108 protein-coding genes and 2 tRNA genes (2 of these 110 only partly in view) are annotated in these 113,203 nt (G+C 65.3%); 53 read left to right on the forward strand and 57 right to left on the reverse strand.

Features of this window, described 5'->3' with window-relative positions:
* From RAD15_RS10525 to rsmI, 6 genes are all read right to left on the reverse strand, one after another.
* Positions 1-113: the 5' end (the start) of a CpaD family pilus assembly protein gene (locus RAD15_RS10525; protein ID WP_458176996.1), read on the reverse strand. It extends 622 nt beyond the left edge of the window; the window shows 113 of its 735 coding nt (coding positions 1-113); its start codon is at positions 111-113; its stop codon lies beyond the left edge, outside the window.
* 78 nt (positions 114-191) lie between these two features.
* Complete coding sequence (locus RAD15_RS10530) at positions 192-1,709, reverse strand: type II and III secretion system protein family protein (protein ID WP_458176998.1); 1,518 nt, start codon at positions 1,707-1,709, stop codon at positions 192-194.
* Between the two features lie 10 nt (positions 1,710-1,719).
* Entirely contained in the window at positions 1,720-2,535 is an 816-nt protein-coding gene (gene cpaB, locus RAD15_RS10535; protein WP_458177000.1) for a Flp pilus assembly protein CpaB, read from the reverse strand.
* A gap of 451 nt (positions 2,536-2,986) precedes the next feature.
* Positions 2,987-3,931, reverse strand: a complete 945-nt coding sequence (gene gshB / locus RAD15_RS10540; protein WP_458177002.1) for a glutathione synthase — start codon at positions 3,929-3,931, stop codon at positions 2,987-2,989.
* A gap of 10 nt (positions 3,932-3,941) precedes the next feature.
* Entirely contained in the window at positions 3,942-4,343 is a 402-nt protein-coding gene (locus RAD15_RS10545) for a YraN family protein (RefSeq protein WP_458177004.1), read from the reverse strand.
* The gene (gene rsmI, locus RAD15_RS10550) at positions 4,330-5,280 is read right to left on the reverse strand and encodes a 16S rRNA (cytidine(1402)-2'-O)-methyltransferase (protein WP_458177006.1); all 951 of its coding nucleotides are present in this window, start codon (positions 5,278-5,280) and stop codon (positions 4,330-4,332) included. Before rsmI ends, RAD15_RS10545 begins: the two co-directional genes overlap by 14 nt.
* A 353-nt stretch (positions 5,281-5,633) precedes the next feature.
* Here rsmI and RAD15_RS10555 point away from each other — a divergent pair, with 353 nt between their 5' ends.
* Positions 5,634-6,866 (forward strand): penicillin-binding protein activator, encoded by a 1,233-nt coding sequence (locus RAD15_RS10555; RefSeq protein WP_458177008.1) that lies wholly within the window; start codon positions 5,634-5,636, stop codon positions 6,864-6,866.
* Positions 6,867-6,975: 109 nt separating this feature from the next.
* Here the strand turns inward: RAD15_RS10555 and hemW are convergent, their stop codons facing one another.
* From hemW to rph, 3 genes are read right to left on the reverse strand one after another with little or no spacing between them, the layout of a single operon-like run.
* Positions 6,976-8,130, reverse strand: coding sequence for a radical SAM family heme chaperone HemW (hemW, locus tag RAD15_RS10560; RefSeq protein ID WP_458177010.1), 1,155 nt, complete (start codon positions 8,128-8,130; stop codon positions 6,976-6,978).
* Positions 8,117-8,752, reverse strand: a complete 636-nt coding sequence (gene rdgB / locus RAD15_RS10565) for an RdgB/HAM1 family non-canonical purine NTP pyrophosphatase (RefSeq protein ID WP_458177012.1) — start codon at positions 8,750-8,752, stop codon at positions 8,117-8,119. The genes hemW and rdgB overlap by 14 nt, the downstream gene beginning before the upstream one ends.
* Positions 8,753-8,762: 10 nt before the next feature.
* Positions 8,763-9,476: a ribonuclease PH gene (gene rph, locus RAD15_RS10570; RefSeq protein ID WP_458177014.1), complete on the reverse strand. Its 714-nt coding sequence runs from the start codon at positions 9,474-9,476 to the stop codon at positions 8,763-8,765.
* Between the two features lie 167 nt (positions 9,477-9,643).
* Here rph and hrcA point away from each other — a divergent pair, with 167 nt between their 5' ends.
* Together hrcA and grpE are read left to right on the forward strand one after the other, a co-directional pair.
* The gene (gene hrcA / locus RAD15_RS10575) at positions 9,644-10,732 is read left to right on the forward strand and encodes a heat-inducible transcriptional repressor HrcA (protein WP_458177016.1); all 1,089 of its coding nucleotides are present in this window, start codon (positions 9,644-9,646) and stop codon (positions 10,730-10,732) included.
* A 96-nt stretch (positions 10,733-10,828) separates the two neighbouring features.
* On the forward strand, positions 10,829-11,443 hold the full coding sequence (grpE, locus tag RAD15_RS10580) for a nucleotide exchange factor GrpE (protein WP_458177018.1): 615 nt from the start codon (positions 10,829-10,831) through the stop codon (positions 11,441-11,443).
* A gap of 8 nt (positions 11,444-11,451) precedes the next feature.
* On the opposite strand, the gene pncA is transcribed toward grpE, so the two are convergent.
* Positions 11,452-12,174, reverse strand: a complete 723-nt coding sequence (gene pncA, locus RAD15_RS10585; protein ID WP_458177019.1) for a bifunctional nicotinamidase/pyrazinamidase — start codon at positions 12,172-12,174, stop codon at positions 11,452-11,454.
* A gap of 257 nt (positions 12,175-12,431) precedes the next feature.
* The gene (locus RAD15_RS10590) at positions 12,432-13,373 is read right to left on the reverse strand and encodes a hypothetical protein (protein WP_458177020.1); all 942 of its coding nucleotides are present in this window, start codon (positions 13,371-13,373) and stop codon (positions 12,432-12,434) included.
* Positions 13,374-13,768: 395 nt separating this feature from the next.
* Here RAD15_RS10590 and dnaK point away from each other — a divergent pair, with 395 nt between their 5' ends.
* The 8 genes from dnaK (at position 13,769) to RAD15_RS10630 (ending at position 21,212) form a co-directional block, all read left to right on the forward strand.
* Positions 13,769-15,670 carry a molecular chaperone DnaK gene (gene dnaK / locus RAD15_RS10595; RefSeq protein ID WP_458177022.1) on the forward strand — a complete coding sequence of 634 codons (1,902 nt, stop codon included), beginning with the start codon at positions 13,769-13,771 and terminating at the stop codon, positions 15,668-15,670.
* A gap of 260 nt (positions 15,671-15,930) precedes the next feature.
* Positions 15,931-17,058 carry a molecular chaperone DnaJ gene (gene dnaJ, locus RAD15_RS10600; protein WP_458177024.1) on the forward strand — a complete coding sequence of 376 codons (1,128 nt, stop codon included), beginning with the start codon at positions 15,931-15,933 and terminating at the stop codon, positions 17,056-17,058.
* Between the two features lie 88 nt (positions 17,059-17,146).
* Positions 17,147-17,746, forward strand: coding sequence for a class I SAM-dependent methyltransferase (locus RAD15_RS10605; RefSeq protein ID WP_027561640.1), 600 nt, complete (start codon positions 17,147-17,149; stop codon positions 17,744-17,746).
* Positions 17,747-17,803: 57 nt separating this feature from the next.
* A complete protein-coding gene (locus RAD15_RS10610; RefSeq protein WP_458177026.1) occupies positions 17,804-18,382 on the forward strand; it encodes an NADPH-dependent FMN reductase in 579 nt (192 codons plus the stop codon).
* A 6-nt stretch (positions 18,383-18,388) separates the two neighbouring features.
* Positions 18,389-19,099: an orotidine-5'-phosphate decarboxylase gene (gene pyrF / locus RAD15_RS10615; protein WP_458177028.1), complete on the forward strand. Its 711-nt coding sequence runs from the start codon at positions 18,389-18,391 to the stop codon at positions 19,097-19,099.
* Between the two features lie 23 nt (positions 19,100-19,122).
* Positions 19,123-19,437, forward strand: coding sequence for a DUF1330 domain-containing protein (locus tag RAD15_RS10620; RefSeq protein ID WP_458177030.1), 315 nt, complete (start codon positions 19,123-19,125; stop codon positions 19,435-19,437).
* A 255-nt stretch (positions 19,438-19,692) separates the two neighbouring features.
* On the forward strand, positions 19,693-20,508 hold the full coding sequence (gene dapB / locus RAD15_RS10625; protein WP_458177032.1) for a 4-hydroxy-tetrahydrodipicolinate reductase: 816 nt from the start codon (positions 19,693-19,695) through the stop codon (positions 20,506-20,508).
* An 80-nt stretch (positions 20,509-20,588) separates the two neighbouring features.
* Positions 20,589-21,212, forward strand: coding sequence for a 2,3-bisphosphoglycerate-dependent phosphoglycerate mutase (locus RAD15_RS10630; RefSeq protein ID WP_458177034.1), 624 nt, complete (start codon positions 20,589-20,591; stop codon positions 21,210-21,212).
* Positions 21,213-21,402: 190 nt separating this feature from the next.
* Here RAD15_RS10630 and RAD15_RS10635 read toward each other — a convergent pair whose 3' ends face one another.
* On the reverse strand, positions 21,403-22,299 hold the full coding sequence (locus tag RAD15_RS10635; RefSeq protein WP_458177036.1) for a methylated-DNA--[protein]-cysteine S-methyltransferase: 897 nt from the start codon (positions 22,297-22,299) through the stop codon (positions 21,403-21,405).
* Between the two features lie 54 nt (positions 22,300-22,353).
* On the reverse strand, positions 22,354-22,872 hold the full coding sequence (locus tag RAD15_RS10640) for a DUF2244 domain-containing protein (protein ID WP_458177038.1): 519 nt from the start codon (positions 22,870-22,872) through the stop codon (positions 22,354-22,356).
* A 22-nt stretch (positions 22,873-22,894) separates the two neighbouring features.
* On the opposite strand from RAD15_RS10640, the gene nth reads away from it, so the two are divergent.
* Genes nth through RAD15_RS10655 form a run of 3 tightly spaced genes read left to right on the forward strand, consistent with a single transcriptional unit; the run spans position 22,895 to position 26,445 of the window.
* Positions 22,895-23,647, forward strand: coding sequence for an endonuclease III (nth, locus tag RAD15_RS10645; protein ID WP_458177041.1), 753 nt, complete (start codon positions 22,895-22,897; stop codon positions 23,645-23,647).
* 49 nt (positions 23,648-23,696) lie between these two features.
* On the forward strand, positions 23,697-24,833 hold the full coding sequence (locus RAD15_RS10650; RefSeq protein ID WP_458177043.1) for an HlyD family secretion protein: 1,137 nt from the start codon (positions 23,697-23,699) through the stop codon (positions 24,831-24,833).
* A complete protein-coding gene (locus RAD15_RS10655) occupies positions 24,820-26,445 on the forward strand; it encodes an MFS transporter (RefSeq protein ID WP_458177045.1) in 1,626 nt (541 codons plus the stop codon). The genes RAD15_RS10650 and RAD15_RS10655 overlap by 14 nt, the downstream gene beginning before the upstream one ends.
* A 3-nt stretch (positions 26,446-26,448) precedes the next feature.
* On the opposite strand, the gene RAD15_RS10660 is transcribed toward RAD15_RS10655, so the two are convergent.
* Positions 26,449-27,189 (reverse strand): sulfate transporter family protein, encoded by a 741-nt coding sequence (locus tag RAD15_RS10660; RefSeq protein ID WP_458177047.1) that lies wholly within the window; start codon positions 27,187-27,189, stop codon positions 26,449-26,451.
* Positions 27,190-27,545: 356 nt separating this feature from the next.
* On the opposite strand from RAD15_RS10660, the gene RAD15_RS10665 reads away from it, so the two are divergent.
* On the forward strand, positions 27,546-29,198 hold the full coding sequence (locus RAD15_RS10665) for a S53 family peptidase (RefSeq protein WP_458177049.1): 1,653 nt from the start codon (positions 27,546-27,548) through the stop codon (positions 29,196-29,198).
* Positions 29,199-29,295: 97 nt separating this feature from the next.
* On the opposite strand, the gene nikR is transcribed toward RAD15_RS10665, so the two are convergent.
* Both nikR and RAD15_RS10675 read right to left on the reverse strand, forming a co-directional pair.
* Entirely contained in the window at positions 29,296-29,742 is a 447-nt protein-coding gene (nikR, locus tag RAD15_RS10670) for a nickel-responsive transcriptional regulator NikR (protein ID WP_458177051.1), read from the reverse strand.
* A gap of 57 nt (positions 29,743-29,799) precedes the next feature.
* A complete protein-coding gene (locus RAD15_RS10675; protein WP_458177053.1) occupies positions 29,800-32,256 on the reverse strand; it encodes a heavy metal translocating P-type ATPase in 2,457 nt (818 codons plus the stop codon).
* 63 nt (positions 32,257-32,319) lie between these two features.
* Here RAD15_RS10675 and RAD15_RS10680 point away from each other — a divergent pair, with 63 nt between their 5' ends.
* Positions 32,320-32,595: a metal-sensitive transcriptional regulator gene (locus tag RAD15_RS10680; protein ID WP_014438781.1), complete on the forward strand. Its 276-nt coding sequence runs from the start codon at positions 32,320-32,322 to the stop codon at positions 32,593-32,595.
* Between the two features lie 148 nt (positions 32,596-32,743).
* On the opposite strand, the gene RAD15_RS10685 is transcribed toward RAD15_RS10680, so the two are convergent.
* Positions 32,744-33,709: a YiiX/YebB-like N1pC/P60 family cysteine hydrolase gene (locus RAD15_RS10685; RefSeq protein ID WP_458177055.1), complete on the reverse strand. Its 966-nt coding sequence runs from the start codon at positions 33,707-33,709 to the stop codon at positions 32,744-32,746.
* Between the two features lie 192 nt (positions 33,710-33,901).
* On the opposite strand from RAD15_RS10685, the gene RAD15_RS10690 reads away from it, so the two are divergent.
* Positions 33,902-35,290, forward strand: coding sequence for a flavin monoamine oxidase family protein (locus RAD15_RS10690; RefSeq protein ID WP_458177057.1), 1,389 nt, complete (start codon positions 33,902-33,904; stop codon positions 35,288-35,290).
* A 171-nt stretch (positions 35,291-35,461) separates the two neighbouring features.
* Here the strand turns inward: RAD15_RS10690 and RAD15_RS10695 are convergent, their stop codons facing one another.
* From RAD15_RS10695 to pheS, 4 genes are all read right to left on the reverse strand, one after another.
* Entirely contained in the window at positions 35,462-36,232 is a 771-nt protein-coding gene (locus tag RAD15_RS10695; RefSeq protein WP_458177059.1) for a sulfite exporter TauE/SafE family protein, read from the reverse strand.
* Between the two features lie 53 nt (positions 36,233-36,285).
* Complete coding sequence (pheT, locus tag RAD15_RS10700) at positions 36,286-38,694, reverse strand: phenylalanine--tRNA ligase subunit beta (RefSeq protein ID WP_458177061.1); 2,409 nt, start codon at positions 38,692-38,694, stop codon at positions 36,286-36,288.
* Complete coding sequence (locus RAD15_RS10705; protein WP_458177063.1) at positions 38,691-39,161, reverse strand: endonuclease domain-containing protein; 471 nt, start codon at positions 39,159-39,161, stop codon at positions 38,691-38,693. Before RAD15_RS10705 ends, pheT begins: the two co-directional genes overlap by 4 nt.
* A 116-nt stretch (positions 39,162-39,277) precedes the next feature.
* The gene (gene pheS, locus RAD15_RS10710; protein WP_458177065.1) at positions 39,278-40,360 is read right to left on the reverse strand and encodes a phenylalanine--tRNA ligase subunit alpha; all 1,083 of its coding nucleotides are present in this window, start codon (positions 40,358-40,360) and stop codon (positions 39,278-39,280) included.
* Between the two features lie 151 nt (positions 40,361-40,511).
* On the opposite strand from pheS, the gene RAD15_RS10715 reads away from it, so the two are divergent.
* The gene (locus RAD15_RS10715) at positions 40,512-40,934 is read left to right on the forward strand and encodes a hypothetical protein (protein WP_458177067.1); all 423 of its coding nucleotides are present in this window, start codon (positions 40,512-40,514) and stop codon (positions 40,932-40,934) included.
* A 37-nt stretch (positions 40,935-40,971) separates the two neighbouring features.
* Here the strand turns inward: RAD15_RS10715 and rplT are convergent, their stop codons facing one another.
* Positions 40,972-41,331 carry a 50S ribosomal protein L20 gene (gene rplT, locus RAD15_RS10720; RefSeq protein ID WP_027561620.1) on the reverse strand — a complete coding sequence of 120 codons (360 nt, stop codon included), beginning with the start codon at positions 41,329-41,331 and terminating at the stop codon, positions 40,972-40,974.
* Positions 41,332-41,411: 80 nt separating this feature from the next.
* Positions 41,412-41,612 carry a 50S ribosomal protein L35 gene (rpmI, locus tag RAD15_RS10725; protein ID WP_008539890.1) on the reverse strand — a complete coding sequence of 67 codons (201 nt, stop codon included), beginning with the start codon at positions 41,610-41,612 and terminating at the stop codon, positions 41,412-41,414.
* A gap of 271 nt (positions 41,613-41,883) precedes the next feature.
* On the opposite strand from rpmI, the gene RAD15_RS10730 reads away from it, so the two are divergent.
* Positions 41,884-42,288, forward strand: a complete 405-nt coding sequence (locus tag RAD15_RS10730) for a hypothetical protein (RefSeq protein WP_458177069.1) — start codon at positions 41,884-41,886, stop codon at positions 42,286-42,288.
* 64 nt (positions 42,289-42,352) lie between these two features.
* Here RAD15_RS10730 and infC read toward each other — a convergent pair whose 3' ends face one another.
* The gene (gene infC, locus RAD15_RS10735) at positions 42,353-42,892 is read right to left on the reverse strand and encodes a translation initiation factor IF-3 (protein WP_091962567.1); all 540 of its coding nucleotides are present in this window, start codon (positions 42,890-42,892) and stop codon (positions 42,353-42,355) included.
* 247 nt (positions 42,893-43,139) lie between these two features.
* On the opposite strand from infC, the gene RAD15_RS10740 reads away from it, so the two are divergent.
* Together RAD15_RS10740 and RAD15_RS10745 are read left to right on the forward strand one after the other, a co-directional pair.
* Positions 43,140-43,928 (forward strand): alpha/beta hydrolase, encoded by a 789-nt coding sequence (locus tag RAD15_RS10740; RefSeq protein ID WP_458177071.1) that lies wholly within the window; start codon positions 43,140-43,142, stop codon positions 43,926-43,928.
* Positions 43,929-44,142: 214 nt separating this feature from the next.
* Positions 44,143-44,610 carry a nuclear transport factor 2 family protein gene (locus tag RAD15_RS10745; protein ID WP_458177073.1) on the forward strand — a complete coding sequence of 156 codons (468 nt, stop codon included), beginning with the start codon at positions 44,143-44,145 and terminating at the stop codon, positions 44,608-44,610.
* 94 nt (positions 44,611-44,704) lie between these two features.
* Here the strand turns inward: RAD15_RS10745 and RAD15_RS10750 are convergent, their stop codons facing one another.
* The 3 genes from RAD15_RS10750 to RAD15_RS10760 form a co-directional block, all read right to left on the reverse strand.
* Positions 44,705-45,502 (reverse strand): acyl-CoA thioesterase domain-containing protein, encoded by a 798-nt coding sequence (locus RAD15_RS10750; RefSeq protein ID WP_458177075.1) that lies wholly within the window; start codon positions 45,500-45,502, stop codon positions 44,705-44,707.
* 204 nt (positions 45,503-45,706) lie between these two features.
* A complete protein-coding gene (queG, locus tag RAD15_RS10755) occupies positions 45,707-46,888 on the reverse strand; it encodes a tRNA epoxyqueuosine(34) reductase QueG (RefSeq protein ID WP_458177077.1) in 1,182 nt (393 codons plus the stop codon).
* Positions 46,837-47,529, reverse strand: coding sequence for a glutathione S-transferase family protein (locus tag RAD15_RS10760; protein WP_458177079.1), 693 nt, complete (start codon positions 47,527-47,529; stop codon positions 46,837-46,839). The genes queG and RAD15_RS10760 overlap by 52 nt, the downstream gene beginning before the upstream one ends.
* 169 nt (positions 47,530-47,698) lie before the next feature.
* Here RAD15_RS10760 and RAD15_RS10765 point away from each other — a divergent pair, with 169 nt between their 5' ends.
* The gene (locus tag RAD15_RS10765; protein ID WP_458177081.1) at positions 47,699-48,505 is read left to right on the forward strand and encodes an undecaprenyl-diphosphate phosphatase; all 807 of its coding nucleotides are present in this window, start codon (positions 47,699-47,701) and stop codon (positions 48,503-48,505) included.
* Between the two features lie 128 nt (positions 48,506-48,633).
* Here RAD15_RS10765 and RAD15_RS10770 read toward each other — a convergent pair whose 3' ends face one another.
* Positions 48,634-49,599, reverse strand: coding sequence for a complex I NDUFA9 subunit family protein (locus tag RAD15_RS10770; protein ID WP_458177083.1), 966 nt, complete (start codon positions 49,597-49,599; stop codon positions 48,634-48,636).
* Positions 49,600-49,762: 163 nt separating this feature from the next.
* On the opposite strand from RAD15_RS10770, the gene RAD15_RS10775 reads away from it, so the two are divergent.
* Positions 49,763-49,849 (forward strand) — tRNA-Leu (locus RAD15_RS10775).
* Between the two features lie 115 nt (positions 49,850-49,964).
* On the opposite strand, the gene RAD15_RS10780 is transcribed toward RAD15_RS10775, so the two are convergent.
* Complete coding sequence (locus RAD15_RS10780; protein ID WP_458177085.1) at positions 49,965-51,236, reverse strand: MFS transporter; 1,272 nt, start codon at positions 51,234-51,236, stop codon at positions 49,965-49,967.
* Between the two features lie 271 nt (positions 51,237-51,507).
* Between RAD15_RS10780 and RAD15_RS10785 the strand changes: the two genes are divergently transcribed.
* The 8 genes from RAD15_RS10785 (at position 51,508) to RAD15_RS10820 (ending at position 59,364) form a co-directional block, all read left to right on the forward strand.
* A complete protein-coding gene (locus RAD15_RS10785) occupies positions 51,508-52,122 on the forward strand; it encodes a ribonuclease D (RefSeq protein ID WP_458177087.1) in 615 nt (204 codons plus the stop codon).
* Positions 52,123-52,313: 191 nt separating this feature from the next.
* Positions 52,314-53,045, forward strand: a complete 732-nt coding sequence (gene lptC, locus RAD15_RS10790; protein ID WP_458177089.1) for an LPS export ABC transporter periplasmic protein LptC — start codon at positions 52,314-52,316, stop codon at positions 53,043-53,045.
* A gap of 5 nt (positions 53,046-53,050) precedes the next feature.
* The gene (locus RAD15_RS10795; RefSeq protein WP_458177091.1) at positions 53,051-53,785 is read left to right on the forward strand and encodes an LptA/OstA family protein; all 735 of its coding nucleotides are present in this window, start codon (positions 53,051-53,053) and stop codon (positions 53,783-53,785) included.
* 226 nt (positions 53,786-54,011) lie between these two features.
* A complete protein-coding gene (gene lptB, locus RAD15_RS10800) occupies positions 54,012-55,022 on the forward strand; it encodes an LPS export ABC transporter ATP-binding protein (protein WP_458177093.1) in 1,011 nt (336 codons plus the stop codon).
* A gap of 91 nt (positions 55,023-55,113) precedes the next feature.
* The gene (rpoN, locus tag RAD15_RS10805; protein ID WP_458177095.1) at positions 55,114-56,736 is read left to right on the forward strand and encodes an RNA polymerase factor sigma-54; all 1,623 of its coding nucleotides are present in this window, start codon (positions 55,114-55,116) and stop codon (positions 56,734-56,736) included.
* An 83-nt stretch (positions 56,737-56,819) separates the two neighbouring features.
* Positions 56,820-57,431, forward strand: a complete 612-nt coding sequence (gene hpf, locus RAD15_RS10810) for a ribosome hibernation-promoting factor, HPF/YfiA family (RefSeq protein ID WP_458177097.1) — start codon at positions 56,820-56,822, stop codon at positions 57,429-57,431.
* A gap of 232 nt (positions 57,432-57,663) precedes the next feature.
* Positions 57,664-58,125, forward strand: a complete 462-nt coding sequence (gene ptsN / locus RAD15_RS10815) for a PTS IIA-like nitrogen regulatory protein PtsN (RefSeq protein ID WP_011083550.1) — start codon at positions 57,664-57,666, stop codon at positions 58,123-58,125.
* Positions 58,126-58,251: 126 nt separating this feature from the next.
* Positions 58,252-59,364: a tetratricopeptide repeat protein gene (locus RAD15_RS10820; protein WP_458177099.1), complete on the forward strand. Its 1,113-nt coding sequence runs from the start codon at positions 58,252-58,254 to the stop codon at positions 59,362-59,364.
* A gap of 221 nt (positions 59,365-59,585) precedes the next feature.
* Here the strand turns inward: RAD15_RS10820 and RAD15_RS10825 are convergent, their stop codons facing one another.
* The 8 genes from RAD15_RS10825 to RAD15_RS10860 all read right to left on the reverse strand — a co-directional run bounded on the left by RAD15_RS10825 (position 59,586) and on the right by RAD15_RS10860 (position 66,888).
* Complete coding sequence (locus RAD15_RS10825) at positions 59,586-59,858, reverse strand: BQ00720 family protein (RefSeq protein ID WP_007598581.1); 273 nt, start codon at positions 59,856-59,858, stop codon at positions 59,586-59,588.
* A 50-nt stretch (positions 59,859-59,908) separates the two neighbouring features.
* A complete protein-coding gene (locus tag RAD15_RS10830) occupies positions 59,909-60,334 on the reverse strand; it encodes an Hsp20 family protein (RefSeq protein WP_014438749.1) in 426 nt (141 codons plus the stop codon).
* Between the two features lie 330 nt (positions 60,335-60,664).
* Positions 60,665-61,750, reverse strand: coding sequence for a sn-glycerol-3-phosphate import ATP-binding protein UgpC (locus RAD15_RS10835; protein ID WP_458177102.1), 1,086 nt, complete (start codon positions 61,748-61,750; stop codon positions 60,665-60,667).
* 6 nt (positions 61,751-61,756) lie between these two features.
* Positions 61,757-62,605, reverse strand: a complete 849-nt coding sequence (gene ugpE / locus RAD15_RS10840) for a sn-glycerol-3-phosphate ABC transporter permease UgpE (protein ID WP_458177104.1) — start codon at positions 62,603-62,605, stop codon at positions 61,757-61,759.
* Complete coding sequence (ugpA, locus tag RAD15_RS10845) at positions 62,605-63,486, reverse strand: sn-glycerol-3-phosphate ABC transporter permease UgpA (protein WP_458177106.1); 882 nt, start codon at positions 63,484-63,486, stop codon at positions 62,605-62,607. Before ugpA ends, ugpE begins: the two co-directional genes overlap by 1 nt.
* A 49-nt stretch (positions 63,487-63,535) precedes the next feature.
* Positions 63,536-64,852, reverse strand: coding sequence for a sn-glycerol-3-phosphate ABC transporter substrate-binding protein UgpB (gene ugpB / locus RAD15_RS10850; protein WP_458177108.1), 1,317 nt, complete (start codon positions 64,850-64,852; stop codon positions 63,536-63,538).
* Positions 64,853-65,069: 217 nt separating this feature from the next.
* A complete protein-coding gene (locus tag RAD15_RS10855; protein ID WP_458177110.1) occupies positions 65,070-66,287 on the reverse strand; it encodes a CaiB/BaiF CoA transferase family protein in 1,218 nt (405 codons plus the stop codon).
* Positions 66,288-66,462: 175 nt separating this feature from the next.
* Positions 66,463-66,888, reverse strand: coding sequence for an organic hydroperoxide resistance protein (locus RAD15_RS10860; RefSeq protein ID WP_458177112.1), 426 nt, complete (start codon positions 66,886-66,888; stop codon positions 66,463-66,465).
* 155 nt (positions 66,889-67,043) lie between these two features.
* Here RAD15_RS10860 and RAD15_RS10865 point away from each other — a divergent pair, with 155 nt between their 5' ends.
* A complete protein-coding gene (locus RAD15_RS10865; RefSeq protein ID WP_458177114.1) occupies positions 67,044-67,505 on the forward strand; it encodes a MarR family winged helix-turn-helix transcriptional regulator in 462 nt (153 codons plus the stop codon).
* A gap of 62 nt (positions 67,506-67,567) precedes the next feature.
* On the opposite strand, the gene RAD15_RS10870 is transcribed toward RAD15_RS10865, so the two are convergent.
* The 3 genes from RAD15_RS10870 to RAD15_RS10880 all read right to left on the reverse strand — a co-directional run bounded on the left by RAD15_RS10870 (position 67,568) and on the right by RAD15_RS10880 (position 68,548).
* Positions 67,568-67,759 (reverse strand): GIY-YIG nuclease family protein, encoded by a 192-nt coding sequence (locus tag RAD15_RS10870; RefSeq protein WP_458177116.1) that lies wholly within the window; start codon positions 67,757-67,759, stop codon positions 67,568-67,570.
* 209 nt (positions 67,760-67,968) lie between these two features.
* Positions 67,969-68,044 (reverse strand) — tRNA-Ala (locus RAD15_RS10875).
* Positions 68,045-68,140: 96 nt separating this feature from the next.
* Entirely contained in the window at positions 68,141-68,548 is a 408-nt protein-coding gene (locus RAD15_RS10880; RefSeq protein ID WP_211411279.1) for a TIGR02300 family protein, read from the reverse strand.
* 160 nt (positions 68,549-68,708) lie between these two features.
* Between RAD15_RS10880 and aroA the strand changes: the two genes are divergently transcribed.
* The 13 genes from aroA to RAD15_RS10945 all read left to right on the forward strand — a co-directional run bounded on the left by aroA (position 68,709) and on the right by RAD15_RS10945 (position 81,479).
* Positions 68,709-70,046: a 3-phosphoshikimate 1-carboxyvinyltransferase gene (aroA, locus tag RAD15_RS10885; protein ID WP_458177118.1), complete on the forward strand. Its 1,338-nt coding sequence runs from the start codon at positions 68,709-68,711 to the stop codon at positions 70,044-70,046.
* Positions 70,043-70,681 (forward strand): (d)CMP kinase, encoded by a 639-nt coding sequence (gene cmk, locus RAD15_RS10890; protein ID WP_458177120.1) that lies wholly within the window; start codon positions 70,043-70,045, stop codon positions 70,679-70,681. Before aroA ends, cmk begins: the two co-directional genes overlap by 4 nt.
* 264 nt (positions 70,682-70,945) lie before the next feature.
* Positions 70,946-72,652: a 30S ribosomal protein S1 gene (gene rpsA / locus RAD15_RS10895; protein ID WP_458177122.1), complete on the forward strand. Its 1,707-nt coding sequence runs from the start codon at positions 70,946-70,948 to the stop codon at positions 72,650-72,652.
* Positions 72,653-73,036: 384 nt separating this feature from the next.
* On the forward strand, positions 73,037-74,017 hold the full coding sequence (gene sppA, locus RAD15_RS10900) for a signal peptide peptidase SppA (RefSeq protein ID WP_458177124.1): 981 nt from the start codon (positions 73,037-73,039) through the stop codon (positions 74,015-74,017).
* A 172-nt stretch (positions 74,018-74,189) separates the two neighbouring features.
* The gene (locus tag RAD15_RS10905; RefSeq protein ID WP_007598410.1) at positions 74,190-74,495 is read left to right on the forward strand and encodes an integration host factor subunit beta; all 306 of its coding nucleotides are present in this window, start codon (positions 74,190-74,192) and stop codon (positions 74,493-74,495) included.
* A gap of 77 nt (positions 74,496-74,572) precedes the next feature.
* On the forward strand, positions 74,573-74,965 hold the full coding sequence (locus RAD15_RS10910; RefSeq protein WP_458177126.1) for a lipopolysaccharide assembly protein LapA domain-containing protein: 393 nt from the start codon (positions 74,573-74,575) through the stop codon (positions 74,963-74,965).
* A 66-nt stretch (positions 74,966-75,031) separates the two neighbouring features.
* Positions 75,032-75,715 (forward strand): phosphoribosylanthranilate isomerase, encoded by a 684-nt coding sequence (locus RAD15_RS10915; RefSeq protein WP_458177128.1) that lies wholly within the window; start codon positions 75,032-75,034, stop codon positions 75,713-75,715.
* Positions 75,712-76,926 (forward strand): tryptophan synthase subunit beta, encoded by a 1,215-nt coding sequence (gene trpB / locus RAD15_RS10920; protein ID WP_458177130.1) that lies wholly within the window; start codon positions 75,712-75,714, stop codon positions 76,924-76,926. The genes RAD15_RS10915 and trpB overlap by 4 nt, the downstream gene beginning before the upstream one ends.
* The gene (gene trpA / locus RAD15_RS10925; RefSeq protein ID WP_458177132.1) at positions 76,923-77,759 is read left to right on the forward strand and encodes a tryptophan synthase subunit alpha; all 837 of its coding nucleotides are present in this window, start codon (positions 76,923-76,925) and stop codon (positions 77,757-77,759) included. Before trpB ends, trpA begins: the two co-directional genes overlap by 4 nt.
* Before the next feature lie 110 nt (positions 77,760-77,869).
* Positions 77,870-78,811 carry an acetyl-CoA carboxylase, carboxyltransferase subunit beta gene (accD, locus tag RAD15_RS10930; RefSeq protein WP_458177134.1) on the forward strand — a complete coding sequence of 314 codons (942 nt, stop codon included), beginning with the start codon at positions 77,870-77,872 and terminating at the stop codon, positions 78,809-78,811.
* On the forward strand, positions 78,808-80,151 hold the full coding sequence (locus RAD15_RS10935) for a bifunctional folylpolyglutamate synthase/dihydrofolate synthase (RefSeq protein WP_458177136.1): 1,344 nt from the start codon (positions 78,808-78,810) through the stop codon (positions 80,149-80,151). The genes accD and RAD15_RS10935 overlap by 4 nt, the downstream gene beginning before the upstream one ends.
* A gap of 135 nt (positions 80,152-80,286) precedes the next feature.
* The gene (locus RAD15_RS10940; protein ID WP_458177395.1) at positions 80,287-81,027 is read left to right on the forward strand and encodes a metallophosphoesterase family protein; all 741 of its coding nucleotides are present in this window, start codon (positions 80,287-80,289) and stop codon (positions 81,025-81,027) included.
* A gap of 17 nt (positions 81,028-81,044) precedes the next feature.
* Positions 81,045-81,479, forward strand: coding sequence for an SRPBCC family protein (locus RAD15_RS10945; protein ID WP_458177138.1), 435 nt, complete (start codon positions 81,045-81,047; stop codon positions 81,477-81,479).
* Positions 81,480-81,559: 80 nt separating this feature from the next.
* Here RAD15_RS10945 and trxA read toward each other — a convergent pair whose 3' ends face one another.
* The 11 genes from trxA to ubiE form a co-directional block, all read right to left on the reverse strand.
* Entirely contained in the window at positions 81,560-81,880 is a 321-nt protein-coding gene (trxA, locus tag RAD15_RS10950) for a thioredoxin (protein ID WP_092289405.1), read from the reverse strand.
* 65 nt (positions 81,881-81,945) lie between these two features.
* Positions 81,946-85,455 carry a double-strand break repair helicase AddA gene (gene addA / locus RAD15_RS10955; protein ID WP_458177140.1) on the reverse strand — a complete coding sequence of 1,170 codons (3,510 nt, stop codon included), beginning with the start codon at positions 85,453-85,455 and terminating at the stop codon, positions 81,946-81,948.
* On the reverse strand, positions 85,449-88,595 hold the full coding sequence (addB, locus tag RAD15_RS10960) for a double-strand break repair protein AddB (RefSeq protein ID WP_458177142.1): 3,147 nt from the start codon (positions 88,593-88,595) through the stop codon (positions 85,449-85,451). The genes addA and addB overlap by 7 nt, the downstream gene beginning before the upstream one ends.
* A 207-nt stretch (positions 88,596-88,802) precedes the next feature.
* Positions 88,803-89,525, reverse strand: coding sequence for a nucleotidyltransferase family protein (locus RAD15_RS10965; RefSeq protein ID WP_458177144.1), 723 nt, complete (start codon positions 89,523-89,525; stop codon positions 88,803-88,805).
* Between the two features lie 124 nt (positions 89,526-89,649).
* Positions 89,650-89,967 (reverse strand): PilZ domain-containing protein, encoded by a 318-nt coding sequence (locus RAD15_RS10970; protein WP_458177146.1) that lies wholly within the window; start codon positions 89,965-89,967, stop codon positions 89,650-89,652.
* Positions 89,968-90,054: 87 nt separating this feature from the next.
* Positions 90,055-91,635, reverse strand: coding sequence for a tRNA (adenosine(37)-N6)-threonylcarbamoyltransferase complex ATPase subunit type 1 TsaE (gene tsaE, locus RAD15_RS10975; RefSeq protein WP_458177148.1), 1,581 nt, complete (start codon positions 91,633-91,635; stop codon positions 90,055-90,057).
* Positions 91,632-94,136, reverse strand: a complete 2,505-nt coding sequence (locus RAD15_RS10980) for a PAS-domain containing protein (RefSeq protein WP_458177150.1) — start codon at positions 94,134-94,136, stop codon at positions 91,632-91,634. The genes tsaE and RAD15_RS10980 overlap by 4 nt, the downstream gene beginning before the upstream one ends.
* Positions 94,137-94,326: 190 nt before the next feature.
* Positions 94,327-94,785 carry a dUTP diphosphatase gene (gene dut / locus RAD15_RS10985; RefSeq protein ID WP_458177152.1) on the reverse strand — a complete coding sequence of 153 codons (459 nt, stop codon included), beginning with the start codon at positions 94,783-94,785 and terminating at the stop codon, positions 94,327-94,329.
* Positions 94,782-96,233, reverse strand: a complete 1,452-nt coding sequence (coaBC, locus tag RAD15_RS10990) for a bifunctional phosphopantothenoylcysteine decarboxylase/phosphopantothenate--cysteine ligase CoaBC (protein WP_458177154.1) — start codon at positions 96,231-96,233, stop codon at positions 94,782-94,784. The genes dut and coaBC overlap by 4 nt, the downstream gene beginning before the upstream one ends.
* 57 nt (positions 96,234-96,290) lie before the next feature.
* Entirely contained in the window at positions 96,291-97,865 is a 1,575-nt protein-coding gene (gene ubiB / locus RAD15_RS10995) for a 2-polyprenylphenol 6-hydroxylase (protein WP_458177156.1), read from the reverse strand.
* Positions 97,862-98,623 (reverse strand): bifunctional demethylmenaquinone methyltransferase/2-methoxy-6-polyprenyl-1,4-benzoquinol methylase UbiE, encoded by a 762-nt coding sequence (ubiE, locus tag RAD15_RS11000; protein ID WP_458177158.1) that lies wholly within the window; start codon positions 98,621-98,623, stop codon positions 97,862-97,864. The genes ubiB and ubiE overlap by 4 nt, the downstream gene beginning before the upstream one ends.
* A gap of 81 nt (positions 98,624-98,704) precedes the next feature.
* Between ubiE and mutM the strand changes: the two genes are divergently transcribed.
* Entirely contained in the window at positions 98,705-99,586 is an 882-nt protein-coding gene (mutM, locus tag RAD15_RS11005) for a bifunctional DNA-formamidopyrimidine glycosylase/DNA-(apurinic or apyrimidinic site) lyase (protein ID WP_458177160.1), read from the forward strand.
* Here the strand turns inward: mutM and RAD15_RS11010 are convergent.
* Both RAD15_RS11010 and RAD15_RS11015 read right to left on the reverse strand, forming a co-directional pair.
* Positions 99,537-100,313: a nucleotide-binding protein gene (locus RAD15_RS11010; protein ID WP_458177162.1), complete on the reverse strand. Its 777-nt coding sequence runs from the start codon at positions 100,311-100,313 to the stop codon at positions 99,537-99,539. The two genes, mutM and RAD15_RS11010, sit on opposite strands and share 50 nt — an antisense overlap.
* A gap of 306 nt (positions 100,314-100,619) precedes the next feature.
* Positions 100,620-101,981: a serine protease gene (locus tag RAD15_RS11015; RefSeq protein ID WP_458177164.1), complete on the reverse strand. Its 1,362-nt coding sequence runs from the start codon at positions 101,979-101,981 to the stop codon at positions 100,620-100,622.
* A gap of 120 nt (positions 101,982-102,101) precedes the next feature.
* On the opposite strand from RAD15_RS11015, the gene RAD15_RS11020 reads away from it, so the two are divergent.
* Entirely contained in the window at positions 102,102-102,905 is an 804-nt protein-coding gene (locus RAD15_RS11020; RefSeq protein WP_458177166.1) for a HesA/MoeB/ThiF family protein, read from the forward strand.
* A 9-nt stretch (positions 102,906-102,914) separates the two neighbouring features.
* Here the strand turns inward: RAD15_RS11020 and RAD15_RS11025 are convergent, their stop codons facing one another.
* Positions 102,915-103,934 carry an aldo/keto reductase gene (locus RAD15_RS11025; protein ID WP_458177168.1) on the reverse strand — a complete coding sequence of 340 codons (1,020 nt, stop codon included), beginning with the start codon at positions 103,932-103,934 and terminating at the stop codon, positions 102,915-102,917.
* 118 nt (positions 103,935-104,052) lie between these two features.
* Between RAD15_RS11025 and RAD15_RS11030 the strand changes: the two genes are divergently transcribed.
* Complete coding sequence (locus RAD15_RS11030) at positions 104,053-104,964, forward strand: LysR family transcriptional regulator (protein ID WP_458177170.1); 912 nt, start codon at positions 104,053-104,055, stop codon at positions 104,962-104,964.
* A 3-nt stretch (positions 104,965-104,967) separates the two neighbouring features.
* On the opposite strand, the gene RAD15_RS11035 is transcribed toward RAD15_RS11030, so the two are convergent.
* On the reverse strand, positions 104,968-105,969 hold the full coding sequence (locus tag RAD15_RS11035; RefSeq protein WP_458177172.1) for a 2-hydroxyacid dehydrogenase: 1,002 nt from the start codon (positions 105,967-105,969) through the stop codon (positions 104,968-104,970).
* 324 nt (positions 105,970-106,293) lie between these two features.
* Here RAD15_RS11035 and RAD15_RS11040 point away from each other — a divergent pair, with 324 nt between their 5' ends.
* Positions 106,294-106,824, forward strand: coding sequence for an SH3 domain-containing protein (locus RAD15_RS11040; protein WP_458177174.1), 531 nt, complete (start codon positions 106,294-106,296; stop codon positions 106,822-106,824).
* A 151-nt stretch (positions 106,825-106,975) separates the two neighbouring features.
* Here the strand turns inward: RAD15_RS11040 and irrA are convergent, their stop codons facing one another.
* The gene (gene irrA / locus RAD15_RS11045; RefSeq protein WP_014490952.1) at positions 106,976-107,467 is read right to left on the reverse strand and encodes an iron response transcriptional regulator IrrA; all 492 of its coding nucleotides are present in this window, start codon (positions 107,465-107,467) and stop codon (positions 106,976-106,978) included.
* A gap of 351 nt (positions 107,468-107,818) precedes the next feature.
* On the opposite strand from irrA, the gene fabA reads away from it, so the two are divergent.
* From fabA to RAD15_RS11065, 4 genes are all read left to right on the forward strand, one after another.
* A complete protein-coding gene (gene fabA, locus RAD15_RS11050) occupies positions 107,819-108,340 on the forward strand; it encodes a 3-hydroxyacyl-[acyl-carrier-protein] dehydratase FabA (protein WP_458177397.1) in 522 nt (173 codons plus the stop codon).
* Between the two features lie 41 nt (positions 108,341-108,381).
* Positions 108,382-109,605 carry a beta-ketoacyl-ACP synthase I gene (gene fabB / locus RAD15_RS11055; RefSeq protein WP_458177176.1) on the forward strand — a complete coding sequence of 408 codons (1,224 nt, stop codon included), beginning with the start codon at positions 108,382-108,384 and terminating at the stop codon, positions 109,603-109,605.
* Between the two features lie 155 nt (positions 109,606-109,760).
* Positions 109,761-110,558 (forward strand): enoyl-ACP reductase FabI, encoded by a 798-nt coding sequence (gene fabI, locus RAD15_RS11060; RefSeq protein ID WP_458177178.1) that lies wholly within the window; start codon positions 109,761-109,763, stop codon positions 110,556-110,558.
* Positions 110,559-110,814: 256 nt separating this feature from the next.
* Positions 110,815-112,809 carry an autotransporter outer membrane beta-barrel domain-containing protein gene (locus tag RAD15_RS11065; RefSeq protein ID WP_458177180.1) on the forward strand — a complete coding sequence of 665 codons (1,995 nt, stop codon included), beginning with the start codon at positions 110,815-110,817 and terminating at the stop codon, positions 112,807-112,809.
* A gap of 10 nt (positions 112,810-112,819) precedes the next feature.
* On the opposite strand, the gene RAD15_RS11070 is transcribed toward RAD15_RS11065, so the two are convergent.
* Positions 112,820-113,203, reverse strand: partial view of a glutathione S-transferase family protein gene (locus RAD15_RS11070; protein WP_458177182.1) — the 3' portion only. It continues 213 nt past the right edge of the window; the window shows 384 of its 597 coding nt (coding positions 214-597); its start codon lies off the right edge, out of view — the gene reads right to left on this strand; its stop codon occupies positions 112,820-112,822.

Raw genomic sequence — 113,203 nt, forward strand, 5'->3', positions numbered from 1 at the left:
GTCTGGGTGACGATCTCGCCGGTGGTGTTGCAGGCGCCGAGCATGACGGAGAGCCCCGTCAGTGCCAGCGCGACACCCAACTTGCGACGTCGATCGGCCGTGGTCTTCGTCATCGCTTCATCCCCCTCTAGCCCCGCTGCCCCGTTCCCCAAGCCTGTTCCCAAGCCAGCCCGTTCCCAAAGCCGTTCGTCTCAGTCGATGATGAAGCCGAAATCGTCGGGCGTGCCGTTGATCGGATCGACGCGGCGCGCGATGCCATAAAGGCGGTTCATGCGGCCGAGCAGCGCCGTCTGCGCGTCCGAGGCCGGCGCGAAGCCGTCGTCGGGCCGCGACAATTCCTTCTGGGCGACCGCGCGCACCACATAAGGCGTCACGATCACCATCAGCTCGGTCTCGTTGTTGACGAAGTCCTGGCTGCGGAACAGCGCGCCGATGATCGGCACCTGGTCGACGCCGGGCAGGCCGTTGATCGCCTGCTTGGTCTGCTGTTGGATCAGGCCGGCCATCGCCATCGAGCCGCCGGAGGGAATTTCCAGCGTGGTCTCGGCGCGACGGGTCTGGATCGAGGGGATGGTGATCGAGTTGCTCGCGGTCGAGGACACCGCCTGCGTCAGCGTGATCGAGTTCGTGTTCGACAGCTCCGAGACCTCGGTCATCACGCGCAGGCTAATGCGGCCCTCACTGAGCACGACCGGGGTGAAGTTCAGGGAGATGCCGAACTTCTTGTAGGTGACCTGGGTGGTACAGACGTGGGTGACCGGATCGCAGGCGTAGCCCCCGGGGATCGGGAATTCGCCCCCGGCGATGAAGGTCGCGGATTCACCCGAGATCGCCGTCAGGCTCGGCTCGGCCAGCGTACGCATCACACCGGCGCTCTCCATCGCGCGCATCGTGGCGCTGACGGTGGCGACGCCCTTGGCAAGACCGGCCACGCCGAGCCCGTTGCTGCCGACGATCGGACCGCCACTGGCCGAGAACGGATTGGAGTTGTTGAAATTCACCACCGCGGTGCCGGCGTTCAGGCTGGCGCTGAGATCGACGCCCAATTGCTTGACGATGTCGCGGCGCACTTCGCCGACGACGACCTTGAGCATGACCTGGTCGCGGCCGCGCACGACGATATTGTTGACGACCTTGTCCGAGCCGCCGACGAGTTTGGCGGCGACGTCGCCGGCCTGCTGGGCCTCGACCGGGCTCGACACCGAGCCGGTCAGCATGACGCTGTCACCGACGCCTTCGATCTGCACGCCCGGCAGCGATGAGCGCAACGCGGCACGCATGCCGTTGAGGTCGCGCTTCACCGCGATGTCGTAGGAGGCGACCTGCTGGCCGTCGGCGGTGAAGAACACGACATTGGTCTGGCCGACCTGGCCGCCGATGATGTAGGCGCGCTGGGCTGAGCGGATCACCGCGTTGGCGATCTTGGGATCGGCCACCAGCACGTCCTTGACCTCGCGCGGCAGGTCGATGACGACAGATTTGCCCACGCCAAGCGAGAGAAAACGCGTCTTCGCCGGCGCGATCGACCCGACCGACGCCACGCCGAGATCCGGCACTTGCAGCGGCGCCTGGTCGCCGACCGGCGTATCCGCGGCCCTGACCCGGTCGGGAGCCGCGAACAGCCCCAGCATCAGCATCGCCCCCGTCCAGAACGAGCACGTGCGCTTCCCCCGAATGCGCAGGCCCGTCCGATCATCCCCGTAGTTCATGCTATCCCCATCACTTCTGTGACGTCAGCTGCCGCGTCTGCACGCCGTAGCGGATCACGTTGACCCCAGCGGAACGTTTGGTTGTCTGGTCCTCGGGCGTGCCGTCGACGGCGTTGGCATCGACGATGCTCCGCAGCGCGAGCTGGAGCGTGCCGCCCTGGCGCGCGGCGGCGAGCGTTGCGACCTGGTCCGGCTTGAGCTCGAGCGTGACGGTCTTGCCGACCACGGCGTTCTGGCCGTCTTTTTCCTTCGGCGCCTGGTCGATCGCGAGCACGCGGATGTTGGTCAGGATCACCTCGGACAGGATGAGGTCATTGCCGGCGGCCTGGCCGTTGGCGCCGTCGGGATTCTTCAGGCGGCGGGTCAGGACGATGTCGACGCGGTCGTTCGGCAGGATGAAGCCGCCGGCGCCGGTCTCGGCTGAAATCTCGGTGGACACGGCGCGCATGCCTGTCGGCAGAATCGCGGCCATGAAGCCGGAGCCTTCGGCCTTGACCAGCTTCTGCTCGCGGATCGGCTCGCCCTGCATCAACGGCACGCGGGCGATCGAGCCGGCGATCTGGTTCTGCGCATCGGGTCTGCTGTCGCGGCGGATGAAGGCGCCGCTCGAGGTCGATGCCGGCCACACCTGCCATAGCAGGTCGTCGGGCCTCACGGCCTGGCCGAGCTGGATGTCGTTCTTGGCGACGAGAATTTCGACGGTCGGAAGCTTCTCGGCGACGGGCAGAGCCGGCGCGGGCTTGTTGTCGTAGCCGCTTGCCAGATACGCAGCGACGCCGCCGGCGCCCAGCGCGATGACGAGAACGACAATGCGTGCGGTATTCATACGCCTCTACTCTTACGCGGGGCACTCGAACCGCACCTGGCGGGTTCCCCGTGTCGATGAGTAGGGAGTAAAAGTATAAGGGGTGTTGCGAGGCCGGATGGGATCGCCGGCCGCGCTAGGGGTTTTCGGCAGATGGTGAACGACGCGTTATCCGGTCGGCCAGCGGCCCCGTAGATTCACGCAGTGCGCGCTCACGCGTTCGAACGATGCGCGGGGCGTCATGGTGAACGGGTGGTTAGTGGAGAGGCGCCGATGAGACGGGAGCACGCGCCACAACACCGCTGTCGTCCCGGCGAAGGCCGGGACCCATACCGCGTGATCTTTCGAGTGTAGAAGGCAGGAATACCGACGAGTTTTCGTCAAACCTTGCCCTGTGGTTATGGGTCCCGGCCTTCGCCGGGACGACGTTGGGGAGAGATCGCGGACTCCCCAACGCAATCATTGCAGACCGCTACTTCTTCCGCTTCTGCTCGATCACGTCCCACACCTTCGCCGCCACATCCGGGCCGCCGAGCCGCGCGATGGCGCGGATGCCCGTCGGCGATGTCACGTTGATCTCGGTGAGGTTGCCGTTGATGACGTCGATGCCGACGAACAACAGGCCGCGTTCGCGCAGCGCCGGGCCGACGGTGGCGCAGATCTCGCGTTCGCGCGGGGTGAGCTCGGTCTCCTGCGCGGCGCCGCCGCGCACCATGTTGGAGCGGAGATCGTCGGCGGCAGGCACGCGGTTCACCGCGCCGGCGAACTCGCCGTTGACGAGGATGATGCGCTTGTCGCCGTGCCGCACCTCGGGGATGAACTGCTGGATCACCCAGGGCTCCCTGAACGTCACCGAGAACATGTCGAACAGCGAGCCGAAATTCATGTCCTGCGGCATCACGCGGAACACCGCCGCGCCGCCATGGCCGTGCAGCGGCTTCATGACGACGGCGCCGTGCTTGTCGCGAAACGCGTTGATCTCGTCGATGTCGCGCGAGATCAGGGTCGGCGGCATCAGCTGCGGAAAGTTCATCACGAACAGCTTTTCCGGCGCGTTGCGCACCGAGGCCGGGTCGTTGACCACGAGCGTCTTCGGATGGATCCGCTCCAGAAGGTGCGTCGAGGTGATGTAGGCGAGGTCGAACGGCGGGTCCTGGCGCAGCAGCACCACGTCGAAGCCGTTGAGCGCCTCGCGCTTGGGCTCCCCGAGGGTGAAATGGTCGCCCGGCTCGTCGCGCACGGTCAGAAGCTGGACCGGCGCCACGATCTCCTCGCCGACCATCGAGAGCTTGTCGGGCGTGTAATAGGACAGGCCGTGGCCGCGCTTCTGCGCCTCCAGGAGCAGCGCGAAGGTGGAATCGCCCTTGATGTTGATGCGGGCGATCGGGTCCATCTGGACGGCGACGTTCAGTTTCATGGTCTGCCTTTCAGGTCGAGGCGTCGAATGCCGCCAACACATGGCGCGGAAGCGAGCGCGGCGCAATCAGCATGGCGTCGAATCGCAATTCGAATTCGGCATGCTCGGGATGCGCCACGAGCCAGCCTTGGGCGGCGTTGATGATGCGCTGCTGCTGGCGTGGGGTTACTGCATAGGCGGCCTCGTCGAGGCTGGCGCGGGCCTTGACCTCGACGAAGGCGATGAGGTTACGGCGGCGGGCGACGAGGTCGATCTCGCCATGCGGGGTGCGGTAGCGTTTTGCCAGGATGCGATAGCCCTTGGCCATGAGATAGGCCGCAGCGCGACTTTCGGCCGAGATACCGGTGCGGAACGCGGCGACGCGTTCGGGCGAGGCGACTTTCGGTTCCGCTTCGCCCTCAGTCTTCGCCATCGCCGCCCCGCAAATCCTTGGCGAGCTCGAGCGCGCGGGCATAGACCTCGCGGCGCGGCCGGCCCGAGAGCGCGACCGCGTGCGCCACGGCGTCCTTGACGCTGTGCGCGGCGAGCTGATCGCGCAGGAGATCGTCCAGCGCGTCCGACGTCAGCACCTCGGCGTCGGCCGCGGGCGGAGCGATCACCAGCACGAATTCGCCGCGCGTCTCCAGCGTCTCGGCATCGCGCGCCAGCTCGTGCAGCGGTGCGCGCGAAATCTCCTCGTGCAGTTTCGTCAGCTCGCGGCAGATCGCGGCCTCGCGCGTTCCCATGATCTCGGCAAGCTCGGCGAGCGTATCCTGCACGCGGTTGCCGGAGTCGAACATCACCAGCGTCGCATCGATGCGTGCGAGCTCGGTCAGGCGCGACTTTCGCGCAGCCGATTTGGCCGGCAGAAAGCCTTCGAAGAAGAAGCGGTCGGTCGGCAGCGCGGCGACCGACAGCGCCGCCAGCACCGAGGACGGGCCGGGCAGCGCGTACACCGCATGGCCGGCGGCGCAGACCTCGCGCACCAGCTTGAAGCCGGGGTCGGAGATCAGCGGCGTGCCGGCGTCCGACACCAGCGCGATCGAGCCGCCTGCCGCGAGCGCCTCCAGGATCTTTGGGCGCGCGGCTTCGGCATTGTGCTCGTGGTACTGCTTGAGCTGCGCCGTGATGGCGTAGCGCTCGGTCAGGCGCCGCGTGATCCGGGTGTCCTCGCAGGCGATGACGTCGACGCCGGCGAGCGTCTGCAGCGCCCGCAGCGTGATGTCGCCGAGATTGCCGATGGGGGTCGCGACCAGATAGAGGCCCGGCGCGGCCTTGGGGGCCGGGAGCCGATGGGCGTCGATGGAGAAACCGCGCGGGGCGGCGTCTGTGCCTTCAGGCGTATTTATCGGGGCCGGCTTTGCGCGCATAATGAATCGAACTTAGGCATGATCCCCGGGGCTGGGAACCGGTCCTCCGAAAAAGATCGTGCCGAGGCAAGAGGCAAGGTTAGGGGCGAGGAGGGACGGGAATGTGATCCACCGGGATCACATTCGAGAGGGAATGCAGCGTCAGCGCCATATTGGCGGCGGAAACACCGCCTTGATGCTCCGTCACGGACGGCGAACAGCCAGCCAGCAGTCGAGGTGCGGCCGCGTTAAGCGACTATTATCCTTTTGTTTTGGTTAACTATTTGCCGACAATATGCCTGAATCCGCGGGTTGTGTCGCGGAAATTGAGTGTTGTGACCGGCTGGCAAGGGCTGGTCAGAAGAGAAGCTGCCATGGTGGGCCCGCGTCATCCAAAATCTCCCGTTTCGGGGTCCCCATCGTCGGGAGCGACCCGACGGAGCGCGCTCGGCCTGTTGCTCGGCACGCCCTTGCTGTCGGCCTGCGCCGGCGTGCAGCAGAGTCTCAGCCAGTTCTCCAACCCGTTCTCCAGCTCCTCGCCGCCGGCGCAGCCGGCCGGTCCGCAGCAACAGGCAACGACCGCCGGCACCGGTGGGGTGAAGGTCGCCGTGATCCTGCCGCTCTCGGCGGCCGGCAATGCCGGCCTCGCCGCGCAGTCGATGCGCAATGCCGCCGAGATGGCGCTGGCCGAGTTCCAGAATCCGAACATCCAGCTCCTGATCAAGGACGACAATGGCAGCCCGCAAGGCGCGCAGGCCGGCGCGCAGCAGGCGGTCGACGAAGGCGCCGAGATCATCCTGGGACCGCTGTTCGCGCAGTCGGTGCCGGCGGTGGCGCAGGTCGCGCGCACCCGCAACATTTCCGTGATCGCGTTCTCGACCGACTCCAGCATCGCCGGCCGCGGCGTCTATCTGCTCTCCTTCCTGCCGGAGTCCGACGTCAATCGCATCGTCGAATATTCCGCCAGCATCGGAAAGCGCTCCGTCGCCGTGCTGGTGCCCGACAATGCCTATGGCAACGTCGTCGAAGCCGCGGTGAAGGCGGCGGTGCCGCGACGTGGCGGGCGCATCGTCGCGTTCGAGAAATACGGCGCCGATCGTGCGACGCCGGCCCGGACCGTGGCGCAGCAGCTCGGTAGCGCGGACGCGCTGTTCATTGCCGATGACGGCGATGCCGTCGTTTCAGTCGCAGATGCGATGACGGCCGCGGGCGCGAATTTGCGCAACATCCAGCTGCTCGGCACCGGCCTGTGGGACAATCCGCGCGTCTACGCGAACGCAAACCTGCAAGGCGGTCTCTACGCCGCGCCCGATCCGGCCGGCTTTCGCGCCTTCTCCGGCCGCTACCGCACCAAGTATGGCGCCGAGCCGATCCGCACTGCCACGCTCGCCTATGACGCGGTCGCCCTCGTCGCCGCGCTGGCGCGCACGCAAGGCACCACGCGCTTCGCGCCCGACGTGCTCACCAACCCTTCCGGATTCGCCGGCATCGACGGCCTGTTCCGCTTCCGCCCGGATGGGACGAATGAACGTGGCCTTGCGGTGATGAAGGTGACGACCGGCGGCGGCGTCGCGGTTGCGGGCTCACCGAAGAGTTTTGGGGCGTAGGCGCTGCCGTAGGGTGGGCAAAGGCGCGCTTGCGCCGTGCCCACCATCTATCCGCAAATTTCACTGAATCGGTGGGCACGCTTCGCTTTGCCCACCCTACGCGATCTCGTTACGCCGCGAGATCCGCGACCACCGCATCAAGCACCGGGAATCCGCTGCTGGTCACGCGCAGACGTCCCGTCGCATCGACCGTGATCGCGCCTTCTTCGCGCAGCAGCGCGATGCGTTTGGGGTCGAGCGGGCGGCCTGAGAGCGCCTTGTAGCGCTCGGGGTCGATGCCCTCGGCGAGGCGCAATCCCATCAGCAAAAATTCGTCGGCGCGCTCTTCGCTGTTGAGGAGATCGTCGGTGACGACGCCATGGCCGTTGGTCTCGACCCGCATCAGCCATGCCTCGGGGCGCTTCTCGGTGGCGGTGGCATGGCGCACGCCGTCGATGTCGAGGCGGCCGTGGGCACCGGGGCCGATGCCGGCATATTCCTCGCCGCGCCAGTAGACCAGATTGTGCCGGCACTCGGCGCCGCGCCGCGCGTGGTTGGAGATTTCGTAGGCGGGCAGGCCGAGCTTGTCGCAGGTTTCCTGCGTCACGTCATAGAGCGCGCGCGCGACCGCTTCGTCGGGCGTCTTTAATTTGCCGGCCTGGTGCAGGCCGAAGAACGGCGTGCCTTCCTCGATCGTCAATTGATAGAGCGACAGATGCTCGGCGGCTTCATCGATGGCCAGACGCAGTTCGTCGGCCCACATCGCCGGCGTCTGGTCGGGGCGGGCGTAGATCAGGTCGAACGAATAACGGTCGAACGAGCGGCGCGCGATCGCGACCGCATCGAGCGCCTCGCGCGCGCTGTGCAGCCGGCCCAACGCTTTCAGCGAGGCATCGTCGAGTGCCTGCACGCCGAGCGAGACGCGGTTGACGCCGGCGGCGCGATAGCCGGCAAAGCGCGTGGCCTCGACGCTGGTGGGGTTTGCTTCGAGCGTGACTTCGACGTCATCAGCGACAGTCCAGTGCTTGCCGATGGCATCGAGCACGGCGCCGACGGTTGCCGGCTGCATCAGCGAGGGCGTACCGCCGCCGAGGAAGATCGAGGTGACCTTGCGGCCGGGCGCGCGCTCGGCAGTGGTTGCGATCTCGCGGGCGAAGGCGGAGGCGAAGCGCGCCTCGTCGATCGCGGCGTGGCGGACATGGCTGTTGAAGTCGCAATAGGGGCACTTCGACAGGCAGAACGGCCAGTGCACGTAGACGCCGAAGGCTTCCTTAGCGCGGCTCAAGGCAGATCTCCGCCAGTTTCACGAAGGCGCGGGCGCGATGCGACAGGCCGAGTCCGAGCGGCGGCAGGCCATGCTTCTCGATGCTTTCCATCTCGCCGAAGGTGCGGCTGTGGCCGTCGGGCAAGAACATCGGGTCGTAGCCGAAGCCGGCGGTGCCGCGTGGCGGCCAGACCAGCGTGCCGTCGACGCGCGCCTCGACCTCTTCGAGATGATCGTCGGGCCAGGCGACGCAGAGCGCGGAGACGAAATGCGCCTTGCGCTTGCCGGGCGCGGTCGCGCCGCGCTCCTGCAACAGCCGCTCGATCTGTGCCATCGCCGCGGCGAAGTCCTTGCTCGGACCGGCCCAGCGCGCGCTGTAGATGCCGGGCGCGCCGTCGAGCGCGTCGACCACGATGCCGGAATCGTCGGCGAATGCCGGAAGCTTCGTCGCCTGCGCCGCCGCGATCGCCTTGATCGCGGCGTTGCTGCGAAAGTCGTTGCCGGTCTCTTCGGGCTCGCCCAGGCCGAGTTCGCCAGCCGAGACCACTTCGACGCCGTGAGGTGCCAAAAGCTCCTTCATCTCGGCGAGCTTGCCGGGATTGTGGGTCGCGATGACGAGCTTGTCAGTGATTCGGCGGTGCATGGCCTATTGACTACGCCACGGCCAGTTTCTGCAAGTCCACCAGACGGGCGATGCCCTTTTGCGCCAAGGCGATCAGCGCCAGGAACTCGTCTTGCGTGAACGGCTCGCGTTCCGCGGTGCCCTGCACCTCGATGATGCGGCCATCGCCGGTCATGACGAAATTGGCGTCGGTCTGGGCTTCCGAATCCTCGGCATAGTCGAGATCCAGCACCGGCTTGCCCTGATAGATGCCGCAGGAGATCGCGGCGACGTTGTCGCGCATGACGTTGGCCTTGATCATGTTGCGCGCCTTCATCCAGTTGATGCAATCGGCGAGCGCGACCCAGGCGCCGGTGATCGAGGCCGTGCGCGTGCCGCCGTCGGCCTGGAGCACGTCGCAATCGACCGTGATCTGGCGCTCACCGAGCGCTTCGAGATCGACGATGGTGCGAAGCGAGCGGCCGATCAGGCGCTGGATCTCGACGGTGCGGCCGCTCTGCTTGCCGGCGGAGGCCTCGCGGCGGGTGCGTTCCGAGGTCGCGCGCGGCAGCATGCCGTATTCGGCGGTGACCCAGCCGCGGCCCTGGCCCTTCAGCCACGGCGGCAGGCGGTCTTCCAGCGTGGCGGTGACCAGCACATGGGTGTCGCCGAATTTCACGAGGCAGGAGCCTTCCGCATATTTGACCACGCCGCGCTCCAGCGTCACGGGGCGCAATTCGTCGGGCGCACGGCGGCTTGGCCGCATGGGAAATCCTCCAAAACTCTCGGAAAAGGGCTATTCGCGGTGCTTGTAGGTGGGGTGAGGGTAGGCGGCAAGGTTTTTTCACCCCTGATTTCGGGCCCGCGAACGCCACGCTTGTCAGAACCCTCCGGGATGGACAAATTATGAGCATCTGAGAGGAGTTACCGTCTGTGGCCCATCACGATCCGATCCATCTGATCGCGCCGCGCGCAGGCCTCGCCCAGCTCAACGAGCGTTCCCGCGACATATTTCGTCAAATTGTCGAAAGCTATCTCGCGACCGGTGAGCCCGTGGGCTCGCGCAATATCTCGCGGCTGATCGCCATGCCGCTGTCGCCGGCCTCGGTCCGCAACGTCATGGCTGATCTGGAACAGCTCGGGCTGATCTATGCCCCGCACACCTCCGCCGGCCGGCTGCCGACGGAACTCGGCCTGCGCTTCTTCGTCGATGCCCTGATGCAGGTCGGCGACCTCAACGAGGCCGAACGGCAGTCGATCCAGAGCCAGCTTACCTCCGTGGGCCAGGCGCAGTCGGTCGAGGCGGCGCTGGATCAGGCGCTGACGCGGCTTTCCGGTCTCACGCGGGCCGCCGCGGTGGTGCTGACGCCGAAATCCAATGCGCGGCTCAAGCACATCGAATTCGTCCGCCTGGAACCGGAAAAGGCGCTGGTGATCCTGGTCGGCGAGGATGGCCAGGTCGAAAACCGCGTGCTGGCGCTGCCGCTCGGGGTTCCCTCCTCGGCGCTCATCGAGGCCGGCAATTTCCTTAATGCCCGGATCCGCGGCCGGACGCTGGCCGAGGCACGGCTCGAGCTCGAAACTGCCCTTGGGGAGGCCCGCGCCGAGCTCGATCAGCTCACGCAAAAGGTGATTTCCGCCGGCATCGCCAGCTGGTCCGGGGGCGAGAACGAGGATCGCCAGCTCATCGTCCGCGGCCACGCCAATCTGCTGGAAGATTTGCATGCGCTGGAGGATCTGGAGCGCGTTCGGCTGCTGTTCGACGATCTCGAGACCAAGCGGGGCGTGATCGACCTGCTCGGCCGCGCGGAGACCGCCGAGGGCGTGCGCATCTTTATCGGTTCGGAGAACAAGCTGTTTTCCTTGTCCGGCTCCTCCACGATCATCTCGCCCTATCGGGATGCCGCCGGCCATATTGTCGGTGTTTTGGGCGTGATCGGGCCGACGCGGCTGAATTATGCCCGCGTGATCCCGACCGTGGACTACGCGGCCCGCATCGTCAGCCGCCTTTTGGGGGGCTGACCGGCGTTTCCACCGATCACGGGCGCTTGATTTTCGCACGCTTAGGCACGATATCCGGGCCAACAATCCCTGGAAACGAGTTCGAGATTAGAGCCGATGACCGATCGAGACCGGCAACCCGAAGACACGACCGCTGCGACCGGCGAGCCCGTGGTGTCAAAACCCTATATCATGCCCGACGATCCCGAGCCCGGCTCGGTCGAGCTGTTGCAGAAGGAAGCCGCCGAGGCGCGTGACCGCATGCTGCGGACGCTGGCCGAGATGGAGAACCTGCGCAAGCGCACCACCAAGGAGGTCGCCGACGCCCGCCTCTACGGCATCACCGGCTTTGCCCGCGACGTGCTCGACATCGCCGACAATCTCCAGCGCGCGCTCGACGCCGTTCCGGCCGAGGCTCGTGCCACGGCCGATCCCGGCCTGATCTCGCTGATCGAGGGCGTCGAGCTCACCGAGCGTTCGCTGCTCAACGCGCTAGAAAAGCACGGCGTGAAGAAGCTCGATCCGCAGGGCCAGAAGTTCGACCCGAACTTCCACCAGGCAATGTACGAAGTGCCTGATGCGTCGGTGCCGTCGGGCACCGTGGTGCAGATCATGCAGGCCGGCTACACCATCGGCGATCGCGTGCTGCGCCCGGCTTTGGTCGGTGTCGCCAAGGGCGGCGCGAAGGCCGCGGCCGCCGCTAACAGCAACGAGTCGAACGGCGCGGCGTAAGCCGCGCCTTACGCGCTCACCGCGATATCCGCAGACTGAATCCGCTTCACACCGGCCTTGGCCATGTCGGCCCAGGCTTTTGCCAGCGAGCCCTGCGTGTCGATGCCGCGGCAGCCGTCTTCGACCACATAGACCTCGAAGCCCGCCTTGCGCGCGTCGAGCGCGGTCCAGGCGACGCAGAAATCCGTCGCAAGGCCAGCAACGAAGACGCGCTTGATCTTGCGGCCCTTGAGATAGCCGGCAAGTCCGGTCGAGGTCTTGCCGTCGGCTTCGAGGAAGGCCGAGTAGCTGTCGACGTCCTTGTGAAAACCCTTGCGGATGATGAGCTCGGCGTGCGGGATCGCAAGATCCTTTGACAGCGAAGCGCCATCGGTGCCCTGCACGCAATGGTCGGGCCACAGCACCTGCTTGCCGTAGGGAAGATCGACGGTCTCGAACGGCTTCTTGCCGGAGTGGACTGACGCAAACGAAACGTGGCCCGGCGTGTGCCAGTCCTGCGTCATCACCACGTTCGCAAACGCCTTTGCCATCTTATTGATGACGGGCACCACCTGCTCGCCTTCCTTCACCGCGAGGCTGCCGCCCGGCAGGAAACAATTCTGCACGTCGATCACGAGCAGGACGGAAGCATCGTCGGGTTTGATCGATGCGGCCGCGAGGAGCGCCGTCGGAGCAAGGGCCACGAGCGCGGTGGTCCCAAGTGCCGCGAGGATTTGTCGTCGATCCAGCATCATTCGCCTCCCTCTAGGATGATCCAACTGGGGAAGCCTAGGTCCGTTCGTATACGAACAGAAGCCCGAAAATGCGGCCGGTATTGGTGAGGGGGTGGGCTCTATCTTTCCGTCGTCCCGGCGTAGGCCGGGACCCATAACCACAGGGATCGGTTGCAGGACGAGCTGGTAACTCCGGGCCTTTGTAAAACTATCGCTGCGGCGTATGGGTCCCGGCCTCCGCCGGGACGACGCCGAATGTGTTGGACGGCCTTCGCCTACCCCTTCGGCTGGATGCCGTCGCGCACGGCGCGGAAGCGGGTGAAGGCGGCGGGCCATTGGTCGCGCGGGGCGCTGGCGATGATGCGCAGCGAGGCGCCGCCGCTCGAGAAGCGGATCCACTGCACCACGGTCACCGCGGTCTTGTCCTTGCCACTGATGCCGTCGATCCGGGTCTCGAAGCCCTGCTGGCCGTTGATGCGGATCGGCTCGGACATGGTGACGCGCGATTCGCGCACGCCGGGGATCTGGAGCGCGGCCTCCTGGGCGAAGCGGGCGCGGTCGTCGGCGGCTTGCGGGGTGGCGCCGATCAGGCCGAGGATCATGAACGGCTTCGACTCATAGCCCGAGCTCTCGTTGCCGTCGGCCAGGATGATGCTGGAGCCCGGCGCCAGCGTGCGAATGTCCTTGAAGTCGGCGAGATCGGTGATCTTGAACGGCATCAGCGCGATCTGCTCGTCGGCCGAGACCTGCTTGCGGGTCACGGTGCTCGCAAACATCTGCCGCACCGCTTCATCGGTGTAGATCTTGGTCGCATTGTCCGGAATCTGCACCGCGACATAGCCGGAGAAGCCGGCGCCCGGCACGATCATCGAATAGCGCCGCACGGGCGTATCGCCGGCCTTGCCGCTTTCGGTGGTGAAATAGGCGAGGCCCGCGGGGGTCTCGATCTTGTCCTGCTTGACGCCATTGGTGCCGGCCGGATTGGAATTGAAGGCGCTCACGACCTCGCCATAGGCCGCCGGCGGCAGCTCGGTGATCAGCACCTTGACGGTGCCGTCCTCGCTCTCGAAGCCCGGAAAGGTCTTGGCCGTGCTCAGCCCGATCAGCGGCACCATACCGAGGCGCAGGCCAGGGGGGAAAACGGCGTCGGCAGCCAGGGCCGGAAGCGCGGAGGCAATGAGGAGGGCGAGCGCGGCGAGGGGGCGGATCAGCTTCATGGGCACTCTGATTGGTTCACATTGAGGCCGTTCGATGGTCGGCCACCGGGCCGCTTTGTCGCGCGAGGCAGCGTTGATGCGGCTGTCCGGCCGGTCCGCCTTTTAGCGGGTTTGGTCCTGCCGTAACAGGGTGGGGCGGATCACGGTGGCGGGGGGTGCTGGAGCCCGTACCTGTTAATATTTCCTCACCCGCAAGGGCGGTGCAGCCCGGATATGATCTTCCAAAACCCAATGTTTTCACGGCTGAAACTTGCGTTCGGTCCTTGCGGCCCCCTCCCCCCCTCCTATATGACCCCCAATCATCGCAATATCGCGGATGTTTGATCTTAGGGGGTTTCGGTTCGGGTGCCTTCTGGGCCCAGCCAACCTGCCGCAAAAAGAAGGATATCAGGACCATGGGAAAGGTCATTGGGATCGACCTCGGCACCACGAACTCGTGCGTCGCCGTAATGGATGGCAAGAACGCCAAAGTCATCGAGAATTCCGAAGGCATGCGCACGACGCCTTCGATCGTCGCCGTCACGGACGACGGTGAGCGCCTCGTCGGCCAGCCGGCCAAGCGTCAGGCCGTCACCAATCCCGAGCGCACCTTCTTCGCAGTGAAGCGCCTCATCGGCCGCCGCTACGACGACCCGATGGTCGAGAAGGACAAGAAGCTCGTTCCGTACAAGATCGTGAAGGCTTCCAACGGCGACGCCTGGGTCGAGGCCGACGGCCAGACCTACTCGCCCTCGCAGGTCTCGGCCTTCATCCTTCAGAAGATGAAGGAGACCGCGGAAGCCCATCTCGGCCAGAAGGTCGACCAGGCCGTCATCACCGTTCCCGCCTACTTCAACGACGCCCAGCGCCAGGCGACCAAGGACGCCGGCAAGATCGCTGGCCTTGAAGTGCTGCGCATCATCAACGAGCCGACCGCGGCTGCGCTCGCCTACGGTCTCGACAAGACCAAGACCGGCACGATCGCCGTGTACGATCTCGGCGGCGGCACGTTCGATATCTCCATTCTCGAAATCGGCGACGGCGTGTTCGAGGTGAAGTCGACCAACGGCGACACCTTCCTCGGCGGCGAAGACTTCGACATGCGCCTAGTGGGTTACCTGGCCGACGAATTCCAGAAGGAGCAGGGCATCAACCTGCGCAACGACAAGCTCGCGTTGCAGCGCCTGAAGGAAGCCGCTGAAAAGGCCAAGATCGAGCTGTCGTCGACGACGCAGACCGAGATCAACCTGCCCTTCATCACCGCGGACCAGACCGGTCCGAAGCATCTGACCATGAAGCTCACCCGCGCCAAGTTCGAGGCGCTGGTCGACGACCTCATTCAGAAGACCGTCGAGCCCTGCCGCAAGGCGCTGAAGGACGCCGGTGTCACCGCCGGTGAGATCGGCGAAGTCGTTCTGGTCGGCGGCATGTCGCGCATGCCGAAGGTCCAGGAAGTCGTCAAGCAGCTGTTCGGCAAGGAGCCGCACAAGGGCGTCAACCCGGACGAAGTCGTGGCGATCGGCGCGGCGATCCAGGCCGGCGTGCTCCAGGGCGACGTCAAGGACGTGCTGCTGCTCGACGTCACCCCGCTGTCGCTGGGCATCGAGACGCTGGGCGGCGTGTTCACCCGCATCATCGACCGCAACACCACGATCCCGACCAAGAAGAGCCAGGTGTTCTCGACCGCCGAGGACAACCAGAACGCGGTCACCATCCGCGTCTTCCAGGGCGAGCGTGAAATGGCGGCCGACAACAAGATGCTCGGCCAGTTCGACCTGATGGGCATTCCGCCGGCCCCGCGCGGCATGCCGCAGATCGAGGTGACCTTCGACATCGACGCCAACGGCATCGTCAACGTCTCGGCCAAGGACAAGGCCACCGGCAAGGAGCAGCAGATCCGCATCCAGGCCTCCGGCGGCCTGTCGGAAGCCGACATTGACAAGATGGTCAAGGACGCCGAGGCCAATGCCGAGGCGGACAAGAAGCGCCGCGAGGCCGTGACCGCCAAGAACGAGGCCGATGGCCTGGTGCATTCGACCGAGAAGGCGCTCGCCGAGCACGGTTCGAAGGTCGGCGAGACCGAGCGCCGCGCCATCGAGGACGCCGTCGGCGACCTCAAGGAAGCGCTGAAGGGCGACGACGCCGAGGCGATCAAGGCCAAGACCCAGACGCTGGCCCAGGCTTCCATGAAGCTCGGCGAGGCCATGTACAAGCAGCAGGCCGAGGCCGACGCCAAGAAGGATGCGGCCAAGGACGACGTCGTCGACGCGGAGTTCACCGAAGTCGACGACGACAAGAACAACAAGAAGTCCGCCTGAACCCCAAGAGGGTCATGATGCGGACGGCTTGGACCCCACACGCTCTACCGGCCTCCTCCTTCGCGGGGGAGGCCGCCGTGTCGGGACGGGCGGGCCAAGGCTCTTCTAAAGTCGGCCCCGTTACGATCGATCAATTCCCAGCCGTTATGCTGAACGCCGCCATGCTGCCCTCTGCCGCCAGGCGGAAGGCTGCTTATATCGTCGTGTGGCGACGTCGTTTCGCTCCGACTTGAATCGCGATTGGATAGACCGAGTCTCACATGTCCACGTCCACCAAGCGCTGCTATTACGAAACCCTCGAAGTCGAACGCACGGCCGACGAGTCCGTCCTGAAGTCGTCCTTCCGCAAGCTGGCGATGAAGTTCCACCCCGACCGCAATCCCGGGGACGACACCAGCGAAGTCAAGTTCAAGGAAATCAACGAGGCCTACGAGGTCCTGAAAGACAAGGACAAGCGCGCCGCCTATGACCGCTACGGCCACGCCGCTTTCGAGCAGGGTGGCGGCGGCGCCGGCTTCGGCGCGGGCTTCGCCTCTTCCTTCTCCGACATTTTCGAAGATTTGTTCGGCATGGCCGGACAGCGCGGCCGCGGCGGCCGCGAGCGCGGCGCCGACCTGCGCTACAACATGGAAATCACGCTCGAGGAAGCCTTCGGCGGCAAGACCGCGCAGATCGAGATCCCGGTCTCGGTCACCTGCGAGGCCTGCTCGGGCATCGGCGCCAAGGCCGGCACCAAGCCGAAGACCTGCTCGACCTGCGGCGGCGCCGGCCGCGTGCGGCAGTCGCAGGGATTCTTCACGCTGGAGCGGACCTGTCCGGGCTGCCAGGGCCGCGGCCAGATGATCGAGGATGCCTGCCCGTCCTGCTCGGGCCAGGGCCGGGTCACCCGCGAGCGCACGCTGTCGGTCAACATCCCCCCGGGCGTCGAGGACGGCACCCGGATCAGGCTCGCCGGCGAGGGCGAGGCCGGGGTCCGCGGCGGCCCGCCCGGCGACCTCTACATCTTCCTGTCGCTGGCCCAGCACCAGTTCTTCCAGCGCGACGGCGCCGATCTGCATTGCCGCGTGCCGATCTCGATGGTGACGGCCGCCCTCGGCGGCGAATTCGAAGTGCCGACCATCGAAAAGGGCAAGGCCAAGGTGAAGGTGCCGGCCGGGACGCAGTCCAACCGCCGGTTCCGCATTGCGTCAAAGGGCATGCCGGTGCTGCGCTCGCGCCAGACCGGCGACATGTACGTTCAGGTCGTGGTCGAAACCCCGCAGAATCTCACCAAGAAGCAGCAGGAATTGCTGGCCGAGTTCGAAAAGCTCTCCTCCGGCAACACCCAGCCGGAATCCGAGGGCTTCTTCGCCAAGGTCAAGGATTTCTTCGGTAATCGGGCGAATTGAGTCGGCTTGACCGTATCGCTTGCGGTCTATACCTGTTTATGACCATTTTCTGACACGCCGCGGTCCCGCGGTCCCGTCCGGTCCTGACATGCCATTGCCATCGTCCGCGCGTGCGTTGAAGAAGCCCCGTCTTGATGACGAGGTGCGCTTTCTCCGATCATGGATCGAAAAGCCCCTGCACATGGGCGCGGTCATGCCGTCCGGCAAGCTGCTGGCCCGGACCATGGCCCATTACGTCGACATCGATTCGGACGCACCTGTGGTCGAGCTCGGCCCCGGCACTGGCGCCATCACCTCGGCCCTGGTCGAGCGCGGCGTCGACCAGAAACGCCTCGTCCTCGTCGAATACAATCCCGGCTTCTGCGCCCTGCTGCGCGACCGCTATCCGCAAGCCAAGGTGGTGCAGGGCGATGCCTATCGCCTCCGCGACACGCTCTGGAACGTCCTGAGCGCGCCGGCCTCCGCGGTCGTCTCCGGCCTGCCGCTGGTCACAAAACCGATGCTGACGCGGCTGCGGCTGATCCGCGACGCCTTCACGGCGCTCGCGCCCGGGGCGCCCTTCGTGCAGTTCACCTACGCGGTGGTGCCGCCGATCCCGAAATCGCTGCCCGGCGTGTCCACAGAGGCCTCGGAACGGATCTGGATGAACCTTCCGCCGGCCCGCGTCTGGGTGTATCGCAAGGACTAATTCCGCCGGCATGCTCCTTTGCGCGGCGGGCTCGTTTCGCCGAACGCATGGAAGCGGATGTCCGCACCCAAAATCCTGGTCATTCCCGGCTCGCTGCGCACCGGTTCGCACAATGCGAAGCTGGCAGCGGTCGCCGCCCATGAATTCGCCCAGGCCGGCGTCGACATCACCCGCATCTCGCTCGCCGATTTTCCGCTGCCGATCTACGACGGCGATCTCCAGGCCAAATCCGGCGTGCCCAAGCACGCGATCAATCTCAAGCGCATGATCGGCGCGCATCATGGCGTGCTGATCGTCTCGCCCGAGTACAACGCCTCGGTGCCGCCGCTGCTGAAGAACGCGATCGACTGGGTCAGCCGCGTCCACGATCTGCACGAGGCGCGCGGCGAGGTGTTCCGCAACCGCACCTTCGCGCTCGCCGGCGCCTCGCAGAGCCGGTTAGGTGCCGCCCGCGCGCTGCAGGCGCTCAGGCTGATCCTGACCTCCTGCCACGCCAATGTGATTGCCAGCCAGCTCACGCTCGGCTTTGCCGACCAGGCCTATGACGATATGGACAGGCTGAAGCACGAGGCCGATATCGCCGCCTTGAAGGAGCTGGTGCGGCAGTTGATCGACGTTTCCCAACGCATGATGTGAGGTGACATGACGCCAGCCGAGATCGCCCCGAAAGACCGCTTGATCGTCGCGCTCGATTTGCCGAGCGTCGAGGCTGCGGAAGCGATGATCGCGAGGCTCGGCGACAGCGTCACGTTCTACAAGATCGGCTATCAGCTGGCTTATGCCGGCGGCCTGCCGCTGATCGGCAAGCTCGCCGACAAGGGCAAGAAGGTTTTCGCCGATCTCAAGATGCACGACATCGGCAACACGGTGACGCGCGGCGTGGAGAGCGTTGCCAGGCTGGGGGCAACCTTCGTCACCGTGCATGCCTATCCGCAGACCATGAAGGGCGCCGTCGAAGGCCGCGGCAGCGCCAGCCTGAAGATCCTCGCCGTCACGGTGCTGACCTCCTACAACGACGATGATTTGCATGCGGCCGGCTATCGGCTCAGCGTCTCCGAGCTGGTCGAGGCGCGTGCGCAGCAGGCGCAGGTGCTCGGCGTCGACGGCCTCGTGTCCTCGCCGGAGGAGGTCGGCGCGTTGCGCAAGATCGTCGGCCACCAGATGAGCCTCGTCACGCCCGGCATCCGCCCGGCGGGTTCGGCAAGCGGCGACCAGAAGCGCATCATGACGCCGGGCCGCGCGATCAGCGCCGGCGCAGACTATCTCGTTGTCGGACGCCCGGTGGTGGAAGCCGCCGATCCCAAGGCGATCGCAGAGGCCATCCACGCCGAGATCGCGCAGGCGCTTGGCTAAGCAACAACACACGGAGAAGAACAATGGCAGCTAAGGGCTACTGGATCGGACGCGTCGATGTGTCCAACGACGAGGGCTACAAGCCCTATGCGGTCGCCAACGGTCCGATCTTCAAGAAATGGGGCGGCCGCTTCGCCGTCCGCGGCGGCAAGTTCACCACCGTCGAGGGCGCAAGCCGCACCCGCAACGTCGTGATCGAATTCCCGGACTATCAGACCGCGATCGCCTGCTACAACTCGCCGGAATACCAGGCCAACATCAAGGTGCGCCAGCCGCACTCGATCGCCGACCTCATCATCATCGAGGGCTATGACGGCCCGCAGCCGCAGGACGGCTGAGGTACACTCTCGTCTTACCCTCCCCTGGAGGGGGAGGGTCGCTGAGCATGTAGCGAAGCGGAATGCGCAGCGGGGTGGGGTGATCTCTCCACTCGGGCACTGTTCGTCGCGGAAAGACTGTCACCCCACCCCGCTCGCGCTGCGCGCGATCGACCCTCCCCCTCCAGGGGAGGGTGAGAGCATGCCGCCCGTTCCTGGGCCTCGGTTGCCGGAACTGCATCCCCCCGCTACAACGGCGGCGAAGAGGATCACACCATGTCCGACATGCGCTTGATTGTTGCAGGAGCCGGCGGCCGGATGGGCCGCGCGCTGGTGCGGGCGATTGCCGAGAGCAAAGGCGCGGTGCTGGCGGGCGCGCTGGAGGCGCCGGGCTCGGAGCTGCTCGGCAAGGATGCCGGCGTGCTCGCAGGCCTGCCGGCCAACGACATCAAGCTCTCCGCCGATCTCTGGGCGATGTCGAAGGATGCCGACGGCATCCTCGATTTCACCGTTCCGGCGGCGACCATCGCCAATGTCGCGATCGCGGCACAGCGCGGCATCGTGCATGTCGTCGGCACGACCGGTTTGTCGGGCTCCGACAATGCCGTGATCAAGAGCGTCACCAACCGCGCCGTCGTGGTGCAGTCAGGCAATATGAGCCTGGGGGTCAATCTGCTCGCCGCGGTCGTCAAGCGCGTCGCCAAGGCACTCGACGAAAGCTTCGACATCGAGATCGTCGAGACCCATCACCGCATGAAGATCGATGCGCCCTCGGGCACGGCGCTGATGCTGGGCCAAGCCGCAGCCAGCGGCCGCGGCGTCACCCTCGACGAACATTGCGAGCGTGGCCGCGACGGCATCACCGGCGCGCGCAGGCCGGGCAATATCGGCTTCGCCTCCTTGCGCGGCGGCACCGTGGCCGGCGATCACAGCGTCAGCTTCCTCGGCCCGTTCGAGCGCCTGACGCTGTCGCATCAGGCCGAGGACCGCATGCTGTTCGCTCACGGTGCGCTCAAGGCGGCGCTGTGGGCGCATGGCAAGGCGCCGGGGCATTACTCCATGGCCGACGTGCTCGGCCTGTCCGACATCTGAACGAGCATGATCCGGAAAAGTGTGAAGCGGTTTTCCGACAAGATCATGCTCAAAACAATAAACAACACGGAAAGCAGTTGATGAGCGAACGTCTTCTCGTGCTCGTGCGCCACGGCCAGAGCGAATGGAATCTGAAGAATCTGTTCACCGGGTGGAAGGACCCTGACCTCACCGAGCTCGGCGTCAGCGAAGCCAGGGAAGCCGGCCGCAAGCTGAAGGCGCAGGGCCTCGTGTTCGACGTCGCCTACACCTCGGTGCTGACGCGCGCGCAGCACACGCTCGATCTCATCCTCGGCGAGCTCGACCAGAAGGGCCTGCCGACGGAGAAGAACCTCGCGCTGAACGAGCGCGACTATGGCGATCTCTCCGGCCTCAACAAGGACGACGCGCGCAAGAAATGGGGCGAGGACCAGGTGCTGATCTGGCGCCGCTCCTACGACGTGCCGCCGCCCGGCGGCGAAAGCCTGAAGGACACGCTGGCGCGGGCACTGCCGTACTACGTTCAGGAGATCCTGCCCGGCGTGCTGAACGGCAAGCGCACCCTGGTCGCCGCCCACGGCAATTCGCTGCGCGCGCTGATCATGGTGCTCGAAAAGCTCTCGCCCGAAGGCATTCTGAAGCGCGAGCTGGCGACGGGCGTGCCGATCATCTACCGGCTCAACGCGGATTCGACGGTGGCGTCGAAGCTGGATCTGGCGGGCTGAGCTGGATTGCGTGAGGTGCGGCGAGGCCGTGCCTCCTACTCGGTGTCGTCCTGGCGAAAGCCAGGACCCATACCCACCGTCCGCTGTTTTGCGAAGATTGGTGGTGGGCACCTGCTGACACAATTCCCTTTTGGGGTAATGGGTCCTGGCTTTCGCCAGGACGACCATGTGGAAGCAGGTCGCGTATTGCCTACTGCATCCCCAGCTGCCCGGCTTCCCAGCCCAGCATCGCCTGCTTGCGGGTGATGCCCCAGTGATAGCCGGTGAGCGTGCCGCTCTTGCCGAGTGCGCGGTGGCAGGGCACGACGAAGGAGACCGGGTTCTTGCCGACGGCGGCGCCGACGGCGCGCGAGGCCTTCGGGTTGTTGATGTTGCAGGCGATGTCGGAATAGGACACCGCGCGGCCCATCGGGATCTTCAGCAGCGTCTCCCACACCCGCACCTCGAAATCGGTGCCGATCATCACCACGCGCAGCGGCTGGTCGGGCCGCCAGAGCTTCGTATCGAAGATGCGCGCGGCCAGCCGCGCGGTGCCTTCGTGATCTTCGACGTAAGTCGCCTTCGGCCAGCGTCGCGTCATGTCGGCGAGCGCGACCTTCTCTTCACCGGGATCGGCGAAGGCGAGGCCCGAGAGGCCACGGTCGGTGGCGATCACGATGGCCGTGCCGAACGGCGAGGGGTGGAAGCCGTAGCGCAGGATGAGGCCCGCGCCGCCATTCTTCCATTCGCCCGGCGACATCGCTTCATGGGTAACGAAGAGATCGTGCAACCGGCCGGGACCCGAGAGCCCTGAGTCGAGCGCGGCGTCGAGGATGCTCGCGGAGTCCCGCAACAGACCCTTGGCGTGATCGAGCGTCAGCGCCTGCATGAAGGCCTTCGGCGTGATCGAGGCCCAGCGGCGGAACAAATGATGCAGCTCATCCGGCGTGACACCGGCGGCATCCGCCATCGCCTCGATGGTCGGCTGCGCGCGCCAGTTCTCCGAGATGAAAGCGATCGCCCGGCGCACCGAATCATAGTCGCGCAACGCGGCGTTCTGGGAGCCCGGCCTGGCCAGGCGCTGGTCATGTATGGCGAGTGTCATCATGACTGAAAATGTAGGAGCGCGGACGGTTCGAAACCACCCGATTTCTGACTGTTTTCAGGTCACCGGATTGTAGGTCGGACCACGCCGGGCGGCATTCAGTGCGCCAACCAAGGCATTGTAAAAGCTTGATTTTTCTTCCGGCCCCAGAAAGCCGGCGATGATAAGCCGATGGCCGCGCGAGATCAGATAGAGGTGCTCGAGGCCGTATTCCTCGTCGATCTCCTGGTCGAGCCGGACCCACAGCGGATTGAAGATCCATTCCGAGACCTGGCCGCGATGGCTGACGCGCCGTACGCGCAGTTCCGAGGGCGTGACCACGATCTCCTCGCTGGCCCGCGCTGCGCGGAAATTGACCTTGAAGGCCCACCAGATCACCAGCACGTCGAGGCCGAAGAAGCCGAACACCGGCCAGGCGCCCATCATCAGGAAGGCGAGGCCGGTCACGAAGCTGACGACGCTCAGGAACAGCATCACGGCGAGGAAGCCGGTGCGGTTCAGCGAGCGGTGCGGCGTCAACAGCGCGGAGAAGATTTGCACCTCGCGCTCGCGCTCAATTTCGTTGCCTGTGCTCATCGTCCCTCAGTATATCCCGATCATGGCGAAAATCACCCGCAAGCCGGCCCCGCGCAAAGCGTCCGTGCCGAAGAAGAAGGCAAAGGCCGCCGTCGCGAAGCCGAAGGCTCCGGCCAAGAAATCACTTAAAGCCATGAAACCCTGGACGCCCGTGGAGGTCCGCGAGGTCTTCAGTCGTTTCCGCAAGGCCAATCCGGAACCGAAGGGCGAGCTCGAGCACGTCAATCCGTTCACGCTGCTGGTTGCCGTGGTGCTGTCGGCGCAGGCGACCGACGCAGGCGTCAACAAGGCGACGCGCGCCCTGTTCGAGGTTGCCGACACCCCGCAGAAGATGCTCGATCTCGGCGAGGAGCGTTTGCGCGAGTACATCAAGACCATCGGCCTCTACCGCACCAAGGCCAGGAACGTGATCGCGCTGTCGGCAAAAATGCTCAGCGATTTCGGCGGCGAGGTGCCGCGCACGCGAGCCGAGATCGAGTCATTGCCGGGCGCCGGGCGCAAGACCGCCAACGTTGTGCTCAACATGGCCTTCGGCGAGCACACCATGGCGGTCGACACCCATGTGTTCCGCCTCGGCAACCGCACCGGGCTCGCGCCCGGCAAGACGCCGCTCGACGTCGAGCTTGGTCTCGAAAAGGTGATCCCGGCCGAGTTCATGCTGCATGCCCATCATTGGCTGATCCTGCACGGCCGCTATACTTGCCTCGCGCGCAAGCCGCGCTGCGAGGTGTGCCTGATCAACGATCTCTGCCGCTGGCCGGAGAAGACGGTCTGAGGTTGCGGCGAGACTTGCGTTCTGGCGAAGTCGTCTTTGGGGGCATGTCGTGAGTCAGCAGGAACAAGTCTCGGCGCCATCACCTGTCGTAGCACCCGCCCCACCACCCAAGCCGACGCAGCGGCCGGCGAGTTCGCTGTGGAGCCGGTTCGCGATCCCGCTCTTCGCCGTGATCGTCGCGCTCGGCTTCGTCGCGCTGGCGACGCTGCGCTTCGACGAATGGGTCGGCAATGCCGTGATCCAGACCACCAACGATGCCTATGTGCGCTCCGAGCTGACGCGGCTTGCGAGCCGCGTCTCCGGCGAAGTGCTGACTGTCGCCGTCACCGACTTCCAGCGCGTCAAGGCCGGCGATCTCCTGATCCAGATCGATCCCGCCGATTACGAGGCGCAGGTCGCGCAGGCCGAAGCCGCAGTCGCCGCCGCGCAAGCCGCGCTCGACAACCTCGCGAACCAGGTCGAGCTGCAATATGCGACGATCGCGCAGGCGCAGGCCGCGCGGCTGTCCGCGGAAGCGATGGAGGTCGAGGCGAAACAGGAGCAGGAGCGCCAGCAGTCGCTGTCGCAGACCGAATCCGGCACGCGGCAGCGGTTCGAGCAGGCGGTGGCCGCTTACGCCAAGGCCCAGGCCGATGTGCGCGCGAGCCGCGCCGTGATCGCAGCCCAGCAGCACCAGCTCGAAGTCCTGCAAGGCACCAGGAAGCAGCGCGCGGCCGATCTCGACGCCAGCAAGGCGACGCTGGCGAGCGCGAAGCTCAAGCTCGGCTACACCAAAATATTGGCGCCGTTCGATGGCGTCGTCGGCGAGCGCCAGGTGCAGCCCGGCGACTACGTCAACATCGGCACCAATCTCATCAATGTGGTGCCGCTGCCGAAAGTCTACGTCATCGCGAACTACAAGGAGACCCAGCTCACGCATGTCGCGCCGGGCCAGCCGGTCGAGATCACCGTCGACGGTTTTCCGCGCGAAAGGCTGCGCGGCCGGGTCGAGCGCATCGCGCCGGCGACGGGTGCGCAGGTCGCGCTGCTGCCGCCTGATAACGCCACCGGCAATTTCACCAAGGTGGTGCAGCGCATTCCCGTGCGGATCCAGCTCGACGACAACCAGCAGCTCACGGCGCGGTTGGTGCCGGGCATGTCGGTCATTACCAGCATCGACACCAGGGCCGGCAATGGCGGAAAGTGACGGCGGCGATCGCGGACCGGTCTCGCGTGGTGGCGTCGCGTCTCAGCCCTTGTTTGCCGTGGCGGCGGTGCTGCTCGGTTCGTTCCTCGCCAATTTCGACAGCCGGCTGACCACGGTCGGCCTGCCCGACCTGCGGGGCGCGTTCTCGCTCTCGTTCGACGAGGGCGCGTGGCTCTCCACCGCCGGCATCGGTTCGCAGATCCTGATCGCGCCCGCGGTGGCCTGGCTCGCCACCGTGTTCGGCCTGCGCCGCGTGCTCGGTATTCCAAGCCTCGTCTATGCCGCGGTGTCGCTGACCATTCCCTTCGTGAATGACTATCCGACCTTGCTCGCGCTCAGCGTCGTGCACGGTCTGCTGCTCGGCACCTTCGTGCCGGCGACGCTGATGATCGTGTTCCGCAATCTGCCGATCCGCTGGTGGCTGCCGGCGATCTCGATCTATTCGATCCGCGTCGGCTTTGCGCTGGACACCTCGAGCTCGCTGGTCGGCTTCTATGTCGACCATCTCGGCTGGCAATGGCTGTATTGGCAGGGCGTGGTGATCGCGCCGCTGATGGGCCTGATGGTCTATTTGGGCACGCCGAACGAGCCGGTGAACCGCGCGCTGCTGCGCGAGGCCGATTGGGGCGGCATGCTGCTGCTCGGCGCAGGGGTCTCGATGATCTATGCCGGCCTCGACCAGGGCAACCGGCTGGACTGGCTGGGATCGGGAACGGTGATGGCGCTGCTCGCCGCCGGCGCGGTGCTGTTCGCAGCCTTCCTCGTCAACGAGTCGCTGGTGCGGCAGCCCTGGGCGCATGTCAATGTGCTGTTCTCGCGCAATATCGGATTGGGGCTGGTCCTGATCCTGCTCTACACGCTGACCAGCCTGTCCAACGCGTCGCTGGTGCCGAACTTCCTCGCCACCATCGGCCTGCTCAGGCCCGAGCAGAGCGGCCTCCTGATGTTCACCTATGGCGCCTTGCCGATGTTCGTGCTGGTGCCGCTCTCGATCTGGCTGCTGCGGCATTTCGATACGCGGACGGTGCTGGTGGTGGGATTTGCCTGCTTTGCCGCGGCCAATCTCTGGGGAACCCAGCTCACCCATGACTGGGCGCGCGAGGATTTCATCGGCATCGTGCTGCTCCAGGCGATCGGGCAGTCGCTGACACTGCTGCCGCTGATCATCACGTTGCTGTCGAACTCCGATCCGAGCCGCGCCACCTCCTTTGCCGCCTATATCCAGATCATGCGGCTCGGCGGCGCCGAGATCGGCGTGGCGCTGATGGGGACGTGGCTGCGCGTGCGCGAGCAGGTCCATTCCTTCTATCTCGGCCAGAACCTCACCGTCGGCGATGTCGACGTGGTCCGCATGCTGAAGCAGCTCGCCGACCATTTTGCGGCCCATGGTGCCGGCACCGCGCAGGCGCGCGCGGTGGGCACGCTCGCCGGCTTCGTGCAGCGCGAAGCCAACGTGCTCGCCTATATCGACGGCTTCTGGCTCTGCTTCTGGATCGCGATGGCCGCGCTCGGCTGCGTCGCGCTGATCACCCGCGCCCCGCCCGGCCCGTTCACGCCGGCGCCGTTCGGCTTCGCCAAGATGCTGCTGCGCAAATGCGGGGCGATAACGTAGGAATCACCGCATCTGCCGCGCCGGCTCGATCAGTTCCGGCCGCGGGCCTGATAGCCGCTTGTGCATGTGGACCATGAAGGCCATGCCGAAGATCGGCGTTGCCAGATTGACGATCGGGATCGAGACGAAGGCCGCGATGAACAGGCCGGCGGTGAAGATGGTGGCGGCATTGTCGCGCCGCATTGCCTTGGCCTCTTCCGGCGGGCGGAAGCGCATCGCGGCAAGCTCGAAATATTCACGGCCGAGCAGCCAGGCGGCGGCGATGAAGAAGATCAGGAAGCCGGCGCCGGCAAACAACACCAGCGGCAGCGCAACCAGATAAACCAGGATCGTCAGCAGCGCGGTCTTGATGCCCTCGAAGATCGCATGGTTGAAGGGCAGCGCGACGCCGGGCCGCTCGGCGGGATAGTGCTCGCGCTCGACGATGTCGGCGACGTCGTCGACGAACAGGCTCGCCACCAGCGAGGTGATCGCGGGCATCAGGAACACGCCGCCGAACACGACGCCGAGGCCGGCGGCGATCGAGACGATCCAGGACAAGACCTCGAGCGAGGAGTGCCAGCCCGGGCCGAGCAGGCCCTCCAGCCAGACCTCGCCATAGGTCGCAAACCAGCTCAGCAGCCGCTGCAAGCCGATCGCCAGCACGACAATCAGCACGAGCGCAAGCCCGACCGACCGCCACAGGATCGAGCGCATCGGCGGCGATATCATTTGCGACAGCGCCTTCACGGCGGCATCCAGCATGGGGCACCCTCTCACGAAACCATGCGCGAGAGGTAGACACCCCGAGCCGCTTCGGCAAGGGATGCTGGCCTGTTGACGGTGGCGGCTTCAAGGCGCCGCCAGTTTGATTTTGACAAGCGGCTTCCGCCGGTCGGCCGGTTTCGCCGACCGTTACAATTTTAAATCGCGTTTTATGGTGGCGGATGGGTCGGGTCTATTGACCGGTTTCGCGCCAATCCCGGCTGCGGTTCATTTCTCCTGCCAAATAAGGGTTTTTCTGAAAATAATTTGCGTGCGCTCTGAACCAAATCACATGTCAGATTACACCTATAGTTGAGGTGCGACAATCTGCCTTCCAATCACAAACGGAGGAAGTCATGGCAAGCTCGACCAAGCGTGTCGCGCTGTTGAACAGCGCGCGGAAATTGCCGAAGGGAGCCAAGCTCGTCGGCGCGGCCGATCCCAAGCAGGAAATCGAGATCAGCGTTCGGCTGCGCGCCCGGCGTGCGCAGGCGGCCGACGACGAGTCCATGATGGCGCTCGGCGCGCAGCCGCCGCGCGAGCGGCAGTATCTCACGCGTGCCGAGTTCGCCGAGCAGAGGGGCGCCGACCCCGCCGACGTCGCCAGGATCGACGACTTCGCGCACCATCACGATCTCAACGTCAAGAGCGTGCATCTGGCGTCGCGCACGGTGAAGCTGACCGGCACGGTGAAGGCGCTCAGTGCGGCCTTCGGCGTCAAGCTCAACAAGGTCAGGCACGAGGGCGCGACCTATCGCATGCGCAAGGGCAGCGTGCAGATTCCGGCCGATCTGGCCGACATCGTCGTCGGCGTGCACGGTCTCGACAACCGGCCGGTGGCGCAGCCGCACTTCCGGCGCAAGACCGCGAAGAAGGGTGTGACGGCGCGCGCGGCGCGGGCCGGCAGCTTCTCGGTCGAACGGATCGCCGAGCTCTACAATTTCCCCGGCGGCGAGACCGGTGCCGGCCAGTGCATCGCCATCATCGAGCTCAACGATATCGACCAGAAGGGCCATCCGACCGGCGCCGGCTACAAGACGTCGGACTTGCGCACTTTCTTCAAGAAGGCCGGCATCCCGATGCCGCAGATCGCGCCCGCGAGCGTCGACGGCGGTGCCAACAAGCCCGGTCATTCCGACGCCGACGGCGAGGTCGTGCTCGACATCGAGGTCGCCGGCGCCATCGCGCCGGGCGCCAAGCTCGTGGTCTATTTCGCGCCCAACACCACCAACGGCTTCATCGACGCCGTGAAGGCCGCGGTCCACGACACCGCGCGAAAGCCCTCGGTGATCTCGATCAGCTGGGGCGGTCCGGAAGATCAGGAAGGCTCGCAGCAATTCGTCGACGGCCTGAACGAGGCGATCCGCGACGCCGCCGCGATGGGGGTTACCGTCTGTGTCGCCTCCGGCGATAACGGCTCGGCCGACATGGGCGAGGATTGGGACGGCAAACCGCACGCCGACTTCCCGGCCTCCAGTCCCTTTGCGCTCGCCTGCGGCGGCACCAATCTGCAGGCGCCGAACGGGCACATCAACGAGGTGGTCTGGAACGGCGGCTTGCAAGGCGGCGCCGGTGGCGGCGGCGTCAGCGTCATGTTCGCGCAGCCGAAATATCAGGCTCACGCCCACGTGCCGAAATCGCCGGCGCACCAGCACGGCCGTGGCGTGCCCGACGTTGCCGGTGACGCCGATCCCGCGACCGGCTACCAGATATTCCTCAACGGCGTCGGCACCACGATCGGCGGCACCAGTGCGGTGGCGCCGCTGATGGCCGGGTTGATCGCCCGCATCAACGAGGCCACGACGAAGAAGTTCGGCAAGACCGTCGGCTTCATCAACCCGCTGATCTACGCCACGCACGCGCAGGGCGTGTTCCGCGACATCACGCAAGGCAATAATGATATCACCGGCGACCTGCACGGCATGTACAAGGCCGGCCCCGGCTGGGACGCCTGCTCCGGCCTCGGCGTCCCCAACGGCGCGGCGTTGCAGGATCTGCTGACGGCGTGAGTTCCTCTTCCCTTCTCCCCTTGTGGGAAGGTTCAGCTCTCCTGTCCCGGACGCAGCGCGGCATGAAATGACGCGCTGCTGAGCCGGGACCCAGGAGCTACTCGTGCCGGTGCCCATGCTTCCTTAACTTCGCCGGCTTCCCGTCCCCCGTCGGAATCATCACCACGCGCCCATAGCGCACGCCGCGTTCGGCGATGATGTGGTCGGCAAAATGCCGGACCTCGGAGGCGCTGCCGCGCAGGGCTGTCATCTCCATGCAATTGTCCTCATCGAGATGGACATGCAGCGTTGCCAGCGCGAGGTCGTGATGGCCGTGAAATTCCTGCACCAGCCGCTTTGAGAGATCGCGCGCGGCGTGGTCGTAGACATAGACGAGGCCGGCCACGCATTGGCCGGTCCCTGCTGTGTCCTCGCTCGTCTGCTGCAGTCCGGCACGCGCGAGGTCGCGGATGATCTCGGAACGATTCTGGTAGCCGCGCGCTTGCGCCGCCGCGTCGATCTCCGCCAGGAGGTCGTCCTCGATCGTGATCGTTATCCGCTGCATCAGGTCCTCTCCGCGCGTATCGCCGAATGGACCTGTTTTACACGGATTTGGCGACCCTCACAGCCGCGTGGCCCGCAGCCGCAGCGCATTACCGACCACGCTCACCGATGACAGCGCCATCGCCGCCGCGGCAATGATCGGCGAGAGCAGCACGCCGAAGGTCGGATAGAGGATGCCGGCCGCGATCGGAATGCCGGCGGCGTTGTAGATGAAGGCGAAGAACAGGTTTTGCCGGATGTTGCTCATGGTCGCCTGCGACAGTTTTCGCGCGCGGACGATGCCGACGAGATCGCCCTTGAGCAGAGTCACGCCCGCGCTCTCCATCGCGACGTCAGTGCCGGTGCCCATGGCGATGCCGACTTCGGCCGCGGCCAGCGCCGGCGCGTCGTTGACGCCGTCGCCGGCCATCGCGACGCTGCGGCCGGCCTTTTGCAGTTTTGTGACCACCGCGCTCTTCTGGTCCGGCAGCACCTCGGCCTCGACCTCGGCGATGCCGAGCCGGCGCGCCACCGCTTCCGCCGTGGTGCGATTGTCGCCGGTCAGCATGATCACCTTGATGCCTTCGGCCGCGAGCGCCTTCAGCGCCTCCGGGGTCGAGGCCTTGACCGGATCGGCGATCGCGAACAGGCCGGCCAGCCGGCCGTCGACGGCCATGTTGATCACGGTCGCGCCATCGCTGCGCAGGCGTTCGGCCTCAGCGTCGAGCGCCTTGGTGTCGATGCCGATCGACGACAGGTATTTCGCGTTACCGAGCACGACGGCCTTTCCGTCAACCGTGCCGGTCGCGCCCTTGCCGGTCGGCGAATCGAACTGCTCGACCTGACCGAGCGCGAGCTGCTTCTCCTTGGCCGCACGTACGATCGCGTCGGCCAGGGGATGCTCGCTGGCACGCTCGACGCTGGCGGCAATGCGCAGGATGTCATCTTCCGCAAAACCGGCAGCCGGCACGATCGTGACCACCTTGGGCTTGCCCTCGGTCAGCGTGCCGGTCTTGTCGACGACCAGCGTGTCGATCTTCTCCATCCGCTCCAGCGCCTCGGCGTTCTTGATCAGCACGCCTGCCTGCGCGCCGCGGCCGACGCCGACCATGATCGACATCGGGGTCGCGAGGCCCAGCGCACAGGGGCAGGCGATGATCAACACGCTGACCGCGGCAACGAGGCCAAAGGCGAGCCGCGGCTCCGGCCCGAACCAGGCCCAGGCGGCAAAGGCGGCGATGGCAACGGCGATCACGGCCGGCACGAACCAGCCGGCGACTTGGTCGGCCAGCCGCTGGATCGGCGCGCGCGAGCGCTGCGCGTCCGCGACCATCTGCACGATCTGCGACAGCAGCGTCTCGCGCCCGACCTTGTCAGCGCGCATGATGAAGCTGCCCGACTGATTGAGCGTCCCGGCGATGACCTTGGCGCCCGTCTCCTTGGTGACCGGCATGGATTCGCCCGTCACCAGCGACTCGTCGAGCGAGGAACGGCCCTCGAGGATGGTGCCGTCGACCGGCACCTTCTCGCCGGGACGCACGCGCAGGCGGTCGCCGGCGTGCAGCGTATCGATCTCGACCTCATGCTCGCCGCCATCGGAATCGACGCGGCGCGCGGTCTTCGGAGCAAGCTGCAGCAGCGCCTTGATCGCGCCCGAGGTCGCATCGCGGGCGCGCAGCTCCAGCACCTGGCCGAGCAGCACCAGCACGGTGATGACGGCGGCGGCCTCGAAATAGACGGCGACCGCGCCTTCATGGCCGCGGAAATTGGCGGGGAAGATCTGCGGTGTGACGGTGCCGAGGACGCTGTAGACATAGGCAACGCCCGTGCCCATCGCGATCAGCGTGAACATGTTGAGGTTGCGCGTCAGCAGCGATTGCCAGCCGCGGACGAAGAACGGCCAGCCGGCCCACAGCACCACGGGGGTCGCGAAGACAAGCTGGATCCAGTTCGACAGCGTCGCGTCGATCCAGTTGTGCGGGCCCGCGAGATGGCCGCCCATCTCCAGCACCACCGGCGGCAGCGCCAGCACGCCGCCGATCCAGAATCGCCGCGTCATGTCGGCGAGCTCCGGATTGGGGCCGGTCTCCAGGCTCGCGACCTCAGGCTCCAGCGCCATGCCGCAGATCGGACAGCTTCCGGGTCCGACCTGGCGGATCTCCGGATGCATCGGGCAGGTGTAGATCGTACCCGCCGGCATCTCCGGCTCGGGCGCCTTTTCCTTGGCGAGGTATTTGGCGGGATCGGCGGCGAATTTGGTGCGGCAGCCCGCCGAGCAGAAATGGAAAGTCTCGCCGTGATGGTCGAAACGTTGCTTCGAGGTCGCGGGATCGACCGTCATGCCGCAGACGGGATCGAGGACCTTGGCGGCCATGTCGGCGTGGCCATGCGTGTGGTGATGAGCATGGCCGGCGTGATCGCCGTGTCCGCCGCAGCAGGAGGACTCCGCCGGCTTGGCCGTTGCCGGGGCAGCCTTTGCGGAACAACCGCATCCGGAGTGTCCGTCGGCGTCGTGATGATGCTCGTGTTCGTTCATTGCCATGCTCCGGCCTTCGCACTCGGTCTTGCAACCTATACCCGGTAGGGGTATATAGAGCGCATGCGCAAGGACATCAAGACATCTGTCGGAAAACGTCTCGGCCGGATCGAGGGCCAGGTTCGCGGCCTGTCGAAAATGGTAGAGGAAGACCGCTACTGCATCGACATCGTGACGCAGATCTCGGCGGTGCGCGCCGCGCTGCGCCGGGTCGAGGAGGAGGTCCTGAAAGACCACGTCGCCCATTGCGTCGAGCACGCGATCGCGAGCGGCGACAAAGCCGACCAGCGCGAGAAGATCGCCGAGCTGATGGCGGTGATCGGGCGAGCGGAGCGGTAGCGACGTCGTCCTGGCGAAAGCCAGGACCCATACCGCGGAATCTATCGATGGCGTTCGATGGTCGTGCCGAACGCCGGGTCTTCGCAAAATTGCTCGTTGGGGTAATGGGTCCTGGCTTTCGCCAGGACGACGTTTGGGGGCAGGTGAGCTAAGCCGTCATCTCCCGTGCTCGCGCGCGATAGATCGCGAGCTCGCTCAGCAGCACGAAATGCTCGGAGAAAGCGGCGGCGGTCCCCGCCGGCTGCGCGGTCACTTCCTCAGCCGGAATCTCAACCGGCGCTTCTTCGTCAATCGCTTCAGGAACGAGCGGCGGCGCACTGAGCGTTTCTGGAAACACACTGAATGTGCCCGCTACCTCCTCGAGCGGCTTTTGCTTGTCGGCCCAGTGCAGGGCTGTGTAGTCGAATCCATTGACGATGGTGGGCTTGACCACCTCGAAATAGGGCGAGATGTCGAAATCCCGCGGCATATACAGCGAGGAATCGCGGATGTGCAGAATCTCGCGGCGGGCGGCACGGCTGCCGGCCTTGGTGATCTTCGGCAGGATCGGATAGCGCACCGCGTCGAAAGCCTGCGCGATCAGCGCCGAGCAGATGATCTTGGTCGGGTCACCCGACCCGATCGAGATCATGCGCCGCCGCCAGCGTTGCGGTATCGGCAGCGGGAACAGGAAGCGCATGAGGTCGAGGATGTTCTTGGTGTCGTAGCCGAAGCCGATGCGGTTGATCGCATAGCGGCAGACCGTGGTGCGGTCCTCATAGGACAGCCCGACCGGGCGGCAGACGCGGGTGTGATAGGGGAAGTATTTCGATAGGGGCGCCGATGTGACGCCTTCGCCGATATTGGCCTCGATCAGCACATGCGGCTCGCCATTGGGCTCGACGGCACCCTCGACCGGGCCGACATAGAGCGCGGCATGCGACCAGGTCGACTGCGTCAGATATTTGATGATGCCCGAGATGCGGTTGTTGCCCTCGACCAGCAGCACGTCGCCGGGCTCGACGACGCCGCGCAGGTGCTCCGGGTCGCTCGGCGTGAACGGCTCATAGCCCGGCACCTCCTTCGAGAGGTACGCGGCAATCAGCTTGCCGACTGAATCAAGGACCGTCCCCATGTCGAACTCCCCCACGGCCTTTTCCGGCCGCCTTTTTTCCCTTCTCTATCATGGTCGAAACGTCTTGCAATTCGGTTCATCACTCCGTGAGATCAAGCACGATTGATTCACCATGATGGTTGCCGCGCAACATCAGATGCGGCAAGGTTCGCGGGCTGTTCCCGTTTGCCGCAAGTCTCCGGAAACCATGACATGACAATCACGCGCCGCGGCTTCCTTTCGGCGTCGGCGGCCCTTGCCGCGATGCCGGTCCTGCGCGCGCGCGCCGCAGCCCTGCCGCGCGAGGCTGACATCGTCGTGATCGGCGCGGGTGCGGCCGGCATCGCTGCAGCGCGGCGCATCATGGCGGCCAACCGCAAGGTCGTGGTGGTGGAAGCGGCGGCCCAGATCGGCGGCCGATGCATCACGGATGCGACGACCTTCGACACGCCGTTCGATCGCGGCGCGCGCTGGATGCACAATCCCGACACCAATCCGATGATCCGGCTGGCGCGCAGCGCCGGGCTCGACGTGCTGCCGGCGCCGTCAGGCCAGAAGATGCGCATCGGCCGCCGCAACGCACGCGCGGGCGAGACCGAGGAGTTTCTGGCGGCCCTGGTGCGCGCCAACCGCGCCATCGACGAGGCCGCGCGCGGCAAGCTCGACACCTCCTGCGCGTCCGTGCTGCCGAAGGACCTCGGCGACTGGGCGGGCGCGGCCGAGTTCATGCTCGGCGCGAGCTTTGCCGGCAAGGATTTGAAGGAGCTGTCGGCGATCGACAAGGCCCGCGCGCAGGACCGCAACGCGGCGATCGCCTGCCGCCAGGGTCTGGGCACGCTGATCACCAGGCTCGGTGAGCCGACGCCGGTCGCGTTGTCGACACCGGCGAGCCGGATCGTCTGGAGTAACCGCGACGTCAGCGTGGAGACCCAAGCCGGCAAGATCGCTGCGCGCGCTGCCATCATCACGGTGTCGACCAATGTGCTGACGTCGGGTACGATCAAGTTCGGGCCCGATATTCCCAAGCGCACGCTCGATGCAGCCTCGAAGCTCACCCTCGGCAGCTACGATCACATCGTGCTGCAATTGCCGGGAAATCCGCTCGGCCTGTCGCGTGACGACATCCTCATCGAGCAGAGCAACTCGACCCGCACGGCGCTGATGTTCGCCAATATCGGCGGCTCCTCGCTGTGCTCGATCGACGTCGGCGGCGCGTTCGGACGCGATCTCTCCGAGCAGGGCGAGAAGGCCATGACGGCCTTCGCCAGGGAATGGATCGCCAAGCTGTTCGGCAGCGAGGTGGCGGCCGTGGTGCAGAAGGCGAGCGCGACGCGCTGGAACGCCTCGCCTTTCGTGATGGGCGCGATGTCGGCAGCCTCGCCCGGCGGTCAGCTCTCGCGAAGAATCCTGACCGAGCCGATCGGCAACATGTTCCTTGCCGGCGAAGCCACGCACGAGACGCTGTGGGGCACGGTGGACGGTGCCTGGGAAAGCGGCGAGCGCGCTGCGGATGCGGCGTTGCGCAAGATCGGCGCGCTCAAGGACGAGCGGGCCGATGTGCCGACGCAATCGACGAAGAAGCGGCGGGCGCCGCGGCAGTAGGGCAATTGAATTTCGTCGTCGTCCTGGACAAGCGCAGCGAAGCGGAGCGCAGATCCAGGACCCATAACCACAGGGCATGGTTTGGCGAAGATTCGTGGTTACCAGCTCGCGCTACAATCGCTTGACCGGGGTAATGGGTCCTGGCTTTCGCCAGGACGACTGCGGAGGGAATTACCGCAACACCCCATCCAGCAGCGGCAATCCCGCAATCACCGCTATCGCAATCAGCGCATAGCAAATCGCGCGAAACACCCTCTCACTCGCGCGGCCGAACAGTGACGCGCCAAACGCGACGCCGATCGCGTAGACCGGGCCGACGATCAGCGACAGCACCAGCGACTCGCGGCTGATCAGGCCTGTCGTCGCGTAGCTGACCATCGAAAAGAAATCCGACGCGCCGAAGAACAGCAGGATGTTGGCGCGTGCGACGATGGGCTCGATGGGACGGCCGAGCCAATAGCCGACGATCGGCGGACCGCCGGTTTGCGCCAGACCGCTGCAGAAGCCCGAGAGGCCGCCGATGCCGACCGAAAGCCAGGCATGGTCCTTGCCGCGATAGCGCCAGCCCGACAGCAGCAGAAGCAACAATGCGGCGACGAAGCAGGAGATGATCCAGCGCGTGGTGACGGGTTCGAGCACGCTGAGGAAATAGGTGCCGAGGGGCACGCCGATCAGCGCGCCGAGCACGATCACGGCCGTGGCCTTGCGATCGGCCTTCCGCCACGCATCCGGCAGCAGCGGCGCAGCCGCGACGAAATCGATCACGAGCAGCAGCGCCGCGACGAGCCGTGGCGCCGCGATGCTGCTCGCCAGCGGCATGAAGATCAGCGCTGAGCCGAAGCCGGAGAAGCCGCGCGCGGTGCCGGAGACGAAGGCGACGGCGCAGAGCGCCATCGCAATGGTGAGGCTGACGTCCTTTGGAAGAAAGTCAGTGAGACTCATGCTTTATTTCTGGAGCATGATGTTGTCCGAAAACCGCTTCACACTTTTCGGCATCATGCTCTCAAGGTACCGCCGGTCTTCTTCGTGACCTCCGCCACGACCTTCGCGGCGACGGCCTCGATCTCCTGATCGGTCAAGGTCTTCTCCCGCGGCTGGATCGTCACGGCGATCGCGATCGACTTCTTGTCGTCGTCGATGCCCTTGCCCTCGTAGACGTCGAACACGTTCACGCCGGTGATCAGCTTCTTGTCGACGCCCTGCGCCGCACGCACGATGTCGCCGGCTTTCACGGCACGATCGACGATGAAGGCGAAGTCGCGGGACACCGGCTGGAAGGCCGACAGCTCGATGACCGGCTTGGCGCGGGTCGGCTTCTTCTTCGCTTCGGGGATGCGGTCGATGATCACCTCGAACACCATCAGCGGGCCGTCGGCGCCGAGCGCCTCGAGCGCGCGCGGATGCACCTCGCCGAAAGTGCCGAGCACGTTCTGCGGCCCGATCTGGATCGTGCCGGAGCGGCCCGGATGCAGCCAGGCCGGTCCGCCGGCGACGATCTGAAGTGCCTGCATCGGCGCACCGGCCGCAGCCAGCACCGCCAGCGCATCGGCCTTGGCGTCGAACACATCGGCTTGCGCCGAGCCGGACCAGTGCCGTCCCAGACCTTCTGACGAAGCAAAGCCGCGGCGCACGCCGCTCGCCGCCATGAACTGATCCTGCGGACGATCGCCTTTGAAGATCTGGCCGACCTCGAACAGCGCGACATCGCTGACGCCGCGATTGGCATTGGCCTGTGCCGCCGCGATCAAACCCGCAAGGAGGGTCGGGCGCATGTCGGAGAGATCAGACGCGATCGGGTTCGCCACTTCGAGCTCGCGCTGGCCGCCGCCGAACAGTTCAGCCGCGCTCTTGGTGATGAACGACCAGGTCACCGCCTCGATGATGCCGCGGCCTGCCAGCGCGCGCCGGGCGCGGCGCGTGCGCAGCTGCAGCGGCGTCAGCACCGGCTTGCGTGCGTCCTCGCCGCGCTCGAACGGCGTCATCGGCACCTTGTCGACGCCGAAGATGCGCACGATCTCCTCGACGATGTCGGCCTTGCCGTGCACGTCGGAGCGCCACGACGGCACCGCGACCTTCACCACGGGGCCGGGGCCCGCCATCATGAAGCCGAGATGGGTCAGGATGCGCTTCATCTCGACTTGCGGCACCTCGATGCCGGACAGGCGCTTGACCTCGGTGATCGGGAAATCGACCACGCGGTCGTCGCCAAACGCCTTGCCGACCACAACGGTCTCGGACGGCGCGCCGCCGCACATTTCCATCACCAGCTTGGTCGCGAGCTCGAGCCCGGGCACCATGAAGGCCGGATCGACGCCGCGCTCGAAGCGGTAGCGCGCGTCGGAATTGATGCCGAGCTTGCGGCCGGTCTGGGCGATGTTGATCTCGTTCCACAGCGCCGATTCGATCAGCACGTCGGTGGTGTTCTCATCGCAGCCCGAGGCTTCGCCGCCCATGATGCCGGCGAGCGATTCGACGCCGTGCTCGTCCGCGATCACGCAGATCGCGGGATCGAGATTGTAGGTGCGGCCGTCGAGCGCGAGCAGCGTCTCGCCGTCGCGCGCGCGGCGCACGACGAGATTGCCCTTCACCTTCTTCGCGTCGAACACGTGCAGGGGCCGCGCGCGGTCGTAGGTCATGAAGTTGGTGATGTCGACCAGCGCGTTGATCGGGCGCAGTCCGATCGCGGTCAGCCGCTTCTGCAGCCATTCCGGCGATGGGCCGTTCTTGACGCCGCGAACGAGGCGCAGCGCGAAGCCCGGGCACAACGTCGCGTCCTCGACCGTGACCTTCACGGGGCAGGGGAATTCGCCCTTGATCGGCTTGATGGTCGGGTCCTTGAACTTGCCCATGTCGGCGGCGGCGAGATCGCGCGCGATGCCGTGCACGCCGGTGCAGTCCTGCCGGTTCGGCGTCAAATTGATCTCGACCACGGGATCGCCGAGGCCGGCCCATGCGGCGTAAGCCGCACCGATCGGCGCATCCGCGGGCAATTCCATGATGCCGTCATGGTCGTTGGAGATCTGCAGCTCGGCCGCCGAGCACAGCATGCCGCGGCTCTCGACGCCGCGGATGGTGCCGACGCCGAGCGTGATGTCCTTGCCGGGAATGTAGGTGCCGGGCGGCGAGAACACGCTGACGAGCCCTGTGCGTGCGTTCGGCGCGCCGCACACCACCTGCACCGGTGCGCCACCGTCGCCGGTGTCGACCATGCAGACACGCAGGCGATCCGCATTCGGATGCTGCTCGGCCGAAATCACCTTCGCGATGGTGAAGGGCTTCAGCGCCTTCGCCTTGTCCTCGATGTTCTCGACCTCGAGCCCGATCATGGTGAGCTTCTCGGCGAGCTTGTCGAGCGGCTCGTCGGTCTCGAGATGATCCTTCAGCCAGGAGAGGGTGAATTTCATGGCTGTGTGCCTCGGCTCTTGTCGGTGATTACGGGGTGGTCTTGGGCGGTATCAATGTTCCCTCCCCCCTTGTGGGGGAGGGTCAGGGAGGGGGGTGAGCCGCGGGCTCCGACGGAAACGACCTGGCGGATCGTCTCAACAACCCCCTCGAGATTCGACATCACCTGATCGTTGGTGAAGCGCAGAACCTGAAAGCCCTCGGCTGCGAAGAAAGCGTCGCGACGCTCATCCTTCTTCTGACATTCCTCGAAATCGTGGGACTCTCCATCGAGCTCGATGATGAGCTTCGACGAGAAGCACACAAAATCGGCGATATAGTTTCCGATCGGTGTTTGGCGACGGATGCCGACACCATCCATACGGTTAGCCTTCAGATAGCGCCACAGCAGGGTTTCGGCACGCGTCATCGCTCGCCGAAGCTGCTTGGCCCGGCTGCGCTGACGTTCGCTCACAACTGCGTGCGGCATCCGCGGCTACCCCCCTCCCTGACCCTCCCCCACAAGGGGGGAGGGAACGGAGAGAGTCTTCGCCGGCTCGAGACCGACCGTCCGTGGGGTTGGAGCAATCGTATCCCGGCAAGCGCTCACGAGCTCAGCCCTCCGGCAAGCGTTGGCACTTCGAGTGGCTTGAAGCCGTAGTGGGACAGCCAGCGGACGTCGCTGTCGAACAGCTGGCGGAGATCGGCGATGCCGTATTTCAGCATGGCGATGCGGTCGATGCCCATTCCCCAGGCAAAGCCCTGGTACTCGTCGGGATCGATGCCGCAGGCGCGCAGCACGTTCGGGTGCACCATGCCGCAGCCGAGAATCTCGAGCCAGTCCTCGCCCTCGCCGAAGCGGATCTCGCCCTTGTCGCGGCGGCACTGGATGTCGACTTCCAGCGACGGCTCGGTGAAGGGGAAGAACGAGGGACGGAAGCGCATGTTGATGTGGTCGACCTCGAAGAACGCCTTGCAGAACTCGTGCAGGATCCATTTGAGGTGGCCGAGGTGCGAGTGCTTGTCGATCACGAGGCCTTCGACCTGGTGGAATTGCGGCGTGTGGGTCGCGTCCGAATCGATGCGGTAGGTGCGGCCCGGGCAGATCACGCGGATCGGCGGCTTCTGGGTCAGCATCGTGCGCACCTGCACCGGCGAGGTGTGGGTTCGCAGCAGCATGCGCGAGCCGTCCTCCTTCGGATGGAAGAAGAACGTGTCGTGCATCTCGCGCGCGGGATGGCCTTCCGGAAAATTCAGCTTGGTGAAGTTGTAGTCGTCGGTCTCGATGTCGGGACCTTCGGCGACCGAGAATCCCATGTCGGCGAAGATCGTGGTCAGCTCGTCCCAGACCTGGCTCAGCGGATGGATGCGGCCGGCCTCAGCCGGCGCATCGCGCAGCGGCAGGGTGACGTCGATGGTCTCGGATGCAAGCCGCGCGTCGAGCGCCGCCGACTTCAAGACGTCGCGCCGGGCTGCGAGCGCCTCGGTGACCTTGTCCTTGGCCTGGTTGATCGCGGCGCCTTGCGTCTTGCGTTCGTCCGGCGACATCTTGCCGAGCGTTGCGAGCAACGCCGAGATCGAGCCCTTCTTGCCGAGGGCGGCGACGCGCACGGCTTCGAGCGCGGCTTCATCGCCGGCGGCGGCGATCTGGTCGAGGATGGATGTTTCGAGCGTTGCGAGGTCGGACACAGTCAAATCCTTGGCTCCAAATTCGGCTGGGTTGTCGCCGCCCGAAGGGCGTAACGTCAAGCGAAAAGCCGGTCATTTCGGGCCTGGAACGGCTGGGTTGAACCTCGCGCGGGGGCCCGGCACCAACGGGGGATACGAGGAGACTTTTGCGATGCTTTCGAAATGCGGTCTGGCCGTCCTTCTTGCCGTCCTGGGCGTCGTTCTATCGGTCGCCGTGACGCCTGCGCGCGCCATGGTCTGCATGGAGACGTCCATGACGCTGGACGAGGTCGTCGACACCATCAACAAGCAGAAGAGCTGCGAAAGCGCGATGAAGGTGTTTCAGGATTGCCAATTGACCGCGAGCGGCGATGTCCAGCTCGGGGCCGCCGTCGAGAAGAAGTGCGAGGCGGACTTCATGCCCGGCCTCAAAACGGCGCAGCAGCAGGCCTACAAACGCGAGATGCGCGTATGCGACGGCAAGTACCGGAACAAGTCCGGCACCATGTATCTGTCGTTCGCAGCTTTTTGCCGGGCGGAGGTCGCCCAGCGCTACTCGCAACGTGCGTTGAAGGCCGGCAAAGCCGGCCGTTAACGCCGAGCCTCAGGCCGCCAGCGCGGCCCTGGCTGTCTTACGCCGCGAGGGCGGCTTTGGCCTTCTCGGCGATCGCCTGGAACGCCGCGGGCTCGCTGATCGCGAGATCCGACAGCACCTTGCGGTCCACGGTGATCCCGGACTTGGCCATGCCGTCGATAAATCGGCTGTAGGTCAGGCCGAACGGACGGACGGCAGCGTTGATGCGCTGGATCCACAGCGCGCGGAAGGTCCGCTTCTTGCGCTTGCGATCACGGAACGCGTACTGCTGGGCCTTCTCCACGGCCGGCTTGGCGGCGCGGATGGTGTTCTTGCGGCGGCCGTAGAAACCCTTGGCGGCCTTGTAGACTTTCTTGTGCTTGGCGTGGGCGGTCACACCGCGTTTGACGCGAGACATGACAAAATCCTTCAGAGATGACTTCGGTTATCGGATTGCCGCGGGATGCGCGGCACGGTCGGCAATGATCGTGGACGCGATCAGGCGTTCGGCAAGAAGTACTTCTTGACGTTGTCGCCGTCGGTCTTGAACAGCACGCGGGTGCCGCGGAGCTGACGGATCTGCTTCTTTGTCCGCTTGATCATGCCGTGACGCTTGCCGCGCTGGGCGTGCATCACTTTGCCGGTGGCAGTCACCTTGAAGCGCTTTTTAGCGCCCGATTTGGTCTTCAGCTTGGGCATTTGGCTCTCCTAATGGCCATAGAGATCCGCCCGCGAAGGCGGCTGGCCGTCAAAAATGCTCGTTAGAGCGTTGATTGTGCTCAGGTTTTGCGAACAAGCGCGAAACCCGCACGAAACACCGCCACGGCAGCCCTTAATCAGCCGGGCGATGAAGGCTGGGCTTATGACAGAGGACAAGCCAATTGGCAACGATGAACCGGCGAAAGCCGCCCGGCGACTATTCGGAATTACGACCCTCATGTCCAAGCCTGTCGCCTGGAGCAGGACCAAAATGGCCCATTTTTCCCAATCGTGTTCCGCTGTGACTGCTTTCGCCCGCCCGCGCCGTCTGGCGCTGCTCGCCGTGCTCGCCACGGTCGCGCTGCCCTCGACCGCCGATGCCCGCGTCGGCGGCTATGATGGTATCTGGAACGTCACCTTCGCCACCACGCGGGGCAATTGCAGCTCCGGTTACAGTGTTCCCTTCACCGTGACCGGCAGCCGTGTGTCGTCCGCCGGTGGCGGCAGGGTCTCGGGCACCGTCCATCGCGGCGGCGCCGTGGCGGTCCAGGTTTCGGTCGGTGCGTCCCATGCCAGCGGCGGCGGCCGGCTCGCCGGCGTGAACGGTGCCGGCTCGTGGAGAGGCATCATCTCCGGCGACCAATGCAGCGGCACCTGGCAGGCGACACGGAGCTGATACACAAACGGCCCGCCGGAGATCCGGACGGGCCGTTGAATTCTCGGTCCTAAAGAGCTGCGCGTCAGCGCGGCGCCAGCACCATGACGACCTGACGGCCTTCAAACCTGGCGTCCTGCTCGACCTTGGCGAGCTCGGCGACGTCAGTCTTGATCTTGTCCAGAAGCTTGGTGCCGATCTCCTGGTGCGCCATTTCGCGGCCGCGATAGCGCAGCGTGATCTTGACCTTGTCGCCCTCTTCGAAGAATCGCTGCATCGCGCGCATCTTCACGTCGTAATCGTGGTCGTCGATCATCGGGCGGAGCTTGATCTCCTTGATCTCGACGATCTTCTGCCGCTTGCGGGCTTCAGCGGCTTTTTTCTGGGCCGAATACTTATACTTCCCGTAGTCCATGATCTTGCAGACGGGAGGGCTGACGTTCGGCGAGATCTCGACCAGATCCATGCCGGCTTCCTGGGCCATGCGGATGGCCGCAACGGTCTCGACCGTGCCTTTGTTGTCACCGGCCTGATCGATCAGCTGGATCTGCGCATTGCGGATATCATCATTGATGCGCGGCCCGTCTTTGCTGGCAACGGGCGGGGCTTTATTGGGACGGCGAATGGGTTGTTCTCCAAAGTTGTGAAAGAAGCGGCTATTTTGAAGGAAGATGCGTTTGCCGGCAAGCAATTCGCTCGGACCGTAATCGAAAAACCCTCAAATGCGAGGCATTTCGGCCACGCCTGGGCACGCTGACCGACATAGACACCTTGCTTCCGTTCCGCAAGCGTCCCAAAGGGCCAATGCCGGCCTCCGGCGCTGCGGAACACGACCGAACAGCTCAAACCGCGCAGCCAGAGTAAAACGTTCCATGACCAATGCAATTCCCGACGCCGTACTCGACTTCATCGCTGTGGGCGAGGGCCCGTCCGCGCGCAGGATCGCGGTGCGCAGCCGGCGCGGCCAGGGGCCCGGGCTGGTCTGGCTCGGCGGCTTCAAGTCGGACATGCAGGGCGGAAAGGCCGTGGCGCTGGATGCCTGGGGCCACGAGCACGGCCGCGCCGTGGTCCGGTTCGATTATTCCGGCCACGGCGAATCCGGCGGCGATTTCGCCGATGGAACCATCGGCAGCTGGCTCGAGGACAGCGTCGCGGTGTTCGAGCGGTTCTGCGACGGCCCCCAAGTCCTGATCGGCTCGTCCATGGGTGGTTGGATGGCGCTGCTGCTCGCGCGCGAAATCAGGAAGCGATCCAGCAAGGCCTCGCTGGCAGGCCTGGTGCTGATCGCGCCGGCGCCGGACTTCACTGAAGAACTGATGTGGAAGAATTTTTCGCCCGCGGTGAAGAAAGAGATCGAGACCAAGGGCTTCTGGCTGCAGCCGTCTGACTATGGCGACGGCTCGCCCTATCCGATCACGCGGAACCTGATCGAGGAGGGGCGCAATCACCTCGTGCTCGGCAGCGCCATCGATCTCGGCTGCCCCGTCCGCATCCTGCAAGGCGCGCAGGACCCCGACGTGCCGTGGCAGCACGCCTTCGCGCTGACGCATCGGCTGCCGGCCGACGATGTCGTGCTGACCATGATCCAGGACGGCGATCACCGCCTCTCCCGCCCGCAGGACATCGCGCGCATTCTTGCCGCGGTCGGTGAGATCGGGTGAAGGTGTTCTTTCTTCCTTCTCCCCTTGTGGGAGAAGGTGGCGCGAAGCGCCGGATGAGGGGTCTCTGTCCGCGTACGTAACTGAAGAAGGTCAACACTGAAGCAGGTCAACGCGCGGAGACCGACCCCTCACCCGTCTCAATCGCGCTTCGCGCGATTGATCCACCCTCTTCCACAAGGGGAGAGGGGAAGAAGAGCACATGGGAGAAACGCCAATGACCACCGCCGCCATGCTGCGTGCCTTCTGCGATGCGGTCGAGCAGCGCCACGGCCGTGCGTTTGCCGAGTTGTTCACCGAGGACGGCGTCTATCACGACGTCTTCTACGGCGCCTTCGAGGGCCGCGCTAAAATCGCCGCGATAATCGACGACTGGTTCTATCGCACGGCGACCGATTTCCGCTGGGACATGCATGATCCCGTCACCGACGGCACCACGCTCTATGCGCGCTACACCTTCAGCTATCGTTCGACCTTGCCGGAAGCGAACGGCGCGCGGGCGATGTTCGAGGGCGTCGCGATCATGACGCTGCGCGACGGCAGGATCGTGAGCTATCACGAGGTCGCCAACACCGCGCCCGCCTTCGTCGATTTGAAGTTCGCGCCTGAGCGGATTGCGAAGATCGTCGCCAAGCAGGGCACAGAGCTGAAGGCGCGGCCGGAGATGAAGCGGCATCTGGGGTAGCTGTCATTCCGGGGCGCGCGGAGCGCGAAATCCAGAGATTGTCGAGCGAGATTCCGGGTTCATCGCTGCGCGATGCCCCGGAATGACAACGTGGCTACGGCGGCAGCACCTTCGTCATCGGCTTGCGCTGTGCCAGCGCCGCGACCGTGGCGGTGCCGATCGGGCCCTGCTCGTCGTAGAGCCAGCATTCGCCAATCGCGACGCCGTCGGTGGCCTGGTGGTTCACCACGTCGAAGCCGATCCACTTCGTCACCGGCAATCGGTGCAGATAGATCGTCACGTCGCTGTTGATGTAGCCGAGTCCCTTGTCGCCGGCGTTGGCAAACGGGCTCGCGAAATCGGCGCCGGTGGCGACATGGACGAACGGCGTCATCGGCGCGCCGGCCACGAGCTCGCGCACCTCGCTCATCCACAGCCGGCGCGGTCCGAGTGAGCCCATATGGCCGACGATCGGCCGCGTCGTCCATTTGCCGTTCATGCCGAGCCTGGGATCGGTGGGCTTTGGAATGTCTGATGGCTTCGGCACGTCCCAGTTCGGCGGCGACCAGACGTTGCCCTCAGGATTTTGCGTCTTGCGCAGCAGCTGGCACGAGGCCCGCGCCATGCTGACGCCGCCGGAGAAGAATTCCGCCTCGACCACGCGGATGCGTAGTCCGTCGCGCACCAGGCGCGTCGTGATGTCGATCGGCTTGTCGATGGTCGGCAGCCGGAACATGTCGGCGGTGAACCGCGCCGGCACGAATTCCGGGCCTGAATGGCGCTCCTCGATGGCGAAGCCGAGCAGGTCGACGATGACGCGCCCGTGCAGCGATTTCGGATCCCAGGGACCGTTGGCCACTTCCGTCGGATGGAATGTGTCGCCGTCGCGGGTGAAGAAGGGCATGTTTGTCATGGCGCGCGAGATTGCGGAAACGGGTGAGGAAATCAAGGGTGGTTGGAGTGCGCACGCTCTCGCCCCACAAACAGCTGTCATCGCCCGCGCAGTCGGGCGATCCAGTATTCCAGAGACGGCAGTTATTGAGTCGAGAGGCTGCGGCGTACTGGATTCCCCGCCCCAGTGCGCAATTGCGCACAAGGCGGGGAATGACAGCGAGAGTCAGGAGGCGGCGCGCCACTCCTCACGCACGCTGTCGTCGGACTCTCTGTTCAACGCAGCGCCCTTCATCGCCTCAAACTCCTCCCGCGCCACCAACTGCCCCAGCGCCCACACCGCCGCCCCACGCACCAGCGGGCTTGCATCCTCCAGCAATCGCCGTGCCTCCGCCGCCAACCCCGCCTCACCCGAGTTACCAATCGCAATCAGCACATTGCGCAAGAAGCGGTCGCGGCCGATGCGCTTCACCGGCGACTTCGTGAACAGCGCGCGGAACGCGGCATCGTCGAGCCGTGCGAGTTCGGCAAGCGACGGCGCGCGCAGTTCGTCACGCGGCGCGAGTTTGGCCTCACGGCCCTCCTGCGCGAACTTGTTCCAGGGACACGCCGCGAGGCAATCGTCGCAGCCATAGATGCGGTTGCCGATCGCTTTGCGAAATTCCTGCGGGATCGGTCCCTTGTTCTCGATGGTGAGATACGAGATGCAGCGCCGCGCATCGAGCTTGTAGGGTGCGGGAAACGCCGCCGTCGGGCAGATGTCGAGGCAGGCCTGGCACGAGCCGCAATGATCGATCTCCGCATCGTCGCGCGGCAAGTCCAGCGTGGTGTAGATCGCGCCGAGAAACAGCCATGAGCCGAACTCGCGCGAGACCAGATTGGTGTGCTTGCCCTGCCAGCCCAAATGCGCGGCCTGCGCCAGCGGCTTCTCCATCACCGCCGCGGTGTCGACGAACACCTTTACGTCCGACGGCGCGGTCGCAACCAGCCAGCGTGCCAGCGCCTTCAGCCGCTTCTTGATGAGGTCGTGATAGTCGTCGCCCTGCGCATAGACCGAGATCGCCGCGCGCGTGCGCTCTTTCAGGATCGCGAGCGGATCCTGGTCAGGGCCGTAATTGACGCCAAGCATGATGACACTGCGCACGTCCTGCCACAGCCCGCGCGGATCGACGCGGCGCTCGGGCTGCGCGGCGAGCCAGTCCATGTCGCCATGGCCGCCCGAGGCGATGAATTCGAGGAAGTATTTTCCGGCGGTCTCGATCGTGCCGGGCGCGGTGATGCCGATGCAGTCGAAGCCGAGTGCGCGCGCTTCGTGCGTGAGCGCAGTCTTCAATTCAGTCGGGTCGGGAGCAGAGTTCAGAAATCCAGGTCCACGTAGGTCCGCGACGCCGGCACGCCGGCCAGCCATTCGCTCAGCAGCGGGCGGAACGACGGGCGGGATTTCACCCGCGCGTACCACGCCTTTGCTGCGTCGTCCTCGCTCCATGGCACGTCGCCCAGATAGTCGATCGCCGAGAGATGCGCCGCGGCGGCGAGATCCGCGTAAGTCAGCCGGTCGCCGGCGAGGAAATTGCGCGTCTGCGCCAGCCAGCCGATATAGGCCAGATGATAGCGCACATTGGCCTTGGCCGCGCGCATCACGTCGGCCGAGGGCGGGCCGCCGCCAGTCTCCTCGCTCATGAAGCGCTTGTAGATGCGCTCGGTCACCAGCGGGTGCGAGACCTCCTCGAAGAACTTCTCGTTGAACCACGCCATCAGCCGGCGCACCTCGACGCGCTCGCTGATCGTCTCCGGCATCAGTCGCTTGGGTCCCATCTCGGCGCCATAGGCCTCGTCGACATATTCGGCGATGATCGGCGCGCCCGGGATCGGCGGCTGCTCGTCGTCCACCAGAACAGGCGTCGTACCGGCCGCATTGAGCAGCAGAAATGCCTCGCGCCGTTCCCAGCTGCGCTCTTCGACCAGCTTGAGGTCGAGCCCGTATTCGCCCGCGATCAGGCGGATGAATCGCGAATGCGGACAGAACGGATGATGAAACAGCGTAAACATGAAGCCTTTGACTATTTGATGGTGCTTAAGAATCCATCAATGTTTGTGCGGCGCCACACTAGTCCTTCAAAACCGCGAGGCAAGGGCGTGATGTCGCATTTTGCGATTGCAGCATGGGGGCGAATGGGCGAGAAGAGCCCCGCTTTTCCAGCGGAAATGGACCGTAAATATGTCAGATGCAATACGGGCAGTGATCCTCGGCATCATCGAGGGTGTGACCGAGTTCCTTCCCGTGTCCTCGACCGGCCACCTGCTGCTCGCGGAGCGTTTCTTCCATCTCGGCGAGGGTGCGTTCTGGGATTCGTTTACCGTTCTGATCCAGCTCGGCGCGATCCTCGCGATCGTCGTGTTGTACTTCAAGAAATTGTGGGACGTCGCGATAGGCATGTTCACGGGCGATGCCTATGCACGCCGCTTCGTGATCGGCGTGCTGGTGGCGTTCCTGCCGGCTGTCATCGTCGGCCTCGTTGCCGGCAAATACATCAAGAGCCTGCTGTTCAATCCGTGGGTCGTGTGCTTCTCGCTGATCGTCGGCGGCGCCATCCTGCTCTGGGTCGATCGGCTCGATCTCAAGGCGCGCGAGCATGACGCCACCAAGTTTCCGCTGCTGATGTATCTCTATATCGGCATCGCGCAGTGCGTCGCCATGATCCCGGGCGTGTCGCGCTCCGGCGCCAGCATCGTCGCCGCGATGTTCCTCGGCGCCGACAAGCGCGCGGCGGCGGAGTTCTCGTTCTTCCTCGCCATCCCCACCATGATCGGCGCGTTCGCCTACGACTTCTACAAGAACCGCTCCGAGATGACGATGGACCACATGGGCATCGTCGCGATCGGTTTCGTGGTGTCGTTCATCACCGCGATCATCGTCGTGAAGACGTTCCTCGGATACGTCACCCGCCACGGCTTTGCGGTGTTCGCCTGGTGGCGCGTCATCGTCGGCACGCTCGGCCTGATCGCGCTGGCGCTGGGGCGCTAATCTCCGAATGCTGTAGACGCACGCGTTTCGTCATGCCCGGCCTTGTCCCGCCTGCGCGGCCGAAGCCGCTTCGGCGAGGCGAAGGCCCGGGCATCCGCGTTCCCAGTGGCTGCCGAGATAACGAGCGCTTACACGCTCATGCGCTGGAATTGCCCGGCGGCGCGGAAGCGCCAGAGATATTGCGGGGCGATCGCTTCCAGCGAATCTCCGGCGATGCCGAGGCCTTCCAGCGTCAGGCCCGCCGCCTTTGCGGCCTCCGACACGACATTGTCGCGCTCGAGCAGCGTGACCTGGTCCGGCGTCAGCTTGAACGCGCCAGGCGCGAATTGCAGGAAGTTGGCCTGGAAACGGGCAAGGCCGAACGGCAGCGGCGCCAGTATCGGCTTGCGATTGGCGATCGCGAGGATGGCCTCGATGATCTCGCGCATGGTCAGCACTTCCGGCCCGCCGAGCTCATAAGTTGCGCCCGCCTTGGCCTTGCCGTCGACGGCATCCGCGATCGCGGTGGCGACGTCGCCGACATAGACCGGCTGCATCTTCGTATCGCCGCCGATCAGCGGCAGCACCGGCGACATCCGCGCCAGCGCCGCAAAGCGGTTGGTGAACTGGTCCTCGGGGCCGAACATCACCGAGGGGCGGAAGATCGTGGCGGACGGCACCGCGGCCAGCACCGCCGCCTCGCCGGCCGCCTTCGCCTTGGCATAGCGGGAGGGCGATTCCGCATCGGCGCCGATCGCCGAGACATGCACCAGTCGGGCCCCGGCTGCGGCCGCCGCCTTGGCGACCGTTTCGGCGCCCTTGGCCTGGACGGCGTCAAAGGTCTGCGCGCCGCTCTCGGCCAGGATGCCGACCAGGTTGATCACGACATCCGAATCACGCAGCGCCGCCTCCACCGAGGCCGGATAGCGCAGATTCGCCTGCACGACATGGACTTGCCCGACCTTGCCGGAGGGCTGGAGGTAACCGGCCAGTTCCGGCCGCCGCACCGCAACCCGGACCCGGTAATCCCGCTTGCACAGGGCACGGACGACATTCCGCCCCAAAAACCCCGATCCGCCGAAAACCGTGACGAGAGTTTCCAGATTCGATGCCATGGGAGCCATTCCTGGGGTCCGTTCCTGCGGGAAGAGTGCGTGTTATCAGGCTTGTATCGGGCCGGTTTGCGATGCGCAATCCGCAAGCCGAAACATGGCTCAAGCATGAATTGACAACGGCGTCACCGAACCGTAGTAACCGCCTCCGTGCCCCAAACGGCATGCCCAGGTGGTGGAATTGGTAGACGCGCTGGCTTCAGGTGCCAGTGGCTTAACGGCCGTGAAGGTTCGAGTCCTTTCCTGGGCACCATTTTGCGGGATTTGAGCGCAAAATAGCGCTGCTTCCTATCGGAAGAGATGGCAGGGCGGCGATCCCTCCATCGCCGTCGCGACGGTCCCCTGGTACGCCAGATCGGCCTTCTTCCTCACACCACCCGCTTCCCAGCTCTCTCCGCCACCGCCTTCTGCACGAAATACATCGCGACCAGCGAGACGATCGCCGAGCCGACGACGACGTAGCCGATCCGGTCGAAATGGATCAGCGAGCCGTCAGGCGCTTCCGCGATGATGGCGGCGGCGAGCACCGAGCCGAGGCCGCCGGAGAGCTGCTGCAGCGAGGCGCTGATCGCGCTGAAGGAGCCGCGCTGGCTCGCGTCGGGGATCGCCGACATCAGGGCCTGCGACGGGATCATGCGCGAGAAGATGCCGACGAACATCAGGACGTTGACGAGGATCGCGGTCGCGAGCGCGACGTGGCCGAGATGGGTGTAGATCAGCACCATGATGACCGACACCACGCTGCCGAACACGAAGGTCGGGTATTTGCCGAACGCGTCGCTGGCACGGCCGACCAGCGGCCCCGTGACGATGCTGAACAGGCCGGAGACGAGATAGATCGTCGGCAGATGCGTGATGTCGATGCCGAGATTATGCACGGTGAAGGCGCTGGAGAACGGCATCAGCATGTAGCCGCCCGTCGCCAGCAATGTCGTGACGGCGAAGGCCAGCGTGTAGCGTGGTTGCCCGATCGTCGCGATCAGATGACGGAACGGGTTCTTGTCCTGCTTCAGCTTCAGATGCGCGTCGACCGGCTCCATGGCGAAGGCGATGATGGCGATCGCGGCGATCGACACCACGACGATCGCAACGAAGCAGGCATGCCAGTTCCAGTGATTGGCCAGAAACAGCCCGGCGGGAATGCCGAGCACCTGGCTCGCGGCGAACGCCGTCTGCACGAAGCCCATCACGCGGCCGCGCAGATGCAGCGGGAACAGATCGGTGATGATGGCGAGCACGACCGAGCCAATCACGCCGCCGAACAATCCGGTCACGATCCGGCCGATCAGCAGCACATGGTAATTCTGCGCCGCCGCGCAGAGCATGGTTCCGAGCGTGAAGCCGACATAGAAGAACAGCAGCAGGCGCTTGCGGTCGAAGCGATCGGCAAAGCCGGCGGCGAGGATGCCCGAAATTCCGGCGCTGAATGCGTAGGCCGAGACCGCGACGCCGAATTGTCCGGCCGTGATGTTGAGCGCGGGCATCAGGATGGCGCCGAGCGGCGACATGATGATGAAGTCGAGAATGATCGTGAACTGCGTGAACGCGAGCAGCGCGATGAGGAGCGCCTGGTAGCGCGAAAAGCCGCGCTGGCTTTCCTGCGGGTTGTCGATAGGCGCAGCGAGCGTCTGTTCGGTCATGTCCACCTGATTCATGGCGAGGGGCGAGGGTGCGAATCTGGCAGATGGGGTGGACCGGGACGATTTCCACGGGGCGTATGGCACAAGTTGTGCCGGACGACGAAGTCCGCGTCGGGTTGTGGGATCCCTGCAACAGGCCGGCGGCCGGGGAGCCGTCCGGCCCCGTGCGCAACCTTGCTTGCGTGGCCCGCCCGCAATGGCTACATCGCGAGCCATCCGAATTAGCCCTATTGTCCCGTCAGACCGATTCGACCCGAGGCTTTGAAACGCCATGACCGTACGCCTGCACCGCGGCGACCTGCCCGACCTCACGCGCTACACCGGAGCGGTGGCGATCGACACCGAGACCATGGGCCTGAACCCGCACCGCGACCGGCTCTGCGTGGTGCAGCTCTCGCCGGGCGACGGCAGTGCCGACGTGGTGCAGATCCCGAAGGGCCATACCGACGCGCCGAACCTGAAGGCCCTGCTGGCCAATCCGGCGATCACGAAAATCTTCCACTTCGCGCGGTTCGACGTCGCGGTGCTGTACCAGACCTTTGGCGTCATGACCGGCCCGATCTACTGCACCAAGATCGCCTCCCGCCTGGTCCGCACCTACACCGACCGCCACGGCCTGAAGGACCTCGTGCGCGAGGTGCTCAATGTCGACCTCTCCAAGCAGCAGCAGTCCAGTGACTGGGGCTCCGACAGCCTGACCGAGCCGCAGCTCGCCTACGCCGCCTCGGACGTGCTGCATCTGCATGCCTTGCGCGAGCGGCTCGATGCCATGCTGGTGCGGGAAGGCCGCACCGCGCTGGCCAAAGCCTGTTTCGACTTCCTGCCGACCCGCGCCCTGCTCGACCTCCAGGGCTGGGAGGAAGAGGACATTTTCGCCCACTCCTGAGACCTTAAGCGGCAGCCTGGGGCAGGGCAGTCGCCCCGTTTCGGACACTTTCGTAACGGCCTGTCGAAAGCTGATATGCCCAAGGCTGCTATGCCCAAGGCTGATTGCTCAAGGCTGCATATTGGGGCGGCGACGGGTACAATGGGGCGCCCTTCGAACCGGACCAGGCGAGCGACACCCCGGGAGCTCAGGTGAATTCGGCCCAGAATCCAACCTACGACGCCGCGCTTGCGGCGAAGTTTGCCGGCGCGGCACGCCACAGCCGCATGGTCCGGATTCTGCGCATCGCGGTGCCGGCGACGGTGGTCGCGTCCCTGGCCGCGATCGTCGCCGTCTCGACCTTCCTCAATCCCTTCCAGATCCCCGTGAAGCTCGATTCCGGAAACCTCGTGGTGACAGGCACCAAGATCACGATGGAATCGCCGCATATGTCCGGCTTCACGCCGGACCAGCGGCCCTATGAGCTCTGGGCCAAGACCGCGACGCAGGACATCACCGACCCCGATCACGTTGATCTCGCCGACCTGCGCGCAAAGGTGCTGATGGAGGATCAATCCACCCTGTTCCTCGACGCCCGCACCGGCCGCTTCGACAACAAGCAGCAGCAGCTCGACCTGCACAAGGACATCTTCCTGCGCACCTCGACCGGCTACGAGGCGCGGCTGAATTCCGCCTTCGTCGACATGGGCAAGGGCACGGTCTCGTCGGACGAGCATGTCGACGTCAAGCTGACCAACGGAACGCTGACCGCCGATAGGCTGCGCATCACGGAAGGCGGCGACGTCATCCGCTTCGAGGGCAACGTGGTGATGCACCTGGACAAGCTGGACGATCCCGCCGCCGCGCAGCCGGCGCCGGTCGAGCCTGCGCCGCCGCCGGCCAAGACACGTACGCCCCAGAACAAGTCTGCCAATTCAAAGTGATTTTCATGATCAGGTCTTTTCAGCGCAGCGAAGTCAAACGTAGCGCCATCCTCGGCGCGGCCGCGCTCGCCGCCGGCGTCGCGCTGATCGCCGCCGGTGCAGCCATCGCGCAGAGCACGATGCAGGGCGTGCCGAACGCGATGCAGGGCTTCTCGCAGAATCGCGATCAGCCGATCCAGATCGAAGCTGCAGTGCTCGAGATGCGCGACAAGAAGAAGGAAGCGACCTTCTCCGGCAATGTGAAGGTCATCCAGGGCGACACCACCATGACCTCGAAGACGCTGGTGGTGTTCTACGAATCGGGCGGCGACAAGCCCGCCACGCCGCCGCCCGCGGCTGCCCAAAACGCACCTGCAAAGGGCGCCAAATCGGCGCCGATGCAGTCGGCGACGCCGGGGCCGGGCGGCAGCTCCTCGATCAAGCGGCTGGAGGCGCGCGGCAATGTCGTGGTCACCCAGAAGGACCAGGTGGTGACCGGCGAGACCGCCGTGTTCGACACCAAGACCAACCTCATCACCATGCTCGGCGGTTCCGGTGGCCAGGTGGTCCTGACGCAATGCAAGAACGTGTTGCGCGGCGACCGGCTGATGGTCGACATGACGACAGGCGTGTCGCGCGTGGAATCCGACGCAGGCCGGGTGCAGGCGCTGCTCCCGCAGGGCGGCGGCAATGATTGCGGTTCCGGCAAGCCCGGCGGGGCTTCGCCCCTGCAGCTGCCTGGCGCAAGTAAACCGAAGTAAATTCAACGACTTGGATTAAGCGCTCCCGATCCGAGGTTGAAGCTTGCTCGACGAGACTGTATCTAGCGCGCAGGGCTTTCGAAGCGGGGTCCGCCGCTTTTCGGGCGTGTTTCATTGGGCATGAGACATTCCTTCACTCATGCTGCGTCGGCGAATCGAAAAGCTGGCGCGGCAGATCGCGCGCGAATACCGCGCAGGATCGTCGCGAAAGGCTTAGAAGGCGGGGATGGTCGATCTCTTCAGCATGTTCCGTCGGCGCCCCGCCAAACGCGGTCGGCCAGGATTTGCGCGTCAGGACATCACGGCGCTGGGCGACGGTGTCGGCGGTCTCGTGGCGAGCCCCGTGCGCGACGCGCCGCCGATCGCCCGTGACCAGCCGATGCATGCGCCCGACCAGTTCCAGGGGGACTATCAAGGCGACTATCAGTCCGAGGCGCTGCGTTCGCCGGCGGTTCACCCCGTCAGGGCCGCCAGCAGGACGAACGGCGCCGATGGACCTCAGCTGCTGAAGCGGCCGGGCTTCCTGGCTGTGCACAGCGTGGAAAAGGCCTTTGGCAGCCGTCAGGTCGTGCGCGGCGTCAGCATCTATGTGCGCCGTGGCGAAGCGGTCGGCCTGCTTGGTCCGAACGGTGCCGGCAAGACCACCGTGTTCTACATGATCACCGGCCTCATCAAGGCCGACCGCGGCGCGATCGAGCTCGACGGCCACGACGTCACGAAACTCCCGATGTACCAGCGCGCGCGGCTCGGCATCGGCTATCTGCCGCAGGAAGCCTCGATCTTTCGCGGCCTCACCGTCGAGCAGAACATCCGCGCCGTGCTCGAAGTGGTCGAGCCCTCGCGCAAGAAGCGCGAGCAGCAGCTCGACTCGCTGCTCGACGAATTCAACATCACGCGCCTGCGCAAATCGCCGTCGATCGCGCTGTCCGGCGGCGAGCGCCGCCGTGTGGAGATCGCGCGCGCGCTGGCGACGCGTCCGAACTACATGCTGCTCGACGAGCCCTTCGCGGGCATCGATCCGATCGCGGTCGGCGACATTCAGGACCTCGTCCGCCATCTCACCAACCGCGGCATCGGCGTGCTGATCACCGACCACAATGTGCGCGAGACGCTCGGCCTCACCGATCGCGCCTATATTGTCTACGCCGGTGAAATCTTGACCGAGGGTAGCCCGGATGAGATCGTCGCTGACCCGGACGTTCGGCGGCTTTACCTTGGCGAGGAATTCCGCCTCTAGCCCTTTTTTCCAATTCGTCAAGCCGTGTACATCGTGCCAAGACTAGGATAAGCAAAAATCGGACCAACTTTTTGGGATCGGTTCTTGCTTCATGGCGCTCACGCAGAGATTAGAGTTCCGGCAATCGCAGTCGCTGGTCATGACGCCGCAGCTGATGCAGGCGATCAAGCTGCTGCAATTGTCCAATCTCGATCTCACGACCTTCGTGGAAGAGGAACTCGAGCGTAATCCCCTGCTGGAGCGGGCCAATGACGAGCCGCCCGCGGGCGAAGCTCCGGCCGAGGCCGGCCAGTTCAGCGATGGCGACGATTTCGGCGGCGGGAGCAGCGACGAGCCGGGCGGCGGTCCGGGCGAGGCCTTCGAGCCGGGCCAGGAAGAATGGATGAGCAAGGATCTCGGCACCCGCGCCGAGATCGAGCAGACCCTGGACACGGGCCTGGACAACGTCTTCTCCGAGGAGCCCGCCGAGACGGCCGCACGCAACGCCCAGGACGCCGCACCGACCACCTATACGGAATGGGGTGGCGGCGCCTCCGGTGACGAAGACTACAATCTCGAAGCTTTTGTCGCGGCCGAGACGACGCTGTCCGACCATCTCGCCGAGCAGCTCTCGGTGGCCTTCACCGGCCCCGCCCAGCGCATGATCGGCCAGTATCTGATCGACCTCGTCGACGAGGCCGGCTATCTGCCGCCGGATCTCGGCCAGGCCGCCGAGCGTCTTGGCGCATCGCAAAAGGACGTCGAGGACGTCCTCGCCGTGCTGCAAAAATTCGATCCGCCCGGCGTCTGCGCGCGCAACCTGAGCGAATGCCTCGCGATCCAGCTCCGCGAGCTCGACCGCTACGACCCCGCGATGCAGGCCCTCGTCGAGCACCTCGATCTCCTCGCCAAGCGCGACATCGCAGCCCTGCGCAAGCTCTGCGGCGTCGACGACGAGGACATTGCCGACATGATCGGCGAGATCCGCCGCCTCAATCCCAAGCCCGGCATGAAGTTCGGCTCGGCGCGGCTCCAGACCATGGTGCCCGACGTCTATGTCCGCCCGGGCCCGGACGGCGGCTGGCATGTCGAGCTCAACAGTGACACCTTGCCGCGCGTGCTGGTCAACCAGACCTACTATTCCGAGCTGTCGAAGAAGATCGGCAAGGACGGCGACAAGTCCTATTTCACCGACGCGCTTCAGAACGCGACCTGGCTCGTGCGTGCGCTCGACCAGCGTGCCCGCACCATCCTGAAAGTTGCAACCGAGATCGTGCGCCAGCAGGACGGCTTCTTCACCCATGGCGTCGCGCATTTGCGGCCGCTGAATCTGAAGGCCGTCGCCGACGCCATCCAGATGCATGAATCCACGGTGTCGCGCGTCACCGCCAACAAGTACATGGCGACAAATCGCGGCACATTTGAGCTGAAATATTTCTTCACCGCCTCGATCGCCTCGGCCGACGGCGGCGAGGCGCATTCCGCCGAAGCCGTTCGCCACCACATCAAGCAGCTGATCGATTCGGAGGCGCCGTCCGCGATCCTGTCGGACGACACCATCGTGGAACGCTTGCGCGCCTCGGGCATTGATATTGCCCGCCGCACGGTCGCGAAGTACCGCGAAGCCATGCGCATTCCCTCCTCGGTGCAACGCCGCCGCGACAAGCAGAGCGCTCTTGGCAACGTCCTCTCCACCGCCCTGTCCGATCGCTCCCGCAATCCCGAACCGGCCTGATTGCGCTGGCGCCAAATCGCGCTACTCTCGATACCCCACCGAGACCGATCCAAGCTGGGCACTTAAACCAAGCGAGGCATCACATGACCCTTCGAATTTCGGGAAAGAGCGTCAGCGTCGGCGAGGCCCTGCGCGGCCGCGTCGCCGACCGGACCGAAGAGGTCCTCCGTAAATATTTCGACGGCAATTATTCCGGCCATATCACGCTGAGCAAGGATGGCTTCGGCTTCCGGACCGATTGCGCGCTGCATCTCGATTCGGGAATTACGCTGGAAGCCGATTCCAACGCGCCGGACGCCTATGCCAGCGCCGACCAGGCGCTGCTGATGATCGAGAAGCGGCTCAAGCGCTACAAGAGCCGGCTCAAGGACCGCTCGGCCCGCAAGGCCCATGTCGCCTCCGCGGCGCTGGCCGCGCTCGACGCGACGAGCTACGTGCTGGAGGCGCCGGGCGACGGTGAGGACGAGGACGAAGTCACCGGCTACAGCCCCGTGATCATCGCGGAGGCCACCACCTCCCTGAAGCAGCTCTCGGTCAGCGAGGCCGTCATGGAACTCGACCTCAGCGGGGCGCCCTGCCTGGTGTTCCAGCACGGCTCCAGCGGCCGGGTGAACATCATTTACCGCCGCGCCGACGGCAATGTGGGCTGGATCGACCCGCCCGGAGGCAAGTCGGACGGAAAGGCGGGCGGTTAGGGCGGGGCCCCCGGGCCCCGTACCATCCGCAGCCCTTAACAATGACCGGGGCAAAGCCCCACGCAGCAGTTGGCACCGGGATTGCGTTGGAGTAGAAGCGCCCCACATCAGGACCCAACGGGACTTGGGCTAAGTCCCCCTCCTGCTTCACCTTCTTGACGCCGGTCGGGCTCGGTTTGACTGAGCAGGCCAATTCGGAACCTGACGGTTTAATTCACCTCGGAAACCCTCCATGCCGATTACCGATCTGGTCGCACCCGAGGCGATTCTCCCGGCATTGAAGGTCAACAGCAAGAAGCAGGCCTTGCAGGAGCTCGCAGCGAAGGCCGCCGAGCTGACTGGGCAGAACGAACGCGCGGTCTTCGAGGTCCTGCTGCAACGGGAAAAGCTCGGCACCACCGCGGTCGGCTATGGCGTCGCCATTCCCCACGGCAAGCTGCCCAAGCTGGAAAAGATCTTCGGCCTGTTCGCGCGCCTCGATCGTCCGATCGATTTCGAGTCGATGGACGGCCAGCCGGTTGATCTCGTCTTCCTGCTGCTCGCCCCCGAAGGCGCCGGCGCCGATCACCTCAAGGCGCTCGCCCGCATCGCCCGCCTGCTCCGCGACCAGGACATCGCCAAGAAGCTCCGCGCCTCGCGCGATGCCCAGGCGATCTATTCCGTGCTCGCCCTGCCGCCGGCGACCGCGGCGTAACCTTCCTCGTTCGAACCCGAGCCGCGCCGGCTGCGACGTAATATCAGGGCCGGGCGCTACGACGTTTCTCCGTCAGTTCTGATCGATTGCGCGTCCCGGCACGGATTTGGTGCGGGAATTTCAGACATGATTTGCGGTTCGATCGGCCGGGTTTTCGGCCTGCTTTGTTCGGTCACCATCGCCGCAACAGCCGTGGCGCGCGCCGACGAGGCGTCGAACGACCGCGTCATCGCGGAGAAGACCGAGATCATCGCGGCCGATCCGACAAATGCGGTCGCTTACGAGCTGCGCGGCGAAGCCCACTATCTCAAGCGGGACTGGAATCACGCCTTCGAGGATTGCGGCGCCGCGATCCGGATCGATCCGAATTTCGGGCGGGCCTATAACTGCCGCGGGCGCGCTTATTCGGCCAAAGGCGATCGCGATCACGCCATGGCCGATTACAACGAGGCCATTCGCCTCGATCCCGGCTACGGACCGTCTTACACATCGCGCGCGCTGGAATATTACAACAAGCGCGACTTCGATCTTGCGATAGCCGGATTCGCCGAGGCCATCGAGCGCGATCCCAAGCACGCCTACTTTGCGACGATCATGAGAGGCGAGGCCTATCAGGCGAAGGGCGACACCGACCGCGCCGTCGCCGATTACAACGAGGCGATGCAGCGTAGCCCTGCCGCGGCGTGGCCCTACGAGCTGCGAGCCACCGTTCATGTCGCCAAGGGCGAGATCGATGCGGCGCTTGACGACTGCAACATCGCGGTCCGTCTGGAGCCCAACAGCGCGGGCGGCCACTATTGCAGAGGCGCCGTTCTCGTCAAAAAGGGCGACTTCGACGACGCCATCCGCGAGCTCGATGAGGTCATCAGGATCATGCCATCTTTCGAGAAGGCATTTCTCGCTCGCGGCGTCGCCTGGCACAGGAAGGGCGACAACAAACGCGCGATTGCCGATTTTGACGAAGGGATCCGGCTTCAGCCGGGAAATTCGTCCGCCTACAACGACCGCGCCGGTACATTTCGTGACATGGGCGAGCTCGATCGCGCGCTTGCCGACTACAACGAAGCAATCCGGCTCGACCCCACCAGTCAGGTCGCCCTCGCCAACCGCGGCCTCTTCTACATGATGAGGTCCGACGCCAAACGCGCGCGCGCGGACTTCAACAGCGTGCTCGCACTGCCGCCGGGCGACAAACGGGCCGAAGACACCGCGCGCGAAGGGCTCGGCTTTGTGAAGTGATGCGGGAGTGGGGCTGCGCTGTAGCCTTATACTCCGTCATTGCGAGGAGCTCTTGCGACGAAGCAATCCAGACTGCCACCGAGGAAAGACTCTGGATTGCTTCGCTGCGCTCGCAATGACGGGGAGAGCGCATGCGATTGGTCTCTCCCAAAATAAAAACGGGCACGCCTTCGTCCGAAGGCATGCCCGCCAAAAATTCTATTCGTGCGACCTGCGCGCGCTCAGTGCACGCTCACCGCCTGCAGCTCGTTGCTCCAGGCGTTGGCGATTGCAGCTTCCCGGCTGTCGGTCAGCATGATCGGCGTGCCGTCGGCGGCGTGGAGCGCGAAGAGCTTGAGGCCCGGCGCGATTTTCGGCGCCTCGGGAAACAGGCCCGGCACATCCTCGGAGCGGATCTGCTTCACATAGGCGATATGACCTTCGCCGAGGGTTGCCAGCGTCTCGGGCGAGACGTTCTTGGCTTCGTATTCGAACGCAACGTGACCTTCACTCATGGTCTCGACTCCTCTGGAACACTAAGCGGTCGAGTCCGCTACTCGTTCCATTATTCGTGCTCATTGATAGCGATTGTCTTAACGATCCTCTCCGGTTCAGGCCGGGCAAGATCGACCGACAACAACCCGTTCTTCAGATCCGCACCCAGCACCAGCATCCCCTCCGCCAGCACGAAGGTGCGCTGGAAGTGGCGCGCGGCGATGCCGCGATGGATGTATTGCCGGGTCTTGTCGTCCTGCTGCCGCCCGCGAATGACGAGCTGGTTTTCCTCAATGGTTACATCGAGTTGGTCGCGGGTGAATCCGGCGACCGCCAGCGTGATCCGCAAACGCTCGGGCTGGCCGTCCGACCGGTCGCACCTCTCGATATTGTAGGGAGGGTAGCCGTCGGCGCCTTTGACGACCCGATCGAGCACGCGCTCGATCTCGTCGAAGCCCAGAAGGAACGGACTGGATAACGTGGGAACACGAGACATAGTTTACAAAGTCCTCGCAGAAGCGACTTTGACATTTCAGGGCCCGAACGGCGCCCCTTGGTCAACAATATGGGCATATCCGTATGTTGGTTCAAGGAGGTAGCCGGGGAGGCTGTGGATGGGCTATTCCGGTCGCCCGGTCCATTCTGCCATCGTTAATGTGTCAGCCATGTCTCCGAACGCCCGTCAGTGACCTGTCCGGGCGCTGAGCCGGCAAACCCTCGGCATGACCATTTGGCGAGACGAAAATTTCTCAACGAAAACAAACCCCCTTCTACTGTGCATGGGGTTGTTTTCACGGTTGTGAATCGGCCGATCCCGCGGAAGCCCTCAGGCCTCGATCCGCGTCCGCCCGTCGCCGCTGAAAAGGTGCAGCTTTTGGCGCACAGCCGCGACCCGAATCTTCTGGCCGATGGCGGGGGCCTCGGTGCCGGGGATGCGGACGATGACCTCGCCGGGCGGCAGCTCGCCGGGGGTGGCGGCGACGCGCTGGTCTTCATGCTCACGGGAGCCGTAGACGAAGGTCTCCGCGCCGACGCGCTCGATGGCCTCGACCGTGAGCGGCAGCGCGACGCCACCGGCGGGCGTCTGGTCGGTGATGACAAAATCCTCCGGACGGATGCCGAGGATGCCGGCTTCGCCTGCGCTGCCACCGAGCTGCGATTTGATTTCCTCAGTGCGCGTCGACATCAAATTCATCGGCGGCGCGCCGATGAAGGAGGCGACGAAAGTCGTCGCCGGCTTCTCGTAGATGGCCAGGGGATTGCCGACCTGCTCGACCTGGCCGCCGTTCATGACCACGAGAACGTCGGCGAGCGTCATCGCTTCCAGCTGGTCGTGGGTGACGTAGATCGACGTGGTGTTGAGCCGGCGCTGCAATTTGCGGATTTCCACCCGCATCGCGATGCGCAGTTTCGCGTCGAGATTGGACAGCGGCTCGTCGAACAAAAACACCTTCGGCTGGCGCACGATGGCGCGACCCATGGCGACGCGCTGGCGCTGGCCGCCGGAGAGCTGGCGCGGCTTGCGCTCCAGCATCGGCGTGAGCTCGAGCACGCGCGCGGCTTCCTCGACGCGCGACTTGACCTCGGCCTCCTTCATGCCGCGGTTGCGCAGGCCGTAGGCCATGTTGTTGAAGACGCTCATATGCGGGTAGAGCGCGTAGTTCTGGAACACCATCGCGATGTCGCGGTCGGCGGGCTCGACTTGGTTGACGACGCGGCCGCCGATGTCGATCTCGCCGCCGGTGACGGTCTCCAGGCCTGCGACCATGCGCAGCAGCGTGGACTTGCCGCAGCCGGAGGGGCCAACCAGCACGCAGAACTGGCCGTCGGCGACATCGACGTTGACGCCCTTGATGGCCTCGAAGCCGCCCGTGTAGGTCTTGCGGACGTTGCGCAGGGTGACGTTAGCCATGAAAACTCACTTTTCCGTCTCGACCAGACCGCGCACGAACAATTTCTGCATGACGACGACGACGAACACCGGCGGCAGCATGGCCAGCACGGCGGTCGCCATCACGATCGGCCATTCGGTCAGCGCGTCGGTGGTGGTGATCATCTTGCGGATGCCGACCTGGATGGTCTGCATGTCGTCGCGGGTGGTGATGAGCAGCGGCCAGAGATATTGATTCCAGCCGAGGATGAAGAGGATCACGAACAGCGCCGCCATGTTGGTGCGCGACAGCGGCAAGAGCGTATCCCAGAAGAAGCGCAGGGGGCCTGCGCCGTCGATGCGCGAGGCTTCCAGCAGCTCGTCCGGCACGGTCATGAAGAACTGGCGGAACAGCAGCGTCGCGGTGGCCGAGGCGATCAACGGCAGCGACAGGCCGGCATAGCTGTCGAGCATGTGCAGGTCGGCGACGATCTTGTAGGTCGGATAGATGCGGACCTCGACCGGCAGCATCAAGGTGATGAAGATGATCCAGAAGATCGGCATCCGGAACGGAAAGCGGAAATACACGATCGCATAAGCCGAGATGATCGAGATCGCGATCTTGCCGATCGCGATCGCCAGCGCCATCACCAGCGAGTTCAGCATCATGTTGCCGACGGGCTCGCGGGTCGAGCCGCTCGTGCCGACGAAGATGGTCTGGTAGTAGACCTCGAAGAAATGGCCGCCCGGCAGCAGCGACATCTGCCCGTTGGCGATCAGCGCGTTGTCCTGGGTCGAGGCGACGAACGCGATGTAGACCGGGAACGCGACGATCGCGATCCCGATCCAGAGGATGACGTGAGCGATGTAGCGCCTGAAGCCCTCTTCCTCGACCATCAGTAGGTCACCTTGCGTTCGACGAAGCGGAACTGGATTCCCGTCAGCACGATGACCATGATCATCAGGATCACCGATTGCGCCGCGGAGCTGCCGAGATTGCCGCCGAGCAGGCCGTCGGAATAGACCTTGTAGACCAGCGTCACGGTCGACGTGCCGGGACCGCCGCGGGTCATGGTGTCGATGATGCCGAACGTGTCGAAGAAGGCGTAGACGATGTTGACGACCAGCAGGAAGAAGATCGTCGGCGACAGCAGCGGGAAGGTCACGGTCCAGAACCGCCGCATCGGACGCGCGCCGTCGATCGCGGCGGCCTCGAACACGCTCCTCGGGATCGCCTGCAGGCCGGCGAGGAAGAACAGGAAATTGTAGGAGATCTGCTTCCAGGCGGCGGCGAGGATGATCAGGCCGGCGGCCTGGTTGCCGTCGAGCAGCGGATTCCAGTCGACGCCCAGGCCGCGCAGATAGCGCGAGAGTACGCCGAGCGAGGGGTGCAGCATGAAGATCCAGAGCACGCCGACGACGGGCGGCGCCACCGCATAGGGCCAGATCAGCAGCGTGCGGTAGAGCATCGAGCCGCGCAGCGGCTTGTCGGCCATGACGGCAAGCAGCAGCGCAAACGACAGCGACGAGACCGCGATGGCGAACGAGAAGAAGAAGGTCCGGACGATCGCTTCGAAATAGGCGGGGTCTTTGAACAGCTCGATGTAATTGTCGAACCAGACGAAGGTCGACGAGAGGCCGAAGGCGTCCTGGAGCAGGAAGGACTGGATCACGGCCTGCAAGGCCGGCCAGTAGAAGAAAATCAGGACGATCGCGAGCTGCGGCGCAACCAGCGCGTAGGGCAATAGCTTCGACTGGAAAATGGCTTGCTTTTGCATGATATCAGCAGAAGCGGCAGGCCGCGTCGCGGCCTGCCGCTTCAATGCCTCACTTGACGGCGGTCTTTTCGAACTGACGCAGCATCGTGTTGCCGCGTTCGACCGCGGCATCAAGCGCCTGCTTGGCGGTCTTCTTGCCGGCCAGCGCCTGCTCGATCTCTTCCGACCAGACGTCGCGGAGCTGAACCATGTTGCCGAGACGCAGACCGCGGGAATTGTCGGTCGGCTCCTTGTTGGTCAGCTCGATCAGCGGCGTCTCGAGATAGGGCTGATCCTTGTAGAAGCCTTCTTCCTTTGCCTTGGCGTAGGCCGCCTTGGTGATCGGCAGATAGCCCGAGGCCTTGTGGATGTAGACCTGGCGATCGGTGTCGGAGAGGAACGTCAGGAATTTCGCGATGCCCTTGTATTCGTCGGCCGACTTGCCGCCCATGACCCAGAGCGAAGCGCCGCCGATGATCGAGTTCTGCGGCGCGCCCTTGGCGTCGGGATAATAGGGCATCGGCACGGCGGTGAAGGCGAACTTGGCCTGCGCCTTGACGTTGCCGAAGAAGGCCGACGAGGTCAGGTAGATCGGACATTCGCCCGACGTGAAGCGGCCTTCGCCGGTGTTGGTGCGGCCGGCATAGTCGTAGACCTTGGTCTTCTGGAGCTCGACCAGGTTTTCGAGATGCTTGACCTGGAGCGGTCCGTTGAATTCGAGCACGGTGTCGAAGCCGTCGAGACCGTTGGCCTTGCTGGCGAGCGGCACGTTGTGCCAGGCGGAGAGCTGCTCGAGATTGACCCAGGTGATCCAGGAGCCGGAGAAGCCGCAGGTATCGTGACCGGCCGCCTTCAGCTTCTTGCCGGCCTCGAACACTTCGGGCCAGGTCTTGGGGATCTCGACATTGGCTTTCTTCAGCTCGTCGAGATTGATCCACATGACCGTGGACGACGAGTTGAAGGGGAAGGACAGCATCTCGCCCTTCGAGGTCGAGTAGTAGCCGGTGATGGCGGGCAGGTAGATCTTGGGATCGAACTTCTCGCCGGCCTCGGCCATCAGCTTGTAGACCGGTTTCACGGCGCCGGTCGCGGCCATCATGGTGGCGGTGCCGACTTCGAACACCTGCATGATGTGCGGGGCGTTGCCGGCGCGGAACGCCGCGATGCCGGCGTTCATCGTGTCGGGGTAGTTGCCCTTGTAGGTCGGGATCACCTTGTAGTCGCTCTGCGACGCGTTGAAGTCGGTGGCGAGCTTGACGATGACGTCGTTGTTGGCGCCGGTCATCGCGTGCCACCACTGGATCTCGGTCGCGGCCAGGGCCGGCGAGGCCGACAAGCCGACCGTGATTGCGAATGCGGCTGCCGCCCCAAAATGTCGAAGAGCCATCAAGAAAACCTCCCTTGCCCGTCAATAAAGAAGCGCTTGCGCTAGCAGCGCCATATGACGTTCACATGACTGTGTAAGCGGCCGAAACGAAAGCGGCAAGCGCTGCAAAAGGGAAGTCGTCAAATAGGCGAATGCGGCGTGGACAGCCGTATCCGTTCGCACTGCACATGCGTGGGCGCGCCGCAGTGCGGCATTACTTGGGTGAGGAGGTCGGGCCCTAGCGCTTGCGCTCGGGGCCGCAGACCGTGCCCTTTTCGACCATCGCGTCGATCTCGGTCTTGGAATATCCGAACTCGCCCAGCACCTCCTGGGCGTGCTGGCTGAATTTCGGCGGCAGGCGCCGCAGGCTCGGCTTGCTGCGGTCGAGCCGGATCGGCGACGCCACGCCCTTGTACCAGTCCTTCTCGATGACATCGCCGCGGGCGATGGTGTGTGGATTGGTCAGCGCCTGGTCGATCTTCTGCACGGGGCCAGCGGGCAGGCCTGCCGCGAGCAGGCGGTTGCACAGCGGCTCGGCCTCGTGCTGGCTGAACACGGCGGCAAGCTCCGCGCGCAGCGCCTCGCGGTTGGCGATGCGGTCCTTGTTGCGGGCGAAACGTGAATCGGTGCCGAGCTCGGGCTTGCCGATCTCCTTGGCGAGCTTGCGGAAGGTGCCGTCATTGCCGACGCCGATGAAGATGTTGTCGGTCTTGGTCGGGAAGATCGCGTAGGGCACGAGGTTGGGGTGCTCGTTGCCGGTGAGCGACGGCGGCTTGCCATGCATGAAATAATTCGCGGTGTGCGGATGCATGATGGCAAGGCCGGTCTCGTACAGCGTCGTCTCCAGGAACTGGCCCTGGCCGGAGCGCTGCCGCTCCGACAACGCCATCAGGATGCCGATCGCCGCATAGAGTCCGGTGGTGATGTCGACCAGCGGCACGCCGATCCGCATCGGGCCGCTCTCCGGCGAGCCGGTCGCGGCGATCATGCCGGTCATGGCCTGGATGATGGCGTCATAGCCGGGATTGCCGCCGCGCGGACCGTCGGCGCCGAAGCCGCAGATCCGGCAATGCACGAGCCGCGGAAATTTTGTGCTGAGCACATCGTTGCCGATGCCCCATTTTTCCAGCGTGCCCGGCTTGAAATTCTCGATCAGGACGTCGGCGGTCTCCAGCATCTTGAGCAGCACGACGCGGCCGCCTTCGGAGGCGAGGTCGAGGCCGATCGAGCGCTTGTTGCGGTTGATGCCGACGAAATAGGCCGCGTCTTCCTCGTGGAAGGGAGGGCCCCATTCGCGAACCTCGTCGCCTGCCGGCGGCTCGACCTTGATCACGTCGGCGCCGTGGTCGGCGAGGATCTGGGTGCAGTAGGGACCGCCAAGCACGCGCGTGAGATCGATGACGCGCAGTCCGCTCATTGCGCCGGTTGCTGCTCCAGAACTGGCCGCTTCAGTCATGCCTTCGCTTCCCTGTGTCGATGTTTGGTCACAGGCCTAGCGAGGTTTTTTTGGGCCAGCAATGGCCTGCCGCGTAGGGCCGCATGCGCCGCCGCTGCGCAATCCCGCGATGTGGGAAATCAACGGAAGCGGCCGGCCCGAGGGGGATCCCGGGCCAGCCAATCCGCACTTCCGATCAGACGACCGTCAGGCGAACGTCGACGTTGCCGCGCGTGGCGTTGGAGTACGGGCACACCTGGTGCGCCTTCTCGACCAGCGCCTCGGCTTCCGCGCGGGCAAGGCCCGGCAGCGCGACGGCGAGATCGATGTCGAGACCGAAGCCGCCGGCCGAACGCGGACCGATGCCGACGGTCGCGGTGACGGAGGCGTCGGCGGGAACCTTCGGGCCGCCCTGCGAGGACACGAACTTCATCGCGCCGATGAAGCAGGCGGCATAGCCGGCCGCAAACAGCTGCTCGGGATTGTTGCCGGCACCGCCGCCGCCGCCGAGCTCCTTCGGCGTGGTGAGCTTGACGTCGAGCGCGCCGTCGAGGGTCGCAGCATGGCCATCACGGCCGCCGGTGGCCTTTGCACTGGTCTTGTAGAGGACATTCACGGACATTGTCGTCTCCTCGGGGTTTCCGGTTGGGGCGCGATCTTTATTGCAGACAATTAGATTGCGCGCAATTGAAATTTCGGCGTCTCACATTTAATTGTTCGCAATTGAATGTGCCGCCGGCCGGCCCCAGAATGGGAGGAAATCCCGTGAGATTCTCCATGCCTCGAAAACACTCGGCAGCGGACGCGCCGCTGCGGCTCGACAACCAGATCTGCTTTGCGGTCTATTCGGCCGCGCATGCCTTCAACCGCGTCTACAAGCCGCTGCTCGACCGGCTCGGCCTGACCTACCCGCAATATCTGGTCATGCTGGTGCTGTGGGAGCGCGACGATGTGCCGGTGAAGGACATCGGCGAAAGGCTGTTCCTGGATTCGGGCACGCTGACGCCGCTGCTCAAGCGGCTCGAAGCCGCCCATCTCGTCAAGCGGACCCGCTCCAGCGAGGACGAGCGTCAGGTGCTGATCGCGCTGACGCCGCAGGGCCACGCCTTGAAGGAAAAGGCCCGCGCCGTGCCGCAGTCGATTCTGGCGGCGTCGGACTGCTCGGTGTCGGAACTGGTGGCGATGAAAGACGAGATCGTCGCGCTGAGGGATCGGCTGAATGCGGTCATCGGGGAGTAGGGAACGGATGCGCGCGATCAGAAATGCTTCTTAGCGAACGCGCGCCCCGACCCAGATTTCAGCTATCGCTCGAATGCGACAGCACATGCGGCGTCGTCGAACGCGAAATAGGTCCGGATTCGCCAAGGCCCGTATTTCGCCGTGTGCGGTACCTCGCCGGCATTATGCTTTGCCAAACGCGCTCGAAGATCGTCCGTGACACCGACATAGAAGTGCTCGGAGTCGAGGCTTTCGAGGATATAGACGTATTTCATCGCGCTTCCTCCCTGAAGGGTAGGATAGCAGCTTCGAGACACGCTTAGGATGTTGGTGTCGCCTGCTGTCCGCTTAAGGCGCGTGCAGTGTGCATGTCAGCTCCAGCCCGCCGTCGCCCTTCGGGCTATGGCGGGGCAGCCTTCGCTCACTTCGCTACGAGGGACTTCCCCAGGCTTGCCCAGCCGAAGCTCGCGAAGCGAGCGAAGGCTGGTGGAGCCAGGCGGGATCGAACCGCCGACCTCTTGCATGCCATGCAAGCGCTCTCCCAGCTGAGCTATGGCCCCTTAGTCCTTAAATGGGACGATCCCGGAGGATCCCCCACAGACCCGCGAGCCTGGTGACTCGCGCGGTGCACCCTTTTTCACAGATCAGGGCTGATCTCAAGTCTCTTCATCACCTCCGACATCACCAATGATGTCGGTCACGTCCTCATCGCCCTCTTCTTCGTCGGCGATGAAGGTCGAATCGTCGTCATCGTCGTCGTCGAGGGTCTCGTCGACCTCGATATCGTCCTCCGATTCGGGCACGGCAGCTTTGACCTTGCCGGTGTTCTCCTCGGCGTCGGCCTCCTCGAGCGAGACCTCCTCGACCTCTGCCGGTTCCGGCGTGGCATCCGCAGTCGCCGCGTGCCGGGCTTCTGCACCGCGCGGTACACGAGCGGGTGCCACGGGCGCGATCGGCACCACTTCGCCGGTATAGGGCGAGATCACCGGATTCTTGTTGAGGTCGTAGAACTTCTTGCCCGTGGTTGGGCAAATACGTTTGGTTCCGAGTTCGGACTTGGCCACGGCAGGAATCCTGGGAATGTCTGAAAAGCGGTGTTTCACTTGGCTAGTTGGCGGCCCGCTGTCAATAGCGCATTACGGGAGAAAGACATGCCCGTGACGGGGCTCGGACCATGTGGTACCTGCCCCCCAGCCCCTCAAGGGCGCATCCAAGGACATAATCGTGACCCATTCCGACCAACCGAGGCCGCTCCAGTCGCGCGCCAGCGGTCCCCTGACCGGGAAAGTACGGGTGCCCGGGGACAAGTCGATCTCCCATCGCGCCCTCATCCTGGGCGCGCTCGCGGTCGGCGAGACCCGGATTTCGGGCCTTCTGGAGGGTGAAGACGTCCTCAATACCGCGAAATCCATGCAGGCACTCGGCGCCAAGATCGAACGGACCGGCGATTTTGCCTGGAAGGTGCAGGGCGTCGGTGTTGCGGGCTTCGCCCAGCCCGCGGCGCCGCTGGATTTCGGCAACTCCGGCACTGGCTGCCGGCTGGTCATGGGCGCCGTCGCCGGCTGCCCGATCTCGGCGATCTTCGACGGCGATGCCTCGCTGCGCAGCCGCCCCATGCGCCGGATCCTGGATCCCTTGGAAAAGATGGGCGCGAGAGTCGTCTCGGGCGGCGAGGGCGGCCGTCTGCCCCTGACCGTCCAGGGCGCGCGCGATCCGCTGCCGATCACCTACAAGACCCCGGTCGCCTCGGCCCAGATCAAGTCGGCCGTGCTGCTGGCGGGCCTGGCCGCGCCGGGCACCACCACGGTCATCGAGGCCGAGGCCAGCCGCGACCACACAGAGCTGATGCTGAAGCATTTCGGCGCCGAGATCACCTCGACGCAGGAGGGCGCGCACGGCCGCCGTATCACGCTCAAGGGCCAGCCCGAGCTGCATGGCGCAACCGTCGTCGTGCCGGCCGATCCGTCTTCGGCGGCCTTCCCGGTCGTCGCGGCCCTGATCGTCGAGGGCTCCGATGTCGTGCTGTCGGATGTCATGACCAATCCGCTGCGTACCGGCCTGTTCACCACATTGCGCGAAATGGGCGCCTCGATCGAGGAGAGCGAAGTTCGCGGCGACGCCGGCGAGCCGATGGCGAAGCTGCGCGTGCGCGCATCAAAACTGCGCGGCGTCGAAGTGCCGCCCGAGCGCGCGCCCTCGATGATCGACGAATATCTGGTGCTGGCGGTCGCGGCCTCCTTCGCCGAGGGCACGACCATCATGCGCGGCCTGCAGGAGCTGCGCGTCAAGGAATCCGATCGCCTTGAGGCGACCGCCGCCATGCTGCGCGTCAACGGCGTCAAGGTCGAGATCTCCGGCGACGATCTGATCGTCGAGGGCCGCGGCCACGTTCCCGGCGGTGGCACTGTCGCCACCCATATGGACCATCGCATCGCGATGTCCGCGCTGGTGATGGGCTGCGCCTCCGACCAGCCGGTGACCGTCGACGACACCGCCTTCATCGCCACCAGTTTCCCGGATTTCATTCCGATGATGCGTTCGCTAGGGGCCGAGTTTTCATGATCATCGCCATCGACGGTCCCGCGGCCTCGGGCAAGGGAACGCTCGGCAAGCGCCTCGCCCATCATTACGGCTATCGTCATCTCGATACCGGCGTGATCTATCGCGCGGTGGCCTACGCCCTGATGCAGTCCGGTCATGATCTCAACGACGAGGCGGCAGCGGTCGCGGCGGCGCTGGAACTCGATCCCGAAAAGTTCGGCAATCCCGCGCTGAAGACCCAGTTGGCCGGCGAAGGCGCCTCGATCGTTTCGGCGATCCCGAGGGTCCGTGAGGTTCTGCTCAATTTCCAGCGGCAATTCGCCGCCGATCCGCCCGGAGCGGTGCTCGACGGCCGCGACATTGGAACCGTGATCTGCCCGCATGCCGACGTGAAAATTTTCGTCGTCGCCGACCCAAAAGTCCGGGCGCGCCGCCGGACCATGGAGGCCAAGGCGAGGGGCGAGCAGGCGGACGAGGCGGCTGTCCTCGCCGACATCATCCAGCGCGACGAACGCGACAAAAACCGGCCGATTGCGCCCCTGAAACCGGCCGCGGATGCTTACTTGCTAGATAACTCCCAACTGGATATAGAAGGCGGCGTCCGGGCCGCCATCGACATTATCGAGGCCGTCCGAGCGGGCCGGTTGCGGGGTTAAGCCGCCGCCGTCATTGGAGGAAGCGCCCGCTCCCGCTCTTTGAGGTCGATACCTCGGCCCCCTGTTTGGGGCCGCGCGATCCAGGCTCCGGACAAAGATTTTCACGTATCGAATGCGCGGGCCCAGCCGGCCCGCTTCCGCTGTTCCGCCTCTCAGGCTGGAGCAACGAGCGGTCGCTCGAAGGTCTTGCGGACCTTCCGACACTGCGCGTGCGATGCGCCCATGAACCCAACGGCCGGCATGACATCCGCAACTGGAGAACAAATGGCTTCGACTTCTGCTGATACCTATAGCCCGTCGCGTGACGATTTCGCCGCGATGCTCGACGAGTCCTTCGCAGGCGGAAACCTGCAGGAAAGCTCCGTCGTCAAGGGCAAGGTTGTTGCAATTGAAAAGGATATGGCCGTCATCGACGTCGGCCTGAAGACCGAGGGCCGCGTCGCCCTGCGCGAATTTTCCGGCCCCGGCCGTGACAGCGAGCTCAAGGTCGGCGACGAGGTTGAAGTGTTCCTCGACCGCATCGAGAATGCTCTCGGCGAAGCCGTGCTGTCGCGCGACAAGGCGCGCCGCGAAGAGAGCTGGGGCAAGCTCGAGAAGGCCTTCCAGAACAACGAGAAGGTCAACGGCGTCATCTTCAACCAGGTCAAGGGCGGCTTCACCGTCGACCTCGACGGTGCCGTGGCCTTCCTGCCGCGCTCGCAGGTCGACATCCGTCCGATCCGCGACGTTGCGCCGCTGATGAACAACTCGCAGCCGTTCCAGATCCTGAAGATGGACCGCCGCCGCGGCAACATCGTCGTCTCCCGCCGCACGGTTCTCGAAGAGACCCGCGCCGAGCAGCGTCAGGAGCTGGTGCAGAACCTCGAAGAGGGTCAGGTGATCGACGGCGTGGTCAAGAACATCACCGATTACGGTGCGTTCGTTGATCTCGGCGGCATCGACGGCCTGCTGCACGTCACCGACATCGCGTGGCGCCGCGTCAACCATCCGACCGAGGTGCTCTCGATCGGCCAGACCGTGAAGGTCAAGATCATCAAGATCAACCACGAGACGCACCGCATCTCGCTGGGCATGAAGCAGCTGCTGGACGATCCGTGGCAGGGCATCGAAGCCAAGTACCCGCTGGGTGCCCGCTTCACCGGCCGCGTCACCAACATCACCGACTACGGTGCGTTCGTCGAGCTCGAGCCGGGCATCGAAGGCCTGATCCACGTCTCCGAGATGTCGTGGACCAAGAAGAACATGCACCCCGGCAAGATCGTTTCGACCTCGCAGGAAGTCGAAGTGCAGGTGCTGGAAGTCGATTCCGTCAAGCGCCGCATCTCGCTCGGCCTCAAGCAGACCATGCGCAACCCCTGGGAGGTCTTCGTCGAAGGTCACCCGACCGGTTCGACCGTCGAGGGCGAAGTCAAGAACAAGACCGAGTTCGGTCTGTTCCTGGGCCTCGAAGGCGACGTCGACGGCATGGTCCATCTGTCCGACCTCGACTGGAAGCAGCCGGGCGAGCAGGTGATCGACAACTACAAGAAGGGCGACGTGGTGAAAGCCGTGGTGCTCGATGTGGACGTCGAGAAGGAGCGTATCTCGCTCGGCATCAAGCAGCTCGAAGGCGACCCCTTCGCCGAGCCGGGCGATGTCAAGAAGGGCGCGGTCGTGACCTGCGAAGTGCTCGAAGTGAAGGAAAGCGGTATCGAGGTGAAGATCACCGGGACCGATTTCTCGACCTTCATCAAGCGCTCGGAGCTCGCCCGTGACCGCAACGACCAGCGAGCCGAACGCTTTGCCGTCGGAGAGAAGGTCGATGCCCGCGTGATCCAGTTCGACAAGAAGGCCCGCAAGGTCCAGGTGTCGATCAAGGCGCTCGAAGTCGCCGAAGAGAAGGAAGCCATCGCGCAGTACGGCTCCTCCGATTCGGGAGCGACGCTCGGCGACATCCTCGGCACCGCGCTCAAGAACCGCGACAGCAAGTAAGCGAAACGCTTCTTTTTGCTGCATCAGAGCCCCGGCGCGAGCCGGGGCTTTTTTGTTGCTGTCTCCACGAACTGCGCTGTCGTCCCGGACAAGCTCACGACAACGCGCAGCGTTGTCTGGAGCGGAGCGCTGATCCGGGACCCATAGCTACGGAGAGTCGTTTGGCGAGGGCTCGGAGTTGCCAGCTTTGCGCAGCAACTTCTGCCTGTGGTTATGGGTCCCCGCGTTCGCGGGGACGACGGCGGGGGTGTGGCGACGCCGCGGCTCTCACCCAGCTCCCAGCCTTGTTTTCTTCAAATTGCGCCGCAATTGATGTATCCAGATAAGCCGTTGGTCACGCCGTGACGGCACAACGCGCCTGATCTTTCATTTGGAGATATTCCGATGTCGCTCGATTCGGACATCATCGTCGATCGCCGCAGGATCCGTCGCAAGCTGACGTTCTGGCGTGTCATGGCTGCGCTGATCGCGATCGCGGCGATCGCGGGCTTTGCGCTGGTCGCGACACCGGGCGCACGCGGCACGTTCGCAGCCGCCGGCTCGATCGCGCGGGTCCAGATCGACGGACTGATCCGCAGCGATTCCGATCGTACGCAGGCGTTGGAGCGGCTGGAGAATTCGCAGGCCGCCGCCGTCATCGTGCACATCAACTCGCCGGGCGGCACCACCGCAGGCTCCGAGCAGCTCTACGATTCGCTCACCCGCCTGAAGGCCAAGAAGCCGCTCGTCGTCGTGGTCGAGGGCCTGGCTGCCTCCGGCGGCTACATCACGGCGATTGCGAGCGACCACATCATCGCCCAGCAGAGTTCGCTGGTCGGCTCGATCGGCGTGCTGTTCCAGTTTCCGAACGTCTCGGAGCTGCTGAAGACCGTCGGCGTCAAGGTCGAGGAGGTGAAGTCGTCGCCGCTGAAGGCCGCGCCCAACGGTTTTGAACCCACCAGCCCCGAGGCGCGCGCCGCGCTCGATGCGCTGGTGAAAGATTCCTACGCCTGGTTCAGGGGCCTGGTGAAGGAACGGCGTGGCATGGATGACACGCAGCTCGAGAAAGTGGCCGATGGCCGCGTCTTCACCGGACGCCAGGCGATCGATCTCAAGCTGATCGATCAGCTCGGCGACGAGAAGACGGCGGTGACCTGGCTGGTCGAGCAGAAGGGCGTCAAGAAGGGCCTTCCGGTGCGCGACTACAAGCTCCAGCCGCGTTTTGGCGATCTGCCGTTCCTCAAGACGGCCGCCGTCGTCACGCTGGAAGCGCTTGGTTTGGGCTCGATTGCGCATCAAATCGCGCAAACCGGCGTCGCGCAGGCCGTCGACCGGCTCGGAATGGATGGAATGTTGGCGTTGTGGCAACCTGCTGCGTCAAATTGACGGGAGTCGGGCGAGTTCCATAGGTTTTTCGCGTTTGGCGCGTGGTGGTCCAGCCTGCTTTTTCGGCATTTGTCACGCACTTTCACGACACTCAACCTTGATTTAGCGTCTTGACAGATCACGGTATTTTCACGGAAATGGTCATCCGCACGCTTCCGGGTCCTATCTCTCGATGATCAAATCCGAACTTGTTCAGCGTATCGCCGAGCACAACCCGCATCTGTACCAGCGGGATGTCGAGAACATTGTGAATGCGATTCTCGAAGAGATCGTAGCGGCCCTCGCGCGCGGTGATCGCGTCGAGTTGCGCGGCTTCGGTGCCTTCTCGGTCAAGCATCGCCCTGCACGCGCCGGGCGCAATCCTCGCACCGGCGCCCATGTGCCCGTCGATCAGAAGAGCGTTCCGTTCTTCAAGACCGGCAAGGAAATGCGCGAGCGGCTGAACCGCGACCATCCGGATCCCGGCGCGCCGGACTAAAGAGGCCGCTGTCGTCCGGGCTTAACCGAACGGCCGCATGATGCGGCAGCAAGCTTGATTCAAGACGAGCGATCGCGATGCGAAAGTTCCTGACCGCGCTGATCGTGATTCCGCTGGGCCTGATCCTGGTGGTCTTTGCCGTCGCCAACCGGCACTTCGTCACGGTCTCGCTCGATCCCTTCGTTTCGAACGATCCGTCATTGACGGTCACGCTGCCGCTGTTCCTGCTCCTGATCCTGGTCGGCGCCCTCGGGGTCGTTGCGGGCGGCTGCGCCGTCTGGTTCGGCCAGCGGCGCTGGCGGCGGGCGGCGCGCCGGCACGAGGCGGATGTGCGGGCCGTCAGGGGCGAGCTGGCCGATCTGCGGGCCCAGGTGGCCGCAGCAAGGCCCGATTCCCAGCGCCTCCCCGTCCCCTCCGGGGTGGGCCTTTACGGGCCCGTCGGGCGAGACAAGCAGCGCGCGACGTTGTAGAAGCGGCCCCGACCGAAAACCCTGTTTTCCGGCCGCAGACCGGCGGCCTCCATTTGCCTTGAGACCATGTCCCTGCTCGTCAAAATCTGCGGCCTGTCCACGCGCGAGACGCTTGAAGTAGCGCTCGACGCGGGCGCCGACATGGTCGGGTTCGTGTTCTTCCCGCCGTCGCCGCGGCATCTGTCGCTGGAAGCGGGCCGCGACCTCGGCCAGCAGGTGAAGCGGCGCGCGCTCAAGGTCGCGCTCACCGTCGATGCCGACGATGCCATGTTCGACAACATCATGGACGCGCTGTCGCCGGACATCTTCCAGCTTCATGGCAAGGAGAGCGTTGCGCGGCTGCGCGACATCAAGCAGCGGTTCGGCCGCCCCGTGATGAAAGCAGTCCCGGTCGCAACATCAGCCGATCTCACCGTGCTGCCCGGCTATGCCGCGGTCGCCGACCGCATCCTGTTCGATGCGCGTGCGCCGAAGGATGCGACCCGCCCCGGCGGCCTTGGCGCGCCGTTCGATTGGCATCTGCTGGAAAATCTCGATCTGAAGCTGCCTTACATGGTCTCGGGCGGGCTTCACGCCGACAACGTTGTCGAAGCCGTTCGCGTCACCCGCGCCGGCGGCGTCGACGTCTCCTCCGGAGTCGAGAGCGCCCCCGGCGTGAAAGATCCGGAGATGATCAAGGCCTTCATTCGCGCTGCGCGCGCCAGCCAAGAGCCCAGCCAAGACGCAAGCCAAGAGTTGAGTGTTCGATGACCATCGCCAAACCAAACTCCTACCGCAGCGGCCCCGACGAGCGCGGCCATTTCGGCATTTTCGGCGGACGCTTCGTCGCCGAAACCCTGATGCCGCTGATCCTCGATCTCGAGAAGGCCTACACCGCGGCCAAGGCGGATCCGGCGTTCCAGGCCGAGATGAACGGCTATCTCAAGAACTATGTCGGCCGGCCCTCGCCGCTGTATTTCGCCGAGCGTCTCACCGAGCATCTCGGCGGCGCCAAGATCTACCTGAAGCGCGAAGAGCTCAACCACACCGGCTCGCACAAGGTGAACAACGTGCTGGGCCAGATCATGCTGGCGCGGCGCATGGGCAAGAAGCGCATCATCGCCGAGACCGGCGCCGGCCAGCATGGTGTCGCCACCGCGACGCTGTGCGCGCGCTTCGGCCTCGAATGCGTGGTCTATATGGGCGCCGTCGACGTCGAGCGGCAGCAACCCAACGTGATCCGCATGGAGATGCTGGGTGCGACGGTGGTCCCGGTGCAGTCGGGCACGCGCACGCTGAAGGACGCCATGAACGAGGCGCTGCGCGACTGGGTGACCAACGTGCACAACACCTTCTACTGCATCGGCACGGTGGCGGGCCCGCATCCCTATCCGACGCTGGTGCGCGACTTCCAGTCGATCATCGGCAACGAGACCAAGACGCAGATGCAGGAGGTCGAGGGTCGCCTGCCGGATTCGCTGGTCGCCTGCATCGGTGGCGGCTCGAACGCGATGGGCCTGTTCCATCCGTTCCTCGATGATTCCTCCGTCGAAATTTTTGGCGTCGAAGCCGCCGGCCACGGGCTCACGCAGCTGCACGCGGCCTCGATCGCGGGCGGCCGTCCCGGCGTGCTGCACGGCAACCGCACCTATCTCCTGATGGACGCGGACGGCCAGATCCAGGACGCGCATTCGATCTCGGCCGGCCTCGACTATCCCGGCATCGGCCCCGAGCATTCCTGGCTGCACGAGATCGGCCGCGTCAACTATCTCTCCGCGACCGATGACGAGGCGCTCGCCGCCTTCCAGCTGCTGTCGCGGCTCGAAGGCATCATTCCCGCGCTCGAGCCCGCGCATGCGATCGCCAAGGTGATGGAGCTCGCGCCGAAGCGGCCGAAAGATCACCTGATGGTCGTCAATCTCTCCGGCCGCGGCGACAAGGACGTCCCGCAGGTCGGCGACATCCTGAGGGGCAAGAAGTGACCACGCGTATCGACACCCGTTTTGCCGAGCTTGCGAAGCAGGGCCGCTCGGCCTTCGTCACCTTCCTGATGGCCGGCGATCCCGATCCGGCGACGTCGCTCGAGATCATCAAGGCGCTGCCGAAGTCGGGCGCCGACGTGATCGAGATCGGCATGCCCTTCACCGATCCGATGGCCGACGGTCCCTCGATCCAGGCCGCCGGGCTTCGTGCGCTCAAGGCCGGCATGACGCTGAAGAAGACGCTCGATCTCGTGCGTGGCTTCCGCAAGGACGACAATGCGACGCCGATCGTGCTGATGGGCTATTACAATCCGATCTACATCTACGGCGTCGACAAATTTCTCCTCGATGCGAAGAGCGCGGGCGTCGACGGTCTCATCATCGTCGACCTGCCGCCGGAGGAAGACGACGAGCTGTGCCTGCCCGCGATGAAGGCCGGCCTGAACTTCATTCGCCTGGCGACGCCGACGACCGACGACAAGCGCCTGCCGGCCGTGCTCGCCAACACGTCGGGCTTCGTCTACTACGTCTCGATCACCGGCATCACCGGCGCGGCCGCCGCGGACTCCTCGGCCGTGAGCGAGGCGGTGGCCCGCATCAAGCGTCACACCAAGCTGCCGGTCTGCGTCGGCTTCGGCATCCGGACGCCGGAGACCGCGCGCGCCATTGCATCCCATGCCAACGGCGCCGTGGTCGGCACCGCACTGGTCGATGCGCTCAAGAACAGCCTCGACGCCGAGGGGCGGGCAACCGCCAAAACCGTTAACGCCGTCGCCGAATTGACGGCGGCCCTGGCGCAGGGCGTCAAGGGCGCGAAACAGGCGGCCGAATAGGCCATAATTCCGCTGCCAAGGCGGACGACACGGCGGCTTGCCGGGCAAAGGCCCGGCCGCCATATATCCCTTCAGGCGGTCCCAAGCGGGGCCGCACATCGGAGCAAACCATGAACTGGCTTACCAATGTGGTCCGGCCGAAGATCCGCAACATGCTGCGGCGGGAGACGCCGGAGAATCTGTGGATCAAGTGTCCGGATTCCGGGCAGCTGGTGTTCTACAAGGACGTCGAGGCCAACCAGTTCGTCATCCCCGGCTCGAACTACCACATGCGCATGGGCGCGGTGGCACGGCTCAAGTCGATCTTCGACAACGAGACCTGGTTCGACGTCGCATTGCCCGACGTCACGCCCGATCCGCTCAAGTTCCGCGACGAGAAGAAATACGTCGACCGCATCAAGGATGCCCGCGCGCGCACTAACCTCAATGACGCGATCAAGGTCGGCTACGGCAAGCTCGAAGGCGCCGCCGTCGTCGTCGCCGTGCAGGATTTCGATTTCATGGGCGGCTCGCTCGGCATGGCCGCGGGCGAAGCCATCGTGCGCGGGCTGGAGCTCGCGGTCGAGAAGAAGTCGCCGTTCATCGTGTTCGCTGCCTCGGGCGGCGCGCGCATGCAGGAAGGCATCCTGTCGCTGATGCAGATGCCGCGCACCACGGTCGCGGTGCAGATGCTGCGCGAGGCAAAACAGCCCTACATCGTCGTGCTGACCAACCCGACCACCGGCGGCGTCACCGCATCCTATGCGATGCTGGGCGATGTGCAGATCGCCGAACCCGGCGCGCTGATCGGCTTTGCCGGCGCGCGCGTGATCGAGCAAACCATCCGCGAGAAGCTCCCTGAGGGTTTCCAGCGCGCCGAATATCTGAAGGAGCACGGCATGGTCGACATGGTCGTGCATCGCCACGAGTTGCGTCCGACCCTGGCGCGGCTCTGCCGCCTCCTGACCAAGGCGCCGGCGCTGGAGACTGCGTCGAAGCCGATACAGCCGGTGCTCAGCCCCGCGCAGATCGTCTCGGCCGCCGAGACGGCGCCGGCTGCGCCGCACGCGTGAACGCGTCCTCTGACAACGCAAAGCTGCCGCTCGGTGAGGTGATCGGGCGGTTGTCGGCCTTGCATCAGAAGCGCATCGATCTCGGGCTGGAGCGGATGCATCGCCTGCTCGAACGGCTAGGGCATCCCGAACGCAAGCTGCCGCCGGTCATCCACATCGCCGGCACCAACGGCAAGGGCTCGACGCTCGCTTATCTGCGCGCGACGCTGGAGGCAGCTGGCCTGCGCGTGCACGCCTATACCTCGCCTTATCTCGTCCGCATCAACGAATGCTTTCGGCTCGGCCGCGTCGGTGGCGGCGTGCTGGTCGATGACGACGAGTTGCGCGCGGCGCTGGAAGAGGTCGAGCGCGTCAATGCCGGCGAAGCCGCAACCGTGTTCGAGCTGAAGACCGCGGCGGCCTTCCATCTGTTTGCGCAGAATCCCGCCGATGCCGTGCTGCTCGAAGTCGGCCTCGGTGGCCGGCTCGATTCGACCAACGTGGTCGACACGCCGGCGGCCTGCGTGATCACGCCTGTCAGCATGGACCACACCGATTTTCTCGGCGACACGCTGACATCGATCGCCGGCGAGAAAGCTGCGATCATCAAACGCGGCGTGCCCGTGATTTGCGCCGAGCAATTGCCGGAGGCAATGGCGGTGGTCGAGGCGGAGGCCAAGCGGATGCGTGCGCCGCTGTTTGCCGCGAACGAAAGTTGGCACGTCAATGTCGAGCACGGGCGTCTCGTCTATTCCGACGATCGCGGCCTGATGGATCTCACGGCGCCGCGCCTGTTCGGCCGTCACCAGTTCGACAATGCCGGCCTTGCGATTGCAACGCTGCGCGCAATTCCGAACTTCAAGATCAACCAGGCCGCATTCGAGGCCGGCATCGTCGGCGCCGAATGGCCGGCGCGGATGCAGCGCATCACCTCCGGCGAATTGCTCGGCTGGGGACCGCAGGGCTCCGATATCTGGCTCGACGGCGGACACAATGCCGAAGGCGGGCGTGTCGCCGCCGCGGCGCTCGGCGACCTCGAAGAGCGGGTGTCGCGGCCGCTGGTGGTGATCGTGGGCATGATGGCCAACAAGGATGCGCAAGCGTTTCTCGCCAATTTCGCCGGCCTCACCCGTCACATCATCGCGGTGCCGATCCCCGACACCGAGAATGCGATGCCGGTCGACCGCCTCGCGGACGCCGCGCGCAGCCTCGCCATGCGCGTCGAGTCCGCGCCCGGCATCGAGGCCGCTTTGCGCGCACTGTCGAAGCTCGCCTATGAAGTGCCGCCGCGCATCCTGATCACCGGCTCGCTCTATCTCGCCGGCCACGTGCTCGGCATCAACGGCACGCCTCCTGCATGAGCTCCCTTGTCCCGGACGCGGTGCAGCGTGCAACGCTGCTCCGCAGAGCCGGGACCCAGAAGCGAGATAGGCCCCGGCTCAGCGGCGCATCACTACGTGCTGCGCCGCGTCCGGGGCACGAGAGTGAGGATGACAATGCGCTTCGCCGCGATTGCCGACGTCCACGGAAACTATCTCGCGCTTGAGGCGGTGCTCGCCGACATCCGCGCCCTGGGCATCGCCGACATCGTCAATCTCGGCGACATGCTGAGCGGGCCGCTCGATGCGCGGCGGACCATCGAGATCCTGATGAGCATCGACGCCGTGCACGTGCTCGGCAACCACGACCGTTACCTGCTCGACCGTCCGCCGGAGAAGATGGGCTCGTGGGATCGTCCCGCCTACGAAGCACTCAATGCCGCACAACTTGACTGGCTGCGCGCACAGCCGATGACGCGCGTGTTCCGCGACCAGGTTTTCCTCTGCCACGCGACACCCGGGAATGACGAAGTCTATTGGCTCGACACCGTGCATCCCGACGGCACGGTGGCGCTATCGCCGCTCGACCGCATCGAGCAGCTCGCGCAAGGCATCACGCAATCCCTGATCCTCTGCGCCCATACCCATCTCGCGCGAGCGGTGCGGCTTCGCGACGGCCGGTTGATCGTCAATCCCGGCAGCGTCGGCAGCCCCGGCTACCGCGACAAGCATCCGTTCCCGCACGTCGTCGAAGCCGGCACGCCAGATGCGCGCTACGCGATTCTTGAGCCGACAGTTGGCGGGTGGCAGGTGACGTTTCGTCACGTGGCCTACGATCACGAGGTGATGGCGGACCTTGCCCGCCGCAACAATCAGCCGGAGCTGGCGCACGCGCTGGCAACGGGATGGATCAAGTAGGAAAAAGGGAGCGCGCCATGGACGACGGAGATGTCTGGCGAAACGAATATGCCATCGAGACGTCTGCGACCGCAGAGACGATCTGGGGCATCTTTCGCAATGTCCCCGGCTGGAAAAGCTGGAATGCGGGGATCGAGCAGATCGACATTGACGGGCCATTTGCGACCGGCACCTGGTTCACCATGACGCCGCCCGGCGAGGAGGCGCTACGCTCGCAACTGATCGAAGTCCGCGAGAACGTGTGCTTTGTCGACGAAACGCGGGTCGGCGATCTCGTCATCAAGGTCGCCCATCGCATCGAGCAGCTTGGATCGGAGCGCACGCGCATCGTTTACGCCGTCGATGCCAAAGGCCCGCAAGCGGCCGAGATCGGTCCGGCCGTCGCGTCGGATTTTCCCGAGGTCCTTGCGAGCCTGGCGAAGCTGGCGGAGGCTAAGGCAGACGGGAAATAGACCGCGCCGGGCTACGGGCAAAACAAAACGGCCGGCTATTCGCCGGCCGCTGCGGAATTCTCAGTTGATCGCGACGTCGATCAAACCGCCGAGGTGATCCACTGCTGCAGCTTCGCCTTCGGCGCAGCGCCGACCTGGCGGGAGGCCATCTCGCCGCCCTTGAAGATCATCAGGGTCGGGATCGACATCACGCCGTATTTGGACGCGGTCTTCGGGCTCTCGTCGACGTTGAGCTTCACGATCTTGACCTTGTCGCCCATCGCGCCGGCGATCTCGTCGAGCGCGGGGGCGATCATACGGCAGGGGCCGCACCACTCGGCCCAGAAATCGACGACCACGGGGCCGTTCGCCTTGAGCACTTCGGCTTCGAAATCGGAATCGGAAACCTTACCAACGGCCATGGGGATACCTCGTACCTGAGAGAATCGGCGCGACATGGAATCGCGCCCGGGATCATGGGGTCAACCTATGAACGGCTCCTTGCCGGGTCAAGGATGCTCACACCGAGATGAAGGGATGCCAGCGCCGCGTCCAGCGCGGGGGCTGAAATCTCCATATATTCAAGGGCCTCGGTCCAGAGCAGGACGGCGCGGATGGGCTTTTGGGGATAAAGCCGCGCCAGCACCGCCCGGTACAGCGCAAGCTGCCGGACATAGGCGGCGGGTGCCGCGGCCGCACTTTTGGGCGCGGCCTGGTTGGTCTTGAAATCGACGATCAAAACCTCATCCGGACGAACGACCAGCCGGTCGATTTGCCCCGACACCAGCGCGGGCTGGCGGCCCGGTCGCTCCAGCCGCCCGGCGATGGCGACCTCGGCCCGGCTGCCGGCGGCAAACACGGCTGCGAAGCGCGGCTCCGCGATCAAAGCGAGCACCTTGTCGGCCAGCGCGGCGCGGTCGACCTCGGTCCAGTCAGCGGCGTTGCGCGCCATGAAGCCGAGCGCAGCCTCGCGCCGGCGCTCTGCGGCGATATCAGGCAGGGATTGCAGGAGACGGTGCACCAGCGTGCCACGCTGCAGTGCGAGCGCGCGGGATTGGACCGATTCGCCTGATCGTACCGCGCGACCCTCCTCGGCGGCCTGGCCAGAGGGTCGCACCAGATCATCCTCGACCAGTTCGCGCGGCGCTGGCGTCCGCAGCCAGTCCGGCAGCGTGACCGAATGGTCCGCGGCCGTCGCCGGCACGCCCATCGCCGCGACGTCCTCCGGCCGGGCGAATCGGGTCACCTTGCCGAGCGGGGTCTCGATCGTCTGCTTGTCCAGACCCGAGCCGGTAAGCCCGGTGTCGATCAGATCGTACCAGCTCAGCTTGCGGACCGTCTTCATATTGCCGGGCATGCAGCCGCCGACGATCAGCCGGTCGGCCGCGCGCGTCATCGCGACGTAGAGCAGGCGGCGATATTCGTCCTCGGTCTCATCGATCATCGCCTTGCGCGCGTCGGCGACGGGCTTGGGATCATCGGCCTTGCGTCCGGCCCAGACCACGACCTCGCCGCCATTGCCGCGTGGCACGTGGATCAGCCGAACCCGCTGCGAGTCCGCGGGCGACGAGGTGGTGTCGACCATGAACACGACCGAAGCTTCGAGCCCCTTGGCGCCGTGCACGGTCATCACCCGCACCTCGTCGCGCGAGATCTCCATGTCGCGCTTCACCTCGGTGTCGGCCGAGCGCAGCCAGGCCATGAAGCCCTGCAGCGAGGCTGGCGCCTTGCGCTCATAGTTCAGCGCCAGCTCCAGAAATTCGTCGAGTGCGTCGTTGGCCTCAAAGCCGAGCCGGCGCAGGATGCGCGCGCGGCCGCCGTCGCCGCCGAGCAGCCAGGCGTAGAAGGCGAACGGCGTCTCCTCGCGCGCACGAATCTCGCAAGCCTCAAGGCGACGCAGCACCGCCCCGAACTTCTCGCTTCCAGCCGCATGCTCGCCGAGCGCACGGCGGAGCGATCCCTTGCGGTCGTGGGCCAACTGGAACAGATCGTCGTCATCGAGCCCGAACAATGGGCTCTTCAGCGCCACCGCGAGCGCGAGATCATCCTGCGGCAGCAGCAGGGCGTCGGCGAGATTCATCAGGTCGATGATGCCGATGTGCTCGGTCAGCTTGAGCCGGTCGGCGCCGGCGACGGGAACGCCAGCGTGCTTCAGCGCCTGGATCACGGCATCGAACGCATTGCCGCGCCGGCGCACCAGGATCAGCATGTCGCCGTAACGCAGCGGCCGGCGCTCGCCTTCGTGTCCCGTCAGCGTGCCGCTCTCGACCAGCCGCTTGATCTCGGCCTGGATGCGGCGCGCGAGCTTGACCTCGGGGCTGGTGGCTGCAACGCCGTCGAACGGCGCACGCCAGCCCTCGATCTCCTGCCTGTCGTCGGCGACGGCCAGATCCCACAGCTCGATCACGCTCGGACCGGCATCGGCGAGCGCATTGTGCAGGGGATGGCCGATCTCGACCGAATGGATGCTCTTGTAGATCTCCTGCTCGCGGAAGACGTGGTCGACCGAATGCAGGATCGCAGCACCCGAGCGGAACGAATAGGTGAAGGCGACCGGATCGAACTTCAGCCCCGCCGAGGTGAACTTGCGGTGCAGCTCGCGCCGGCGCGCGTCGAATTCGTGCGGGGCTGCGCCCTGGAACGAGAAGATCGACTGCTTCTCGTCGCCGACCGCGAAGACCGTGCGGTTCAATCCTTCGCGCGCGCCTTCGCCGGCCGTGAACTCCGAGATGATATGCGCGACGATGTCCCATTGGCGCGGGCTGGTGTCCTGGGCCTCGTCGATGAGCACGTGATCGACGCCGCGATCGAGCTTGTAATGCACCCAGCCCGAGGAGACGCGGTTCAGCATCGCCAGCGTCTTGTCGATGAGATCGTCATAGTCGAGCAGCCCGCGCTCCTGCTTCTCGCGGCGGTAGTTCGCCGCGGCAGCGGTCGCGATGTGCAGGAGAGCCGCGGTGCGGTCGCGCATCGTGATCGCGCGGCGCTTCTCGATCAATCCACTGAGGCGCTGCGCCTCGTTCTCGAACAGGCGGGCGACGGACGGGTTGTGCTCGCCAAACTTCTTGGTCAGCACTGCCTTGCGCGGCAGCTTCTCGTCGGTGAGGAAGACGGACAGATAAGCATCGACCTGCGCCGCGTCGGAAAACACCTTTGCCTCGCGGAGCCGGCCAGCCTGATCGTTATCCGACTTGCTGCCGTCCTCCAGCGCAAAGGCGATGTCGTCCCAGCGCGAGCGCGGCAGGAACGGGCCGTCGAGAATTTCGGTCTCGACGTCCTCGATGCGGTCGCTGGCGTCGACGCCCAGCACGGCTGCCATCTGCTCGGCCGCCGCGCCTGCGCTGCCGGCCTCGTCGGTCCAAGCCATGAAATGGTCGCGGCTCAGGCACGCCTCGCGCACCACCTCCTTGAAGGTCACGTCGGCGGCGCTGGCCATCGCGGTGAGCAGCGCACGGCCGGTGACGCTGTCCGGATCGCGCGCGGCCTCCAGCAGCACCTTCAGATTGGCGCGCTCCATCATGTCGGTCTGGTCGCGCTCGTCGATGACGGCGAAGCGCGCGGGTACGTTGGCTTCGAATGGGAACTGCTGGAGCAGGCGGGTGCACAGCGCGTGGATGGTCTGAACCTTCAATCCGCCCGGCGTCTCCAGCGCACAGGCGAATAGTTTTCGCGCGTCGCGCCGTAATTTTCGATCAGGGTGGGGGATGCCGACAGCCTTGATCGCTCCGTCGAGCGCCGCATCATCAAGCGTCACCCAGTGACCCAGCGTCGTGAACACGCGCTCGGCCATGTTGGCGGCGGCGGCCTTGGTGAAGGTGATGCAGAGGATCTTTTCCGGCGGCACGCCCGACAACAGCAGACGGATGACCCGCTGAACCAGCACATGCGTCTTGCCCGAGCCGGCATTGGCCGACACGAAAGCCGAGGCAGTCGGATCGGACGCGCGCGCCTGCCGCGCGCGCACCTCGTCCGGGATGGGGCGAGGCAGCTTCACCATTCCTCGATCCCCAAACCACCGGCCGCGGACCATTCCTTGATCCGGGCGAGGTCGTCATAGGCGCCGTAGCGGTTCGTCCACATCGGCAGATTTAGCGAGGTGTAGGGCTGGTTCTCGTCGTCGAAGGCACGGATCAGCGCCTCCAGCTTGGCCCGCGCCTCGGCGGCTGCCGTGTCCGGCGGCTGCGGTTCGTCGCCCTGCTTGTACTTGAGCTCGAGGATGCGCTCCTCGCCGGGCGGATTGTTGCCGCTCAGGCGGACATAGACGAGCTGGCTTACGGATGCGCCGGCGTCGATATCGGGGAAACCGCCTTCGCGCAGGATCGCCGCTTCCAGCGTCAACTGCGGCGACAGGCCCATGCGGACCTGCTTGCCGGTCGGGGGCTGGCCGGTCTTGTAGTCGAGAATGGCATAGCCGCCGCCCTGGCGCCGCTCGATGCGATCGGCGCGGGCTGACAGCTTGAAGCTGCGCGTGCTGTCGAGCGGGATCGAAATCTCGCCACGTGTCTCCGCCGTGATCGATTCGATCGCGTTACGACGCACGGTTTCCCATTCGCCGAACCAGCGCGCGATACGCTGGAAGCGCGGCCACCACAGCGCGCGCGCCTCGGGTCGCTCCATCAGCGGCGCAAAATGCTTCTCGCCGATCGCGCGCAGCACGCGGGCGGGATCGTCGGGCAGCCGCGTCGCATAGCTTTCCGTAAACTCGCCGATCGCGTCGTGGATCGCCGAGCCGCGGTCGGCGGCCGACAGCGGCATGTCGACGGGATCGAGCGCAGTGAGCTTCAGAATATACTTTGCGTAGATCGTGTAGGGATCGCGCAGCCAGTCTTCGATCGCGGTCACCGACATGTTGAGCGGCCGCGTCGCGCGCGGTGGCCGTGGCTCCGGCTGCTTGATCGGCGTGACCTCGTCAGGCTGGTCCAGCGTATCAGCGAACTGCACATATTTTTCGCCGGCGCGAATCGCCGCCTTCCAGAGCTCGTCGCCGGCGACCGCCTCGAGCCGGTGCAGGAAGCGCGAAGCCACCGCCGGTGCGCCGCCGGCCTTGGCGGAATGGGTGAGGATCACCTCGTCGCCGCCGAGCAGCTGCGCGAAGTCGTGGGCGGAGAGGCCGATACGGCGCTCCGGCAAGTCGAGACCAAGCTCGTGCCGCATCGGCCGGCTGAGCCAGGGATCGATCCGCGGCGCCGGCGGCCAGACGCCCTCGATCAGCCCGCCGACGATGATGCGGTCGGCCTGCATCAGGCGCGATTCCAGCGGGCCGTAGATCTGCAGGCGTGCGCCCGGCTTGTCGCGCCGCCGCACCGCGCGATCGCCGAACGCGGTCTGGAAGACATCGGCATAGTCAGGCAGCGTCACCATCAATCCGCTGGTCGTTCCGCCGCGCAGCAGATCGTCGAAGGCGCTCGCGAGCGCGAGGCCCTCGCGCTCCTCGAAGGCCAGAGGAATGCCTTGCTCGTCACGCGACAGCTCGATCATGATCTCGCGATGCCGGTGCGCGAGTTCGGCGAAATCAGACGGTTTGGATGACGCCAGGCTTTCGATCGGCGTGAGCGCTTTCTGCAAGGCATCGATCAGCGCCTGGATGCGATCGAGATCCTCCGCCTTGAGGCGGGCGCGGGGCTCAGACTTATGGAGCGCGGAGACCTCGCTGCGCCACAGCTTTGCAAGCTCCTCGCGAAAGCGATTGAATTCGCGGAGCAGGCCGGCTGTGCCCGCAGGTGGACGCGTGCCGCGCAACACTGCAAGCTCGAGGTCCTCGATCGCCGCCTTCCATGCGCCAGGCAGCCGGCCGAGCCGGCACAGCGGATGTTTCAGCATCGCCAGCAGCGTCGGCGGCTCCAATCCCTTGGTGGCGGCTTCCGCGGTGAGCCGCGCAAAGACGCCGGCAGAGGTTTCCATCAGCACGTCGCCGCCGGAATCGTCGAAGGCGAGGTCCCATCGGGTCAGCGCCGCCATCACCCGCCGCGCCAGCGCGCGATCCGGCGTCACCAGCGCCGCCGATTTGTCCAGATGCCGCGCCTCGCGCATCGCAATGGCGATCGCGAGCGCTTCCATTTCAGGGTTGGGAGCCTCGACCACGGCAAGGTGCTTCATGCCGCCTGCGATCTTCGCGGCAACATCGGGCTGCTTCAGCCGGTCGTGCCAGACTTCCGTCTTGGCGGATGGCCGCATCGATTCGGATGCGAGCAGATCGCGGCCGCCTTCCGCCGGCAGCCGGAGAATCTCGACGTCGCCGCGCTTGATGCCAAAACGGTCCAGCAGCGCATGCATGGCGTATTGCGGATGGTTCGACGCCGGATGCTCCGCGAACTTGCCGAGCGAGTCTCGCACGCCGCCAATCGTTCGCCAGGCGTCGTCGTCGAGATCGGTGTCGAGGCCCGGCAGCACCACCGCGCCATGCGGCAGCGATGCGACCGCATGCAGGAACTTTGCGGTGGCCGGCATCGAGCCGGTCGAACCCGCCGCGATCACGGGGCCATGGGGATGCGCAGTCAGCCGTTTGGCTTCAGCCTCGATCAAGCGATCGCGCCGCGCCGCCGGCTCGATCCGGTTGATCTCGGCGAGATGGCCGGGCCAGGCGATGCGGGCGATGCGCAGGAATTCGAGCGAGTGCTGCCAATAGCGATCGAGGTTATCAGGCACCAGGCCATCGAGCGCGCTCCAGTCGACGCCGCGCGTCACCATGTCATCGATCAGGCGCGCGAGATCGGATGCCAATGCCAGCGTCGAGGCGGGCCCGCCGACCACCAGCGGCGCCAGCACCGGGCCTTTGGCCCAGGCCGCGACGAGCTGCGCCAGCGTCAACCGCCGTTCGAGTTCGCCGAGCCGCGGCGGGATGTCGAGCGGCGTTGCGCCGGAGAACTGCTCGCCCTCCTCAGTGAAAGCCAGCTCGTCCTCGTCGATGTCGCCGAGCGCGACGATGCGCGGCAGCACGACGGCATCGGTCTTCATCTCGTCGAGGAAGATCTCTCGGACCACGCGCATCGCGCGGCGGGTCGGCAGGTACAGCGTGACGTCGGCCAGCCGCGCCGGTTCCTTGCGCGCCTCGAAGCCGTCGACCAGCCGGCCGTCGAGCAGGCAGGAGACGACCGTGCGCAGGAACGGAACTGAGAGGGGAACGCTGAAGACGCGCATGGGCTGCCTGATTCGAAGGATCAGGCAATATAGGGAGCCGGACTCAAATGGTCATGGGTGGGGACGGGGTCTTCCCCGCTGTTCGCCAAACTCCGCAGCCCCGTAGGGTGGGCAAAGCGAAGCGTGCCCACGCATTTTTGCGATCGAGAGAGATGGTGGGCACGCTTTCGCTTTGCCCACCCTACGGCACCGTGTTTGGGAGCGGCCTTACGCCACGCTCTCCAGAAACGCCTCTTCCGCGGCGTGCACGGCGTCGGGCGTGCCGACATGCATCCAGACGCCGTCGAGGCGGAGGCCGAACAGGCGCTCCTGCTCGTTGGCGCGGTCGAACATCTTGGTCAGCGAGAACTCGCCCTGCGGCGCGTCGGCGAAGATCGAGGGCGACAGGATCGCCGCGCCGGCATAGACGAACGGCACGACCTCTTTTTCCTTGCGCTTGCGCAGGGCGCCGTCGGGCAGCATGCCGTAATCGCCGCGGCCGCTATAGCCGATGCTGGTCGCGGTCGGCGCCATCAGGAGCAGGATGTCCATCCGCGCAGGGTCGAAATTCTCCGCAAGCCGCGCGAGATTCGAGCGCACGCCATCGATCCACAGCGTGTCGGAATTGACATGGAAGAACGGCGCATCGCCGAGCAGCGGCAACGCCTTGACCACGCCGCCGCCGGTGCCGAGCACCTGGTCGCGTTCGTCAGAGATGGTCACGCGCGGAAGCTGACGCGATGCAGTGTGATCGATGATCTGGTCCGGCAGGTAATGCACATTGACCACCGCCTCGGCCACGCCCGCCTGGCCGAGCTTGTCGAGCACGTGGTCGAGCAACGGCTGGCCGGCCACCGGCACCATCGGCTTCGGCATCTTGTCCGTCAACGGACGCATGCGCAGGCCGAACCCTGCGGCGAGCACCATGGCTTTGGTCGGTTTGACGGACATCCTTCGCTTTCTCAGACCTATGGATTTCGCGTTCGCAGCAATCCTAACACGAGGCTCGATCAACCGCACCGCATCTCGACCGCCTTAACCACCTGCCGTGACGGTTGTACGACGGGTGTTGCCGTTACGCCCCGACGGATGTGGCACGCGTCTTTTTCCTTTTGTCGCCGAGCTTGAGGAAATTGACGCCGATCTGGTCGCCATTGACCCAGGCGAGCTCGCAGCGGCGGTACGCGAGTCCGGTGGACGACAGCAGGAGAAAGAATTCCTTCAGGTGGAGGCCCTCGACCGAGCCGTCGATGGTCAGCTTGGCGCCGCTCTCGGAGACGTCCTCCATGGTGCAGTCGCGCCGCCAGGTTCCGTCTATGCCCATCATCTGGGCCGGAATCCCGCGTTCGAAAACAACCCGGCTGTTGCCGCGCTGGTCCGTCTTGACCGCCATCTGCCCTGCTCCAGCCCGTAATTATCCGGCTGCCTCGCCGCCAGAATAGCGAGGTCTTGGCTAACAGCCGGTAAATCGGGGCCCGAATCAGGCCGAAGCAGGCCCCTGGGGCGGCGGGACGTTGGCGAGATACCAGTCGCGCAGGGAGCTAAGCGCGGGATGCGCCAGGGAGCGCTGGAGGTAGGTCCAGATCCGCGGCTGGTGACGCAGATAATGTGGCTTGCCGTCGCGACGGTTGAGGCGGGCGAAGGTGCCGAGCAGGCGCGTGTTCCGCTGCGCCGACATGATCGCGTAGAGCTCGGCGAATCCGGCCGCGTCGAAGCTTGCATCGTTGGCGCGGCGCGTCTTGATGTAACGCGACAGCAGCGTCAGCTCGATGTTTTCGGGCACGTCGATGCGGGCGTCCTGCAGCAGCGACACCACGTCGTAGGATTGCGGTCCGAGCACCGCGTCCTGGAAGTCGATCACGCCGACGCGCTCAGTGCCGGTGCGCATCCCGAGCCAGATCAGATTGGGCGAGTGGAAATCGCGGATGATCCAGGTCTTCGGCGCGGCCTGCGGTCTCTTCAGCAGCTCGCGCCACATCGCAAAGAATTCGTCGCGCCTGTCGTCGCTCAGCGGCGCGTTGCGGTCGGGCAGATACCATTCCGGCATCAATCCGATCTCGATCAGCAGCGCTTCGGTGTCGAAGACCGGAATGGCGTAGGTCTGATCCGCCAGCGGCAGCGTCTCCGGCAGCGTCTTGCCGTGCAGCGCGGCCAGCACGTCGGTCGCGGCTTCATATCGCTCGAGAATCGGGCGCGGCGGATCGCCTTCGATCACGCCCTCGCTGCCAAAGTCCTCCGAGATGAGGAAGCCATGGTCGAGATCAAAATGATGGATCGCGGGTGCCGAGATTCCTTGCGCGCGCAGGCCTTCGTCGACGGCAACGAACGGCTTGACGTTCTCGGCGAGATGCACCGCGGCGCTGTAGGACTTTCCGTCATAGGTCGCAGCACCGTCGGGACGCTGCGGAAAGTTCATGAGGATGACGATCTCGTCGCCGCGCAGCAGCCGTGCATAGGAGCGCGTCGAGGCATCGCCGGCCATGCGCTTGCGGCCCGCGTCGAGATAGCCCGATGCGTCGAGGAATTCGCGCAACGCCTTCAGCCGTGCGACAACGGCGGCGGCCTTGCCGTGACCGGTGATGTCGGCGGCGCGCGCATTCGAGCCCAGTGCCGGCCGATGCGTCAGCGCGATGTCGATGCGATCTGCGGGCATTGCCGACGGCGCCCGCTCCGGCCATTCGATCAGGACGAGCGTGGCATCGGGCAGCGGCGACAGCCCGATCTCCTCGAGCTCGCTCTCGTCCTCGACGCGGTAGAGATCGGCGTGCATCACCGGAAACGGCGGCAGCTCGTAGCCCTGCACCAGCGTGAAGGTCGGGCTCGGCACTTCCAGTTCCTCGTCGCCCGCGAGGTAGCGGATCATGGCGCGGGCGGCTGCAGTCTTGCCGGCGCCGAGATCGCCGGTGAGCGTGATGACATCGCCCGGGCCGACCAGCAGTGCGAGGTCGGCCATCAGTTGCGCGGTGGCCGTCTCGTTGTGAAGCGCGACGGAGAATGTCGTTGACGTGTCCTTGGACGTATCCTTGGACGTATCCGTTGACGTATCCCTGGGCGCTGTCATTCGGCGGCGTCGCGATGCGCCGCCTGGTCGGTCGGGAAATCGCAGATCACGACCGTGCCTCGGCCGACGATCGAATCCACCCGCACCTTGCCGCCATGCAGCTCGACAAAGGAGCGCACCAGCGACAGGCCGAGCCCGGCGCCGCGGTGACGCGAGCCCTGCGAGCGGCTTTCGAACCAGTTGAACACCTTGTCCTTCATGTCGGCAGGTATTCCAGGCCCGGAATCTGTCACAGTGAAGACCACGCTGCGTTCGGTGCGGCGTGCGCTGATTCCGACGGTGGAATCCTGTGGAGAAAACCCGACGGCGTTGGCGAGGAGGTTATAGAGCACCTGCACCACGCGCTTCTCGTCGCCGATGAAGCTGCCGACATCGGGCGCGATCTCGACCTTGAGGCGGATGCGGTCGGTGGCGAGCCGGTCCTGGATGCCCTCGGCGGCGAGCTCGATGGTCTTGCTGACGTCGACCGGGCCGAGTTCCAGCTTCATCGCGCCGGCGTCGATGGTGGCGAGATCCAGGATGTTGTTGGTCAGCGCCAGCAGCGCGTTGGTCGATTTGGTGACGTAGTCGAGATATTCGGCCTGTTTCGGCGTCAGCGGCCCGGTCGAGGGATCGCTGAGGAAATGCGCGAAGCCGATGATGGTGGTGAGCGGCGAGCGCAGCTCGTAGGAGACGTGGTGGACGAAATCCACCTTCATCTGGTCGGCCGTCTCCAGCGCCTCGTTGCGCTCGCGCAGCGCGCGCTCGACGTTCTCGGTGTCGGTGATGTCCTGGAACGTGAGCATGGTCGCGCCGTCGGGCAGCGGCCGGATCATGCCGTCGAGCACGCTGCCGTCCTTGCGTTCCAGCTTCAGCGGCACGTCGGCGCGGTTCTCGATCGAGGTGATGGCCTCGCGGATCTGCCGCCAGACTTGCGGTTCGTCGAACAGCTGATGACACCAGCCCTCGACCGTCTGGACGTGCGGCTCGTCGCGCATGGCGTCGCTCGACAGCTTCCACATCCGCACGAAGGCAGGGTTGAACAGCTGCGCCTTGCCGTTGCTGCCGAACACCGCGACGCCCTCGGCGAGGCTGTCCAGCGTCTCGCGCTGGACCCGGACGATGCCGTCGAAGCGGCGGGCGAGGTCGAGGCTCTCGGTGACGTCGTCGAACAGATAGGTGACGCCGCCTTCGGGGTTCGGCGTGGTGACGACGGAGAGCGCGCGGCCGTCGGGCAGGTACCAGGTGTCCTTGGCCGCCTCGACTGCGCGATAGGCCTCGTGCAGCTTGGCCTTCCAGGCGCGGAAGTCAGGCTGCTCCTGCAGCTTGCGTCCTGCACGAAGCTGGTCGAGCACGCTGGAATCATCAGGGTTGGCGTCGAGGAAGGTGCGGTCGAGGTCCCATAGCCGGCGGTAGGAATCATTGTAGAAGGCGAGCCGGCGCTGGCCGTCGAACACCGCAACGCCCGAGGAGAGCTGGTCCAGGGTGCGGCGATGCGCCTCCGCCATCCGCACCAGCGCCGAGCTCAGCGCGTCCGCCTCGCTGGCATCGATGGCGACGCCGACACTGCCGCTGCCGACATTGACCGCGCGCACATCATAGATGCGCCGCTCGCCGCCGATCACGATCGGCAGCCGCGAGGTGAAACCGGCGGCGTCCTTCAGTCCCCGCTCCATCGCGGTGCGGTCGGCGCTGTCGAGCAGCTCGAGCTTGCGATCCTGCGCGTCGGTGATGCTGGCCGCCTCGGTCGCGCGGACATAGGCCGGGTTGGCGTAGGTCAGCGCGCCGTTCTCGCCCTTGGCCCAGATCGGCCAGGGCGCGGCGGCGGCGAAACCGCGCAGCATCTCGGTCTCGTCGGAGAGCGCCTTGTAGCGCAGATTGGTTTCGGCGAGGTCGCGGCGCAGTCCTGAGAGTTCGCGAATCCGGACAATGGCCTGCCCGCCAATGGCGCGTCCGATGGCTTCCAGCGTGTGGCCGTGCGCGGTGGTCAGCGTCAGCTGGAACCCGTCACCGCGGTCACGCAGCGCATCGACCGCGTGATCCATCTGGAGTGCGGGTTCCGGCGGCAGCCAGGTTCCGAACGCGAGCACGCGCTGCGGGGAGGAGTCGCGCGGCAGCACCATGGAGATGTCGCCGGAAATCTGCGCGCGATTGTCGCCGGCCGGCCAGGAGATCAGGATCTGCGGCTCGGCGAACAGCAGCGCGCCGAAGCGGTCGGCCTGGAGCTGCAGTTCCCCGATTCGGGCGCGCAGCCGCGCCTCGTTGTTTGCCGTGCGCACGCGCGTCCGCATCAGCAGGATCGCGGCCACCACCGAGAAGCCGAGCAAGGCCAGCGCGGTGGCGAGCACCGCGAGTTCCTGCCGGTTGAAATCCAGCAACGTTGAGAGTGTGTCGACGAAGTCGGCGGCCTCAGCCGGCGCAGCCGGCAGCAGCGCTGCGAGAGCGCCTCCCAACAAGCCGTTGCGCGCCAACGATGTGCACGATAGCAGCGTCCGACGCATCGACACGATCACGCCTGACATAGTTGCCCCAAGACCGCACGAATTGACGCGCGGCGACCCCCGTCGCGCGCGAATCAAACGACAATACCCTCACCGTGACTCCGCCGGTAAGAGTCCAGATCGTGAACGCAAAGGCGGCCCCCCAAAAATGCCGGGCGCGGCGTGCGGAATCACGTAAATTTTCGGGTGATTCGGCTGGAGTTGTCGTGCGTTAGCGGCCGGTCGAGCCGAAGCCGCCGGCGCCGCGATCGGTTGCCGACAATGTGGCGACGGGAACCAGCGCGGCCTGCAGCACAGGTGCGATCACCATCTGTGCGACGCGCTCGCCGCGCTTGATCACGAAGGGTGCCGCGCCGTGATTGATCAGGATCACCTTGATCTCGCCGCGATAATCCGCGTCGATCGTTCCCGGCGAGTTCAGCACGGTGACGCCGTGCTTGGCGGCAAGCCCCGAGCGCGGCCGCACCTGGGCCTCGTGTCCGGGCGGCAATGCGATCGCAAGGCCCGTCGGCACCAGCGCATATTGGCCGGGTGCGAGCGTCATCGGCTCGCTGTCCGGCACCGCGGCCATCAGGTCGAGCCCCGCGGCCTCCGCGGTCTGATAGGCCGGCAGCGGCAGGCCTTCGGCATGCGGGAGGCGTTGCAGTTCGACCGTGACTTTCGTGCTCAAGATGCCGGCTCCAGGGATTTGTCGGTCACGCTCCTTGCGACATGCGCGACCAGTTCGATGGCGACCTGTTCCTTGGTCATCACCGGCCAGGAATCAACTGCAATCTCGCCGTCCTTCTCGCCATTCTTGCGGCTGATGAGATGAACTGTGTTGCGGTCGCCGCCCATCACGCCGGTGGCGGGCGACACGTCGTTAGCGACGATCCAGTCGCAACCCTTGCGGGCCAGCTTCGACTTGGCGTTGTCGATGAGGTGCTCGGTCTCGGCGGCGAAGCCGATCACCAGCGGCGGGCGCCTGTCGGTCAGCTTCGAGATCGTGGCGAGGATGTCGGGGTTCTCGACCAGCTGAAGCGGCGGCATGCCGGCCGAGGTCTTCTTCAGCTTCTGTTCGCCTTCACTGGCGACGCGCCAGTCGGCCACCGCCGCGGCGAAGATCGCGATGTCGGCGGGCAGCGCGGCCTGAACCTGCTCCAGCATCTGCCGGGCCGATTCGACGTGCTTGACGGTGACGCCGGCGGGATCGTCGAGATCGACCGGGCCGCTGACCAGGATCACCTCGGCGCCCGCGGCCTGCGCGGCCGCGGCAATGGCAAAACCCTGCTTGCCGGAGGAGCGGTTGGCGATGTAGCGCACCGGATCGATCGGCTCGTGCGTGGGGCCAGCGGTAATCAGCACGCGCTTGCCGGCGAGCGGCTTCGGCACCGGCGGGCGCAGCAGCCGCTCGGCGGCGGTGGCGATCTCGATCGCTTCCGACATGCGGCCGACGCCGGCTTCGCCTGCTTCGGCCATTTCGCCGGAATTGGGTCCGACCAGCAGCACGCCGTCGCGCTGAAGCTGCGCGACGTTGCGGCGTGTCGCCGCGTTGTTCCACATCAGCGGGTTCATGGCCGGCGCGAGCAGCACCTTGCGGTTGGTCGCGAGCAGGATGGCGCTGGCGAGATCGTCGGCATGGCCGTTGGCCATCTTGGCCATCAGATCAGCGGTGGCCGGCGCCACCACGATCAGGTCGCAGTCGCGCGCGAGGCGAATGTGACCGGCGTCGAACTCGCTCTGGGGGTCGAACAGGTCGGTGTAGACGCGCTCATGCGAGAGCGCGCTGACCGCGAGCGGCGTCACGAATTGCTGCGCGGCCTTGGTCAGCACGCAGCGGACCTCGACGCGGCGCTCCTTCAGCCTTCGGATCAGGTCGAGCGACTTATAGGCCGCGATCCCGCCGCCGATGATCAGGGTGACGCTGGCCTCGGGGAGGGCGCCGGTGCGCTGGGGCGAGGGCGCGGAGGATGCAGCAGGCGGCGCCGAAAACGGCGTCAGCGGCTCTTCCCGGCCCTCGATCAGCTCCCGCAGGATGACCCGGACCTCTTCCTCGACCGACCTGTGGTTCTTGGCCGAGCGCAGCCGCAGATAGGTTTTGACGCCCTCGTCGAGCTTACGGATGGTCAGGCTTGCCATGACGCCCCTCCAGCACGGAATGATAGCGATGCTATCATTTTCGTGATTGCAGTGCAATCATAGATTCCGGACGGCGATCAGGATTCCGATGAAGGTCGCGGCGATGATCCAGAGCGCCACGGTGCGCCAGCGGTTCTTGCGGCCCTCGCTACGGCCCATCGCGGCGATGCTCTCGGGCGACAGCTTTATGCCCTCCCTTGTCATGGTCTCGAGCTGCTCGATGACCTTCACCGACCGCTCGGCGATCTCCGGCAGGCGCATCAGCACGCGCGCGATGTCGCCGGTCCCGGCGAGCGCACCCTGCACCCGGCCGATTGGGCCGAGATTGCGCTCGATCCATTCGCGCACCACGGGGTCGGCGACCTTCCAGATGTCGAGCCTGGGATCGAAGCCGCGCGCCACGCCCTCGACCACCACCATGGTCTTCTGCAGCAGGATCAGCTCGGGCCGCGTCGTCATGTCGAACAGGCCGGTGACCTCGAGCAGCAGCGTCAAGAGCCGCGCCATCGAGATTTCCTCGGCGGTGCGGTTGTGGATCGGCTCGCCAATGGCGCGGATGGCCTGGGCAAAGTTCTCGACCGAGTGATGCGCGGGCACATAGCCCGCCTCGAAATGCACTTCGGCGACGCGGCGATAATCGCGGGTGATGAAGCCGAGCAGGATCTCGGCGAGGAAGCGCCGCTCCTTCATCCCGAGCCGGCCCATGATGCCGAAATCGACCGCGACGAGGCGGCCGGCATCATCGAGGAACAGATTGCCCGGATGCATGTCGGCGTGGAAGAAGCCGTCGCGCAGCGCGTGGCGCAGAAAGCTCTGGATCACCTTGCGGCCGAGATCGGGCAGGTCGACCTGCGCCTCTGCCAGGCGCTTGTGATCGTTCAGCGCGATGCCGTCGATCCACTCCATCGTCAGCACGTTGTGCGTGGTGCGGTCCCAGTCGACGGTCGGCACGCGGAAATCAGGATCGCCCTGCGTGTTCTCCGCCATCTCCGACAGCGCCGCAGCTTCCAGCCGCAGGTCCATCTCCATCGCGACCGAGCGCGACATGGTGTTGATGACTTCGATGAGGCGGAGGCGCCGCGCCTCGGACGAATAGGCCTCGGCCTTGTGCGCGACGAAGAAGAAGTCGGAGAGGTCGCGGCGGAAGCGCGCAGCCACATTGGGCCTGAGCACCTTGATCGCGACCGGCTTGCGGATGCCGTCGCGCTCGACCTCGCCGCGATGCACCTGCGCGATCGAGGCGGCCGCGACCGGCGCACTGAAGCTCACGAACACGTCCGTCAGCGGCCGTTCCAGCGAGGTCGCGATCGCGGCTTCCGCTTCGGCCTGCGAGAACGGCGGCAGGCGGTCCTGCAAGCTTTCGAGGTCGCGCGCCATGACGACGCCGACGACGTCGGGGCGCGTCGCCAGAAATTGTCCGAGCTTGAGATAGGCCGGGCCCATCCGGGTCAGTGCGCGCGACAGCCGCGGGCCATGCTTCGGGCCGCGCCGTTCGATGATGCGCGCGAGTTTCAGCGCGAGCTGGCCGGGCGGCGGCACCAGGCTCGGATCGACCGAGCCGAACACGCCCTCGCGGGCAAACACGAGCGCGGCGCGGATCAGGCGCGAAATGTGGGTGAAGGCAGAAATCACAAACGCCAGCCCGAATGCAGTGCGACGATCCCGCCCGACAATGTCTGCCAGCTGACACGGGCGAAGCCGGCGTCGCGGATCATGTCGGCGAAGGCGTTGGGTTTCGGAAACTTGCGGATTGATTCGACGAGATATTGGTAGGACTCGGCGTCGCCCGTAACCATGCGCCCGAGCGGCGGGATCACCTTGAACGAGAACAAATCGTAGAGCTTGTCGAGGCCGGGCATCTCGACGGTGGAGAATTCCAGGCACAGGAAGCGGCTGCCGGGCCTCAGCACGCGATAGGCCTCGCGCAGCGCAAGGTCGATCCGCGGCACGTTGCGAATGCCGAAAGCGATCGTATAGGCGTCGAAGCTGCGGTCCGCGAACGCCAGCGCCTCGGCATTGCCTTCGACGAAATCGACCTGAGTGTCGAGATGGCGCTTGGCGGCGCGCTCACGACCTACCTCGAGCATCCCGGAATTGATGTCGCAGACGGTGGCATGGAAGCCCGCGCCTGCCGCCTTGGCGGCGCGGAACGAGATGTCGCCGGTGCCGCCGGCGACGTCGAGCAACGCGAACGGCCGGTCGCTCCTCGGCGGATCCAGCGCGTTGATCATGATGTCCTTCCAGACCCGGTGCAGGCCGCCGGACATCAGGTCGTTCATCAAATCATAGCGCGCCGCCACGCTGTGAAACACATCGTTCACCAGCGTCTGCTTGTCGCCCAGGGGAACGTCCCTGAAGCCAAAATGCGTGGTTTCGCCCGGCCGATCCATTACTCTACTCCACGATGCCGACCATAGCGCGGCCGCCGCAATGGCGCTATCACACCGCCCTCATAAGGTGAATGCCTGACCATGCCTGAATTGCCCGAAGTCGAGACCGTCCGCCGCGGCCTTCAACCCGTCATGGAGGGGGCGAAAATCGTGGTCGCTGAGGCCCGCCGGCCCGATCTGCGCTTTCCGTTCCAGCCGGACTTCGTGGCCCGGCTCCAGGGGCAGGTCGTCACCGGGCTCGGCCGCCGCGCAAAATATCTCATGGCCGATCTCGCCTCCGGCGACGTGCTGCTGATGCATCTGGGCATGTCGGGCTCGTTCCGCGTCATCAAGCCGGATAACGACGCCGCGCCGGGTGAATTTCACTATCCGCGGGCTACGGACTCCACGCACGACCACGTGCTGTTTCGGATGTCCTCCGGAGCCGACATCGTCTTCAACGATCCGCGCCGCTTCGGTTACATGAAAGTGATCGCGCGCAATGCGCTCGAGGATGAGCCGCTGCTGCGCGGGCTCGGCCCCGAGCCGCTCGGCAACGAGTTCGATGCCGCGATGCTGGCGCGCTCATGCGAAGGCAAGGCCACGAGCCTGAAGGCGGCGCTGCTCGACCAGCGCGTGGTCGCAGGCCTCGGCAACATCTATGTCTGCGAAGCGCTGCACCGCTCGCATCTGTCGCCGCGCCGGATTGCCGCGACATTGTCCACCAGGAAGGGCGAGCCGACCGATCACGCCAAGCGGCTGGTCGGAGCCATTCACACGGTGCTGAACGACGCCATCAAGGCTGGCGGATCGTCACTGCGCGATCATCGCCAGACCTCCGGTGAGCTCGGCTATTTCCAGCACTCATTCAAGGTCTATGACCGCGAGGGCGAGACCTGCAAGACATCAGGCTGCGGCGGCACGATCAAGCGCTTCACCCAGAATGGACGTTCCACCTTCTGGTGCTCGAAATGTCAGAAGTGAGAGGAATCGCAGCCGGGAGGTTGTCAGCCGCGGACAGAATCCCGGCCGAAGCCAGGAGTTCGTCGGCGATCTGCAAGTTGGTCGCGGCCGACAAGTTGAGCCGGGTCTCGATCCAGTGCCAGAGGCCGCGGATCTCGTCCGCCGACTTGCCGTTCGGCGCGAATTCGCTCACCGCAAGGCCGCTGGCGAGCGAGTCCTGGTGGTCGTTGCGCATCACGATCAGCGGGCGCGCGAGCACTTCGGCGAGATCGAGCGCGGCTTCCTCGGCGAGCGCGTTGGCTGCGTTGTCGATGCGCTGGCCGCGGATCGGCGTCTGGTTCAGCACGAAGCTGTAGGGCCGCTTCCAGGCGCGTGCGACGCTCAGCGTCGAGGCGGTCGCCTCGATGTCGGCAACGCTCGGGCGGGCCGGGATCAGGCAGAGATCGGAATGGCGGATTGCGGCAGTGGTGGCAGCGCTGAGGCCGGCGGCGGTGTCGACGATCGCGAGCTGCAGGCCGCTGTCGGCGAGCATCTTCAGGCGCGGCGCGATATCGGCGGCGTGATAGATCGGCTCGACCACGAGATCATCGGCGGTGCGGCGACGCTGCCAGTTGGAGAGGGTGCCCTGCGGGTCGGTCTCGATCAGGCGGACGGTGAAGCCGGCCTGCTTGGCCGCCAGCGCGAGGCCGATGGCGAGCGTGCTCTTGCCGCTGCCGCCCTTTTGGGTGGCCAGTACGATCGTATGCATGGAAAGTTGAATCCTTTGGAGTGCTTGGGTCTCTGGGGTAACGCCACGCGAACGTGCATCCCTTCTCGATGCTGAGCTCTTCTCGCTCAGGACGTGCCCTGCCCGATCCAAAGGGGACCGCGGATGTCCGAATCAACGGTAACGATGATGGCGGAATAGGGATTGCCAGCTAATCCGTACCATTACTGGACCCGTAATCGTACGTGTGATGGTGTTGCTTCTCGTGTTCTGGATGCAGAGCTGCCACGGCAGACGCGACGACGCTTCGCATCGCCCTGGAGACGAGAGCTGTATTTGGCGCTAGACCTATTTCCGCACGCAGATCACGCGGACGACGGCGGCCTTCGCATCCGTCGACGTGCCGTTCGCCGTGACCTCGTTCGCCTTCAGGAAATCGCGCACCGTCTCTGCGGAAACCATCACCGCCTGTGACGCCGGCACCGATGTCGCAGGTCCTGCGACCATGACCGGCTTCAACAGGGCAACACCAGCGAACTTGCCGTCGCCATCGATGGCCGGGCCGCCGGAGAAGCCGACCGCCGGCGGTGGCGACAGCGCGGAATCGCTTGATGTGACCGGCGCCAGCGCGCCCTTGACGCTCGACACCCCGGCCGCGCCGCCCTGGCTCTGCGGATCGGCGATGCCGACGACATCGACACTCGTCTTCGCCGCGCCGCTCGTGAGGTTGAGCGGCTTCAGGCCGCGCGCGCCGTAGATGTGCAAGAGCGCGAGATCGTGCTCCTTGTCTTCGGCGAGACGGTCGGCGCTGCCGTAGCCGGCGATGGTGATGGCGAGGCAGCTGTCGGTGACAAGCCGGTCGGCCAGAATCGCGCCGTCGTTGCTGACGACGATGCCGGTGCCGTATTCGACGGTCTTGCGCGGCGGCGGCCCGGCTTGCGGCCCTGCTGGAAACGCATTGAACGCGCTCGACATCGCGATCACCACCGGCTCGACCGTGTTCTCGGTGGCCTGGTCGTAGAGGATCGTCATGGTGCGGACTTCGTCACCCTTGAAGGTGCCGCGGACATAGAATTTTTTCAGGCCCTGGAGTCCCGACAGCACGAAGAAGTCGGGCTTCACCACGCTGTAATCGACCTTGCGCCCGGCCGGCTCCTTCTTCTCGGCGTCCGCGAGCTTGGCCGTGGTCGGGTTCGCCTCCTTGCGGCGGCTCAGCAACACCTGCACCGTGCCGGTCGGCGAGGTCCATTTCGAGCCGTTGGCGTCGGTCGCCTGCTGCGGCACCAGCTTTGAGGGAATGCCGAGCCGCGCGCCGCTGGTCATCTCGGTCACCAGTTTCCAGCCGACGCTGTCCTGCTTGCGCCGTGCGGTCTCGGCGAGCGTGGCGCGCTCCTGCGGATTGAGCACGCCGGTCGGCTTGCCGCCCTTGGCCTTCTGGTATTCCTTGATGGCCTCGACCATGCGCGAGCTGACGTCGCCGGTGATGGCGCCGTTATACTGGCCGACCCAGGCGAGGTCGGACTGGAGCGACAGCCGCTCGCCTTGCGTCATCCCGTCGGCCGTCTCCGACGGCGTCTGGACGGCGGGCGGCCGGATCGGAACGGTCTGGACCGTCTTCGGCTTGGTGCCGGAGATCGGTGCCGTCGTCATCTGCGCGTTCGCGCCTGTGGCAGCCGCAAACATCAGTGTTGCCGCAAGCATCGATCTCATGACAAATCCAGCCAGCCCATTGAACGCAATGCCATTGAAGCACATCTCGTTGGTCGCGAACAATGTTGGGGTGGTTCAGGTGGTGCTCCTCACCATGACGGTTGAGAGGAACGAAGGACGATGCTGAGCCCGGACGAACTCGAACGCTACGCCCGCCATATCGTGCTGCGCGATGTCGGTGGTCCCGGCCAGGCCGCGCTGAAACGGGCCTCCGTGCTGGTGATCGGCGCCGGCGGGCTCGGTGCGCCCGCACTGATGTATCTGGCCGCGGCCGGCGTCGGCACGCTCGGGGTGGTCGATGACGACGTGGTGTCGCTGTCGAACCTTCAGCGCCAGGTCATCCATACGACGCCCGACATCGGCCGGCACAAGGTCGAGAGCGCGGCCGAGCGCATCGCGGCGCTCAATCCGCATGTCCGTTTCGTCGGCCATGCCACCTGGCTCAACGCCGACAATGCGCTCAGCCTGATCGGCGACTATGATCTCGTGCTCGACGGCTCCGACAATTTCTCGACGCGTTATCTGGTCTCGGACGCCTGCTTCTTCGCGAAAAGGCCGCTGATCACGGCGGCACTCGGCACCTTCGACGGCTCGCTCACCACCATTCGCGCGCATGAGACGAACGAGCAGGGCGAGTTCAACCCGACCTATCGCTGTCTGTTCCCGGAGGCGCCGCCGCCCGGCACGGTGCCGGCCTGCGCCGAGGCCGGCGTCATGGGCGCGCTCGCCGGCGTGCTCGGCTCGATGATGGCGATGGAGGCGATCCGCGAGATCGTCGGTTTCGGCGAGGGCCTGGTCGGCCGTCTCCTGATGATCGATGCGCGCGCGATGCGCTTCGAAACGTTGCGTTACGCGCGCGATCCCGCCAATCCGCTCAACGGCGATGGGCCTGTGATCACCGACCTGAGCGCCCATCGCACCTGATCGCCGCCGTTACGCGGTGGCCGGCTTCTCGCTATCGAGATGCGCCATCTGCTCGGCGGCGTAGCGCGTGCCGGCGGCGACGTCGGGCGGAAAGGCCTTTGCCAGCGCCGCAAGATGCGCCGGCGTCAGCATCACCCTGGTCGCGCCGAGTGCCTCGCTGAGGCGATTGCGGGTGCGGGCGCCGACCAGCGGCACGATCTCTTGACCGCGCTCCTGGCCCTGCGCCGCGACCCAGGCAATCGCGACCTGCGCCGGCGTGGCACCGATCTCCGTGGCGATGGCGCGCAGCTGCTCCACCAGCGCGAGATTGGCGTCGAGGTTCGATCCCTGGAAGCGCGGTGTCATCAGCCGGTAGTCCTTGCCGACCTTGCCGGAATCCTTTGACCAGTGGCCGCTAATCAGGCCGCGCGCCAGGATGCCATAGGCGGTGATGGCGATGCCGAGCTCGCGACAGGTCTTGAGGATGTCGCGTTCGATGCCGCGCTCGATCAGCGAATATTCGATCTGGAGATCGGCGATCGGATGCACGGCATGGGCGCGGCGGATGGTGTCGGAGCCGACCTCGGACAGGCCGATATGCCTGATGTAGCCGGCCTTCACGAGATCGGCGAGACCGCCCACGGTCTCCTCGATGGGAACGTTGGGATCGAGCCGCGCAGGACGGTAGACGTCGATGTAATCGGTGCCGAGCCGCTGCAGCGAATAAGCGAGGAAGTTCTTGGTCGCGGCCGGCCTTGTGTCCATACCGGCGAATTCGCCGGCGGGACCGCGCAGCGCGCCGAACTTGACGCTGATCTGCACTTTTTCGCGCGGCACATCCTTCAGGGCCTCGCGCACCAGCATCTCGTTGTGACCCATCGCGTAGAAGTCGCCTGTATCCAGCAGCGTGATGCCGGCATCGAGCGCGGCATGGACCGTGGCGATGCTCTCGCCGCGATCGGCCGGGCCATAGGCGTCCGACATGGCCATGCAGCCGAGGCCAAGGGCTGAGACGGTGGGGCCGGTCGAACCGAGTTTGCGCTGTTCCATGATTGGCTTTCCTCGAAAAAGGCGGCTGACGGCGCCGCGTGACGACGCCAGATATGCGCCTGGTCGATTGCGCCGATAAGCTGGACAATCTAGAATAGCTTGTTCATTGTATCGAACAATGGCCGACCCTGACCTGCGCGATCTCGATGTCTTCGTCGCGGTTGCCCGCACCCGGAATTTCCGGCGCGCGGCGGTCGAGATGCGCGTGTCCGTATCGAGCCTGAGCCAGAGGCTGCGCGACCTCGAGGAGCGCCTCGGCGTCCGCCTGATGAACCGCACCACCCGCAGCGTCGCGCTGACCGAGGCGGGCGAGCTGCTGCTGTCGCGCGTCGCCCCGGCGCTGCGCGATGTCGGCGATGCCCTGGATGAGGTCCGGGGCCTGCGCGAAGTCGCCTCGGGTCGCCTGCGCATCAATGCGCCGCCGCCGGCGGTCGATCTCGTGCTGGCGCCGATGGTCGGGCCGTTCCTTGGCGAGCATCCGCAGGTCGATCTCGACATCGTTTCCGAAAGCGGTTTCGTCGACATCGTGAGCGGGGGCTACGATGCAGGCGTGCGCTATGGCGAGCATCTCGCGCAAGACATGGTGGCGATCCCGCTGAGCGGACCGCAGAGTTATGTCGTCGTCGCATCGCCCGCTTACATCGCGCGCCGCGGCAGGCCGAAGCACCCGAAGGATCTGCTCGACCATGATTGCATTCGCGCGCGCTACTCGAGCGGCGTCATGCATGATCTGGAGTTCGAGAAGGCGGGCCAGCTCGTGAAGGTCGATCCGCCCGCAAAACTGATCTCGACCAATATGGGCCTTGCGATGCGCGCTGCGCTCGACGGCGTCGGCATCTGGGCGACGCTCGATGGCTATGTCCACGACGCCGTGAAGTCCGGCGCGCTGGTCAGCTTGATGGAGGATTGGTGCGAGCCGTTTCCGGGCCCGTTCCTGTATTATCCGAGCCGCCGGCAGACGCCGCCGGCGCTGCGCGCCTTCATTGATTTCGTCGCGGATTGGCGCAAGCGCGAAACGCGCGGCAAATAAACCTCAGAGCATGCTCGGCAGCACGCGATCCGGCGGCTTGTGCGCGTCGAGGAAGGTGCGGATGTTGATGATCACCTTCTCGCCCATCTCGACGCGGCCCTCGATCGTGGCCGAGCCCATATGCGGCAGCAGCGTCACCTTGCCGGCCTTGGCAAGCCGCACCAGCTTCGGGTTGACCGCGGGCTCGTGCTCGTAGACGTCGAGCCCGGCGCCGCCGATCTCGCCGCCTTCGATCAATTTGATCAGCGTGTCCTCGTCGGTCACCTCGCCGCGCGCGGTGTTGACGATATAGGCGTCCTTGCGGATCAGCTTCAGCCGGCGTGCCGAGAGCAGGTGATAGGTCGCCGGCGTATGCGGGCAGTTCACCGAGATGATGTCCATCCGCGCCAGCATCTGGTCGAGGCTCTCCCAATAGGTCGCGCCAAGCTCTTCGGCGATAACAGGGGCGACGGGGCGGCGGTTGTGATAATGGATCTGCAGGCCGAAGGCGCGGGCGCGGCGCGCCACCGCCTGGCCGATGCGGCCCATGCCGATGATGCCGAGGCGTTTACCCCCGATGCGGTGACCCAGCATCCAGGTCGGCGACCAGCCCGGCCAGGGCTTTCCTTCCGTCAGGATCGAGGCGCCTTCGATCATCCGCCTGGGCACGGCGAGGATCAGCGCCATGGTCATGTCGGCGGTGTCTTCGGTCAGAACCTTCGGCGTGTTGGTGACGGTGATGCCGCGGGCATGCGCAGCCTCGACGTCGATATTGTCGACGCCGTTGCCGAAATTGGCGATCAGGCGGAGCTTGCAGTCGGGCTGGTTGACGATCTCGGCGGAGATGTGATCGCTGACGGTGGGAACCAGCACGTCGGCGGTGCGCGCGGCTTCCGCAATCTGCTCGGCCGACATCGGCGTGTCGTCGAGATTGATCCGCGCGTCGAACAGCTCGCGCATTCGCGTCTCGATCGAATCCGGCAGCTTGCGCGTCACGACGACGAGGGGCTTTTTCTTCACCGACATGTCCTGCTCTCATGAAACATCGCGGGCCGCCTCTGTCACCAAAGGTCGGCCGTTGAGGCCTCATTAACCCGGTTGTTCGACACTGCCCTTGCCGTGTCGTCCCCGGCGTTTCCTTCAAGCTCTCCCGATATTTCCGGCCGGAAAATCGGGGCAAACTGGTTGTTCAAGCGTCCGTCCTCTCTAGCAGAAGGCCGGGCCAAGACAAGAACCACGGGTTAAGGCTTCGGGAACACCCGCGTGGGGCGGGTCAGGGGGTTGCGCGGCAGGTTTTGGAATTTGGGGTGAGGACCCGGCTTGGCCGGGTCTTCGACAGGAGACGGGTTGATGGCGTTGGGGCGGTTTTGTTCGGTGATGGCGCTCGTTTGCACCTGGTTGAGCGCCTCGGTCAGCCCCGGGCACTCGGCAAAGGACAGCACCCCCCAGACCGCTAGCGGCCTGCCGGTGCCGCGCTATGTCAGCCTCAAATCGGATCATGTGAACGTCCGCGCCGGTCCGACCAAGGACAATGACGTCGCCTGGGTCTACACCCGTTCAGGCTTGCCGGTCGAAATCACCGCCGAGTTCGAGAACTGGCGCCGGGTGCGCGATTCCGAGGGCGCCGAGGGCTGGGTCTATCATTCGCTGCTGTCGGGCCGCCGCACCGCGGTCGTCACCATGAAGCACAAGGACGACCTCGCGCCGATCTACGACCGGGCCGATCCCGACAGCGCGGTTGCGGCAAAACTCCAGGCCGGTGTCGTCACACAGGTGAAGAAGTGCACCGCAAACTGGTGCCGCGTCACCGGCAACGGCTTTGACGGCTGGATCCAGCAGGAACGCCTCTGGGGCGTCTACTCGGACGAGCAGGTGAACTGACCTGGTTGTCGTCCCGGCGAAAGCCGGGACCCATAACCACAGACAGCATTTGACGAAGACTGGTGGTTAACCAGTCGTCCTGCGGTACGGATAGCTATTTCTATCGATAAATCACGCGGTATGGGTCCCGGCCTTCGCCGGGACGACGACGCTAGCGCTTCTTGCGCAGGCGCACGACCATGTCGATGCGGGCGATCTCGTAACCCTCGGGCACCTCCGGCATCTTGGACAGCGCCAGATGCGGGTCCTCGATATCGACCAGCTCATGGCTGTTCTCGAGGTAATAATGGTGGTGGGTGGTGACGTTGGTGTCGAAATAGGTCTTGGTGCCGTCGACACTGACCTGGCGCAGCAGACCGGCATCGGTGAGCTGGTTCAGCGTGTTGTAGACGGTCGCGAGCGAGACCGGAACCTTGGCCAGCGTCGCTTCCTCGTAGAGCATTTCAGCCGTGAGGTGGCGTGCACCCTTGCCGAACAGGAGCCAGCCGAGTGCCATACGCTGGCGCGTCGGGCGGAGCCCGGCGGACTGGAGCATTTCGTTGACGTCGTGCCAGGGGCAGCCAGTCAGGGCCGGCTGGCGGCCGGACAGGAGGGCTGCGGAGTGGACGTCGTCGTCGTGATGGGGCGCGGTATTCTCGCTCATTTCCAGATTTCGGGCACGCGTGAACAATATCTCTCAGCAATATAAGAACAGAAAGATGCAGATGCAAGTTTCTCGCAACTAGAGAGGTTCTAATCAAACTTGGAACCGGGCGAGGACCCCGTCATTCTACCTTCATGAGGGCGCTTTGCCACCGAAATAGCCTGTGTTAGAGAGCGCGCGGTTCCGCTTAGCCGATTTTGGGCGCAGCCAGGCCTGGAGGCCCGGCCCGCAGTCCATCCGGGGCTTGCGGTGGTCGCGCCTGACGGTGGCAATTGGCGTTGCTCTCCGACCGAGACGGGGCCCATTTTCGCCAAAAAACGCCGCTCAATCGGGATTAGAACAGAGGCTCGCATGCTGAACAGGCGCAACGGTTACGAATACGAAGATCTGCTGGCGTGTGCCCGCGGCGAGATGTTCGGCCCGGGCAATGCCCAGCTGCCGCTGCCGCCGATGCTGATGTTCGACCGCATCACGGACATCAACGACAATGGCGGCGAGTTCGGCAAGGGCCTGGTGCGCGCCGAGCTCGACGTGAAGCCCGATCTCTGGTTCTTCGGCTGCCATTTCAAGAACGATCCCGTCATGCCCGGCTGCCTCGGCCTCGATGCATTGTGGCAAATGGTCGGCTTCTTTCTGGGTTGGACCGGGGGCGAAGGTCGTGGCCGCGCGCTTGGCCTGAACGAATTAAAGTTCAGCGGCCAGGTGCTGCCCGAGGCCCGCAAGGTTGTGTACAACATCGATATCAAACGCGTGATGCGTTCAAAGCTGGTGCTCGGGATCGCCGACGGGTGGCTTTCGGTCGATGACCAGATTATTTATCGCGCCAAGGATCTGAAGGTCGGCCTGTTCAAGCAGGGCACGAACCTGGGCTGAGGCGCATCACCGAGAAGACAACGATTTAAGGCGAGGCTGTCATGAGGCGGGTTGTGGTCACCGGGATGGGCATCGTCTCGTCCATCGGAAACAACACCCAGGAAGTGCTTGCGAGCCTTCACGAGGCGAAGTCGGGCATTTCGCGGGCTGAGAAATATGCCGAGCTCGGCTTCCGCTCGCAGGTCGCGGGTGCGCCGACGCTCGATCCGTCGACCGTGGTCGACCGTCGTGCGATGCGCTTCCTCGGCCAGGGCGCGGCGTGGAATCACGTCGCGATGGAGCAGGCGATCCAGGATTCCGGCCTGTCGCCCGAAGACGTCTCCAACATCCGCACCGGCATCATCATGGGCTCCGGCGGCCCCTCGGCGCGCACCATCGTCGAATCCGCCGACATCACCCGCACCAAGGGCCCGAAGCGCGTCGGACCGTTCGCAGTGCCGAAGGCGATGTCGTCGACGGCCTCCGCGACGCTTGCGACCTGGTTCAAGATCAAGGGCGTGAACTATTCGATTTCCTCGGCCTGCGCGACGTCGAACCATTGCGTCGGCAACGCCTATGAGACGATCCAGATCGGCAAGCAGGACGTCATCTTCGCCGGTGGTTGCGAGGAGCTGGACTGGTCGCTCTCCGTGCTGTTTGACGCCATGGGTGCGATGTCCTCGAAATACAACGACACGCCTGCCACGGCCTCGCGTCCCTACGACCTCAACCGCGACGGCTTCGTGATCGCCGGCGGCGCCGGCGTGCTGGTGTTGGAAGAGCTCGAGCACGCCAAGGCGCGCGGCGCGCGCATCTACGGCGAGATCGTCGGCTATGGCGCGACTTCGGACGGTTACGACATGGTCGCGCCGTCGGGTGAAGGCGCCGAGCGCTGCATGCGCATGGCGATGTCGACGGTGAAGACCAAGGTCGACTACATCAATCCGCACGCGACCTCGACGCCGGCCGGCGATCCGCCGGAGATCGACGCGCTCCGCCGCGTGTTCGGCTCCGGCGAGAAGTGCCCGCCGATCTCGGCGACCAAGGCGCTGACCGGCCACTCGCTCGGTGCAACCGGCGTGCAGGAGGCGATCTACTCGCTGCTGATGATGAACAACGGCTTCATCTGCGAGAGCGCGCACATCCAGGAGCTCGATCCCGTGTTCGCCGACATGCCGATCGTTCGCAAGCGCATCGACAACGTCAAGATCGGCACCGTGCTGTCGAACTCCTTCGGCTTCGGCGGCACCAACGCCACGCTGGTGTTCAGCCGAATGGATGTGTGATTGTTTGACTCGGTCATGCCCCGCGAAGGCGGGGCATCCAGTACGCCGCGGCTTCTCTATTTATCACGACGGTCTCTGGAATACTGGATCGCCCGCCCCAGTGCGCAGTGCGCACAAGGCGGGCGATGACGTCGAAAATGGGAGCGACGGCTAAGATGGAAGGTTTGATGAAGGGCAAGCGCGGTCTGATCATGGGCATCGCCAATGATCATTCGATCGCCTGGGGCATGGCGAAGACGCTGCATGCGCACGGCGCCGAGCTCGCCTTCACCTTCCAGGGCGAAGCCCTCGGCAAGCGCGTCAAGCCGCTGGCGGAGCAGCTCGGCGTGGAGCTGGTGCTGCCTTGCGACGTCGAGGACATCGCCAGCGTCGATGCGACCTTCGACGTGCTCCGCGAAAAATGGGGCAAGCTCGACTTCGTCATCCACGCGATCGGCTTTGCCGACAAGAACGAGCTGAAGGGCCGCTACGCCGACACCAGCCGCGAGAATTTTTCGCGCACCATGGTGATCTCCTGCTTCTCGTTCACGGAGGTCGCAAAACGCGCCGCCGAGCTGATGACCGAGGGCGGCAGCATGATCACGCTGACCTTCGGCGCCTCCGAGCGATCGATGCCGAACTACAACGTGATGGGCGTGGCCAAGGCGGCGCTGGAAGCCTCGGTGCGCTATCTCGCCTCCGACTTCGGACCGCGCGGCATCCGCGTCAACGCGATCTCCGCAGGCCCCATCCGTACGCTCGCCGGCTCCGGCATCGGCGAGGCGCGCGCGATGTTCGCCTTCATGCAAAAGCATTCGCCGCTCCGCCGCGGCGTCACGCTCGACGAGCTCGGCGGCTCGGCGCTGTATCTGCTGTCGGACCTCTCCGGCGGCGTGACCGGCGAGATCCACTATGTCGATTCCGGCTACAACATCGTGCTGATGCCGCGGCCGGACGATTTGAAGACGGAATAGACGACGGCGCCGTAGGGTGGGCAAAGGCGCGCCCTTCGCGCGCCGTGCCCACCATTTCTCAACGATCACGACGCAAGTGGTGGGCACGCTCCGCTTTGCCCACCCTACGGGACCTCCGTCCCGGCGCGGATTGACGCTTGAGACCGCGACCGTTCCTCGTACCCCACGATCATGGGGCAGACTTCGCCATAGAATAGTATTTGCTGCCCCCCGATGGCGCCGCAGGGTTGTGTCCCGCGGTTCGGGAGGAGCGATCTTGCCAAGGCTGCATGCGATGTGTCGCGCGGCTGCGCTGGCGTCCGTCACGGGCGCCGTGCTGCTTTGCGGCGGTTCGCATGCCCTGGCGCAGTCAGCCGTCTGGGACTCGACCCTCTCCAACACGAACTGGTACGTGCCGACGGCGCAACTGCTGGCCTATGCCGCACCGAAGACCGGTTTTTCCAATCCGATTCCGATCGGCGATCAGACGCTGTGGTCGCTCGCGACCGCGACGAATGGCGCCTTCACCGGGACCAGCGTTGCGCAGCTCAAGCTTGGATCGTCGCTGCTCACCGACACCTCGACCATCCAGGGCTTTGTCACGACCGCGGGCCAGATCACGATGCAGTTCACGCCGACCGCGGGCGGCGCGATAACCGTCGGTCTCGGCCACATGCGGACCGTCAACGGCGTGACCGAAATGGAAATGCAGATGATCACGGGCGACAGCCTGCTCGTGACGCATTGGGCCTACATGCTGCCCTACGATCCCGCGACCTTCACGCCGCCGGCCTCGCAACCCGTTCCCGCGAACTCCGTCCCGCAATGGGCATGGACGGCGGGCACGCCGTGGCGGATCGTCAGCTCCAGCCTGTTCGGCACGTCCACACCCGGCCGTTTCGTCATCACGAACTATCAGAACGGATATTTCTGGGGCGCCGGCATCGCACCCGCGGGAAGCGGCGCCGCCAATTTCACGCTGCTGGGATCGGTGACCCCCGAGGGCAATGTCCTCTTCAACACGCTCTCGCGCGGCACGCTCGCAAGTCTCTACGGCGCCGCGAGCGGCGATGCGTCGGGCGCGCAGATGCTCGTCAGCACCTATGATCTCTCGGGCAACCCGACCGGAGGCGTCGCCTATCTCTCCCTGGTGCGGCCCTATGCCGAAACCCTGCAGGCGCAGAACAGCCGCGCCGGGCTCGGTGCGGCCGACATGCTCTATCGTCTGTCCACGACGTCGCTTGGCTGGACGGGCTCGATGGCTCCCGGCTTTGCCGTACTCGACAATCTAGGCGGCCCGAGCCTCACCAACGCCGTCAACCAGACCCTGCCGGTTCTCACCGGCGCGGCATCGCAGGCGACTTACGCCACGCAGCGCGTGTTTCAGCAGGCCATGACGGGACGGCTCGACGAGGTGATCGGCCTGAACGGCGGCGGTGAGCCAGAGCGCAACATCTGGATGAAGCCGCTCGGCGGCAGCGTTCGGCAGGGCGGCGTTGATGGTTTCCCCGGATACAACGCATCCGGCGGCGGCATCGCCGTCGGCGCCGACACGACGATCTCCGCGCGCGCGATGCTCGGCGGCGTGTTCGCCTATACCCATCACACCATCACCGGAAGCGAGGATGCGATTCCGAACCGGCTCGCCATCGATTCATATCAAGCAGGGTTCTATGGCGCTTACGCGCTCGGCAACGGCTTCCAGATCGATGGCCAGCTCGACGGCGCGCTGAACGACAATGGCGAGAGCCGCTCGCTCACCTTCATCAACAGCACGGCCGGCGCCGGTTATCGCTCCTACAGCGGTCACGCGGGTGCCGGCGTCCGCAAGCTGATCCCGATCGAGCCGGGATTTACGATCGCGCCGTCGCTCCGGCTGGATTATGGGCAGGTTCGTTCGCCCGCCTATCAGGAAGGCGGCGCAGGCGGCTTCAGCCTCAATTTGGATTCGCAGACCTATCGCGAGTTGACGATGACCGCGGGGCTGAAGGGCGCGTACCGGATCGCGAAGCAGGTCCATCTCACCGGCGATCTCTGTGTCGGCTACAACACGCTGAACCAGGGGCTTCAGATCAGGTCGGCATTTGCGGGTGGTGGCGACACCTTCGTCACCAATGGCCTTGCGCTCTCGCCATGGATCTACTCGACCGCGCTGGGACTCGTTGCCACCGATGGCAAGGGGTTTGATCTCGGCATCCGCTACGGCCTTGCGGCGACATCCTCCGGGCTGCTCCAGCAGTCCGGGCTCGCCGTCCTCAAGATCAGCCTGTGAGCCGGCTGCATTATCCCGCGGCGATCTTCTCCGCGCGCTGGAATGCCGGCCGCGCCATGCAGCGCGCGAGATAGGTATCGAAGGCCGGGCGCGACGGCACCATCTTGAACAGGCGTACCGCGAAGTTCAGGCCGGAGCCGATGGTGATGTCGGCGGCCGAAAATTCCTCACCGAGAATCCACGGTCCCTTGGCAAGCGCGGCTTCCAGCACGTCGAAGACCTGCGTCGCGCTGCCCCAGGCCGCGGTCGAGGTCGGGATCTCGATCTTGGTGAAGATCTGGATGATGGCGGGCTCGATGCAGCCGGGCGAGAAGAACAGCCATTGCAGATAGCGCGCGCGGCGCGGGTCGGTCACGGCGGGCGCAAGCTTCGTCTCGGGATAGCGGTCGGCGAT

The organism is Bradyrhizobium sp. 14AA, from assembly GCF_054185205.1.

Coding starts and splice junctions, on each gene's coding strand:
- RAD15_RS10530 (WP_458176998.1), bottom strand. CDS start 1,709: ATGAACTACGGGGATGATCGGACGGGCCTGCGCATTCGGGGGAAGCGC.
- cpaB (WP_458177000.1), bottom strand. CDS start 2,535: ATGAATACCGCACGCATTGTCGTTCTCGTCATCGCGCTGGGCGCCGGC.
- gshB (WP_458177002.1), bottom strand. CDS start 3,931: ATGAAACTGAACGTCGCCGTCCAGATGGACCCGATCGCCCGCATCAAC.
- RAD15_RS10545 (WP_458177004.1), bottom strand. CDS start 4,343: ATGGCGAAGACTGAGGGCGAAGCGGAACCGAAAGTCGCCTCGCCCGAA.
- rsmI (WP_458177006.1), bottom strand. CDS start 5,280: ATGCGCGCAAAGCCGGCCCCGATAAATACGCCTGAAGGCACAGACGCC.
- RAD15_RS10555 (WP_458177008.1), top strand. CDS start 5,634: ATGGTGGGCCCGCGTCATCCAAAATCTCCCGTTTCGGGGTCCCCATCG.
- rdgB (WP_458177012.1), bottom strand. CDS start 8,752: ATGCACCGCCGAATCACTGACAAGCTCGTCATCGCGACCCACAATCCC.
- rph (WP_458177014.1), bottom strand. CDS start 9,476: ATGCGGCCAAGCCGCCGTGCGCCCGACGAATTGCGCCCCGTGACGCTG.
- grpE (WP_458177018.1), top strand. CDS start 10,829: ATGACCGATCGAGACCGGCAACCCGAAGACACGACCGCTGCGACCGGC.
- pncA (WP_458177019.1), bottom strand. CDS start 12,174: ATGCTGGATCGACGACAAATCCTCGCGGCACTTGGGACCACCGCGCTC.
- RAD15_RS10590 (WP_458177020.1), bottom strand. CDS start 13,373: ATGAAGCTGATCCGCCCCCTCGCCGCGCTCGCCCTCCTCATTGCCTCC.
- dnaK (WP_458177022.1), top strand. CDS start 13,769: ATGGGAAAGGTCATTGGGATCGACCTCGGCACCACGAACTCGTGCGTC.
- dnaJ (WP_458177024.1), top strand. CDS start 15,931: ATGTCCACGTCCACCAAGCGCTGCTATTACGAAACCCTCGAAGTCGAA.
- RAD15_RS10605 (WP_027561640.1), top strand. CDS start 17,147: ATGCCATTGCCATCGTCCGCGCGTGCGTTGAAGAAGCCCCGTCTTGAT.
- RAD15_RS10610 (WP_458177026.1), top strand. CDS start 17,804: ATGTCCGCACCCAAAATCCTGGTCATTCCCGGCTCGCTGCGCACCGGT.
- pyrF (WP_458177028.1), top strand. CDS start 18,389: ATGACGCCAGCCGAGATCGCCCCGAAAGACCGCTTGATCGTCGCGCTC.
- RAD15_RS10620 (WP_458177030.1), top strand. CDS start 19,123: ATGGCAGCTAAGGGCTACTGGATCGGACGCGTCGATGTGTCCAACGAC.
- dapB (WP_458177032.1), top strand. CDS start 19,693: ATGTCCGACATGCGCTTGATTGTTGCAGGAGCCGGCGGCCGGATGGGC.
- RAD15_RS10630 (WP_458177034.1), top strand. CDS start 20,589: ATGAGCGAACGTCTTCTCGTGCTCGTGCGCCACGGCCAGAGCGAATGG.
- RAD15_RS10635 (WP_458177036.1), bottom strand. CDS start 22,299: ATGATGACACTCGCCATACATGACCAGCGCCTGGCCAGGCCGGGCTCC.
- RAD15_RS10640 (WP_458177038.1), bottom strand. CDS start 22,872: ATGAGCACAGGCAACGAAATTGAGCGCGAGCGCGAGGTGCAAATCTTC.
- nth (WP_458177041.1), top strand. CDS start 22,895: ATGGCGAAAATCACCCGCAAGCCGGCCCCGCGCAAAGCGTCCGTGCCG.
- RAD15_RS10655 (WP_458177045.1), top strand. CDS start 24,820: ATGGCGGAAAGTGACGGCGGCGATCGCGGACCGGTCTCGCGTGGTGGC.
- RAD15_RS10660 (WP_458177047.1), bottom strand. CDS start 27,189: ATGCTGGATGCCGCCGTGAAGGCGCTGTCGCAAATGATATCGCCGCCG.
- RAD15_RS10665 (WP_458177049.1), top strand. CDS start 27,546: ATGGCAAGCTCGACCAAGCGTGTCGCGCTGTTGAACAGCGCGCGGAAA.
- nikR (WP_458177051.1), bottom strand. CDS start 29,742: ATGCAGCGGATAACGATCACGATCGAGGACGACCTCCTGGCGGAGATC.
- RAD15_RS10675 (WP_458177053.1), bottom strand. CDS start 32,256: ATGAACGAACACGAGCATCATCACGACGCCGACGGACACTCCGGATGC.
- RAD15_RS10680 (WP_014438781.1), top strand. CDS start 32,320: ATGCGCAAGGACATCAAGACATCTGTCGGAAAACGTCTCGGCCGGATC.
- RAD15_RS10685 (WP_458177055.1), bottom strand. CDS start 33,709: ATGGGGACGGTCCTTGATTCAGTCGGCAAGCTGATTGCCGCGTACCTC.
- RAD15_RS10690 (WP_458177057.1), top strand. CDS start 33,902: ATGACAATCACGCGCCGCGGCTTCCTTTCGGCGTCGGCGGCCCTTGCC.
- RAD15_RS10695 (WP_458177059.1), bottom strand. CDS start 36,232: ATGAGTCTCACTGACTTTCTTCCAAAGGACGTCAGCCTCACCATTGCG.
- pheT (WP_458177061.1), bottom strand. CDS start 38,694: ATGAAATTCACCCTCTCCTGGCTGAAGGATCATCTCGAGACCGACGAG.
- RAD15_RS10705 (WP_458177063.1), bottom strand. CDS start 39,161: ATGCCGCACGCAGTTGTGAGCGAACGTCAGCGCAGCCGGGCCAAGCAG.
- RAD15_RS10715 (WP_458177067.1), top strand. CDS start 40,512: ATGCTTTCGAAATGCGGTCTGGCCGTCCTTCTTGCCGTCCTGGGCGTC.
- rplT (WP_027561620.1), bottom strand. CDS start 41,331: ATGTCTCGCGTCAAACGCGGTGTGACCGCCCACGCCAAGCACAAGAAA.
- rpmI (WP_008539890.1), bottom strand. CDS start 41,612: ATGCCCAAGCTGAAGACCAAATCGGGCGCTAAAAAGCGCTTCAAGGTG.
- RAD15_RS10730 (WP_458177069.1), top strand. CDS start 41,884: ATGGCCCATTTTTCCCAATCGTGTTCCGCTGTGACTGCTTTCGCCCGC.
- RAD15_RS10740 (WP_458177071.1), top strand. CDS start 43,140: ATGACCAATGCAATTCCCGACGCCGTACTCGACTTCATCGCTGTGGGC.
- RAD15_RS10745 (WP_458177073.1), top strand. CDS start 44,143: ATGACCACCGCCGCCATGCTGCGTGCCTTCTGCGATGCGGTCGAGCAG.
- RAD15_RS10750 (WP_458177075.1), bottom strand. CDS start 45,502: ATGACAAACATGCCCTTCTTCACCCGCGACGGCGACACATTCCATCCG.
- queG (WP_458177077.1), bottom strand. CDS start 46,888: ATGGCTGGCCGGCGTGCCGGCGTCGCGGACCTACGTGGACCTGGATTT.
- RAD15_RS10760 (WP_458177079.1), bottom strand. CDS start 47,529: ATGTTTACGCTGTTTCATCATCCGTTCTGTCCGCATTCGCGATTCATC.
- RAD15_RS10765 (WP_458177081.1), top strand. CDS start 47,699: ATGTCAGATGCAATACGGGCAGTGATCCTCGGCATCATCGAGGGTGTG.
- RAD15_RS10770 (WP_458177083.1), bottom strand. CDS start 49,599: ATGGCATCGAATCTGGAAACTCTCGTCACGGTTTTCGGCGGATCGGGG.
- RAD15_RS10780 (WP_458177085.1), bottom strand. CDS start 51,236: ATGACCGAACAGACGCTCGCTGCGCCTATCGACAACCCGCAGGAAAGC.
- RAD15_RS10785 (WP_458177087.1), top strand. CDS start 51,508: ATGACCGTACGCCTGCACCGCGGCGACCTGCCCGACCTCACGCGCTAC.
- RAD15_RS10795 (WP_458177091.1), top strand. CDS start 53,051: ATGATCAGGTCTTTTCAGCGCAGCGAAGTCAAACGTAGCGCCATCCTC.
- lptB (WP_458177093.1), top strand. CDS start 54,012: ATGGTCGATCTCTTCAGCATGTTCCGTCGGCGCCCCGCCAAACGCGGT.
- rpoN (WP_458177095.1), top strand. CDS start 55,114: ATGGCGCTCACGCAGAGATTAGAGTTCCGGCAATCGCAGTCGCTGGTC.
- hpf (WP_458177097.1), top strand. CDS start 56,820: ATGACCCTTCGAATTTCGGGAAAGAGCGTCAGCGTCGGCGAGGCCCTG.
- ptsN (WP_011083550.1), top strand. CDS start 57,664: ATGCCGATTACCGATCTGGTCGCACCCGAGGCGATTCTCCCGGCATTG.
- RAD15_RS10820 (WP_458177099.1), top strand. CDS start 58,252: ATGATTTGCGGTTCGATCGGCCGGGTTTTCGGCCTGCTTTGTTCGGTC.
- RAD15_RS10825 (WP_007598581.1), bottom strand. CDS start 59,858: ATGAGTGAAGGTCACGTTGCGTTCGAATACGAAGCCAAGAACGTCTCG.
- RAD15_RS10830 (WP_014438749.1), bottom strand. CDS start 60,334: ATGTCTCGTGTTCCCACGTTATCCAGTCCGTTCCTTCTGGGCTTCGAC.
- RAD15_RS10835 (WP_458177102.1), bottom strand. CDS start 61,750: ATGGCTAACGTCACCCTGCGCAACGTCCGCAAGACCTACACGGGCGGC.
- ugpE (WP_458177104.1), bottom strand. CDS start 62,605: ATGGTCGAGGAAGAGGGCTTCAGGCGCTACATCGCTCACGTCATCCTC.
- ugpA (WP_458177106.1), bottom strand. CDS start 63,486: ATGCAAAAGCAAGCCATTTTCCAGTCGAAGCTATTGCCCTACGCGCTG.
- ugpB (WP_458177108.1), bottom strand. CDS start 64,852: ATGGCTCTTCGACATTTTGGGGCGGCAGCCGCATTCGCAATCACGGTC.
- RAD15_RS10855 (WP_458177110.1), bottom strand. CDS start 66,287: ATGACTGAAGCGGCCAGTTCTGGAGCAGCAACCGGCGCAATGAGCGGA.
- RAD15_RS10860 (WP_458177112.1), bottom strand. CDS start 66,888: ATGTCCGTGAATGTCCTCTACAAGACCAGTGCAAAGGCCACCGGCGGC.
- RAD15_RS10865 (WP_458177114.1), top strand. CDS start 67,044: ATGCCTCGAAAACACTCGGCAGCGGACGCGCCGCTGCGGCTCGACAAC.
- RAD15_RS10870 (WP_458177116.1), bottom strand. CDS start 67,759: ATGAAATACGTCTATATCCTCGAAAGCCTCGACTCCGAGCACTTCTAT.
- cmk (WP_458177120.1), top strand. CDS start 70,043: ATGATCATCGCCATCGACGGTCCCGCGGCCTCGGGCAAGGGAACGCTC.
- rpsA (WP_458177122.1), top strand. CDS start 70,946: ATGGCTTCGACTTCTGCTGATACCTATAGCCCGTCGCGTGACGATTTC.
- sppA (WP_458177124.1), top strand. CDS start 73,037: ATGTCGCTCGATTCGGACATCATCGTCGATCGCCGCAGGATCCGTCGC.
- RAD15_RS10905 (WP_007598410.1), top strand. CDS start 74,190: ATGATCAAATCCGAACTTGTTCAGCGTATCGCCGAGCACAACCCGCAT.
- RAD15_RS10910 (WP_458177126.1), top strand. CDS start 74,573: ATGCGAAAGTTCCTGACCGCGCTGATCGTGATTCCGCTGGGCCTGATC.
- RAD15_RS10915 (WP_458177128.1), top strand. CDS start 75,032: ATGTCCCTGCTCGTCAAAATCTGCGGCCTGTCCACGCGCGAGACGCTT.
- trpB (WP_458177130.1), top strand. CDS start 75,712: ATGACCATCGCCAAACCAAACTCCTACCGCAGCGGCCCCGACGAGCGC.
- accD (WP_458177134.1), top strand. CDS start 77,870: ATGAACTGGCTTACCAATGTGGTCCGGCCGAAGATCCGCAACATGCTG.
- RAD15_RS10940 (WP_458177395.1), top strand. CDS start 80,287: ATGCGCTTCGCCGCGATTGCCGACGTCCACGGAAACTATCTCGCGCTT.
- RAD15_RS10945 (WP_458177138.1), top strand. CDS start 81,045: ATGGACGACGGAGATGTCTGGCGAAACGAATATGCCATCGAGACGTCT.
- trxA (WP_092289405.1), bottom strand. CDS start 81,880: ATGGCCGTTGGTAAGGTTTCCGATTCCGATTTCGAAGCCGAAGTGCTC.
- addA (WP_458177140.1), bottom strand. CDS start 85,455: ATGGTGAAGCTGCCTCGCCCCATCCCGGACGAGGTGCGCGCGCGGCAG.
- addB (WP_458177142.1), bottom strand. CDS start 88,595: ATGCGCGTCTTCAGCGTTCCCCTCTCAGTTCCGTTCCTGCGCACGGTC.
- RAD15_RS10965 (WP_458177144.1), bottom strand. CDS start 89,525: ATGTCCGTCAAACCGACCAAAGCCATGGTGCTCGCCGCAGGGTTCGGC.
- RAD15_RS10970 (WP_458177146.1), bottom strand. CDS start 89,967: ATGGCGGTCAAGACGGACCAGCGCGGCAACAGCCGGGTTGTTTTCGAA.
- tsaE (WP_458177148.1), bottom strand. CDS start 91,635: ATGACAGCGCCCAGGGATACGTCAACGGATACGTCCAAGGATACGTCC.
- RAD15_RS10980 (WP_458177150.1), bottom strand. CDS start 94,136: ATGTCAGGCGTGATCGTGTCGATGCGTCGGACGCTGCTATCGTGCACA.
- coaBC (WP_458177154.1), bottom strand. CDS start 96,233: ATGGCAAGCCTGACCATCCGTAAGCTCGACGAGGGCGTCAAAACCTAT.
- ubiE (WP_458177158.1), bottom strand. CDS start 98,623: ATGGATCGGCCGGGCGAAACCACGCATTTTGGCTTCAGGGACGTTCCC.
- mutM (WP_458177160.1), top strand. CDS start 98,705: ATGCCTGAATTGCCCGAAGTCGAGACCGTCCGCCGCGGCCTTCAACCC.
- RAD15_RS11010 (WP_458177162.1), bottom strand. CDS start 100,313: ATGCATACGATCGTACTGGCCACCCAAAAGGGCGGCAGCGGCAAGAGC.
- RAD15_RS11015 (WP_458177164.1), bottom strand. CDS start 101,981: ATGAGATCGATGCTTGCGGCAACACTGATGTTTGCGGCTGCCACAGGC.
- RAD15_RS11020 (WP_458177166.1), top strand. CDS start 102,102: ATGCTGAGCCCGGACGAACTCGAACGCTACGCCCGCCATATCGTGCTG.
- RAD15_RS11025 (WP_458177168.1), bottom strand. CDS start 103,934: ATGGAACAGCGCAAACTCGGTTCGACCGGCCCCACCGTCTCAGCCCTT.
- RAD15_RS11030 (WP_458177170.1), top strand. CDS start 104,053: ATGGCCGACCCTGACCTGCGCGATCTCGATGTCTTCGTCGCGGTTGCC.
- RAD15_RS11035 (WP_458177172.1), bottom strand. CDS start 105,969: ATGTCGGTGAAGAAAAAGCCCCTCGTCGTCGTGACGCGCAAGCTGCCG.
- RAD15_RS11040 (WP_458177174.1), top strand. CDS start 106,294: ATGGCGTTGGGGCGGTTTTGTTCGGTGATGGCGCTCGTTTGCACCTGG.
- irrA (WP_014490952.1), bottom strand. CDS start 107,467: ATGAGCGAGAATACCGCGCCCCATCACGACGACGACGTCCACTCCGCA.
- fabA (WP_458177397.1), top strand. CDS start 107,819: ATGCTGAACAGGCGCAACGGTTACGAATACGAAGATCTGCTGGCGTGT.
- fabB (WP_458177176.1), top strand. CDS start 108,382: ATGAGGCGGGTTGTGGTCACCGGGATGGGCATCGTCTCGTCCATCGGA.
- fabI (WP_458177178.1), top strand. CDS start 109,761: ATGGAAGGTTTGATGAAGGGCAAGCGCGGTCTGATCATGGGCATCGCC.